The organism is Sphingomonas sp. JC676, from assembly GCF_014489075.1.
Classification (GTDB): Bacteria; Pseudomonadota; Alphaproteobacteria; order Sphingomonadales; family Sphingomonadaceae; genus Sphingomonas.
Genome location: NZ_JACTGR010000001.1, coordinates 1,365,998 through 1,479,988, shown reverse-complemented (window position 1 = coordinate 1,479,988; position 113,991 = coordinate 1,365,998). Strand labels below are relative to the sequence as shown.

The 113,991-nt window shown below is 65.5% G+C and carries 102 protein-coding genes and 2 pseudogenes (2 of these 104 only partly in view); 60 read left to right on the top strand and 44 right to left on the bottom strand.

Annotated elements, in window-relative coordinates; genetic code table 11:
- A protein-coding gene (locus IAG41_RS06895) for a class II aldolase/adducin family protein (RefSeq protein ID WP_187727764.1) crosses the window boundary here: on the bottom strand, window positions 1-245 show its beginning. Its footprint begins 517 nt before the window's first position; the window shows 245 of its 762 coding nt (coding positions 1-245); the start codon lies at window positions 243-245; its stop codon lies beyond the left edge, outside the window.
- A 235-nt stretch (window positions 246-480) separates the two neighbouring features.
- Between IAG41_RS06895 and IAG41_RS06890 the strand changes: the two genes are divergently transcribed.
- Entirely contained in the window at window positions 481-2,694 is a 2,214-nt protein-coding gene (locus IAG41_RS06890; RefSeq protein WP_187727763.1) for a TonB-dependent receptor, read from the top strand.
- A gap of 14 nt (window positions 2,695-2,708) precedes the next feature.
- On the opposite strand, the gene IAG41_RS06885 is transcribed toward IAG41_RS06890, so the two are convergent.
- Window positions 2,709-4,115 carry a short-chain fatty acyl-CoA regulator family protein gene (locus tag IAG41_RS06885; RefSeq protein ID WP_187727762.1) on the bottom strand — a complete coding sequence of 469 codons (1,407 nt, stop codon included), beginning with the start codon at window positions 4,113-4,115 and terminating at the stop codon, window positions 2,709-2,711.
- 106 nt (window positions 4,116-4,221) lie between these two features.
- Here IAG41_RS06885 and IAG41_RS06880 point away from each other — a divergent pair, with 106 nt between their 5' ends.
- The 10 genes from IAG41_RS06880 (at window position 4,222) to IAG41_RS06835 (ending at window position 14,309) form a co-directional block, all read left to right on the top strand.
- Window positions 4,222-5,748, top strand: coding sequence for an acyl-CoA carboxylase subunit beta (locus IAG41_RS06880; protein ID WP_187727761.1), 1,527 nt, complete (start codon window positions 4,222-4,224; stop codon window positions 5,746-5,748).
- 40 nt (window positions 5,749-5,788) lie between these two features.
- The gene (locus tag IAG41_RS06875) at window positions 5,789-6,286 is read left to right on the top strand and encodes a hypothetical protein (protein WP_187727760.1); all 498 of its coding nucleotides are present in this window, start codon (window positions 5,789-5,791) and stop codon (window positions 6,284-6,286) included.
- A gap of 133 nt (window positions 6,287-6,419) precedes the next feature.
- Window positions 6,420-6,641, top strand: coding sequence for a hypothetical protein (locus IAG41_RS06870; protein WP_187727759.1), 222 nt, complete (start codon window positions 6,420-6,422; stop codon window positions 6,639-6,641).
- Window positions 6,638-7,057, top strand: coding sequence for a methylmalonyl-CoA epimerase (gene mce, locus IAG41_RS06865; protein WP_187727758.1), 420 nt, complete (start codon window positions 6,638-6,640; stop codon window positions 7,055-7,057). The genes IAG41_RS06870 and mce overlap by 4 nt, the downstream gene beginning before the upstream one ends.
- Before the next feature lie 129 nt (window positions 7,058-7,186).
- Window positions 7,187-7,972, top strand: coding sequence for an enoyl-CoA hydratase-related protein (locus IAG41_RS06860; protein ID WP_187727757.1), 786 nt, complete (start codon window positions 7,187-7,189; stop codon window positions 7,970-7,972).
- The gene (gene scpA, locus IAG41_RS06855; protein ID WP_187727756.1) at window positions 7,969-10,110 is read left to right on the top strand and encodes a methylmalonyl-CoA mutase; all 2,142 of its coding nucleotides are present in this window, start codon (window positions 7,969-7,971) and stop codon (window positions 10,108-10,110) included. The genes IAG41_RS06860 and scpA overlap by 4 nt, the downstream gene beginning before the upstream one ends.
- The gene (bioB, locus tag IAG41_RS06850) at window positions 10,107-11,105 is read left to right on the top strand and encodes a biotin synthase BioB (protein WP_187727755.1); all 999 of its coding nucleotides are present in this window, start codon (window positions 10,107-10,109) and stop codon (window positions 11,103-11,105) included. Before scpA ends, bioB begins: the two co-directional genes overlap by 4 nt.
- A gap of 50 nt (window positions 11,106-11,155) precedes the next feature.
- Complete coding sequence (locus IAG41_RS06845) at window positions 11,156-11,353, top strand: hypothetical protein (protein WP_187727754.1); 198 nt, start codon at window positions 11,156-11,158, stop codon at window positions 11,351-11,353.
- 127 nt (window positions 11,354-11,480) lie between these two features.
- A complete protein-coding gene (locus tag IAG41_RS06840; protein ID WP_187727753.1) occupies window positions 11,481-13,460 on the top strand; it encodes an acetyl/propionyl/methylcrotonyl-CoA carboxylase subunit alpha in 1,980 nt (659 codons plus the stop codon).
- Between the two features lie 171 nt (window positions 13,461-13,631).
- The gene (locus IAG41_RS06835) at window positions 13,632-14,309 is read left to right on the top strand and encodes a hypothetical protein (protein WP_187727752.1); all 678 of its coding nucleotides are present in this window, start codon (window positions 13,632-13,634) and stop codon (window positions 14,307-14,309) included.
- Here the strand turns inward: IAG41_RS06835 and IAG41_RS06830 are convergent.
- Both IAG41_RS06830 and IAG41_RS06825 read right to left on the bottom strand, forming a co-directional pair.
- Window positions 14,299-14,796, bottom strand: a complete 498-nt coding sequence (locus IAG41_RS06830; protein ID WP_187727751.1) for a PIN domain-containing protein — start codon at window positions 14,794-14,796, stop codon at window positions 14,299-14,301. The genes IAG41_RS06835 and IAG41_RS06830 overlap by 11 nt on opposite strands.
- A complete protein-coding gene (locus tag IAG41_RS06825; protein ID WP_187727750.1) occupies window positions 14,796-15,041 on the bottom strand; it encodes a type II toxin-antitoxin system Phd/YefM family antitoxin in 246 nt (81 codons plus the stop codon). The genes IAG41_RS06830 and IAG41_RS06825 overlap by 1 nt, the downstream gene beginning before the upstream one ends.
- A 211-nt stretch (window positions 15,042-15,252) precedes the next feature.
- Between IAG41_RS06825 and IAG41_RS06820 the strand changes: the two genes are divergently transcribed.
- Both IAG41_RS06820 and IAG41_RS06815 read left to right on the top strand, forming a co-directional pair.
- Window positions 15,253-16,623 (top strand): cation:proton antiporter, encoded by a 1,371-nt coding sequence (locus IAG41_RS06820; protein WP_187727924.1) that lies wholly within the window; start codon window positions 15,253-15,255, stop codon window positions 16,621-16,623.
- A gap of 84 nt (window positions 16,624-16,707) precedes the next feature.
- Entirely contained in the window at window positions 16,708-17,916 is a 1,209-nt protein-coding gene (locus IAG41_RS06815; RefSeq protein ID WP_187727749.1) for an alginate export family protein, read from the top strand.
- Window positions 17,917-17,959: 43 nt separating this feature from the next.
- On the opposite strand, the gene map is transcribed toward IAG41_RS06815, so the two are convergent.
- The 4 genes from map to IAG41_RS06795 form a co-directional block, all read right to left on the bottom strand.
- Window positions 17,960-18,739 carry a type I methionyl aminopeptidase gene (gene map / locus IAG41_RS06810; protein ID WP_187727748.1) on the bottom strand — a complete coding sequence of 260 codons (780 nt, stop codon included), beginning with the start codon at window positions 18,737-18,739 and terminating at the stop codon, window positions 17,960-17,962.
- A 1-nt stretch (window position 18,740) separates the two neighbouring features.
- Window positions 18,741-18,947 (bottom strand): ParD-like family protein, encoded by a 207-nt coding sequence (locus IAG41_RS06805; protein WP_187727747.1) that lies wholly within the window; start codon window positions 18,945-18,947, stop codon window positions 18,741-18,743.
- A 97-nt stretch (window positions 18,948-19,044) separates the two neighbouring features.
- On the bottom strand, window positions 19,045-19,905 hold the full coding sequence (locus IAG41_RS06800) for a DUF1080 domain-containing protein (RefSeq protein ID WP_222950489.1): 861 nt from the start codon (window positions 19,903-19,905) through the stop codon (window positions 19,045-19,047).
- Window positions 19,906-19,931: 26 nt separating this feature from the next.
- The gene (locus IAG41_RS06795; protein WP_187727745.1) at window positions 19,932-21,485 is read right to left on the bottom strand and encodes a tryptophan halogenase family protein; all 1,554 of its coding nucleotides are present in this window, start codon (window positions 21,483-21,485) and stop codon (window positions 19,932-19,934) included.
- Window positions 21,486-21,616: 131 nt separating this feature from the next.
- Here IAG41_RS06795 and IAG41_RS06790 point away from each other — a divergent pair, with 131 nt between their 5' ends.
- From IAG41_RS06790 to IAG41_RS06775, 4 genes are all read left to right on the top strand, one after another.
- Window positions 21,617-24,931 (top strand): glycosyltransferase, encoded by a 3,315-nt coding sequence (locus tag IAG41_RS06790; protein ID WP_187727744.1) that lies wholly within the window; start codon window positions 21,617-21,619, stop codon window positions 24,929-24,931.
- A 25-nt stretch (window positions 24,932-24,956) separates the two neighbouring features.
- Entirely contained in the window at window positions 24,957-25,262 is a 306-nt protein-coding gene (locus tag IAG41_RS06785) for a UBP-type zinc finger domain-containing protein (RefSeq protein ID WP_187727743.1), read from the top strand.
- A gap of 86 nt (window positions 25,263-25,348) precedes the next feature.
- Entirely contained in the window at window positions 25,349-25,807 is a 459-nt protein-coding gene (locus IAG41_RS06780; protein ID WP_187727742.1) for a DUF4126 domain-containing protein, read from the top strand.
- The gene (locus IAG41_RS06775) at window positions 25,804-27,180 is read left to right on the top strand and encodes an FAD-containing oxidoreductase (protein WP_187727741.1); all 1,377 of its coding nucleotides are present in this window, start codon (window positions 25,804-25,806) and stop codon (window positions 27,178-27,180) included. Before IAG41_RS06780 ends, IAG41_RS06775 begins: the two co-directional genes overlap by 4 nt.
- A 51-nt stretch (window positions 27,181-27,231) precedes the next feature.
- Here the strand turns inward: IAG41_RS06775 and IAG41_RS06770 are convergent, their stop codons facing one another.
- Genes IAG41_RS06770 through mtaB form a run of 3 tightly spaced genes read right to left on the bottom strand, consistent with a single transcriptional unit; the run spans window position 27,232 to window position 30,135 of the window.
- Complete coding sequence (locus IAG41_RS06770) at window positions 27,232-27,852, bottom strand: septation protein A (RefSeq protein ID WP_187727740.1); 621 nt, start codon at window positions 27,850-27,852, stop codon at window positions 27,232-27,234.
- The gene (gene ftsY, locus IAG41_RS06765) at window positions 27,845-28,780 is read right to left on the bottom strand and encodes a signal recognition particle-docking protein FtsY (RefSeq protein ID WP_187727739.1); all 936 of its coding nucleotides are present in this window, start codon (window positions 28,778-28,780) and stop codon (window positions 27,845-27,847) included. The genes IAG41_RS06770 and ftsY overlap by 8 nt, the downstream gene beginning before the upstream one ends.
- Window positions 28,777-30,135, bottom strand: coding sequence for a tRNA (N(6)-L-threonylcarbamoyladenosine(37)-C(2))-methylthiotransferase MtaB (mtaB, locus tag IAG41_RS06760; protein WP_187727738.1), 1,359 nt, complete (start codon window positions 30,133-30,135; stop codon window positions 28,777-28,779). Before mtaB ends, ftsY begins: the two co-directional genes overlap by 4 nt.
- Between mtaB and IAG41_RS06755 the strand changes: the two genes are divergently transcribed.
- Complete coding sequence (locus IAG41_RS06755) at window positions 30,135-30,713, top strand: DUF924 family protein (RefSeq protein WP_187727737.1); 579 nt, start codon at window positions 30,135-30,137, stop codon at window positions 30,711-30,713. The genes mtaB and IAG41_RS06755 overlap by 1 nt on opposite strands.
- Here IAG41_RS06755 and IAG41_RS06750 read toward each other — a convergent pair.
- Window positions 30,688-32,316, bottom strand: coding sequence for a putative bifunctional diguanylate cyclase/phosphodiesterase (locus IAG41_RS06750; protein WP_187727736.1), 1,629 nt, complete (start codon window positions 32,314-32,316; stop codon window positions 30,688-30,690). The two genes, IAG41_RS06755 and IAG41_RS06750, sit on opposite strands and share 26 nt — an antisense overlap.
- A gap of 238 nt (window positions 32,317-32,554) precedes the next feature.
- Here IAG41_RS06750 and ffh point away from each other — a divergent pair, with 238 nt between their 5' ends.
- From ffh to IAG41_RS06725, 5 genes and pseudogenes are all read left to right on the top strand, one after another.
- Window positions 32,555-34,042: a signal recognition particle protein gene (ffh, locus tag IAG41_RS06745; protein ID WP_187727735.1), complete on the top strand. Its 1,488-nt coding sequence runs from the start codon at window positions 32,555-32,557 to the stop codon at window positions 34,040-34,042.
- Window positions 34,043-34,085: 43 nt separating this feature from the next.
- A pseudogene (gene rpsP, locus IAG41_RS06740) lies at window positions 34,086-34,538 on the top strand (30S ribosomal protein S16); the annotation flags it as partial.
- A 244-nt stretch (window positions 34,539-34,782) separates the two neighbouring features.
- Window positions 34,783-35,283, top strand: a complete 501-nt coding sequence (rimM, locus tag IAG41_RS06735) for a ribosome maturation factor RimM (protein ID WP_187727733.1) — start codon at window positions 34,783-34,785, stop codon at window positions 35,281-35,283.
- Between the two features lie 43 nt (window positions 35,284-35,326).
- A complete protein-coding gene (locus IAG41_RS06730; protein ID WP_187727732.1) occupies window positions 35,327-35,899 on the top strand; it encodes a glycine-rich domain-containing protein in 573 nt (190 codons plus the stop codon).
- 3 nt (window positions 35,900-35,902) lie between these two features.
- Window positions 35,903-36,730: a TIGR04222 domain-containing membrane protein gene (locus IAG41_RS06725; protein WP_187727731.1), complete on the top strand. Its 828-nt coding sequence runs from the start codon at window positions 35,903-35,905 to the stop codon at window positions 36,728-36,730.
- Window positions 36,731-37,134: 404 nt separating this feature from the next.
- Here the strand turns inward: IAG41_RS06725 and IAG41_RS06720 are convergent, their stop codons facing one another.
- Both IAG41_RS06720 and IAG41_RS06715 read right to left on the bottom strand, forming a co-directional pair.
- The gene (locus tag IAG41_RS06720) at window positions 37,135-38,040 is read right to left on the bottom strand and encodes an NAD(P)/FAD-dependent oxidoreductase (RefSeq protein WP_187727730.1); all 906 of its coding nucleotides are present in this window, start codon (window positions 38,038-38,040) and stop codon (window positions 37,135-37,137) included.
- 7 nt (window positions 38,041-38,047) lie between these two features.
- Window positions 38,048-38,659, bottom strand: coding sequence for a bifunctional transcriptional activator/DNA repair enzyme AdaA (locus tag IAG41_RS06715; RefSeq protein ID WP_262408473.1), 612 nt, complete (start codon window positions 38,657-38,659; stop codon window positions 38,048-38,050).
- 114 nt (window positions 38,660-38,773) lie between these two features.
- Here IAG41_RS06715 and IAG41_RS06710 point away from each other — a divergent pair, with 114 nt between their 5' ends.
- From IAG41_RS06710 to rplS, 3 genes are read left to right on the top strand one after another with little or no spacing between them, the layout of a single operon-like run.
- On the top strand, window positions 38,774-39,184 hold the full coding sequence (locus tag IAG41_RS06710; RefSeq protein WP_187727729.1) for an SRPBCC family protein: 411 nt from the start codon (window positions 38,774-38,776) through the stop codon (window positions 39,182-39,184).
- A gap of 38 nt (window positions 39,185-39,222) precedes the next feature.
- Window positions 39,223-39,954 carry a tRNA (guanosine(37)-N1)-methyltransferase TrmD gene (gene trmD / locus IAG41_RS06705; RefSeq protein WP_187727728.1) on the top strand — a complete coding sequence of 244 codons (732 nt, stop codon included), beginning with the start codon at window positions 39,223-39,225 and terminating at the stop codon, window positions 39,952-39,954.
- A gap of 1 nt (window position 39,955) precedes the next feature.
- Window positions 39,956-40,345, top strand: a complete 390-nt coding sequence (gene rplS / locus IAG41_RS06700) for a 50S ribosomal protein L19 (RefSeq protein WP_187727727.1) — start codon at window positions 39,956-39,958, stop codon at window positions 40,343-40,345.
- Window positions 40,346-40,416: 71 nt separating this feature from the next.
- Here the strand turns inward: rplS and IAG41_RS06695 are convergent, their stop codons facing one another.
- From IAG41_RS06695 to IAG41_RS06685, 3 genes are all read right to left on the bottom strand, one after another.
- The gene (locus IAG41_RS06695) at window positions 40,417-40,701 is read right to left on the bottom strand and encodes a hypothetical protein (RefSeq protein ID WP_262408472.1); all 285 of its coding nucleotides are present in this window, start codon (window positions 40,699-40,701) and stop codon (window positions 40,417-40,419) included.
- A 210-nt stretch (window positions 40,702-40,911) separates the two neighbouring features.
- Window positions 40,912-41,364 (bottom strand): PA2169 family four-helix-bundle protein, encoded by a 453-nt coding sequence (locus IAG41_RS06690; protein ID WP_187727725.1) that lies wholly within the window; start codon window positions 41,362-41,364, stop codon window positions 40,912-40,914.
- A 94-nt stretch (window positions 41,365-41,458) separates the two neighbouring features.
- Window positions 41,459-41,836, bottom strand: a complete 378-nt coding sequence (locus IAG41_RS06685) for a VOC family protein (protein WP_187727724.1) — start codon at window positions 41,834-41,836, stop codon at window positions 41,459-41,461.
- Window positions 41,837-41,923: 87 nt separating this feature from the next.
- On the opposite strand from IAG41_RS06685, the gene soxR reads away from it, so the two are divergent.
- Window positions 41,924-42,391: a redox-sensitive transcriptional activator SoxR gene (gene soxR, locus IAG41_RS06680; RefSeq protein ID WP_187727723.1), complete on the top strand. Its 468-nt coding sequence runs from the start codon at window positions 41,924-41,926 to the stop codon at window positions 42,389-42,391.
- On the opposite strand, the gene IAG41_RS06675 is transcribed toward soxR, so the two are convergent.
- Window positions 42,388-42,885 carry a group 1 truncated hemoglobin gene (locus IAG41_RS06675; RefSeq protein WP_316251095.1) on the bottom strand — a complete coding sequence of 166 codons (498 nt, stop codon included), beginning with the start codon at window positions 42,883-42,885 and terminating at the stop codon, window positions 42,388-42,390. The two genes, soxR and IAG41_RS06675, sit on opposite strands and share 4 nt — an antisense overlap.
- A gap of 10 nt (window positions 42,886-42,895) precedes the next feature.
- Window positions 42,896-43,762 carry a DUF3034 family protein gene (locus tag IAG41_RS06670; protein ID WP_187727721.1) on the bottom strand — a complete coding sequence of 289 codons (867 nt, stop codon included), beginning with the start codon at window positions 43,760-43,762 and terminating at the stop codon, window positions 42,896-42,898.
- 243 nt (window positions 43,763-44,005) lie between these two features.
- Here IAG41_RS06670 and IAG41_RS06665 point away from each other — a divergent pair, with 243 nt between their 5' ends.
- Entirely contained in the window at window positions 44,006-44,410 is a 405-nt protein-coding gene (locus IAG41_RS06665; RefSeq protein ID WP_187727720.1) for a GAF domain-containing protein, read from the top strand.
- Here IAG41_RS06665 and IAG41_RS06660 read toward each other — a convergent pair.
- Complete coding sequence (locus tag IAG41_RS06660; protein WP_262408471.1) at window positions 44,400-44,675, bottom strand: hypothetical protein; 276 nt, start codon at window positions 44,673-44,675, stop codon at window positions 44,400-44,402. The two genes, IAG41_RS06665 and IAG41_RS06660, sit on opposite strands and share 11 nt — an antisense overlap.
- Before the next feature lie 422 nt (window positions 44,676-45,097).
- Here IAG41_RS06660 and IAG41_RS06655 point away from each other — a divergent pair, with 422 nt between their 5' ends.
- Window positions 45,098-47,326 carry a S9 family peptidase gene (locus IAG41_RS06655; RefSeq protein ID WP_187727719.1) on the top strand — a complete coding sequence of 743 codons (2,229 nt, stop codon included), beginning with the start codon at window positions 45,098-45,100 and terminating at the stop codon, window positions 47,324-47,326.
- A gap of 63 nt (window positions 47,327-47,389) precedes the next feature.
- Window positions 47,390-48,721, top strand: a complete 1,332-nt coding sequence (locus IAG41_RS23435) for a DUF418 domain-containing protein (protein WP_316251094.1) — start codon at window positions 47,390-47,392, stop codon at window positions 48,719-48,721.
- Here the strand turns inward: IAG41_RS23435 and IAG41_RS06645 are convergent.
- Entirely contained in the window at window positions 48,687-50,168 is a 1,482-nt protein-coding gene (locus IAG41_RS06645; protein ID WP_187727718.1) for a patatin-like phospholipase family protein, read from the bottom strand. The two genes, IAG41_RS23435 and IAG41_RS06645, sit on opposite strands and share 35 nt — an antisense overlap.
- Before the next feature lie 161 nt (window positions 50,169-50,329).
- On the opposite strand from IAG41_RS06645, the gene IAG41_RS06640 reads away from it, so the two are divergent.
- The 4 genes from IAG41_RS06640 to IAG41_RS06625 all read left to right on the top strand — a co-directional run bounded on the left by IAG41_RS06640 (window position 50,330) and on the right by IAG41_RS06625 (window position 53,864).
- Entirely contained in the window at window positions 50,330-51,358 is a 1,029-nt protein-coding gene (locus IAG41_RS06640; RefSeq protein ID WP_187727717.1) for an aspartate-semialdehyde dehydrogenase, read from the top strand.
- Between the two features lies 1 nt (window position 51,359).
- Entirely contained in the window at window positions 51,360-51,794 is a 435-nt protein-coding gene (locus tag IAG41_RS06635; RefSeq protein ID WP_187727716.1) for a GFA family protein, read from the top strand.
- A gap of 371 nt (window positions 51,795-52,165) precedes the next feature.
- Window positions 52,166-52,339 carry a hypothetical protein gene (locus IAG41_RS06630; protein WP_187727715.1) on the top strand — a complete coding sequence of 58 codons (174 nt, stop codon included), beginning with the start codon at window positions 52,166-52,168 and terminating at the stop codon, window positions 52,337-52,339.
- 124 nt (window positions 52,340-52,463) lie between these two features.
- The gene (locus tag IAG41_RS06625) at window positions 52,464-53,864 is read left to right on the top strand and encodes a DUF418 domain-containing protein (RefSeq protein ID WP_187727714.1); all 1,401 of its coding nucleotides are present in this window, start codon (window positions 52,464-52,466) and stop codon (window positions 53,862-53,864) included.
- Here IAG41_RS06625 and IAG41_RS06620 read toward each other — a convergent pair.
- Genes IAG41_RS06620 through IAG41_RS06610 form a run of 3 tightly spaced genes read right to left on the bottom strand, consistent with a single transcriptional unit; the run spans window position 53,788 to window position 56,948 of the window.
- Window positions 53,788-55,389, bottom strand: a complete 1,602-nt coding sequence (locus IAG41_RS06620) for a DHA2 family efflux MFS transporter permease subunit (protein WP_187727713.1) — start codon at window positions 55,387-55,389, stop codon at window positions 53,788-53,790. The two genes, IAG41_RS06625 and IAG41_RS06620, sit on opposite strands and share 77 nt — an antisense overlap.
- 1 nt (window position 55,390) lies before the next feature.
- Window positions 55,391-56,497, bottom strand: a complete 1,107-nt coding sequence (locus IAG41_RS06615) for an HlyD family secretion protein (protein ID WP_187727712.1) — start codon at window positions 56,495-56,497, stop codon at window positions 55,391-55,393.
- Window positions 56,490-56,948 (bottom strand): MarR family winged helix-turn-helix transcriptional regulator, encoded by a 459-nt coding sequence (locus IAG41_RS06610; protein ID WP_187727711.1) that lies wholly within the window; start codon window positions 56,946-56,948, stop codon window positions 56,490-56,492. The genes IAG41_RS06615 and IAG41_RS06610 overlap by 8 nt, the downstream gene beginning before the upstream one ends.
- An 84-nt stretch (window positions 56,949-57,032) precedes the next feature.
- Between IAG41_RS06610 and IAG41_RS06605 the strand changes: the two genes are divergently transcribed.
- The 4 genes from IAG41_RS06605 to IAG41_RS06590 all read left to right on the top strand — a co-directional run bounded on the left by IAG41_RS06605 (window position 57,033) and on the right by IAG41_RS06590 (window position 60,939).
- A complete protein-coding gene (locus IAG41_RS06605) occupies window positions 57,033-57,476 on the top strand; it encodes a GFA family protein (protein WP_187727710.1) in 444 nt (147 codons plus the stop codon).
- Window positions 57,457-58,218 carry an alpha/beta fold hydrolase gene (locus IAG41_RS06600; protein WP_187727709.1) on the top strand — a complete coding sequence of 254 codons (762 nt, stop codon included), beginning with the start codon at window positions 57,457-57,459 and terminating at the stop codon, window positions 58,216-58,218. Before IAG41_RS06605 ends, IAG41_RS06600 begins: the two co-directional genes overlap by 20 nt.
- Window positions 58,219-58,278: 60 nt before the next feature.
- Window positions 58,279-60,093 (top strand): M2 family metallopeptidase, encoded by a 1,815-nt coding sequence (locus IAG41_RS06595; RefSeq protein WP_187727708.1) that lies wholly within the window; start codon window positions 58,279-58,281, stop codon window positions 60,091-60,093.
- A 69-nt stretch (window positions 60,094-60,162) separates the two neighbouring features.
- On the top strand, window positions 60,163-60,939 hold the full coding sequence (locus tag IAG41_RS06590; protein ID WP_187727707.1) for an SIMPL domain-containing protein: 777 nt from the start codon (window positions 60,163-60,165) through the stop codon (window positions 60,937-60,939).
- Window positions 60,940-60,945: 6 nt separating this feature from the next.
- Here the strand turns inward: IAG41_RS06590 and IAG41_RS06585 are convergent, their stop codons facing one another.
- The 4 genes from IAG41_RS06585 to IAG41_RS06570 form a co-directional block, all read right to left on the bottom strand.
- Entirely contained in the window at window positions 60,946-61,086 is a 141-nt protein-coding gene (locus IAG41_RS06585) for a hypothetical protein (RefSeq protein ID WP_187727706.1), read from the bottom strand.
- 132 nt (window positions 61,087-61,218) lie between these two features.
- The gene (locus tag IAG41_RS06580) at window positions 61,219-62,679 is read right to left on the bottom strand and encodes an AMP nucleosidase (protein WP_187727705.1); all 1,461 of its coding nucleotides are present in this window, start codon (window positions 62,677-62,679) and stop codon (window positions 61,219-61,221) included.
- Window positions 62,680-62,766: 87 nt separating this feature from the next.
- The gene (locus tag IAG41_RS06575) at window positions 62,767-63,015 is read right to left on the bottom strand and encodes a hypothetical protein (RefSeq protein WP_187727933.1); all 249 of its coding nucleotides are present in this window, start codon (window positions 63,013-63,015) and stop codon (window positions 62,767-62,769) included.
- A gap of 84 nt (window positions 63,016-63,099) precedes the next feature.
- On the bottom strand, window positions 63,100-63,582 hold the full coding sequence (locus tag IAG41_RS06570) for a peroxiredoxin (protein ID WP_187727704.1): 483 nt from the start codon (window positions 63,580-63,582) through the stop codon (window positions 63,100-63,102).
- 98 nt (window positions 63,583-63,680) lie between these two features.
- On the opposite strand from IAG41_RS06570, the gene IAG41_RS06565 reads away from it, so the two are divergent.
- Window positions 63,681-64,241 (top strand): YqgE/AlgH family protein, encoded by a 561-nt coding sequence (locus tag IAG41_RS06565; protein ID WP_187727703.1) that lies wholly within the window; start codon window positions 63,681-63,683, stop codon window positions 64,239-64,241.
- Window positions 64,242-64,311: 70 nt separating this feature from the next.
- On the top strand, window positions 64,312-65,820 hold the full coding sequence (locus IAG41_RS06560) for a TolB family protein (protein ID WP_187727702.1): 1,509 nt from the start codon (window positions 64,312-64,314) through the stop codon (window positions 65,818-65,820).
- On the opposite strand, the gene IAG41_RS06555 is transcribed toward IAG41_RS06560, so the two are convergent.
- The gene (locus tag IAG41_RS06555; protein WP_187727701.1) at window positions 65,817-66,332 is read right to left on the bottom strand and encodes a hypothetical protein; all 516 of its coding nucleotides are present in this window, start codon (window positions 66,330-66,332) and stop codon (window positions 65,817-65,819) included. The two genes, IAG41_RS06560 and IAG41_RS06555, sit on opposite strands and share 4 nt — an antisense overlap.
- A 225-nt stretch (window positions 66,333-66,557) precedes the next feature.
- Here IAG41_RS06555 and ahcY point away from each other — a divergent pair, with 225 nt between their 5' ends.
- Window positions 66,558-67,976: an adenosylhomocysteinase gene (gene ahcY, locus IAG41_RS06550; protein ID WP_187727700.1), complete on the top strand. Its 1,419-nt coding sequence runs from the start codon at window positions 66,558-66,560 to the stop codon at window positions 67,974-67,976.
- Window positions 67,977-68,199: 223 nt separating this feature from the next.
- Window positions 68,200-71,220, top strand: a complete 3,021-nt coding sequence (locus tag IAG41_RS06545; protein ID WP_187727699.1) for a TonB-dependent receptor plug domain-containing protein — start codon at window positions 68,200-68,202, stop codon at window positions 71,218-71,220.
- Window positions 71,221-71,274: 54 nt separating this feature from the next.
- On the opposite strand, the gene IAG41_RS06540 is transcribed toward IAG41_RS06545, so the two are convergent.
- Window positions 71,275-72,846, bottom strand: a complete 1,572-nt coding sequence (locus IAG41_RS06540) for a tetratricopeptide repeat-containing sulfotransferase family protein (RefSeq protein ID WP_187727698.1) — start codon at window positions 72,844-72,846, stop codon at window positions 71,275-71,277.
- Between the two features lie 143 nt (window positions 72,847-72,989).
- On the opposite strand from IAG41_RS06540, the gene IAG41_RS06535 reads away from it, so the two are divergent.
- The 7 genes from IAG41_RS06535 (at window position 72,990) to trxA (ending at window position 84,351) form a co-directional block, all read left to right on the top strand.
- Window positions 72,990-75,329: a sensor histidine kinase gene (locus IAG41_RS06535; RefSeq protein WP_262408470.1), complete on the top strand. Its 2,340-nt coding sequence runs from the start codon at window positions 72,990-72,992 to the stop codon at window positions 75,327-75,329.
- On the top strand, window positions 75,329-75,778 hold the full coding sequence (gene tsaE / locus IAG41_RS06530) for a tRNA (adenosine(37)-N6)-threonylcarbamoyltransferase complex ATPase subunit type 1 TsaE (protein ID WP_187727696.1): 450 nt from the start codon (window positions 75,329-75,331) through the stop codon (window positions 75,776-75,778). The genes IAG41_RS06535 and tsaE overlap by 1 nt, the downstream gene beginning before the upstream one ends.
- Before the next feature lie 5 nt (window positions 75,779-75,783).
- Entirely contained in the window at window positions 75,784-76,758 is a 975-nt protein-coding gene (locus tag IAG41_RS06525; RefSeq protein WP_187727695.1) for an aminoglycoside phosphotransferase family protein, read from the top strand.
- Entirely contained in the window at window positions 76,755-77,516 is a 762-nt protein-coding gene (locus tag IAG41_RS06520; RefSeq protein WP_187727694.1) for a nucleotidyltransferase family protein, read from the top strand. Before IAG41_RS06525 ends, IAG41_RS06520 begins: the two co-directional genes overlap by 4 nt.
- Before the next feature lie 108 nt (window positions 77,517-77,624).
- A complete protein-coding gene (addB, locus tag IAG41_RS06515) occupies window positions 77,625-80,555 on the top strand; it encodes a double-strand break repair protein AddB (protein ID WP_187727693.1) in 2,931 nt (976 codons plus the stop codon).
- On the top strand, window positions 80,542-83,976 hold the full coding sequence (gene addA, locus IAG41_RS06510) for a double-strand break repair helicase AddA (RefSeq protein ID WP_187727692.1): 3,435 nt from the start codon (window positions 80,542-80,544) through the stop codon (window positions 83,974-83,976). The genes addB and addA overlap by 14 nt, the downstream gene beginning before the upstream one ends.
- Before the next feature lie 54 nt (window positions 83,977-84,030).
- Entirely contained in the window at window positions 84,031-84,351 is a 321-nt protein-coding gene (gene trxA / locus IAG41_RS06505) for a thioredoxin (protein ID WP_187727691.1), read from the top strand.
- A 298-nt stretch (window positions 84,352-84,649) separates the two neighbouring features.
- Here trxA and IAG41_RS06500 read toward each other — a convergent pair whose 3' ends face one another.
- The 3 genes and pseudogenes from IAG41_RS06500 to argJ all read right to left on the bottom strand — a co-directional run bounded on the left by IAG41_RS06500 (window position 84,650) and on the right by argJ (window position 86,923).
- Window positions 84,650-85,057: a GFA family protein gene (locus tag IAG41_RS06500; RefSeq protein WP_187727690.1), complete on the bottom strand. Its 408-nt coding sequence runs from the start codon at window positions 85,055-85,057 to the stop codon at window positions 84,650-84,652.
- A 22-nt stretch (window positions 85,058-85,079) separates the two neighbouring features.
- Window positions 85,080-85,690 (bottom strand): annotated as a pseudogene (locus IAG41_RS06495) (glutathione S-transferase family protein).
- Between the two features lie 6 nt (window positions 85,691-85,696).
- Window positions 85,697-86,923 (bottom strand): bifunctional glutamate N-acetyltransferase/amino-acid acetyltransferase ArgJ, encoded by a 1,227-nt coding sequence (argJ, locus tag IAG41_RS06490; RefSeq protein ID WP_187727689.1) that lies wholly within the window; start codon window positions 86,921-86,923, stop codon window positions 85,697-85,699.
- A 25-nt stretch (window positions 86,924-86,948) separates the two neighbouring features.
- Between argJ and IAG41_RS06485 the strand changes: the two genes are divergently transcribed.
- The 4 genes from IAG41_RS06485 (at window position 86,949) to secA (ending at window position 91,626) form a co-directional block, all read left to right on the top strand.
- Window positions 86,949-87,965 (top strand): energy transducer TonB, encoded by a 1,017-nt coding sequence (locus tag IAG41_RS06485; RefSeq protein WP_187727688.1) that lies wholly within the window; start codon window positions 86,949-86,951, stop codon window positions 87,963-87,965.
- A gap of 133 nt (window positions 87,966-88,098) precedes the next feature.
- Window positions 88,099-88,407: a hypothetical protein gene (locus tag IAG41_RS06480; protein ID WP_187727687.1), complete on the top strand. Its 309-nt coding sequence runs from the start codon at window positions 88,099-88,101 to the stop codon at window positions 88,405-88,407.
- Between the two features lie 96 nt (window positions 88,408-88,503).
- Window positions 88,504-88,761 carry a hypothetical protein gene (locus tag IAG41_RS06475; protein ID WP_187727686.1) on the top strand — a complete coding sequence of 86 codons (258 nt, stop codon included), beginning with the start codon at window positions 88,504-88,506 and terminating at the stop codon, window positions 88,759-88,761.
- 123 nt (window positions 88,762-88,884) lie between these two features.
- A complete protein-coding gene (gene secA / locus IAG41_RS06470) occupies window positions 88,885-91,626 on the top strand; it encodes a preprotein translocase subunit SecA (RefSeq protein ID WP_187727685.1) in 2,742 nt (913 codons plus the stop codon).
- A gap of 123 nt (window positions 91,627-91,749) precedes the next feature.
- On the opposite strand, the gene IAG41_RS06465 is transcribed toward secA, so the two are convergent.
- From IAG41_RS06465 to IAG41_RS06455, 3 genes are all read right to left on the bottom strand, one after another.
- Window positions 91,750-92,352: a CC0125/CC1285 family lipoprotein gene (locus IAG41_RS06465; RefSeq protein ID WP_187727684.1), complete on the bottom strand. Its 603-nt coding sequence runs from the start codon at window positions 92,350-92,352 to the stop codon at window positions 91,750-91,752.
- Between the two features lie 130 nt (window positions 92,353-92,482).
- Window positions 92,483-92,998, bottom strand: a complete 516-nt coding sequence (locus IAG41_RS06460; protein ID WP_187727683.1) for a phosphoribosyltransferase — start codon at window positions 92,996-92,998, stop codon at window positions 92,483-92,485.
- Window positions 92,998-94,011, bottom strand: a complete 1,014-nt coding sequence (locus IAG41_RS06455) for an adenosine deaminase (RefSeq protein ID WP_187727682.1) — start codon at window positions 94,009-94,011, stop codon at window positions 92,998-93,000. The genes IAG41_RS06460 and IAG41_RS06455 overlap by 1 nt, the downstream gene beginning before the upstream one ends.
- Before the next feature lie 72 nt (window positions 94,012-94,083).
- Here IAG41_RS06455 and IAG41_RS06450 point away from each other — a divergent pair, with 72 nt between their 5' ends.
- The 4 genes from IAG41_RS06450 to IAG41_RS06435 all read left to right on the top strand — a co-directional run bounded on the left by IAG41_RS06450 (window position 94,084) and on the right by IAG41_RS06435 (window position 98,337).
- On the top strand, window positions 94,084-94,293 hold the full coding sequence (locus IAG41_RS06450; RefSeq protein WP_187727681.1) for a KTSC domain-containing protein: 210 nt from the start codon (window positions 94,084-94,086) through the stop codon (window positions 94,291-94,293).
- A 368-nt stretch (window positions 94,294-94,661) separates the two neighbouring features.
- Complete coding sequence (locus IAG41_RS06445) at window positions 94,662-95,405, top strand: FadR/GntR family transcriptional regulator (RefSeq protein ID WP_187727680.1); 744 nt, start codon at window positions 94,662-94,664, stop codon at window positions 95,403-95,405.
- 1 nt (window position 95,406) lies between these two features.
- Window positions 95,407-97,209, top strand: coding sequence for an IlvD/Edd family dehydratase (locus tag IAG41_RS06440; RefSeq protein ID WP_187727679.1), 1,803 nt, complete (start codon window positions 95,407-95,409; stop codon window positions 97,207-97,209).
- 54 nt (window positions 97,210-97,263) lie between these two features.
- Window positions 97,264-98,337 carry a hypothetical protein gene (locus IAG41_RS06435; RefSeq protein ID WP_187727678.1) on the top strand — a complete coding sequence of 358 codons (1,074 nt, stop codon included), beginning with the start codon at window positions 97,264-97,266 and terminating at the stop codon, window positions 98,335-98,337.
- A gap of 65 nt (window positions 98,338-98,402) precedes the next feature.
- Here the strand turns inward: IAG41_RS06435 and IAG41_RS06430 are convergent, their stop codons facing one another.
- On the bottom strand, window positions 98,403-102,458 hold the full coding sequence (locus IAG41_RS06430) for a glycosyl hydrolase (protein ID WP_187727677.1): 4,056 nt from the start codon (window positions 102,456-102,458) through the stop codon (window positions 98,403-98,405).
- A 273-nt stretch (window positions 102,459-102,731) separates the two neighbouring features.
- Here IAG41_RS06430 and IAG41_RS06425 point away from each other — a divergent pair, with 273 nt between their 5' ends.
- Window positions 102,732-103,994 carry an MFS transporter gene (locus IAG41_RS06425; RefSeq protein ID WP_187727676.1) on the top strand — a complete coding sequence of 421 codons (1,263 nt, stop codon included), beginning with the start codon at window positions 102,732-102,734 and terminating at the stop codon, window positions 103,992-103,994.
- Window positions 103,995-104,036: 42 nt separating this feature from the next.
- Window positions 104,037-104,768, top strand: a complete 732-nt coding sequence (locus IAG41_RS06420; RefSeq protein WP_187727675.1) for a transcriptional regulator NanR — start codon at window positions 104,037-104,039, stop codon at window positions 104,766-104,768.
- Between the two features lie 6 nt (window positions 104,769-104,774).
- Here IAG41_RS06420 and IAG41_RS06415 read toward each other — a convergent pair whose 3' ends face one another.
- From IAG41_RS06415 to IAG41_RS06385, 7 genes are all read right to left on the bottom strand, one after another.
- The gene (locus IAG41_RS06415; protein ID WP_187727674.1) at window positions 104,775-106,568 is read right to left on the bottom strand and encodes a hypothetical protein; all 1,794 of its coding nucleotides are present in this window, start codon (window positions 106,566-106,568) and stop codon (window positions 104,775-104,777) included.
- Window positions 106,555-107,574 (bottom strand): Gfo/Idh/MocA family protein, encoded by a 1,020-nt coding sequence (locus IAG41_RS06410; protein ID WP_187727673.1) that lies wholly within the window; start codon window positions 107,572-107,574, stop codon window positions 106,555-106,557. Before IAG41_RS06410 ends, IAG41_RS06415 begins: the two co-directional genes overlap by 14 nt.
- The gene (locus IAG41_RS06405; RefSeq protein WP_222950488.1) at window positions 107,574-108,602 is read right to left on the bottom strand and encodes an ABC transporter permease; all 1,029 of its coding nucleotides are present in this window, start codon (window positions 108,600-108,602) and stop codon (window positions 107,574-107,576) included. The genes IAG41_RS06410 and IAG41_RS06405 overlap by 1 nt, the downstream gene beginning before the upstream one ends.
- Window positions 108,603-108,609: 7 nt before the next feature.
- Entirely contained in the window at window positions 108,610-110,130 is a 1,521-nt protein-coding gene (locus tag IAG41_RS06400) for a sugar ABC transporter ATP-binding protein (RefSeq protein WP_187727672.1), read from the bottom strand.
- A complete protein-coding gene (locus IAG41_RS06395) occupies window positions 110,127-110,681 on the bottom strand; it encodes a DUF2291 family protein (RefSeq protein WP_187727671.1) in 555 nt (184 codons plus the stop codon). Before IAG41_RS06395 ends, IAG41_RS06400 begins: the two co-directional genes overlap by 4 nt.
- Window positions 110,678-111,622: a D-ribose ABC transporter substrate-binding protein gene (locus IAG41_RS06390; protein WP_222950487.1), complete on the bottom strand. Its 945-nt coding sequence runs from the start codon at window positions 111,620-111,622 to the stop codon at window positions 110,678-110,680. The genes IAG41_RS06395 and IAG41_RS06390 overlap by 4 nt, the downstream gene beginning before the upstream one ends.
- A 61-nt stretch (window positions 111,623-111,683) precedes the next feature.
- Window positions 111,684-112,511, bottom strand: a complete 828-nt coding sequence (locus IAG41_RS06385) for a phosphogluconate dehydrogenase C-terminal domain-containing protein (RefSeq protein ID WP_187727670.1) — start codon at window positions 112,509-112,511, stop codon at window positions 111,684-111,686.
- Between the two features lie 108 nt (window positions 112,512-112,619).
- Between IAG41_RS06385 and IAG41_RS06380 the strand changes: the two genes are divergently transcribed.
- A protein-coding gene (locus IAG41_RS06380) for an FAD-linked oxidase C-terminal domain-containing protein (RefSeq protein ID WP_187727669.1) crosses the window boundary here: on the top strand, window positions 112,620-113,991 show its 5' portion. It continues 122 nt past the right edge of the window; 1,372 of the gene's 1,494 nt are visible here — the first part of the coding sequence; its start codon is at window positions 112,620-112,622; the stop codon falls past the right edge of the window.

Below are 113,991 nucleotides of genomic sequence, written 5' to 3'. Positions count from 1 at the left end.
TCGTCGAGCTTGTTGCCGTCCAAGTCGATCTTGACGAGGTTCGACGCCTTTACCTCGCTGAAGTGCAGCCCGAACGGATTGATCAGGAACGCGCCTTCCTCGCCCGGGACCTTCAGCGTGATATGGTTGTAGATCATCTCGGACCAGCCGAGCATGTCGAACACGCGGTAGCAGGCGGCGAGCTGCTGGCGCGCCTCCCATTCGGCTTCGGTGACGCCGGGCTTCTGCGCGAGCGCGGTGGCCATGAACCCTCTCCTTAGACTTTTCGTGGATCGGGTATGCCATGCTGGGCGGGCGGCGCGCAACCGGCCGCGTCGCGGCGGCCAGATCCGCCGTCCCGGTTCCGCGGCTGCGAAACGATGACATAAATATATCGCGCGAGAGACAGTTTTTTGTCACCTTCACCGGCGGCAGGATTCGTTGCGACGCAACAACAGAAGAATGCGGGCGGCGTTTCCCACTAGGCAAAAGGGGAAACACATGACTCAGGAAGGTTCGGCTGCTCGCTCTCGCGCTCGCCTGTTCGGTGCCGTCGCGCTTGCCATGCAGATCATGATGACGGTGGAAACCGCTCGGGCGCAGGAAACGCCCGAGGTAACGGCCGGCCAGGTCGACGAGATCGTCGTCACCGCGCAGCGGCGCGAGGAGAATATCCAGGACGTTCCCCTCTCGGTCGCGACGATCCAGAGCGACCAGCTCCAGACGATCTTCGATGCGGGTGGCGACATCACCGCATTGGCGACCCGCGTGCCCGGCCTCTATGCCGAGAGCTCGAACGGCCGCGTCGCGCCGCGCTTCTATATCCGCGGGCTGGGCAATACCGATTTCGACCTTGCCGCATCGCAGCCCGTCTCGGTGATCGTCGACGATGTGGTGCTCGAGAATGTGGCGCTGAAGAGCACGCCGATCTTCGACATCCAGAGCGTCGAAGTGCTGCGCGGGCCGCAAGGCACGCTGTTCGGCCGCAACACGCCGGCGGGCATCATCAAGTTCAGCACGGTCAAGCCGTCGAACGAATTCAGCGCGCAGGCGTCGCTCTCGGCGGGCTCCTATGCCACGGTCAATTTCGATGCCGGCATCGGCGGGCCGATCATCCCCGACAAGCTCGCCGCGCGCGTGTCGCTGCTCTACCAGCATCGCAACGACTGGATCGACAATGGCTTTACCGGCGAGAACAACGCCTATGGCCGCTATGACGAGATCGCGGCGCGAGGGCAGGTGCTGCTCACGCCGACGGAGGAATTCAGCGCGCTCGCCAACATCCACTACCGGCGCTTCGAGGGCTATGGCGCGGCCGCGGTGTTCCGCGCCAATATCCTGGGGCCGGGCAACAACGATCTCAACGCCAATTTCCAGCGCGACACGGTGTTCCTCGACGCGGGCGGCGGCAATTACGCCCAATATCGCGGCTGGGGCAGCTCGCTGAAGCTCGACTATGATTTCGGCGGCGCGGTGCTCACCTCGATCACCGCCTACGAGACCACCGAGGGCAGCAGCCGCGCCGATGTGGACGGCGGCAATCCGGGCGGCCCCGGCTTCATCCCGTTCCCGTCGGACACGCAGGATTCGCTCAACCTTGACCAGTGGACCCAGGAAGTGCGGCTGGCGAGTTCGGGGAGCGGTCCGCTCAGCTGGCAGGTCGGCGGCTTCTACTTCGACAGCGATTTCACCGTGCTGACCGAGGGCTTCACCTTCCCGCCGCCGACTTTGGTGCGCCACAAGAACCAGAGCTGGGCGGTGTTCGGCCAGGCGAGCTACAAGCTCACCGAGGCGTTCAAGGTGACCGGCGGCGTTCGCTACACCGAGGACGACAAGCAGTTCAACGTGATCGGCGGATCGCCGACCAACGATCGCTCGGTCTCGGACGAGCGGGTGAGCTGGGACGTCAGCGCGATGTATGAAGTCGCGTCCGATGTCAGCCTGTACGGCCGCGTCGCCAGCGGTTTCCGGGCGCCCTCGATCCAGGGACGCGACGTCGCCTTCTTCAATCCGCCCTCGGTTGCGGGTTCCGAGAAGATCCTGTCCTGGGAAGCGGGCTTCAAGACCCAGCTCGCAGACCGGCGGATCCGCCTCAACGGCGCGGTATTCACCTATACCGTCACCGATCCGCAGTTCACCGCGGTCGGCGGCAGCGGCAATCTCGTCCAATTGCTCAACGCCAACAAGGGCAAGGCCTGGGGCTTCGAGGTGGATTCCGAGTTCCGTCCGGTCGAGAACCTCACCTTCACCGCGGGCGTGAGCTACAACAACACCAAGATCGACGATCCCAATCTGGCGGTGGGCATCTGCGCGCAATGCACCGTCACCGATCCGCTCGTGACGATCGCGGGCACGCCGCGCGCGCTGGTCGACGGCAATCCCTTCCCGAACGCACCCGAATGGATCGTCGACGTGACGGCACGCTATGCCATCCCGGTGGGCGACGGCGAGATCTTCGCCTTCACCGACTGGGCGTATCAGGGCTACACCAACTTCTTCCTCTACCAGTCGAAGGAGTTCTACAGCGACGGCCAGTTCGAAGGCGGGCTGCGCATCGGCTATGCCAAGCGCGACGGCAGCTTCGAGATCGCCGCCTTCGCCCGCAACATCACCGACGAGGAGAATGTGAAGGGCGGCATCGACTTCAACAACAATACCGGCTTCGTCAACGAGCCGCGCGTGTTCGGCCTGTCGCTCAGGACGAAGATCAACTAACGGGCCCGCGCTTCCTAGCGGAAGACGTAGGGCACCACGCTGCGCCGGTCGGCATCGATCTCGATGACCGAGCCGGCGGGCGGGAAGGCGCGCTGGTCGCAATCGGTGCGCGGGCAGATGCGGCAGGAGGAGCCGATCGGCGTCGCCGCGCCGCCGGTGCGGATCGCATCGGCATAGACGAAGTCTGCGGCATGGATTTCCTCGCAGCCCAGCGCGACGGCGTAGCGGCGCGGCGACCGGGCGTAGCTGCCCGAGGGCTTCACCAGCCCCTTGGCCATCGAGACGTAGCGGCTGCCGTCGGGCATCTCGGCCAGCTGGACGAGGATGCGATCGGGGATCGCGACCGCCTCATGCACCACCCAGAGCGGGCAGGCGCCGCCGAAGCGCGCGAATTGGAGCCGCGTCGCGGAATGGCGCTTGGTGATGTTGCCGGCCATGTCGACGCGGCAGAAGAAGAAAGGCACGCCGGCGGCGCCCGGGCGCTGGAGCGTCGAGAGGCGGTGGCAGGCCTGCTCGAAGCTCACCGCGAAGCGCTGGCGCAGGCGGTCGATGTCGTGGCGCGTCGCGTGTGCGGCCGCGCGGAAGCGGCCATAGGGCATCAGCAGGGCGCCCGCGGCGTAATTGGCGAGGCCGACGCTCAGCAATTCGCGCGAAGCGGGGGCAACCAGGCCCGAGGCATCGACGACCTGGCGCATCTCGTTGGCGAATTCGTAGCGCACCAGCCGGTGAGCGAGCAGGAAGTTGCGGCTCTCGGGCGGGAGTCCGCTGTTGAGCGAGAGGAGGCGCTGGGCATCGTCGAAACGGCTGAGCTGGCTGCCGTCGCCATCCTCGCTCGCGACGCGGACGCCGTGCCACAGACGCAGCCTTTCCTCGAGCGCACGGACCATCGGGCCTTCGTCGAGTGCGTCGGCCAGAGTCTCGGCCGAGCGGTCGATCGCGTCGACATAATTGCCCTCGGCCTGGAACCAGTCGCGCACTTCCTCCCAGGGGAGGGGGGCGGCGTCGCTCGATCCGCTGTCGAACCGGTCGTCGAGCACGCGGAGCTGCTCCTGGGTGCGGCGATAGGCGTCGTGGAGCGCGACCATGCGGCGGGCGAGCAAGGGCTGCTGCTCGAGGCCGCGGCGGATCTCGACTTCCTCGATCCGGTCGGCAGGCACGCTGGTGTCGCTCGCGGCATCGATCGTGCGGAGCAGCGCCGCGGTCTCGGCCTCGCCGCCGATCTCGGTCGCCTCGAGCGGGAATTCGCGGGCGAGCGCGAGCAGGACCACGTCGGTGATCGGCCGGTCGTTATTCTCGATCTGCGAGAGGTACGAGACCGAGATGCCCAACCGCGCCGCCATTGCCGCCTGGCTGGTGCTGACGCGGCGGCGCAGCTCGCGCAGGCGGAATCCCTCGAACAGGCGGCGGCGTGGAGAGGCCATGACTGCCTTATATCTGCAAACCTGCCCCACGCAACTTCGCAACATTGCATTTGCGCTTGGGCGCGTGCCCTGTGCAGAAGGCGCGGCCGCCGCCAAGGGGACATGGATGTCGTCGACGATCGAAGAGCTGGAACGCCGCCGCGCCGCCGCGCGCCTGGGCGGAGGCCAGAAGCGCATCGATGCGCAGCACGCCAAGGGCAAGCTGACCGCGCGCGAGCGGCTGGAAGTGCTGCTCGACCAGGGATCGTTCGAGGAGCTTGACATGTATGTCGAGCATAATTGTGTCGATTTCGGCATGCAGGACCAGATCGTCCCGGGCGACGGCGTCGTCACCGGCAGCGGCACGATCAATGGTCGGCTCGTCTTCGTGTTCAGCCAGGATTTCACCGTGTTCGGCGGCTCGCTTTCGGAGCGGCACGCGCAGAAGATCTGCAAGGTCATGGACATGGCGATGAAGGTCGGCGCGCCGGTGATCGGGCTGAACGACAGCGGCGGCGCGCGCATCCAGGAGGGCGTCGCCAGCCTTGCCGGCTATGCCGAGGTATTCCAGCGCAACGTGCTCGCATCGGGCGTGGTGCCGCAGGTTTCGCTGATCATGGGCCCCTGCGCAGGCGGGGCCGTCTATTCTCCCGCGATGACCGACTTCATCTTCATGGTGAAGGATTCGTCGTACATGTTCGTCACCGGCCCAGATGTAGTGAAGACCGTTACAAACGAGATCGTCACGCAGGAGGAACTGGGTGGAGCGGTGACGCATACCACGAAGTCGGGGGTCGCCGACGTGGCCTTCGATAACGATATCGAGGCGCTGCTCGCGGCCCGCGACTTCGTGGACTTCTTGCCTAGCTCGAACCGCGAGCACGTGCCCGAGCGACCGTGCGACGATCCCTGGGACCGGATCGACGAGAGCCTCGACACGCTGATCCCGCCCAACGCCAACCAGCCCTACGACATGCATGAGTTGCTCCGGAAGACGCTCGACGAGGGCGAGTTCTTCGAGCTCCAGCCGGCGCATGCGGGCAATATCCTGATCGGCTTCGGGCGGATCGAGGGGCGCAGCGTGGGCGTGGTGGCGAACCAGCCGATGGTGCTGGCCGGGTGTCTCGACATCAACTCGTCCAAGAAGGCGGCGCGGTTCGTGCGCTTCTGCGACGCGTTCGACATTCCGATCCTGACCTTCGTCGACGTGCCGGGCTTCCTGCCGGGGGTGGGGCAGGAGCATTCGGGCATCATCAAGCACGGCGCCAAGCTGCTCTTCGCTTATGCCGAGGCGACCGTGCCCAAGATCACCGTCATCACCCGCAAGGCCTATGGCGGCGCCTATGACGTGATGAGCTCCAAGCATCTACGCGGTGACCTCAATTATGCCTGGCCGACCGCCGAGATCGCGGTGATGGGGGCGAAGGGCGCGGTCGAGATCATCTTCCGTGGGCGTACCCCCGACGAGATCGCCGAGCGGACCGCCGAATATGAGGCGCGCTTCGCCAATCCGTTCGTCGCGGCGAGCAAGGGCTTCGTGGATGAGGTGATCATGCCGCATTCGACGCGGCGCCGCATCGCGCTGGGCTTGCGCAAACTGCGTAACAAGCAGCTTGAGATCCCCTGGAAGAAGCATGACAACATTCCGCTGTGAGCCGGGCCGCATCGGCCGCCAGGACTAACCGGGGGATTTCATGCTCAGCTTTCTTTTCGCCTTCGCGCTTGCTGCCCAGAATGCCACGCCCGCGCCGGCCGCGATGGGGTGGACCTTCCGCGAGAGCAGTGACCCAGCCAAGCCGAAGAGCGCGACCGCCGCGATCCGCGTGGCCGACGGCTCGCGGCTGCTGGTGCGTTGCGACACCGTTCAGGTGCCGATCGTTTCGGTGCAATATATGCCCAAGCCACCGCTGGCCGCAGGTGAGTCACGGATCGTCACGCTGACGCTGGACGAGGCGCAGGCGGACATGACCACATGGCAGTTTCCGGGAAACGGCGCCTATAACGGCGAGGCGGGCGAAGTCTTCCTGATCGCCGACGAGATCGCCAAGGCCAAGAAGGTGCGCGTCACCCTGCAGGATGGCGACAAGATGATCGATACGTCTTTCGAGGGCCCGGGCGACGACACCATGTTCCGCAAGGTCTATGCGGTGTGCGGGCTTCCCTATGGATTGCCGGGAGCAGCGGGGAAATGAAGCTAGGGCGCCTCAACCATGTCGGCATTGCGACGCCTTCGATCGAGGAGGCAGCTCGAGAATCTCTGGAAGAAGCATGACAAAATTTCGCTCCAGAATCGGGCTGGTCCTTAGCATCGTGGGCGGATGCGTCATGGCGATTGCCCTTGTATCCGGAATCGAGGTGGAGGCGCGCGTCGGAGCGCAGGTGAAATATCTGTCGCCTGCTCCCGACCGACCCAACGGAATCGAGTTTCACGGCAGGCATTTCTTCGTGAACTCGGCCGACAGGTGGCGCAATAATCTGATGGTCTACGTGCTGGTCGCCGGCGGTTTCCTGATTGTCGCCGGGCGCAGCGTGAGGAAAGCAAAATGAAACTAGGCCGTCTCAACCATGTCGGCGTCGCGACGCCTTCGATCGAAGCGTCGATCGCCCTCTACCGCGACGTGATGGGCGCGGAGATGATCCGCGAACCGTTCGACCTGCCCGCGCAGGGGGTGAAGGTGTGCTTCGTCGATACGCCGAACAGCCAGATCGAGCTGATCGAGCCGCTGGGCGACAACTCGCCGATCCACGGCTTCCTCGCCAAGAACCCGGCAGGCGGGCAGCATCATCTCTGCTATGAGGTGCCCGACATCCACGAAGCCAAGGCGTGGTTCGAGGGGAAGGGCGCCAAGGTGCTCGGCGAACCGCGGATCGGCGCGCACGGCACGTTGATCTTCTTCGTCCACCCGAAGGACATGGGCGGCGTGCTGACCGAGATCATGGAAACGCCCAAAGATGGGCACTGATGCGCAATTCCGTCACCCCGGACTTGTGCCGGGGCCCACCGGGCGGCAGGCGGGGTGCATTGTAGGGAGCGCATCGCGCGCTGCGCAGTGGACCCCGGCACATGGCCGGGGTGACACAGGGAAAGTTTGATGACCCAGTACGAGCATATCCTGACCGAGCGGCGCGGCGACGTGCTGGCGATAACGCTCAATCGGCCCGAACGGCTGAACGCGGCGCCGCCGGCGATGTTCGACGAGATCGGTTCGGCGATCGGCGCGCTCGACGGGGTGCGGGCGGTGCTCTTTTTGGGCGCGGGCAGGGCATTCTGTTCGGGCGCGGACGTCGCCAGCGGCGCGCTCGGCGCGGACGATCCGGGCGAGGCGACCTATCGCGCCTTGTCCGAGCATTACCATCCGACGCTGGAAGCGATCGCCGCCCTGCCGGTGCCGGTGGTGAGCGGCGTGCGCGGCGCCGCGGCCGGGATCGGCTGCAGCCTGGCGCTGGCGGCCGATTTCTGCATCGCCGCCAAGGACGCCTATTTCCTCCAGGCGTTCGTCAATATCGGGCTGGTGCCCGATGGCGGCGCGAGCTGGATGCTGCCGCGGCTGATCGGCCGCGCGCGGGCGCTGGAAATGATGATGCTGGGCGAGCGCATCCATGCCGAGCGCGCGCGCGACTGGGGTATGGTGTACGAAGTCGCCCACGAGGACGTGCTCGACGCCGAGGCATGGCGGCTGGCTAAGCGGCTGGCGGCAGGGCCGACCGTCGCGCTGGGCTTGATGCGTCGCCAGATGCAGGACGCGCTGGGCCTGAGCTATGCGGACGCGATGCAGCGCGAGGCCGAGAACCAGCGGACCGCGCGGGGCAGCGCCGATTCGATGGAAGGCGGCATGGCGTTCCTCCAGAAGCGGAAGCCGGAGTTCAAGGGGCAGTGACCGACAAGCCGAGCCTCGATGCCTGGACGGCAGCGGCCGCCAAGGAAGTGAAGGGCAAGGACCTCACCTGGCACACGCCGGAGGGGATCCAGGTCAAGCCGCTCTATACCGAAGCGGATGTGGCGGGGATCGATCCCGGCCTGCCGGGCTTCGCACCGTTCACGCGCGGCGTGCGCGCGTCGATGTATGCCGGGCGGCCCTGGACCATTCGCCAATATGCCGGCTTCTCGACCGCCGAGGAATCGAACGCCTTCTATCGCCGCAATCTCTCGGCGGGGCAGAAGGGGCTTTCGGTCGCCTTCGATCTCGCCACCCATCGCGGCTATGACAGCGACCATCCGCGCGTCACCGGCGATGTCGGCAAGGCGGGCGTGGCGATCGACACGATCGAGGACATGAAGATCCTGTTCGACGGCATCCCGCTCGATCAGATGAGCGTCTCGATGACGATGAACGGCGCGGTGATCCCGATCCTCGCCTTCTTCATCGTCGCGGGCGAGGAGCAGGGCGTGCCGCGCGCGCAGCTCGACGGGACCATCCAGAACGACATCCTCAAGGAGTTCATGGTCCGCAACACCTATATCTACCCACCCGAGCCCAGCATGCGGATCATCTCGGACATCTTCGGTTACACCAGCCGCGAGATGCCCAAGTTCAACAGCATCTCGATCTCCGGCTATCACATGCAGGAAGCTGGGGCGACGCAGGTCCAGGAGCTCGCCTTCACCATCGCCGACGGCCAGGAATATGTGAAATACGGCGTCGCGAGCGGGCTCGACATCGACAAGTTCGCCGGGCGCCTGTCGTTCTTCTTCGCGATCGGCATGAACTTCTTCATGGAGATCGCCAAGCTGCGCGCGGCGCGCGTGCTGTGGCACCGGGTGATGACCAATCTCGGCGCCAAGGACGAGCGCTCCAAGATGCTGCGCACGCATTGCCAGACCTCGGGCGTGTCGCTGACCGAGCAGGACCCGTACAACAACGTCATGCGCACCACGATCGAGGCGATGGCGGCGATGCTGGGCGGCACCCAGTCGCTCCACACCAACGCGCTCGACGAGGCGATCGCGCTGCCCACCGATTTCTCCGCCCGGATCGCGCGCAACACGCAGATCGTCATCCAGGAAGAGACCGGGATGACCAAGGTCGTCGATCCGCTCGGCGGCTCCTATTATGTCGAGGCGCTGACCCAGGAGCTGGTCGACAAGGCCTGGGCGATTATCGAGAAGGTCGAGGACGATGGCGGCATGGCCAAGGCGGTGGCGCATGGCTGGCCCAAGGCGATGATCGAGGAAGCCGCCGCCGCCACCGCGGCGCGGATCGATCGCGGCGAGCAGGTGATCGTCGGCGTCAACAAATATCGCAAGGATGGCGAGGACCCGATCGACATCCTCGACGTCGACAACCACGCCGTGCGTGACGCGCAGATCGCGCGGATCAAGCGGGTGAAGGCCGAGCGCGACGAGGTCGCGTGCCAGGCGGCGCTGGAGGCGCTCCGCGTCGGCGCCGAGGGCGATGCGAACCTGCTCGAACTCGCGGTCGAAGCGGCGCGCAAGCGGGCGACTTTGGGCGAGATCAGCTCGGCGATGGAGGCCGGGTTCGGCCGCTACGCCACGCAGCCGACGCCGGTGAAGGGCATTTATGGCGGCGCCTATGCCGACGATGTCCGCTGGGAACGGCTGAAGGACGGCGTGGTCGCCACCGAACGCCGGCTGGGCCGCAAGCCCCGCATGCTCGTCGCCAAGATGGGGCAGGACGGGCATGATCGCGGCGCGAACCTCGTGTCCTCGGCGTTCGGCGATCTCGGCTTCGAGATCGTGCCGGGGCCGCTGTTCCAGACGCCGTCCGAAGCCGCCGCGCTGGCGCTGGAGAAGGATGTCGACGTGGTCGGCGCCTCCAGCCTGGCGGCGGGCCACAAGACATTGATCCCCGAGCTGATCCGCGAACTCCAGGATGCCGGGCGGGCCGATATCAAGGTGATCGCTGGCGGCGTGATCCCGGCACAGGACTATGAATTCCTGCGCGAGGCGGGTGTGCAGGCGATCTTCGGCCCGGGCACCAATCTGGTGAAGGCCGCCGAGGAAGTGCTCCGCCTGCTCGGCCACAACATGCCGCCCGTAGAGGAAGCTGCCGAATGACCGTAGACGTGCGTACCGACTGGACCCGCGACGAGATCGCCGCATTGTTCGACCTGCCGTTCCTCGACCTGGTGTACGAGGCGGCGTCGATCCACCGCGCGCACCATCCGCGCAACGAGGTCCAGCTCTCGACCCTGCTGTCGATCAAGACCGGCGGCTGCGTCGAGGATTGCGGCTATTGCAACCAGTCCGCGCATGCCGAGACGGGGCTCAAGGCCACCAAGCTGATGGACGTGCGCGCGGTGCTCCAGGCGGCGGCGCAGGCCAAGGACAATGGCTCGTCGCGCTTCTGCATGGGCGCGGCGTGGCGTGAGCCCAAGGACCGCGACATGCCCGCCATCGTCGAGATGGTGCAGGGCGTGCGGCAGATGGGGCTCGAGACCTGCATGACCTTGGGCATGCTCAGCGAGAAGCAGGCCGGGCAGCTCGCCGAGGCGGGGCTCGATTACTACAACCACAATATCGATACCTCGCCCGAGAATTACGCCAACGTCATCACGACGCGCACCTTCGAGGACCGGATCGAGACGCTGGAGAATGTGCGCGGCGCGGGGATCAACGTCTGTTCGGGCGGGATCATCGGCATGGGCGAGAAGCGCGAGGACCGCGTCGGCTTCCTCCATGCGCTGGCCACGATGGAGCATCCCGAGAGCGTGCCGATCAACGCTTTGGTGCCGGTGAAGGGCACGGTGCTGGGCGACATGCTGGCGGATACGCCGCTGGCGAAGATCGACGCAATCGAGTTCGTGCGGACCGTCGCGGTGGCGCGGATCCTGATGCCGCTGTCGATGGTGCGGCTTTCGGCGGGGCGCGAGAGCATGAGCGACGAGACTCAGGCGCTTTGCTTCCTGGCTGGGGCGAACTCGATCTTCACGGGCGATAAGCTGCTGACGACGGGCAATGCCGGCGACGACAAGGACGCGGCTTTGTTCGCGCGGTTGGGGGTCGTGCCGAAGCAGGTTGCGCCGCATCCTCATTTGGAGGCGGCAGAGTGAGAGCATCCAGCGCTTCGGCCATATTCTCAATAGTATCGGCGATATATTGGATGCTGGCCTCGATGGTGCAGTATCAGGCATTCGCAGTACTTGCGCTTCATCCGTTTGAAGCGAAGTCGCTGATTGTCGTGGTAATCGGTGTTTTCCCGCTGGTCATATATTGCCTCATTTGCTTGGTTTTCTTTCGAAGGGTCGAGCGCAGGATGATGGCGCGCGCGCCGCATGCTGATGTGGAAACGGCGCAATGAGCGTTTCCAGCATCCGTCATGCTGAACCTGTTTCAGCATCCATCTTTCCTGCTGCGCCGTCCGCGCCTGTTGCGCGGTGGACCCTGAAACAAGTTCAGGGTGACGAAGAAGAAGTGCGAGAGGCATGATGTTCAAGAAGATCCTGGTCGCCAATCGCGGCGAGATCGCCTGTCGGGTGATGCGCACCGCCAAGAAGATGGGGATCGCCACCGTCGCGGTCTATTCGGATGCCGATGCCCGCGCGCCGCATGTGCTGATGGCCGACGAGGCGGTGCGGCTCGGGCCGGCGCCGGCTGCAGAGAGCTATCTCAAGGCCGATCTGATCCTGCTCGCCGCCAAGGAGACCGGGGCGGACTGCATCCATCCCGGCTATGGCTTCCTCTCCGAGCGCGAGAGCTTCGCCAAGGCTTGTGCCGAGGCCGGGATCGCCTTTGTCGGCCCGCCGCCCAACGCCATCGCCGCGATGGGCGACAAGATCGAATCGAAGAAGCTGGCCAAGGCGGCGGGCGTGAATGTCGTCCCCGGTTTCCTGGGCGAGATCGCCGATACCGATGAGGCGGTGAAGATCGCCTCCGAGATCGGCTATCCCGTGATGATGAAGGCGTCGGCCGGCGGCGGCGGCAAGGGCATGCGGCTCGCTTTTGGGGAGCAGGACGTCCGCGAGGGGTTCGAGGCGACCAAGCGCGAGGGGCTGGCGTCGTTCGGCGACGACCGCGTCTTCATCGAGAAGTTCATCGAGAGTCCGCGCCATATCGAGATCCAGGTGATCGGCGACCAGCACGGCAACATCCTGTACCTCAACGAGCGCGAATGCTCGATCCAGCGCCGCCACCAGAAGGTGGTCGAAGAGGCGCCGTCGCCCTTCGTCACGCCCAAGATGCGCAAGGCGATGGGCGAGCAGGCGGTCGCATTGGCCCAGGCGGTGGGCTATTATTCGGCGGGCACGGTCGAGCTGATCGTCTCGGGCGCGGATACGACCGGCGAGAGCTTCTACTTCCTCGAGATGAACACGCGGCTCCAGGTGGAGCATCCTGTTACCGAGGAAATTACCGGGCTCGACCTGGTCGAACTGATGATCCGGGTCGCAGCGGGCGAGAAATTGCCGCTGACGCAGGACGAGGTGAAGATCAACGGCTGGGCAATCGAGAACCGGGTCTATGCCGAAGACCCCTATCGCGGTTTCCTGCCCTCCACCGGTCGGCTGGTGCGGTATCGACCGCCGTCGGCGGAGGACGGCGTCCGTGTCGACGATGGCGTGGTGGAGGGCAGCGAAATCTCGATGTTCTACGATCCGATGATCGCCAAGCTGATCACCCATGGCGCGACCCGCGAAGAGGCGATCGACAGGCAGATCGTCGCCCTCGACAGCTTCCGGATCGACGGCATCGGCCACAATATCGACTTCCTGTCGGCGATCATGCAGCACCCGCGCTTCCGCGAGGGCGCGATCACTACCGGTTTCATCGCCGAGGAATATCCCGAAGGTTTCCACGGCGCGCCGGCATCGGCCGCGCTCAAGCGCAAGCTGGCGGCGGTCGCCGCCACGATCGATGTCGAGCGTGCCGAGCGCGCCGCCGGGATATCCGGCCAACTCGCCGATCCGATCGCGGTGAGCGAGCAGCGTGTGGTGCTGATCGACGGCGAACGCTTCGAAGTGAATATCGGCGAGACTGTCTCGATAGACGGACAGACCGTTGAGATCGAGGGCGAATGGGGCCCCGACAATCTGATCCTGACCGCCCGGATCGACGGTGAGACTCTGAGTGTTGGTGTGGCTCGCAAGGGCGTCGCGTGGAAGCTGACGGCGCACGGCGCCTCGCACCTCGTCGAAGTGCTGCCGCCGCATATCGCGCAATATCGCTACCACATGATCGAGAAGATCCCGCCCGACATGAGCCGGTTCCTGCTCGCGCCGATGCCGGGCCTGCTCACGCGCCTGCACGTCGCGCCCGGCGACAAGGTCGAGGCGGGCCAGCCGCTGGCGGTGGTCGAAGCGATGAAGATGGAGAACATCCTTCGCGCCGAGCGCGCAGGCACGGTCAAGGCAGCCAATTTCGGCCCGGGTGACAGCCTGGCGGTGGACGCAGCGATCCTCGAATTCGAATAGTCCACGGTCGATCGGTGGGGGCGAGTGCCGATTTGGACCAATAACAGCGATTGCAACCGCGCTCGGTTTCGCGTTTGCTCCGCCAGGGGAATGGCGCCATTATCGCGTCGCGTAACGGTGGGGGCCGTCTATCAGCCAGATATCGGCTGAGGCTGGGGGAGCGTAAGAAAAGTGCAGGAGCAGGATGACAGCTTCACGCGGTGGATCGAGGCCTGCGCGGCTGGCGAACTGCTGGGCATCGCCAGCGCCGCTTTGTGGTGGGTCGCCTGCGACCGTTTCGATCCCGCGCCCATTGGCCTTACCGCACAAATCCTGATGTTTGTGGCAAAGGGCGGAAGCGGCCTGATTCAGGGCCTGGTGCTGGGCTATCTTCAGGGTTGGGCGCTGCAGCGCCCCTATTCGGCGATCAGCGCCGGTCGCTGGACTGTCGCGACGACCGTGATCGCGGTCGCGGGATGGGGCCTCGCCGCCTGGGCCTCGATATTCGGATTCGAGAACGGGCCGGACGCGCCGGTGCTCAACCTGATGCAGACTGCGCTTACCGCCGCGGCGTTCGGAATTGCCACCGGACTGTTGTTCGGATCCGCTCAGGCGCTGGTGTTGCGCGGAGTGGCACACAGGGCGCATTGGTGGATCCTTGCCAATATGATCGGCTGGGGGCTGGCGCTGCCCTGCATCTATATCGCATCGTCAGTGGGCAGCGCGCAGCCGGGGTCGCTGGAGATCGCGTTCCGCGGACTCGTCGGTGGCGTTGCTTCGGGTGTGGTGCTCGGCACGATCACCGGCCTGTCGTTCAAGCTGATGCCTTCGCGGAACCCTGCGCCGGAGCCCATCGAAGCTAGGTTCTGACGAACAGGTTCTTGAGCCATAGCGGGCCGGTGCGTGCCGCCTGTCCCCAATCGGCTTCCTCGTCGAACGCGTCGGGCGCATAGCCCCAGGGATTGAAGACCTTGACCCGGCCGACCTTGAACGCGGCGGGGGTACGCGTCACCAAGGTCAGCCCATGTTCCAGCGCCGTTGCGGCGAGCAATCCGTCGCGGGCATTCGGATAAGCCAGCTGCCCGCGCCGGCGCACCACAATGCTGTCGATCGACAGGATGCGTCCTTCGAACGCCGGCATCAGCTGCCCGTCGATCCAGGCGCGGAGCCCCGCGCCGGCCGCCTTGTCCTTGTGCTCGAGCGCGGCGGTACCGGTGTCGATCTCGAGGAGCGAGAGCGCGGAGAGGAACAGGCTCTGCCGCGGGACGCCCGCCGCCCAGCTCGCCAGACCGGGATCGGTGCGTCCGGCCTTGGCCTTGCGCAGTTCGAGCACCACGCCGGTATCGAGCAGGTACATCAGCTGGCGCTCCGGTCCCACGCGCCGCCCGCGCGCGCCGCCTCCATGTCGATTTCGGCGGAGGAGGGCATCGCCAACAGGTCGACGATCGTCTCGCCATGGCCGGTCAATTGGCGGAAGGTTTCGATGCTCATCAGCACATGGGTGGGCTTGCCGCGATCGGTGACGAACACCGGTTCGAGTCGCGCGGCGCGCTTCGCGCTGCTCACATCCTGGTTCAGATCGCGGCTGCTAATCACCTTCATATCGAACCTACATACCTACAATTGACAGCGTTGGCGTGTAGGTATGTTACTACCTTGTGGCGCCTTGGCAACATTTCGTTCGCCATTCGCGAAAAAGTGCGCGCGGAGCGCCAAGTCGCTGCAATTTCGGATTGCGCCCGATACCCGAACTGGGCTCCCTCGACGCAGATCGCGCAACGATGCGACGTGAATTGAGGGGGAGAATGCAGTGCTGACTGATCTGCTTAACGACGCCATCCGCGTCCTGACCGACGTATTGGGGCCACACGGCCCGGCGGTGAACGCCGCCAAGAGCTTCGCCCCGGGCGATTTCAGTATCCACTTCTTCCTGCAGCTCGCGGTGATCATCCTCGCTTGCCGCGTCGTCGGCTGGCTGGGCCAGAAATTCCTCGGCCAGCCCCAGGTCGTCGGCGAGATGATCGCTGGCGTCGTGCTCGGGCCGTCGCTGCTCGGGCTGCTCTTCCCCGACATCCAGTTGGCGATCTTCCCCAAAGAGACCAAGAACGTCCTCTATGCGGGCGCGCAGCTCGGCGTGGGGCTTTACATGTTCCTGGTCGGCACCACGCTCCAGCTCGATCACTTCAAGAGCAAGGGCAAGAGCGCGTTCGGCGTCTCGATGGCCGGGATCATCGCGCCGTTCCTGATCGCGGTGGCGATCACGCCGTTCCTGCTGACCGTGCCGGGGCTGTTCGCGCCCGGGATCAGCCAGTCCAATGCAACGCTCTTCATGGGTGCGTGCATTGCGCTGACCGCCTTCCCGATGCTCGCGCGCATCATCAACGAGCGCGGGCTTTCGAACACCTCGCTCGGCACGCTTTCGCTCACTGCGGGCGCGTTCGACGACGCCACTTCCTGGTGCGTGCTGGCGGTCGTGCTTGCGACCTTTGGCGGCGGCCCCGGCATTGCGGTGATCGCGATCGGTGGCGGGCTCCTCTATGCCGGCTTCATGCTGTTCTTCGGCCGCAAGCTGCTCGCCCCGCTCGGCCGGATGGTCGAGGAAAAGGGCGAGATGACAACCGGCGTGCTCGCCGTCACGATCATGCTGTTCTGCCTTTCGGCCTTCCTGATGGACGCGATCGGCATCCATGCGATCTTCGGCGGTTTCCTGCTCGGCTCGGTGATGCCGCGCGGCCTGTTCGTTCAGGAGCTGAAGAAGAAGGTCGAGCCGCTCGCGGTTGTCCTGCTGCTGCCGATGTTCTTCACCTATTCGGGCCTCAACACCCGACTCGACATGGTGAATTCGATCCCGCTGCTGCTGATCGCGCTCGGCATCCTCATCGCCTCGATCCTCGCCAAGTTCGGCGCCTGCTGGGCGGCGGCGCGGCTTGCGGGCGAGGATAACCGCACTGCGCTCGGCATCGGCGCGCTGATGAACTCGCGCGGGCTGATGGAGCTGATCATCATCAATATCGGCCTGCAGAAGGGCATCATCGGACCCACGCTCTTCTCGATGCTGGTGCTGATGGCGATCGTCACCACGGTGATGGCGACCCCGCTGTTCGAGTTCGTCTATGGCCGCAAGGCGCGCCAGACCGGCGAACTCGGCGCCGTCCCCGGCAGCATGGCCGCCGGCGCGGTCTGAACTCCGACCACCCTCCTGGGCTCGTCGCGTCCACGCTTTCCTCCCCGATTGCGACGCGACGAGCCAATTTTCCGGAGACATTCGATGAAGTATCTGCTCGCCGTGACGGCGGGGCTGGCGACGTGCGGCACCGCCCAGGCCCAGGACATTACCTTCAAGCCGATCGCCGATGCGCGGCTGCGCTACGAGCTGGTCGACCAGGACGGCCTGAACAAGAATGCCGGGGCGGTGACGTTGCGCCTCCGCCCCGGCGTGATCGCCACGATGGGCGAATGGTCGGCGCTGGTCGAAGGCGAGACCAATGTCGTGCTGGTCGATCAGTATAATGACGGCACTAACGGCAAGATCGCCTACCCGCTGGTGGTCGATCCGCCCAATGCCGAACTCAACCGCGCGCAGATCCGCTATGCCGGCAAAAACGGCCTGGGGCTGACCGCGGGCCGCCAGCGGCTCGAGCTTGCCGACCAGCGTTTCGTCGGGCCGGCCGCCTGGCGCCAGAACGAGCAGACCTTCGATGCGGTGCGGCTGCAATGGGGCAAGCCCAAGGGGTTGAGCGCCGATATCACCTATGCGTGGAGTGATCGCACCATCAACGGGCGCAACGGCACCGGCGCGCGCCCGACCGCCATCGATGGCGACAATGTCTTCGCATTGGTCAATTACGGAACCAAGATCGGCACGCTGACCGGCTTCGCCTATCTGATCGACCAGGACGAAGCCGCGGTGCAGGGCTTCCGCCTGTCGAGCCAGACCTATGGCGCGCGCTTCGCGGGCAGCACGCCGATCGGCAAGGATCTGAAGCTCGGCTATATCGCGAGCTGGGCGCGGCAGAGCGACTATCACCGCAATCCGAACGACTATTCGGCCGATTACTGGCTCGGCGAAGCGACGCTCACCGCCAAGGCGCTGACCGCAACCGCCGGCTATGAGGTGCTCGGCGCCGACAAGGGCGTGGCGCTCACCAGCGTCCAGACGCCGCTCGCCTCCTATTTCCGGTTCAACGGCTGGGCCGGCAAGTTCGGCACCACGCCGCCCAACGGGCTGCACGATCTGTACGGCACGCTCGGCTATGGCTGGAAGAAGGCCGGTCCGATCGACGCGATAAACCTGTCCGCCAGCTATCACCGCTTCGACAGCGACCGGTTGAGCCAGCATTATGGCGACGAGGTCGATCTGCTCGCCAGCCTCAAGGAAGGCCACACCACGCTCTCCGCCCGCTATGCGCACTACAAGGCGGACAAGTTCGCGACGGATACCGACAAGTTCTGGCTACAGGTGGACTGGGCGCTGTAAGGCGAGCTAGCCGCGGGAATGTCCGGAAGCGAATATCAGGCCGTCATGCCCTGCGCTCGAGCATCGGCATCTCGTCGTGGCGCAGGGTCAGGACATCGACACCAGTCCTCGTGACCGCGACCGTATGCTCGAATTGAGCGGAGAGCTTGCGGTCGTTGGTCACGACGGTCCATCCGTCGCTCTCGGTCGATACTTTCCGCGTGCCCTGGTTGACCATCGGCTCGATGGTGAAGACCATGCCCTCGCGCAGCTTCATGCCCGTTCCCGGCCGTCCGAAGTTGAGCACTGCCGGTTCCTCGTGCATCTCCCGGCCGATGCCATGCCCGCAATATTCCCGCACGACCGAATAGCCATTCTTCTTGGCATGCCGCTCGATCGCGAAGCCGATGTCCCCCAGATGCGCTCCGGGCCGCACCTGCCTGATGCCCTTCCACATCGCCTCCTGGGCGACCCGCACGAGCCGCCGCGCGGCGGGCGGGACATTGCCGACCAGATAGGTCTTGCTCGAATCCGCGATGAAACCGTTCTTTTCGAGCGTGATGTCGAGGTTGATGATGTCGCCGTCGCGGATGATCTCGCCCGCGTCGGGCACGCCGTGGCAGACGACATGATTGATCGAGCAGTTCAGGACGTATTTGAAACCATATTGCCCCTTGCTCGCCGGACGGGCGGCAAGGTCCATGGTGATGAAGCGGTCGACCAGATCGTTGACCTGCATCGTCGACATGCCGGCGAGTTCCTGCCCGTCGAGCATCTCGAAGACCGATGCGAGCATCTTGCCCGACACCTGCATGAGCAACAGTTCGTCCGGGGTCTTCACCATGTCAGGCGGCCGCAGGTTCCGCGAGGCGCACATGCGCCGCGGCAAACTGCATCTTCACGATCTGGTTGAAGGACAGGGTAGGATTGGCTTCGGCGAGCATGCCGATCGTCATCCAGAACTCAGCCTGCGCGTTGATGGACCGGCACATGACGGTGCTGGCCCGACGGGCCTCCTCATGCAGATCGTCGTCGATTTTCACGATGCCCATAAGCGGCCTTTCCAGCTGGCGGATATACGAACCGTATATGGTTCGTATATCCGCTGGTCAACCGGATGCCGGAATCGCCCGTGTTCGGCGTTGGCGGCTATCGCTGGGGCCGATCGAACGACCTTACCCGAATGCGCCGGACCGAGACCTTCGACGGAATCCCTTCGAGCTCGATGCCGAACTTTCCCGCCTGGTTGTTGATCGACTTGGGGTCGTCATCGACCAGAACCGACATCACGTGGCCGTTGATGATATGGATGAAGACGCCGCCGCGCGCGATGACCTCATACTGGTTCCAGTCGTTCGTCTTCACATAGCCGCCCAGGGGTTCGAGATCGCCGATGGTCCCGAGCAGTCGCTTGAAGGTGCCCGGTTCGGATTGCGTCACCTGTCCCCGCCAGGCGAGAACGCCGAGCGGGCTGTTCTCCGAGTAGAACTGCCCGGTGTAGCGCTCGACAGACGGTTGCACCGGAAACCAGAAGTCCGCCTGCGGGCCGCTCATCATGCGATCGAGATTATAGGGCGGCTCATCCGGGCGCGCCTTTCGATCCCAGGGAAGGCCCGTCTGGCTGCGATACTGAAACCCCGAACCGCCGCCTTGTTCGACCTTGATCTCGAACTTGAGGTCGAAATCCTTGGCGATCATGCCGCGATAGACGATGTAGGAATTGCTGACAGGTTTTTCGGCGCTCGACTGGCCGACGATCGCGCCGTCCTCGACGCGCCAGGCCCGGCTGTCGCCATCCCAGTCGCGCAACGTCTTGCCGTCGAATATCGATACGAAACCCGGAGCGTCATGCTCGAAATCGACGGGATCGGGCTGGCGAAAACCCGGTTTCGGCGAGTCCTGCGCCGCCGCCGGATGCACCGACAACATGCATATCGCAAATGCGCTCGCAAACGCGTTGCGAACCCTAATCCGCCCGAGGATCGGCACGGACTTCACGAACTTGGCCATCAAATCCCCTTTTCGTCAAAAGTGAGTCACACCGCGAGCAGGCGCTCGTCCTGCGCGTTGATCTGCTGGATCAGCGCGCGGTGGGAGGGGAGGTCGTGCGTCGCGCGCTCACCGAAATTGCGGATGCGGGCGAAGATCCGCTCCGCCGCCGCGACATTCGGGAAATCGCTGCGCGCCGGGCCCAGATCGGTTTTGAATTCCATCCCGTAGAGGATGTACTGATAGTTGAAGAAGGCGAAGCTCTCGAGATCGAGGATGAAATCGAAGCGGCCCGGCGGGCGATAGCGCCACTGGTCGAGCAGTCCGGCCAGTCGGTCGGGGATCGAGTTCGCTTGCGTGTTGTCGCGCCAGAAGGGTTCCTGCCGCTGGCTGAGGCAGTAATGGAGTTTCAGGAAGGTGACGATGTTCTCGTAGCGCCCGGTCATCAGCTCGTTGAAGCGCTTCGCCGGCGCATCGATCGGGCCGTTGTGCGGGAACAGTTCGGCGATCATGCCGACTGCGGCTTCGATCAGGACGACGCCTGTGGATTCAAGCGGTTCGAGGAAGCCCGCCGACAGCCCGACCGCGACGCAGTTCTTCACCCATTGCAGCTCGCGATAGCCCGGCTCGAACGGGATCTTGCGCGGGGTGATCTCCACGTCGCGCGGGCCGATATAGCCGGCGAGGATCTCGGCGGCGCGGTCATCGTCGATATGGTCGCTCGAATAGACGCAGCCGATGCCGCGCGCGCCGGCCAGGCCGATGTCCCAGGTCCATCCCGCCTCATGCGCGGCGGCGACGGTGAAGCTCTCCAGCGGCGCGTCTGGCCGGTCATAGGGGATCTTGCAGGCAAGCGCGCGATTGGTGAACAGGCTGGTGCGCACCGACTTGAACGGCGCCTGCATCGCATTGCCGATCAGCTCGGCGCGAAAGCCCGAGCAATCGATGTAGAGGTCGGCCCTCAGTTCGCCGTGCCCGTCGGTGAGGACATGATCGATCGCGCCATCGGCATCGAGTTCGACGCTCCGCAGCCGGTCCTCGATGTGCCGGACGCCCAGTTCCTTGCCGCGCGCGGCGAGCACGCGGGCGAGGCTCGCCGCGTCGAAATGATAGGCATAGTTGAGCGGTCCGCCGAAATCGCCCTCGTGCGGCCGCTTGGGCGCGCGGCGCGCATCGGCGACGCGGTTCTGGATGGTCACCGCCTCGGCAAAGGGCGGGCGGCTCTTCTCGTCCTGGAGCAGCCAATAGGCCGCCAGGTTCGCGCCATCGGCGTAGAAGGGCGCTTCGAATGGATGGAAGAAATGGCTGTGCGCGCCATTTTCCGGCGTGCGCACCCAGTCGGTGAAGCGGATGCCCTGCTTGAACGTGGCCGATGTGCTGCGGATGAACTGCGCCTCGTCGATGCCGAGGAACTTCAGCGTCTCGCGGATCGTGGGGAAGGTGCCTTCGCCCACCCCGATGATGCCGATATCGGGGGATTCGAGCAAGGTGATCTCGAGATGGCCATGGCCTGAGAGATCGAGGAATTTGGCGAGATGCGCCGCGGTCAGCCAGCCTGCCGTACCGCCCCCGATCACCAATATGCTGCGCTTGCGATCCATCTTTCCTGCATATCGCAGCCGGTGCACGCCGGATAGGCCGTGCAAACCTGTGTATGCTCCATTACCGGAATGCGCGGTGCTAATATTGCCCCTATGTTGCGGCCCGCGAATCCGCGTTTCTGAGGGATCCCATGTCTCCGCCCATCTTCTTCGATCCCAGCGGCAGCCGGAAGCGTTGGACGATGCGCGCCGTCGTGGCGACGGTGCTGCTCGTGGTGGCGACCGCCGTGGTGTTCGCGATCACGATCCTCGATGTGCCGCGCGGCGGTGATCTGCCGGTGCGCTGGGGGAGCGCCAAGGCCTCCGCGCTCCATCTGAAGGACGCGAGGGGACATAAAGGCGGGCGATGGCTGCCCGCCGGCAATGCCAAGACGATCGGCTCGGCGCTGACGATCGGCTTCTATGTTCCTTGGGATCAGTCGAGCGCGAGCTCGCTCCGCCGCAATATCCGCAACCTCGACTGGGTGGTGCCCGCTTTGGTGACCGTCGCGGGCCCCGATCATGCAATCCGCATCCAGGACGATCCGGCCTTTGCCACCATCGTCGCCGGTGCGCCGCACCCGCCCAGGGTGCTGCCGATGGTGCAGAATCTGGCGAACGAGAAATGGGACGGGGAGGGCGTGGCCAGGCTGGTCGCCGATCCCGTAGCGCGCACCAAGTTCGCGCACGATCTCGCGGCGATGGTCGCGGCGCGCAAGCAGGCCGGCCTGGTCATGGATTTCGAGAGCCTGCCGGCCGCCGCCGTGCCGCGTTATCTGGCACTGCTCGCGCATATCAATGCCGCGCTGCCGCCGGACAAGGTGCTTGCCGTCACAGTCCCGGCGGGCGATCCCGAGTGGGATATCAAGCGCTTCGCCGCTGTCGCCGACCGCGTGATCCTGATGAACTACGACCAGCACTGGCAGGGCGGCACCGCCGGACCGATCGCCGCGCAGCCCTGGTTCGTCGATCAGCTGCGCAGCGCCGTGCAGCAGATCGGCGCGGAGAAGCTGATCGTCGCGCTGGGCAGCTATGCCTATGACTGGCACGGCGGCAAGGTCGACGCGCTCAGCGTCGAGGAAGCGTGGCTGGCGGCGCATGACAGTGAGGCAGTGATTCAGTTCGACAAGGCGAGCGGCAACCAGGCCTTTGCCTACGACGAGGACAATGGCGAGCATCACGAAATCTGGATGATGGACGCCACGACGACGTGGAACCAGCTCCAGGCGGTGCGCGCGATGGGGGTGGGCAGCGTCGCTTTGTGGCGGCTCGGGACCGAGGATGCCGGCGTCTGGCCCGCGCTCCAGGCGTTCCGCAACGGCGGCCGGCCCGACCTGAGCACGGTGGTGTCCGCCAGCGATGTCGATGTCGAGGGATCGGGCGAGATATTGCGCGTCACCGCCTCGCCTACCAACGGACGGCGCGACCTGAGCTTCGATGCCGCGGGGATCATCCGCGACGTCCATTACGTTACTTTGCCGACGCCCTATGTCGTCTCACGCACCGGGGCTGCGCCGAAGCTGGTCGCGCTGACCTTCGATGATGGACCCGACGCGACCTACACGCCGCAGATCCTCGACATATTGAAGGCGGAGAAGGTGCCGGGGACCTTCTTCATCATCGGCGAGAATGCGCTCCAGCACCCGCTGCTGCTCCGCCGGATGGTCGCCGAGGGGCATGAGCTCGGCAATCACACCTATACCCATCCCAATCTCGCGCTCGATTCGGCGCGCAGCACCTCGATCGAGCTCAACGCGACGCAGCGGCTGGTCCAGGCCTATACCGGTCGCGGCATGCGCCTGTTCCGCGCGCCCTATTTCGGCGATGCCGAGCCGACCACCGCCGACGAGCTCGATCCGGCGATGGTGGCGCAGCAACAGGGCTATACCGTGGTCGGCCTCCACGCCGATCCCAATGATTGGAAACGGCCCGGCGTCGATTCGATCATTCAGCAATCGGTGGCGCAGGTTTTGGGCGCCACGCCGGAACGCTCGGCCAATATCATTCTGCTGCACGATGGCGGCGGCAATCGCGACCAGACCGTGGTCGCCCTTCCGCAGATCATCGCCCAGCTCCGTGCGCGCGGATATACGTTCGTCCCCGTCTCGCAGCTCGCCGGCCTCTCGCGCGACGCGGTGATGCCCGAGATCACCGGCAGCGACCTGCTGGCGGTGCGCGCCGATGTCGCGATCTTCGTGCTCCTCGCGGGGCTCGCCTCCGCGCTCAAGGGACTGTTCTTCGTCGCGATCGCGCTGGGGATCGCGCGCGCGCTGTTCCTCGCCGGCCTGGCGCTCTGGCAGCGCCGCCGCGAGCGCCGCCGTGGCGAGCCGCCGGCCTTCACGCCAACGGTGTCCGTGATCATCCCCGCCTATAACGAAGAGCGCGTGATCGAAGGCTCGATCCGCCGGGTTTTGGCGAGCAACTATCCGGCGATCGAGCTGATCGTCGCCGACGACGGATCGAAGGACGCGACCAGCGAAATCGTTGCGCGCGAGTTTGGCCACGATCCGCGGGTCACGTTGCTCACGCTGCAAAATGGCGGCAAGGCGTCCGCGCTCAACCGCGCGCTGCAATCGGCCAAGGGCGAGGTCATCATCGCGCTCGACGCCGATACCCAGTTCGAGCCCGAGACGATCGGGCGGCTGGCGCGCTGGTTCGTCGATCCCAAATTGGGCGCGGTGGCGGGCAACGCCCAGGTGGGTAACCGCGTCAATCTCGTCACCCGCTGGCAGGCCGTGGAGTATATAACCGCGCAGAATCTGGAGCGCCGCGCGCTTGCCGGGTTCAACGCGATCACCGTCGTTCCTGGCGCGGTCGGCGCGTGGCGGCGTGCCGCGCTCGATGCCGTCGGCGGCTATCCCGAGGATACGCTGGCCGAGGACCAGGACCTGACCATCGCCATCCAGCGCGCGGGCTGGCGCGTGACCTACGACACCGATGCGGTCGCCTGGACCGAGGCACCCGAGAGCTTCAAGGCGCTCGCCAAGCAGCGCTATCGCTGGGCGTTCGGTACGCTCCAGTGCCTGTGGAAGCATCGCGGCATCTATCGCGACCGGCAGGCGCGCGGGCTGGCGCTGGTCGGGCTTCCCCAGGCCTGGATTTTCCAGATCGGGTTCGCCGCGATCTCGCCGCTGATCGATCTCGCTTTGGTGGTGGCAGTGGCTGGGACCGCGATCAACGTTTGGCAGCATGGCTGGGAGCAGACCCGGGGCGATGTCGGTACGATGGCGATCTATTGGCTGGCCTTCACCGCGATCGACGTGGGCTGCGGCTGGGTGGCGTACCGGCTCAACAGCCGCAGGATCCGCTATCCGGCGCTGTTGCTGGTCGCGCAGCGCTTCGTCTATCGGCAGCTGATGTACTGGGTGGTGCTCCGCGCAATCAGCTCGGCGGTGGGCGGCTGGTGGGTCGGCTGGGGCAAGCTCGAGCGCAGCGGCCGGGTAGGGACGGGTGCGCCTGCGACGTAAACATCAAACCGAGGGGGATCAGAGCATGTCGCAAACCTGCCAGCACCGGGATACCGTCAACGAAGTGACGCCAAGCGCGCTCGGGTGCGAGGAATGCCTGAAGACGGGCGGCTGGTGGGTGCATCTGCGGCTTTGCCGGAGCTGCGGGCATGTCGGCTGCTGCGACGATTCGCCCAATCGCCATGCGACCGCGCATTTCCACGCCACGCGGCACCCGATCATCGAAGGCTATGACCCGCCGGAAGGCTGGGGCTGGTGCTATGTCGACGAGATGGAGGTCGATCTGCCCGATCAGACGCCGCAGCGGGGACCTATACCGCGGTTCATATGAGCAGGGCCGAAGGAAGGATCGCCTAACCCAACCGGAACGGGTAGTTTTCCATTCCACCCGGACGGATTTCCGCGAAAGGACTCTGCATGTTCGTGCTCCTCGCTCTGTTGATCGGCGTCGTCGCAGGCCTTCGCGCCTTCACCGCACCCGCGGCCATTAGCTGGGCGGCCCATCTCGGCTGGCTCCATCTCGACGGCAGCTGGCTGGCCTTTCTCGGCTATCGCTTCACCCCCTGGGTCTTTTCGGCGCTCGCGCTGTTCGAGCTGGTCGGTGATCAGCTTCCCACGACGCCAAGCCGCAAGACACCGCCCCAGTTCGTCACCCGGCTGGTGATGGGCGGGCTGAGCGGCGCGGCGATCGGCATTTCGGGCGGCTCGCTGGTCGTCGGGCTCGGAGCGGGTATCGTCGGCGCGGTAATCGGCACGCTGGGTGGCGCGGCGTTGCGCGCGCGGCTGGCCGCCATGCTGGGCAGCGATCGCCCCGCGGCCTTGATCGAGGACGTGATTGCGGTGGGAGGCGCGGTGCTTATCGTGCTCGCGCTGTGAGCCGCGCGTTCGATGCGATCATCGTCGGCGCCGGCCAGGCGGGACCGGCGCTTGCCGGGCGCCTGACCGACGCGGGCCAGAAGGTGGCGTTGATCGAGCGCGACCAGGTCGGCGGCACCTGCGTCAACACCGGCTGCACTCCGACCAAAGCGCTGGTGGCGAGCGCCTATGCCGCGTTTCTCGCCCGGCGTTCGGCGGATTACGGCATCGGCACCGGCACGGTGACGGTCGATTTCCCCACGGTGATCCGCCGCGCGCAGGAGATCGCGGCGGCGTCGCGCGGCCGCAACGAGACCTGGCTGTCGCGCATGCCGGGGCTGGAGCTGATCCGCGGCCATGCCCATTTCACCGCGCCCGACACCATCGCGGTGGGTGAGGAAAGCTTCACCGCGCCGCGCATCTTCCTGAACGTCGGCGGCCGTGCGGCGCGGCCGCCGATGCCCGGGCTCGACAAGGTCCAGACGCTCGACAATTCCAGCATATTGAAGCTCGAGGCGCTACCCGAGCATCTGGTGGTCGTCGGCGGGAGCTATATCGGGCTCGAATTCGCCCAGATATTCCGCCGCCTCGGTTCGCAGGTGACGGTGGTCGAGATGCAGCCGCGCCTGATCGCGCGCGAGGACGAGGATATCAGCCAGGCGATCCGCGAGATGCTGGAGGCCGAGGGCATCGAGGTGCGGACCAGCGCCACCTGCATCGGCTTCGCGCTGGATGCCGGCGGGATATCGGTGAATGTCGATTGCACGGAAGGCGCGCCGCGGGTGCCAGCCAGCCATGTCCTGCTCGCGATCGGGCGCCGGCCGAACACCGACGATCTCGGGCTCGATATCGCCGGCGTGGCGACCGACGAGCGCGGCTATATCAAGGTCGACGAGAAGCTCGCCACCAATGTGCCCGGCATCTGGGCGCTGGGCGACTGCAACGGCCGCGGCGCCTTCACCCACACCGCGTGGAATGATTTCGAGATCGTCGCCGCAAACCTGCTCGATGGCGAGGACCGCACGCTCAGCCAGCGGCTGCCCGGCTATGCGCTCTTCACCGATCCACCGCTCGGCCGGGTCGGCATGACCGAGACCCAGGCACGCGCGACCGGCCGGCCGCTGCTGGTGTCGCACCGGCCGATGAAGCGCGTCGGGCGCGCGATCGAGAAGGGCGAGACAATCGGCGTGATGAAAGTGGTCGCCGATGCCGAGACCCGCCGCATCCTGGGCGCGGCGATATTGGGCGTGGGCGGCGACGAGGCGATTCACGGCATCCTCGACATGATGCACGCCGATCAGCCGCTGGACGTGCTGCGCTGGGCGGTTCCGATCCACCCCACCGTCTCGGAGCTGATCCCGACGCTGCTGATCGATCTCAAGCCAGCGGAATAGCTGTCCGATCCGCTTTCGCAGGAGCACAAGCTTCGCTTCGTCGGGTCGAACTCAACCCTCGGGTGGGATCGGCGCCTCTTCGGGCTTGTCGAGCTGGAGCCCGTGCTTGAGCAGCATCGGGATGTTGAGCATCGCGAAGACGAGGGTCAGCGGGATCATTCCCCAGGTCTTGAACAGCACCCATTGGTCCCAATTGAGCAGCTGGCGCATCACTTCGTTGAGGACCGCGGCGAAGAGGAAGAAGCAGGCCCAGCTGATCGTCAGCAGCCGCCAGCCCTTGGCGGTCAGGCCGGGATAGGCCTGTTGCAGCAGCAGCTGGAGCAGCGGCTTGTCGGTCAACAGGCCGTAGCCGAGCACGATCGCGAACATCGCGTAGATGACCGTCGGCTTGATCTGAATGAAGATCTGGCTGTGATAATATAGCGTCAGCCCGCCGAACACGAGCACGAAGGCTCCGGTGATCCACAACATCGGCGAGATGTGCCGAGCGCGCCACCAGGACACCAGCATCGCGGCCACCATCGCGACCATGAAGGCGACCGTGGCGGTGAGGATCCGGGCGATCTGCGGGCCGGACGCCAGGCTGTTGACCGCGAAGAACACGATCAACGGACCGAAATCGATCGCCATGCGGAGGCCCGGCGATATCGCGGGCTTGGAATTGCTAGCCATTGGTAGCTCCTTCCACGCCCGCGATGATCCGCGCAACCTCTTGCGCGTCGAACGGGCGTAGATCGTCGACCTTCTCGCCGACTCCGATCGCATGGATGGGGAGGCCGAATTTCTCGGCGGCGGCGACGAGAACGCCGCCACGCGCGGTGCCGTCGAGCTTGGTCATGACCAGCCCGGTGACGCCGGCGACTTCCTTGAAAACCTCGATCTGGCTGAGCGCGTTCTGGCCGGTGGTGGCATCGAGGACGAGGACCACGTCATGCGGCGAGGCGGGGTTGATACGCCCGAGCACGCGGCGGATCTTGGCGAGCTCGTCCATCAGCTCGCGCTTGTTCTGGAGGCGGCCGGCGGTATCGACGATCAGCACGTCGATGCCCTTTTCGGTGGCCTGCTTGACCGCTTCGAAGACGATGCCGGCGGCGTCTCCGCCCTCCGCGCCCGAGACGATCGGCACCCCGATCCGCTCAGCCCAGGTGCGTAGCTGGCCGATCGCGGCTGCGCGGAACGTGTCGCCGGCGGCGACCATCACGCTGTAATCCTGCTCGAGGAAATTGTTGGCGAGCTTGGCGATCGTAGTGGTCTTGCCCGATCCGTTGACGCCGATCACCAGGATCACCTGGGGGCGCGGAAAGGCCTCGATCTCGAGCCGCTTGGCGACGGGTTCGAGCGTCTTGGCGACTTCCTCGGCGACAATCAGCCGGATGCCAAGCTCTTCCATGTTGCGCTCGAACTGGCCCTCGGCAAGGCGGGCGCGGACCTTGGCCGCGGTGGCGGGACCCAGATCGGAGGCGATCAGCGCCTCCTCGATCTCGTCAAGCGTCGCATCGTCGAGACGCGCGAGACTGAGGCCGGCGAGGTTGCCGAGCAGCCGGTCTGAGGTCTTGCGGAAGCCACCAAGCAGGCGCTCGTGCCAGGAGGCGTTGCTCATGCCCGAGTTCCATTCGTCATCCCGGACTTGTTCCGGGATCCACCGTGGGCCGCGCATTGTGCAAACGGCTCAAGCGTGGCGTTCGACTGCTCCGTGGACCCCGGAACAAGCCCGGGGTGACGGATGGGAGTTGCTTCGAGTGTCTGATTACTCACTGCGTTGATCTTCACCTGTACTATCGATCCGACCGGTTCGGCCTGGCCAAGGCGCACTTCCGCGAAATTGCCGGCATGGCCGCGGTCTCCCGGGCGCTCTACCAGTACTTGCTGGCTGCTGCCCACAAGGCTTTGCAGCCAGCGTGTGCGCTGGCCTTCCGCCTCGGCCCTGAGCCGGGCCGCACGGGCCTTGACGATTTCGGGTTCGACCTGGGGCATGCGCGCGGCGGGGGTGCCGGCGCGCGGGCTATAGGGGAAGATATGCGCATGGACGATGCCGCAATCCATGATCAGCGCGCGGCTGTTCTCGAACATTGCCTCGGTCTCGGTCGGGAAACCGGCGATCAGATCGGCGCCGATCGCGATGTCGGGGCGCGCTGCATGGAGGCGCTCGGCAAGCGCCACCGATTGCGCACGGCTATGGCGACGCTTCATCCGCTTGAGGATCATGTCGTCCCCCGCCTGGAGCGAGAGATGGACATGCGGCATCAGTCGCGGTTCCTGGGTGAGCAACGCGAACAGGCGGTCGTCGACTTCCACGCCGTCGAGCGAGGAGAGGCGCAGGCGCTTGAGGGCAGGGACGTGGGCGAGGATGCGCTCGACCAGCTGGCCTAGCGTCGGCGCGCCGGGAAGATCGGGACCATAGCTCGTGAGATCGACGCCGGTGAGCACGATCTCGGCATGATGCTCGGCGAGCGCGGCGATGCGGTCGATCACTGCGCCGGCGGGCACCGAACGGCTGTTGCCTCGTCCGAACGGGATCGCGCAGAAGGTGCAGCGATGGTCGCAGCCATTCTGGACCTCGACAAAGGCGCGCGCATGGGTCGAGAAGCAGGCGGCGAGGTGCGGCGCGGTCTCGCGCACCGCCATGATGTCCTGCACCTGCACCGGCTCGGACGATGTCCAGGAGGTGGGCAAGAGCTTCTCGGCATTGCCGATCACCCGATCGACCTCGGGCATCGCCGCAAAGGCCGCTGGATCGATCTGCGCCGCGCAGCCCGTCACGACCAACTCGGCCCCGGGCCGCTCGCGGCGGGCGCGGCGGATCGCCTGGCGCGTCTGCTTGACGGCTTCGTTCGTAACCGCACAGCTGTTGACCACGATCGTGTCCCGCCCTGACAGCAGGGCACGGATCGACTCGCCCTCGGCGAGGTTGAGACGACAACCCAGGTTGACGACATGCGGTGAGGAGGACGGCATTGGCGAGCGATCTAGGAGCGACGGCGCCGGAAGTCCACGCAAGGGCCCGCGAAGTGCTGGGTTTCTGGTTCGATCTGCTGATGCCGGAGCAATGGTTCGGCGGATCGCACGGGCTCGATGCGGAGATCTCGACGCTGTTCGGATCGCGCCGGGACGAGGTGCTGGCGAGCGGCGCGGCGGATTGGCGCGGCGATCCCGAAACCTTGTTGGCGGCGGTGATCCTGCTCGACCAGTTCTCGCGCAACATCCATCGCGACACCGCCAAAGCCTTTGCCGCCGATCCGCTGGCGCGGGACCTGGCGACGCTGGCGGTCGAGCGGGGCTGGGACCAGGCACTGCCGCCCGAACGTCGGCAATTTCTCTACCTGCCGTTCCAGCACGGCGAGAGCCGCGAGCTGCAGGCGGTAAGCCTAAGGTGCTTCGAGGCGCTGGGGCTGGAGGAGCCGCTGACCTATGCGATCGAACATGCCGAAGTGATCGCGCGATTCGGGCGGTTTCCGACGCGCAACGCAGCGCTCGGCCGCGAGTCGACGCCGGAGGAGAAGGCCTATCTCAGCCAACCAGGCGTTGGCTGGTAGCGGCGTCCTTCTTCTCCGCGGGAGCGGGGCTGCCCTGCAGCAGCCGGCGCTCGGCGAGCAGGCGGCGCACCGCGCTGACCGATAGCGGGCGGCCATAGAGCCAGCCCTGCGCCTTGGAGCAGCCGAGCACGCGCAGCCGCTCCTCGATCGAGGCGTCTTCGACACCCTCGGCGGTGATCGGCAGGTTGAGGCTTTCGCCCAGGCTGATGATCGCGTTGACGATCGCGGCCGAATCGGCGCTTTCGTTGAGCGACATCACGAAGCTCTTGTCGATCTTGATGCGATCGAAGGGCAAAGCGCGCAGATGCGCCAGCGACGAATAGCCGGTGCCGAAATCGTCGAGCGCGAGGTGGACGCCTTGGTTCTTGAGGCTGCCGACGATCGACTGGGCGAGCGCGAGATTGTCGAACAGCGAGCTCTCGGTGATCTCCACCTCGAGCCGGCTCGCGGGAAAGCCGGTCTCGGTCAGTACCTTGATGATCTTCTGCGCCAGCCAGGCGTCGCGCAGCTGCCAGGGCGAGATGTTGATCGACAGGTTGAGCGACGGATCCCAGTCGCGCGCGGCGATGAAGGACTGGCGCATGATCGAGAGCGACAGCTCGGCGATCATGCCGGTTTCCTCGGCGATGGGGATGAAGAGTTCGGGCGAGATCAGGCCGCGGGTGGGGTGCTCCCAGCGCGCGAGCACTTCGAAGCCGTGGAGGCGGCCGGTCGACAGATCGATCTGCTGCTCGAAATAGGGAACCACTTCCTGGCGGGGAATGGCGAGGCGCAGGCCGCTTTCGAGCTCGTTGCGGACCTGGAGCTCGCGCTCCATCGACTGGTCGAACCAGGCATAGCGGTTCCGGCCGGCCTTCTTCGCCTGGTACATGGCGATATCGGCCGAGCGGGTCAGCGCATCCATGCTCGCGCAATCGAAATCCGAGCGGGCGATGCCGAGCGAGCAGGAGATGTGGAGCCGCAGCCCTTCGGCTTCGAACGGCTGGGCCATGCGGCTGACGAGCCGTTCGGCGATGCGCTCGATGGTGGAGGGCTCGGCCGGATCGAACAGGAAACCGCAGGAGAATTCGTCGCCGCCCAGCCGCGCGGTGAGCGCGATCGGAGGCATGGCATGGGCGATCTCGGCCGCGACGGCGCGCAGCAGCGCATCGCCCACGGCGTGGCCGTGCATGTCGTTGATCGTCTTGAAGTGATCGAGGTCGAGCATGATCAGCGCCATCGCCTTGCGGCGACGCTGGGCGCGCGCGAACATCGCGGCGCCTTCCTCGGCCAGGCTGCGGCGGTTGAGGAAGCCGGTGAGCGGATCGCGGCTGGCGAGATGCTGGGCGCGTTCCTCCGCGGCGGCGCGGACCTGCACTTCCATCGACAGCGCGTGATGGCGGCGCCAGCCGAACAGGATCAGCGCGACGTTCAGGAGCAGCGCGATGACGAGCGTGCGGTCCGCGGGCTCCGTGCCCGACGTATAATATTGCAAGGTCTTGGACAGTACCGCGCTGCCCGTTCCCACGAACAGCAGGATCGCGGCAACGCTGATCGCGCCCGTGATGATGCTCGGGCGTGCTGCTGTGCGATTGCGGATTTCTTCTTCGTGGTCCAGCGACATTGCCGGGTTAGGCTCCCCCAAGCGGATAGCGGGGCGTTTTCACATGCCGAGGGTGTAGATCAGGTTAAACGCGTAACGGTTGCAACGAAGGCATTGTGAGGCTATGTGGCCCGCTTGCTGTTCCCGTGGAACGCGAGACATTGCCGCCCTCAGGGGTGACGCCGGCCGACGAGGTTTCGTCCGCCGGCGTGTTTTGCGTTTGGCGGATTTCGGCCTGGAATTGGAGTGATCTGGACCCATGTTCGATAGTCTGAGCGAACGGCTTGGCAGCGTCTTCGAGCGCCTGCGCGGGCGCGGTGCGCTCAACGAAGCCGATGTCCGCACCGCCATGCGCGAAGTGCGGATCGCCCTGCTGGAGGCCGATGTCGCGCTTCCGGTAGCGCGCGATTTCGTCGACAAGGTGACCGAGCAGGCGGTCGGCCAGCAGGTGCTGCGTTCGATCACGCCGGGCCAGCAGGTCGTCAAGATCGTCCATGACGCACTGGTCGACATGCTCGGCTCGGATACCGCCGAGCTCGAGATCGGCGTCACGCCGCCGGCGGTGATCATGCTCGTCGGCCTTCAGGGTTCGGGCAAGACGACCACGACCGCCAAACTGGCGAAGCTGCTGACCAAGACGCAGGGCAAGAAGGTGCTGATGGCGTCGCTCGACGTCAATCGCCCGGCGGCGCAAGAGCAGCTCGCGGTGCTCGGCACCCAGACCGAGGTCGCGACCCTGCCGATCGTGCAGGGCCAGCAGCCGGTCGACATCGCCCGGCGCGCGCTCCAGGCGGCGAAGCTCCAGGGCTATGACGTCCTGATGCTCGATACCGCGGGCCGCCTCCACGTCGATCAGCAGCTGATGGACGAGATGAAGGCGGTGGCGGACATCGCCACGCCGGCCGAGATCCTGCTCGTCGTCGACTCGCTCACCGGCCAGGACGCAGTCAATGTCGCGTCCAGCTTCTCGGCACAGGTGCCGCTGACCGGCGTGATCCTGACCCGCATGGACGGCGATGCCCGTGGCGGCGCCGCGCTGTCGATGCGCGCCGTCACCGGCAAGCCGATCAAGTTCGCCGGCATGGGCGAGAAGCTCGATGCGATCGAGCCCTTTCATCCGAAGCGCGTCGCCGGCCGCATCCTGGGCATGGGCGATGTCGTCAGCCTGGTCGAGCGCGCCGCCGAGTCGATCCAGCAGGAAGATGCCGAGCGCATGGCGGGCCGGCTCGCCAAGGGCCAGTTCGACATGAACGACCTGCGCGCGCAGCTCCAGCAGATGCGCCGCATGGGCGGGCTGGGTGCGCTGGCCGGCATGATCCCGGGCATGAAGAAGGCCCAGGCGGCGATGGCCGGCGGCGGCATGGACGAGAAGATCCTGCTCCGCATGGACGCGATGATCACGTCGATGACGCCCAAGGAACGCACCAAGCCCGAATTGCTCAACGCCAAGCGCAAGATCCGCGTCGCCAAGGGCAGCGGGACGACCGTGCAGGACGTCAACAAGCTGCTCAAGATGCACCAGGAAATGCAGACCGCGATGAAGCGCCTGAAGAAGATGGGCGGCCTGAAGGGCATGATGGGCATGCTCGGCAAGGGCGGCCCCGGCGGCGGCATGGGCGGCATCGGCAATGCCCTGGGCGGCCCCGAGATGGGCGAGATGATGGGCAAGATGGGCGGCGGCCTGCCGGGCTTGCCGGGCGGCGCGAACCTGCCACCTGGCTTCGAGAATTTGCTGAAGAAAAAGTAATTTAAACCCGAATACAAACATCGAATATCAAGAAGGAAGATTAATGGCTATTTCCATGCGTCTGTCGCGCGGCGGCTCCAAGAAGCGCCCCTATTACCGGATCGTGATCGCGGACGCCCGTTCGCCCCGCGACGGCAAGTTCATCGAGAAGATCGGCACCTATAATCCGCTGCTCGGCAAGGATGACGAGAAGCGCATCATTCTCGACGGCGAGCGCGCCAAGCATTGGCTGAGCGTCGGCGCGCAGCCGACCGACCGCGTCGCCCGCTTCCTCGACGCCGCCGGTGTCAAGGAGCGCGCCGCGCGCAACAACCCGAACAAGGCCAAGCCGGGCGAAAAGGCCACCGAGCGCGCCGAGGAGCGTGCCGAGAAGCTGAAGGCCGCCGAGGAAGCTGCCGCCGAAGCCGCTGCCGCACCGGCTCCCGAGCCTGTCGTCGAGGAAGCTCTCGTCGCCGAGGAAGCGCCTGCCGCCGACTCGAACGAGGAAGCCGAAGCCGTGATCGCCGCTGAAATCGAAGCCGCGACCGAAGAGCCGACCCCGGAGGCCGAGCAGGTCGCCGAGGCGGTTGCCGAAGCAACCCCGCCGGTCGAAGTTGCCGCCGAAGCCCCGGCCGCTGAAGAAGCCCCGGCCGCTGAGGAAGCCGCACAAGAAAAGTCGGAAGGCTGAGCTACAGGATGGCCATCGTGCGTGGGGATGGGGCGCATGCGCTCCGGCGTGCGCGTGATGGCCATCAGCCCGGATGCGAGGAGCGAGCGGCGTGAGCGGTTCAGATAAGCCGATCACGCTCGCCGCGATCATCGGCGCGCACGGCATCGCGGGCGAAGTGCGGCTGAAGGTCTTCGCCGAAGACCTGGCTTCGCACAAATCCTTCAATGGCGGCGCGCTTACGCTCAAATCGGTCCGGCCCGGCTCCAACGGCGCGATTGCGCGCTTTGCCGAGATTGCCGACCGCAGCGCCGCCGAGGCGCTGCGCGGCACCGCGCTGGCCGTCCCGCGATCGGCGCTGCCGCCGCTGGGCGAAGGCGAATATTATCATGTCGACCTGCTCGGCCTGCCCGCGGTCTCTGAAAGCGGCGAGCCGCTCGGCGCGGTGATCGCGATCGACAATTACGGCGCGGGCGACGTGCTCGAGATCGAGCGGCCCGACGGCAAGCGCTTCATGGTGCCGATGAATCCCGAGGCGGTGCCCGAATGGGACGACGCGCGGCTGGTCGTGGCAAACGCTTTCATCGAGCTGTGATCTGTCTTGAGGATGTAATATCCATCTGCTAAGTAGGGATTAGATGAGTACGGCCTCCGGTCTGTCTCGAACCCCTGCCGACCACCCGGTCTGGATAGCGCTCTCCCATTACATCATCGGCCCCGACGACGCGGCGCTCCCCTTCGCTGCGCGGCTGGCGCGCGAGAATGGCTGGAGCGCGGCGAAGACCGCGCGGGTGATCGAGGAATATAAGCGCTTCTGCTTCCTCGCGGTGACCGCCGGCCACGAAGTGACGCCGTCCGACGCGGTCGACCAGGCCTGGCATCTCCACCTCACCTATACCCGCGATTATTGGGAGCGCTTCTGCCCCGAGATCCTGGGCCGCCCTCTGCATCACGGGCCGACCGCGGGCGGCGGCGCCGAGAAACAGCGCTATTTCGAGCAATATGCCGAGACGCTCAAAAGCTATGAGCAGGTCTTCGGCCTGCCGCCGGCCGATATCTGGCCGAACGCGGCACGGCGGCTGATCCAGGACCCCAAGGCGCGCCGCGTCCATCCCCGCGACGCCTTCATCCTTCCACGAACCACGTTCTGGGCGCTGCTCGCGATCGCAGCGGCTCTGTTGACGGTTCTGATCGCACTCAGAGGAGCATAGACCATGTCCCCCTTCGATATGACCGGCGGACCCTTCTTGCAGCTCTACTTCATTCTCTTCGTCCTGGTGATCGTCGCCGGGTTCCTCATCCCACGCTGGCTGAAGCCCGAGGGACGCACGGCGCGTTCGGCGACGGTCGACGAGCTGGCTTTCCTTGCCGGCGGAAGGGCGCGGTTCGCCGACGCGCTCGTCTCGCGGCTGCTCGCCCGGCGGGCCTTGTCGATGGTCGGCAAGGACAGGTTCCAGGCGGACGCGCGCGACGCGGGCGGCGACGCGGCCGAACGCAGCATCCTCGCGCTGTCGGCACCGACGCGCTGGTCGACGATCGAACATATCCTCAAGCGCCATGCCGATCCGATCGAGGAGAAACTGGTCTCCGCCGATCTGCTGATGGACAGCGGAACGGCATGGCAGATGCGCTTCTGGCAGACGCTGCCTTACTTCCTGCTGCTCGGCTTCGGCGCGATCAAATGGGAGGTCGGCGTGTCGCGCGATCGGCCGGTCGGTTTCCTCACCATGTTCCTGATCGCAACCGCGATCTTCGCGTTGATCCGCTTCATCGCGGTCGACCGGCTGACGCGGGGCGGCGCGGAGACGCTCGCCGAGGCACGGCAACGGTCCGAGCGCCTGCGGCGCGCGCCGACGCCGGTGGAGACCGACATGGGCGTGGCGCTGTTCGGAACCGGCGTGCTCGCGGGGTCGAGTTGGTCGGATTTCCACACGCTGCGCTCGTCGAGCTCCGGCGGCGACAGCGGGTCGAGCAGCAGCAGCGACGGCGGAGGCAGCGGCTGCGGCGGCGGCGGTGGCTGCGGCGGCTGCGGTGGGAGCTGAGGTCGATAGTCGGCCTCCGTCCGGGCCCAACCTCCTTCATCGTCACCCCGGCCTTGTGCCGGGGCCCACCAAGCATCTGGGCGAGCCCAGCGAGTTTCTGGCGGCTCGGTTCGGGAAGCGTGGACCCGGCACGAGGCCGGGGTGACGAACGGGCCGCCTTGCAATGTAGGACTTCGCATGAAATCCACGGCATTGCTCTTTCTCATTCTGAATATCATCGCAGTCCTCGCGCGCCCGCGGGCGCGCGCACGCTCCCGCGCGAGAAACTCCTGACGTTTGTGACTTTAGGGTATCCGGCTACCGCGCGCGGCCACGACTCAGCCGGATCGGGACCCGCTCGCGTGGAGGAAGGTTTTTCGACATAGCAGGTGTCAACCGTGTCAACTTGGCAGCGGGCTTTTCGACTAGCGCCGGATCGGCCGCTGTTCGTCGAGCATGTTGCGGATCGTGGTGGCCGCGACCCCGCCTTCGCCCATCGCGTGGCTGATCTGGTCGAGGCCCTTCACGACGTCGCCCGCGGCGAACAGGCCGGGGATCGAGGTCCGCTGATGGGCATCGACCTCGAGACAGCCATCCCCCGCGGCGCGGGCACCGGCGGCGACCGCCAGGCGCGAGCGGATGCGCGAGCCCAAAGCGGGATAGACCGTATCGAAGGCGAGCCGGCCCTGCGCGGTGTCGAGCGTGATCCTGTCGCCTTCGATGGCATAGCCGCCGCTCGGACCATCGACGCGTCGAATCGCCGCGACCTCGAGTTTCTCGGAATATTCTTCGTCGATCTCGTGCGCGCCGTCCGGGGCGATCAGGGTCACATCGGGGCTATAGCCGCGCAGGAACAGCGCCTCGCGCGCACCGTGCTCGTCGGTGCCGATCACGCCGATGCGGCGGTCGGTGACTTCATAGGCGTCGCAGATCGGGCAATAGCGGAGCAGGCCGCGGGCCAGCGCTTCGTCGTGCAGCTCGGCGGGCATGTCGGGCCGGTGGTTGACCACGCCGGTGGCGAGGAGCACCGATCGCGCGCCAAATTCTCGCTCGCCGACCCTTACGCCGAAGCCGCCGTCGATCGTCCTTAGCGCCGAGACCTCGGCCAGTTCGCGGACCGCACCGTATTTTTCGGCCTGGGCCAGCATCAGCGCCAGCAGTTCCTTGCCGGAAATGCCGTCGGGATAGCCGGCATGGTTGCGCGTGCAGGGGATCATCGCGGCGCGACTGTTGCCGCTATCGAACAGGCGGATGCTCAAATGGAAGCGCGCGAGATAGATAGCGGCGGTGAGGCCTGCCGGCCCTGCGCCGACGATGATGCAGTCGTCCATGGGCGCCCTAACGCATGCCGCGGCGTTTGAGGCCCCCTGGCGGGCTCCGATAGACCTGCTGGAAGGCGGCGTTGAAGGATCGGACGCTCCCGAAACCCGCTGCCAGCGCGATTTCAGTCATGCCGAGATTGGTCGTGTCGATGAGCCGCTTGGCGCGCTGGATCCGCGCGGTGCGCGCCGCGGCGAGAGGTGTGGTGTCGAGATAGCGCCGGAACAGCCGCGTTAGATGGCGCGCGCCCAGTCCGAGCCGGCTGGCGAGAGCTTCGACACCGGCCTCGTCGAGTGCGCCTTGCTCGATGAGCCGAAGCGCACGGTCCACGGTCGCCCGCGTGCCGTTCCACGCAGGCGAGTGCGGCGCCGTTTCGGGCCGGCAGCGGAGACAGGGCCGAAATCCCGCCGCCTCCGCTGCAGCTGCGCTCGGGAAGTAGCGGACGTTGCGGGTCAGCGGCTGGCGTGCCGGACAGACGGGGCGGCAATAGATGCCGGTCGATTTGACGGCGATGAAGAACACGCCATCGAACGCCGGGTCGCGCGCAAATCGCGCCCGCTCGCAGGTCGCGAAATCGAGTTCGGCCTCTGGGTCGATCAACGGCGTCATCGGCGTCATCGGCGGCATCATAAGCGCTGTCCGCCTCCTTATCGCTCGATGGCGATGACCATGTCCGATTCCTGCCAGCCTCTATCGCGGGCCGGCGCTATTCCTGCCTCGCGACATTCCAGCGGAGTTGGATTCATGGCATCGCTTCATCACGAGATCTTCATCGCCGTCGACCCCGGCACCGCGTGGGACGCCGCGCGTGAAGTCGACCGCCTGCACGACCGGCTGGTCCCTGGCTTCGTCACCGCCACCGAGATGCTGGCCGTCGAAGGGGCGCCCGTACGCCGGGTCACCTTCGCCAATGGCATGGTGGCCGACGAGACGATCGTGTCCATTGACGACGCGCGTCGCCGCCTGGTGTGGGCGATCAAGGCGCTCGAGCATCACAACGGCGTGCTGCAAATCACGGAAGCACCGGACGGCGCCAGGGTGGTCTGGACCGCCGACCTTTTGCCGGATTCGCTTGCCGATCGCGTTTCGGCGGCGATGGCGCAGGGGCTGGCAAGCATGAAGGCGCATCTGGAGAGCGGGGCCGCCCACGGCTGAGCGCTTGCCAAAAAGATGCGCGGGCGCGAAACGCGCGCATGGCTTTCACCGCGACAATCCTGACGCTCTACCCCGAGATGTTTCCCGGGCCGCTCGGTATTTCGCTGGCCGGACGGGCGATGCGCGAGGGGCTGTGGAGCCTTGAGGCTGTGCAGATCCGCGACTTCGCGACCGACAAGCATCGCTCGGTCGACGACACGCCGGCTGGGGGCGGGGCGGGGATGGTGATGCGCGCTGATGTGCTCGCCGCCGCGCTCGACAGCGTCGCGCCGGGACGGCCGGTGCTGGCGATGACGCCGCGCGGGAGCCCGCTCACGCAGGAGCGCGTGCGGGCGCTGACGGACGGGCCTGGCGTGACGATCCTGTGCGGCCGGTTTGAGGGGATCGACGAGCGGTTGTTCGAGGCGCGCGCAATCGAACAGGTCTCGATCGGCGATTACATCCTCTCCGGCGGGGAGATGGCGGCGCTGACCTTGCTCGACGCTTGCATTCGGCTCATTCCCGGAGTAATGGGCGCGCCTTCCAGCGGCTTGGACGAGAGCTTCGAAACGGGGCTTCTCGAATATCCGCAATATACCCGACCTGCTGAATGGGAAGGGCGCACGATCCCCGAAGTGCTGCGATCGGGGGATCATGCGAGGATCGCGGCCTGGCGAAAGTCGATGGCCGAGACCGATACACGGCTAAGGAGGCCGGACCTTTGGGAGCGCCACGAGGGCGCTCGGGTCAAGTCTCCCTCTGGCGCGCGGCGACGAAACAAGGACGAATGACATGAACGTCATCCAGACGCTCGAAGCCGAGCAGATCGCCAAGTTCGCGGCGAGCAAGAAGATTCCGGAATTCCGCCCCGGCGACACGCTGAAGGTCGGCGTGAAGGTCGTCGAAGGCGAGCGTACCCGCGTGCAGAACTACGAAGGCGTGTGCATTGCGCGTTCGAACAAGGGCATGGGCTCCAACTTCACCGTGCGGAAGATTTCGTTCGGTGAGGGCGTCGAGCGCGTCTTCCCGCTCTATTCGCCGAACATCGATTCGATCGAGGTCGTCCGCCGCGGTGTCGTGCGTCGTGCGAAGCTCTATTATCTGCGTGGCCGCACCGGCAAGTCGGCCCGTATCGCCGAGCGCCGCGACGTGCGTTCGACCGAGACCGCAGCCGCCGAATAAGCTCCGGCGTATCGAGACACGTAAAAGGGCGTGGACACACCGGTGTCCGCGCCCTTTGTCGTTTTCGGGGGTCAGGCCGCCGCGCGGCCCTTCGGCTCGAACATGGCGCGGCCGCGTGCGGTGAGCGCGGCATCGACCATCCGCGGACCGTCATTGCTGCTGATGATGATCGCCTCACAGGTGACCATGCCTGAATCAGTAAGATCGCGAATGGCTTCGAGGAAATCGAGGGTCGTCTCGCCGGGATATTCCAGGCCCAACAGATCGGGCGTGAGTGTCACCAGGGCCGGCCAGTTGCGCTGCAATTCGCTCACGATGGAGTTCTGTAGCGCGGCAACCCCTTCGCGAAGCGGCATCTTCAACCATCCCATAGGCGCCGGATCTCGCAGACCAGCATGATACCAGAGCGCGAGACCGACAGTCGGAATGTCGCGGTCGGTTACCGCTAGCGCAGCAGCGGCGCTCGCTCAATCGCAGGTGCGACGAATCGGAAAATCGTGCGACGAAATGGGGGCAGGCCGAATAGGCGGACCGCGGCTGGGATGCGCGCGCGGCCCGCGAATGGCTCAATGGGTAGCTTCGAACTGGTGTTTAAGGGCGCTGGCACGGTCATGGCCATGGCGCACCGATTCAAAGCATTCCTCGATAAGCGCGCGGGTGGGAGACGAGATATTGTCGTCGCCCAGCGCACGCTCGAACTCTTCCACCAGATAGTCCTCGCCGCGCTCGATTTCCTTGACCAATGCCTCGTCGCCGCCGCCCAGCACGCGGCGCAGGTCCTCCCAGCGACGATGGAGGGCTGCGGCGGTCGAGCCATATTCCGCCGGCGTACCGCCCAGCGTCCGGCTGGCCGATTGCAGGCGGGCGACAACGTTGCGGCGTTCGCCGGCCATCGAGCGGAAAAAATGAGCATAGCGGCCGGCATCGGCATGGTCGGCCGAATGCTCATAGCCACGAATGCTGTCGATCGTGGTGACGATCAGGTCGTCGAGCTTCGAGATGTCGGTATTGATGGACATGCGCGTTCTCCTCACCAATGGCTTGGAGAGGAAAACTGCGCTTGCGGCCCCGGGGTTGCGAGTAAAAGATGGTTAGCAAAGCTTTGCCAAAGCCTCATGAATAGCTGACGATCTCGAACTCGGTGCCGTCGTGATCGAGGAAATAGAAGCGGCGGCCGGGATCGTAATCGCCGTGCGCGAAGGGCACGAGGCCCGCCGCGACGACGCGGCGCTCGATCTCGTCGAGGTCGTCGACAAGGATCCCGACATGGTTGAGCGGGCGGCCCTTGCCGAAGATTTCGGCATCGGGCGCCTGGGGAGGGGCATAGACCGCAAGATAGGTGCGATCGTCGCCGACATGAATGGTGCGGCCATTGTCACGCGCCGGGCCTTCCCAGCGGACATGCCAGTCGAACAATTTGCCGAGCAGTGCCGCCATCCGCTCGGGATCGCTGACGGTGAGATTGACGTGCTCGATATAGGGGGCAGGCATGGAGTTCCTTTCCTTGTTGGAGGCCATGCCAAGAGCAGCTACAACCTCAACCTAGGTTGAGGTCAAGCGAGAAATCGAGGTGCGGGAATGCATCGGGGAAACGAGCTTCTGACGATCGGCGAACTGGCGGCTCGGACCGGGCTGTCGGTCTCCGCGGTGCGCTTCTACGAGGCGAAGGGACTGGTGCAGCCGCACCGCACGCAGGGCAACCAGCGGCGCTTCCTGCGGTCGGACATTCGCCGGCTGTCCTTCGCGCTGATCGCGCAGCAATTGGGCTTCACGTTGCCCCAGATCGCAACGGAACTCGGCAAGCTGCCCGAGGGACGGACGCCCAGCGCCGCAGACTGGAAGCGGATCAGCGCCGGCTTTCGCGAGGTGATCGAGACGCGGGTGGCGCAGCTCCAGCGGATGCTCGAAGATCTCGACGGCTGTATCGGCTGCGGCTGCCTGAGCCTCAAGAAATGCGCGCTCTACAATCCGGACGACAGGGCGGCGCGGAGCGGGACGGGCGCGCGCTTCATTCTCGTCTCCCGCGCCGTGGCGATGGCGGACTAGCGGTCGACGACATCCTTGTGCATCGGCGCCAGCTTGGCGAGGAACCGATTTTGGGCGTGAAAGCCCACGCGCTCCTTGCGCATTGCCGCCTGGAGATTTTCGACAAGCTTGTTCATGTCGGCTTGCTGTGTGCCGAGATTCTTGTGCGACGACGGCAAGTCACGTCCAGTATAGTTGCAGCCGGCGTTGAGGATATAGCAGAACTGCTCGAACAGCGTGCGCTTCAGCCGGACCTTGTCGTGGCCCATGAAGATCTCGCCGATCACGGGGTCGGCATAATTGCTTTCCACAAAAGTCTCGACGATTCGACGGATGCCGTCTTGACCGTGAAACGCCTTCGCCATGCCATCGCCCGCGAACGGCTTGGCGCCGGCATTGTGATTGCTGGGCGTATAGGGATCGACCTTGTCCTCGCCCGGCATCGCATAGGGCTGGGACTGGGCGAGAGCCGTGCCGGGCACCAACAGGGCGGCCGCGAGAAGCAGGGATTTCATCGACATGTCCTTAGAACCCCGCCTGGATCTGAAACAGAGCGCCGCGCTGCCCTTTGACCGTGGCGATCGAGCCGAGATCGGCATAGGCGGCGGTAAGGGTGAGGTGGCGACCCAACGCATAGGCACCGAATAGGTCGAACCAGTCGTCCTCGCGGGCGATGGCGAGATTGTCGGGCTTGGAACGGAATTCGGCACCGAGAGCGAGGCGGCGCGAAAGCTGGATCGCTGCCGATCCTTCGATCTGCACGCGATATTTGTCGTCCCGGCCGCCAAAGCCGAGCAGGCCGAGCTGGTTGGCCTTGGTCAGTCTTCCGGTCAGGTTGACCAGGATTGAGTGGCGAAGGAACAGTTTCGAGGCGGAGACATAATAATCGGCGCCTTCCGAGTGGCGCGCGCCCACTGCCTTCACGACCGGGGCATCGAGGCTCTTCTTGTACTCGACGCCGATTGCGACCGCGGGGAGCATCTCGGGACCATAGACCAGGTCGCCGAACAGCTTGACCTTGGCGCCATAGATGTCCTGATCAAAGGCATAGTTGTTGCCCAGGCCAAGCGCGCCGCCGATTTCGTTGGTGTTGAAATTCTGGCGGGCATAGCTGAATTCGATACGGTCCTTGATTCCGATCGCGACGCTGAAGCTGCGGAAATCGTAGCTTTCGACTTCGGCCGCGGTCGCTGCGGCTTGAATGCCGATACCGTCCTTGGTCTCGTTGCCGGCGATCACCGCCCAGGGCGTGAGGCCGCCGCCCGAGGCGCCCTCGATCGTTGAGATGCCGTTGGTGAGGACCAGCTTGCCACCGTTGCGAAGTTCGTGCTGGGCCCAAGCGGGGGAACCTGCGGCCAGACCGGCGGCGGCGCATATGGTGAGGCGAAGCATGCTCCATTATGGATCTTCATCCGTTAATGTGGAGTTTGCGCGTTATTGCTTCGGATGCAGGCCAAGGGCGCAAGATCGGAGCAGCGGTGACGCCCCAATTTGAATGGCTCCAACATATCATTACGGTTGCAGTGTGGGCGGTAATTGTCCTTAATTGCATCGGGATAGTGCGCCCATCTACAAACCGTCACGGGTTTGTAGAGGATGATGGTAGCCATGTTGGGGCTAGTTGGGGGGACATTGTTGTCAAGCGGGCACCCTAATCTGGGCGCGTTTGAGGCTGTCGGCTTTCTAGACGATGGCGCATTCGACCGTATTGCCGAGCTCGCGCGCTTCCTGCTGAAGGGCGACGCGGGAATTGTCGATCTGGGCAATCCCTCGGAAGACCTTTCCGGCCTCGGTATTTCAACGGCGCCAGACGATGCCAGCGGGTTGGCGCGTATCGCCGATCCGGTGGCGGCACTGAAACTGGGCTTTGCGAGCCAGGCCAGTGTCCCGATCAGAGCAGGCCGAGAGCGGATCGGGACGCTCGCGGTGGTGAGCAGGGGTCAACAGGCTTTCGACGTGCGGGATGTGGAAACGCTGCACCGTCTGGCGGATCTGGTCGCGGAAGGCGTGTCGCTTCGTATGAGCCGGACTATTCGCTGAACGCCGCCCGGCCACGCGCCGTGAGCGTGGCGTCGATAAGGATCGGTCCGTCCGATCCAATCAGCAATGCCTCGTAGCTGAGCAGGCCCGTGTCGCTTAGCGCCTGCACGATCCGCAGGAACTCGAGCGTCGCTTCCTCATTGCTGCCGAGACCGACACTCTCCGGAGTCAAGGTCACCAGTATCGGCCAGCTCGCAGCCAAGACGCTGGTAAAGGGCGTAATATGCAGCCCTTCCTCAAATACCAGGCGATCTTGGGACGACATGGAACGCTTGCACTCCTTCTGATCGTGCGCGCCCCCGTCATTTTGTTTCTTCGGCTATATGGTTAACAATTGCACAAGATTGGTTAACAAACGGTTATTGTGTGCGCTGTCGCCCACAAAACAATGTGCGCCGAAAATATCGCTCTTAACCTAGATTACGGGACGCGGTGACCACGATTCTACTGTTGAAACCTTCAGCAACCATCAGATAATTCACGGAAAAGCGCTCCAGCGCTTCGCTGCGTGAATCTTGTTGCGGCCCAGTAACATGCTTAACGCAGGCTGATCATTAGTTCAATGACTTAGCGCATCTTTAATCGCGCCGTACGAGCCGCGCGGTCCGGTTTCGCCCTTTACGCTGCCGCCGGCAGTCGCAATAACGCCGCCGGCCTCCGCGGATGGATGGCCGTTTGGAGTGTTGGATGCGCACATGGCTGTTGGGATTGGCTTTGGCCACGAGTGGAACTCTTGCCGTGGCAACTGACGCCAGCGCCCAGACCCAGCGCCTGACGCTCGACCGCGTCTTCGCCAGCCCCGATCTGGCCGGGGCCGCCCCGCGCGCGATGAAGCTTTCGCCCGACGGCAAGTGGCTGACGCTGCTGCGCGGGCGCCCTGACGAGAAAGAGCGGTTCGACCTTTGGGCGATGGACACGACCAGCGGCGAATGGCGGATGCTGGTAGACTCGAAGAAGGTCGGATCGGGCGCAGAGCTTTCCGAGGCCGAGAAGATGCAGCGCGAGCGCGCGCGGATCGGCGGGAGCAAGGGTATCGTCTCCTATGACTGGGCGCCCGACAGCCAATCGATCCTGGTGCCGCTGGAGGGCGATCTCTACCGTGCGACTCTGGACGGCAAGGCCGTGAAGCTGCCGGCGGCGGCCGGGCCCAAGCTCAACGCAGCGATCAGCAAGGCGGGCGGCTATGCCAGCTATGTCCAGGACCAGAACCTGGTGGTGATGAACCTGGCGACGGGCAAGGCGGCGCCGATCACCCAGGACGGCAAGGATACCGTGCACTGGGGCGAAGCCGAGTTCGTCGCACAAGAGGAAATGGACCGGTTCAGCGGCTATTGGTGGTCGCCAGGCGATCATTATGTCGCGGTCGAGCGGTTCGACGAGGCGCCGGTGGGCGTGGTCACGCGTGCCGCGATCGGGGCTGAGGGCACCAATATCTACCAGCAGCGCTATCCCAAGGCGGGCACGCCCAATGCGCTGGTCGAGCTCTACGTCATGGATCCAGCGGGCGCGAACAAGGTGAAGGTCGATCTCGGCAAGGAAACCGACATCTATGTGGCGCGCGTCGACTGGTCGAAGGACGGCAATACGCTCTACGTCCAGCGGCAGAACCGCGACCAGACCGTGCTCGACATGCTCAAGGTCGATCCGGCGACGGGCAAGTCCAGCATCCTCTTCACCGAGAAGTCCGAGCCGCGTAGCTGGGTGAATCTGTCCAAAGGCTTCGAGCCACTTTCCGACGGCAGCCTGATCTGGTGGTCGGAGCGCGACGGTCACGGCCATCTCTATCGCTGGAAGGCGGGCAAATGGACCCAGCTGACCAAGGGGCCGTGGGAGGTCGCGATCGACGCCACCTATGTCGACGAGGCGAAGCACCGCGTCTTCTTCCTGGGCAACAAGGACGACATACTCGAGCGCCAGCTCTATTCGGTCGACTACACCAAGCCCGGCGCCGTGACGCGGCTGACCGAGGCCGGATGGTGGAACAGCGCGACGATGGACGAAGCGGCGACGCGGGCGATCGTGACGCGCTCGAACACCGATCAGCCTACCCAGGTCTATCTGGCAGACGCCACGGGCAAGCGGCTCGCCTGGGTAAGCGAGAACGCGGTCACCGCGTCGGACCATCCCTACAACCCCTATCTCGCCAGCCACCGCGAGCGGACCTTCGGCACGGTCAAGGCCGATGACGGCACCGTACTGCACTGGGAAATGATCACGCCCAAGCTCGAGCCGGGCAAGCGTTATCCCGTGTTCTTCCAGCATTATGGCGGCCCGCATTCGCAGACGGTCAGCCGTGCTTGGGGCGGGACGCTCCAGCAATATCTGGTCGACCGCGGCTATATCTGGTTCCAGATCGACAATCGCGGATCGGCCAATCGCGGCAAGGAATTCGAGGACGCGATCTGGCACGCGATGGGGTCTGTGGAAGTCGCCGACCAGCTCGCCGGCGCCAAATATCTGAAGAGCCTGAGCTTCGTCGATCCGGACAAGATCGCGATCTATGGCTGGTCGTACGGCGGATACATGACGCTGAAGATGCTCGAAGCTGCGCCGGGCGTGTTCGCGGCGGGCGTGGCGGGCGCGCCGGTGACCAAGTGGGAACTCTACGACACCCATTATACCGAGCGCTACATGGGCGACCCGACCAAGGTGCCCGAGGCGTACAGGAAGTCCGACAACATCGCCAATGCCGCCAGGATCGCCGATCCGCTATTGATCGTCCACGGCATGGCCGACGATAATGTCGTGCTGGAGCATACCACCGCGATGGCGGCGACGCTGCAGAAGGCCGAAGTGCCGTTCGAGATGATGCTCTATCCCGGCAATACGCACAAAGTGGGCGGGTCGGGGATCAGCGAGCATCTATGGGGCACGATCCTGGGCTTTCTCGACCGGCGCCTTGCCGAGAAGAAATAGCGGCTCGACCGTTTTCCCCGCCCCGCGTAGCTTCATGACCGCATTGGTTTGAGGGGAGCGGTGGTGGGGGAAGCAGCAACGATCGCCCCGGTGACGGGCAAGGCTCGGATCGAGGTGCTCGATATCCTGCGGGGTATCGCGATCCTGGGGATATTCTTCATGAATATCCCCTTCATGGCGGCACCGATCGCCAAGCTGTTCCTCAACATCCCTTCGCTCGGCTGGTCGCCGCTTGATCAGTTGAGTTGGTACGCGGTCCAGATCGCGCTGGAGGGCACGCAGCGCGGCCTGCTCGAATTGCTGTTCGGTGCTGGGATGATGGTGCTGGCGGCCAAGGCGATGCAGCCGGACGGGCCGGTAGCCGTCGCCGACCTCTACTGGCGGCGCAACCTGTGGCTGATCCTGTTCGGACTGTTCGACGTGTTCGTGCTCCTATGGCCGGGCGACATCCTCCACATCTATGGCCTCGCGGCGCTGCTGCTGTTCCCGTTCCGCAAGCTAGGGCCGAACCTGCTGCTCGGGCTGGGCATGCTCTACGCGCTGTTCATCGCGGTGACCGGCGGGCTGCAATATCAGGAACGCGTCGAGCTGATCGGGCGGGTCCATGCCGTGCAGGAGAAACAGGTATCGCATGCCGCGCTTTCGCCGGCGGACAAGAAAACGCTGGAGGAGTGGCGCAAGCTCGTCGTCAGGCGGACCACCGGCGGCGAAGAGATGAAAAAATACACCGAGCTGGAGAGGAAGGGCCATAGCGGCGGCCTGATCGACTATGCGCGGATGAACATCACGGCGTGGATCGGCTTTGTAAGCGGCTCGCTGCTGTTCAACGTCGCCGAAGCCTTTTGCATGATGCTGATCGGCATCTCGCTGTGGAAATGGGGCGTGATCCAGGGACAGCGAAGCGCCGGCTTCTATCTAGCGTTGATGCTGCTCTGCTATGTGCCCGCGATCGGGCTGCGTGCGATCGCGGCGCAGGAAATGACGACACTGGTTCCGATCGCCAGAACCGGCTGGTTCAGCCTGGAGTTCGCCCGGATCGCCATGTCGATTGGGCATGTCGCGCTGATCAACCTGGCAGTGAAATCTCGCCCGGGCCGCGCAGTGCTGGCGCCGTTCAAGGCGGCGGGGCGGACGGCGTTCTCGCTCTATTTCCTCCAGCAGATCATCGGCCTGTGGATCCTCTACGCGCCCTGGGGGCTGAACTTCTGGACGCGGCAGAGCTGGAGCGACATGCACGGCACGGCGCTGATGGTGATCGCGGGGCAATTGCTGCTCGCCAATCTATGGGTGCGGGCCTTCACCAGCGGACCCCTCGAATGGGCCTGGCGGAGCCTCGCCTATGTCCGCTGGCAGCCCTTCCTCAAGTCGCGGGTGGCGGCGGCGCAGATGGCGTAGGGCGCGTCGGCACGCCCACCGGGGCCTTCAGGCAGAAGGTTCGCGTCTCGGTCCCGTCGTATTTGCAGAGCTCGGTCCAGGGGAGGGTGCCGCGATTGCGGTTGCGGCCCTGGTCCATGATGCACTGCATGAATTCGGGGATGAACATCGCATTGGGATAGCGTGGCTTGATCTTCCCGCAGGTCTCGCCACCAGTGATCGGCGTATAGTTTTTCCAACCGTCGGCGCTGACGAAATAGATGCTCCCGCCCGGCTGGGCGAGGCGCAGCGCCGCGATCGAGCTCACCTCGAGCTGGTTGACCATGATCGCCTCTCCGCGTTGCGCCGCATGGAGCGCGTCCGCTTTCCGATCGATGCGGGGCGTTTCAAAACCAGCGACCGAATAGTCGTCGGGCTCGAGCACGGTCGGGCCGTTGCGGATCACGTAGATCGAGGGCGGATCGAACGGCGTCGTGGTCTCCCCCGCAGACGTGCTCCCGCGCTCTTCGAGCAGCACGCGGCGACGCTCGGCGACCATCTCAGCGGCCATCTGTTGGGCCTGCGCGACCGATGCGAGGAACACCGATTGGCGCACGCCGCCGTCATAATAGGTCCGCCCGTCGACGCGGACCTGCTGGTAGAAGACCGGCACCGCCGCCGAGGCGATTGCCGCGCCGGCGAGGCACTGCGTCGCCTTGGCCAGATCCTCGTCGGTGTCGCCATAGGGTTGGAGCAGCTCCTGGACATCGACATAGCCGAACTCGCCCGACTGCGCTTCGATCGAGCCGAGCAATACCTTGCGGCCCTTGGGATCGCGCAGGCGCGCGATGAGACACGCGCCGTTCTGGCCGGCGATCGATTTGGGGTCGTAGATCTTGGGGCAGATCCGTTCCTCGAAGCGACGCTTGAGCGGCTTGAGATTGGCCATGGCGCCGTTGATCGCCGCCAGCGCCTGGATCGACTCGCGATCGACCACGTCGCTTTCCTTTTGCGGCGAATAGGCGGCGACCAGCGCCTGGCGGATCGCCTCGCCCTCGGCATCGTCGCGGTCGAGTCCGGCGCCGACGAACAGCGCCTGGAGCGCACCAGTGCTCACTCCGGTGACTACCGAGAAATTGGGGAATTGGTGGTTCTTGACCAGCTCGGTCATCAGGCCAACGCCGAACGCCCCCCATTGGCCCCCGCCCGAGAGCAGCAGGATCGGGCGCGGCGGGGTGGGGGCGGCACGCAGGAACGCGTCATCCTGCTCCAGCTTCGCGATGTCGGGCGCGGCGAGGCGGCGGGCGAGCTCGATATCGGCGCGCGGAAAGTCTTCGGGATCCTCGCCGCGGATCTGCCATTCCAGCACGGTACGCTGGAGCGGATGGACGCGACTGGCAAAGTCCGCGCAATCCATCTTGAGCGCGCCGCGCCACGCGCAGCTGCCCAGCGCGAGCCCCATCAGGACGATCACCATCACGCGCCGCATCGTTCGCTCCCCCAAGCCTGTCCGCCGATCTTACTCAAATCGGAGTGGCGGGTCTTGGAGGAATCCGACCAAAGTGGAGCCTTGGGCCACGCAAAGCACGGCTTGCTTGCGCCAAGACGCCTGGAAGCGTAGCGGCACCTGTCTTCAACCTGGAGTATGTGATGGGCTACCGTGTCGTGGTCGCTGGCGCCACCGGCAATGTCGGGCGTGAAATGCTGAACATCCTGGCCGAGCGGGAATTCCCGATCGACGAACTGGCGGTGCTCGCCTCGTCGCGCTCGACGGGCGATATTGTCGACTTCGGCGAGACCGGGAAGCAGTACAAGGTCCAGAACATCGAACATTTTGATCCGACCGGCTGGGACATGGCCTTGTTCGCGATCGGATCCGAGGGGAGCGCGAAATACGCGCCCAAGTTCGCCGCAGCCGGCTGCACGGTGATCGACAATGCGTCGCTCTACCGCATGGATCCGGACGTGCCGCTGATCGTGCCCGAGGTAAACCCCGAGGCGATCGACGGCTATCGCAAGCGCAACATCATTGCGAACCCGAACTGCTCGACCGCGCAGATGGTGGTGGCGCTCAAGCCGCTGCACGATGCTGCGCGGATCAAGCGCGTTGTGGTGGCGACCTATCAGTCGGTCTCCGGCGCGGGCAAGGCCGGCATGGACGAGCTGTTCGAGCAGAGCCGCAACATCTTCGTCGGCGATCCCGCGGTTGCGAGCAAGTTCACCAAGCAGATCGCGTTCAACGTGATCCCGCACATCGACAGCTTCCTGGACGACGGATCGACCAAGGAAGAGTGGAAGATGGTGGTCGAGACCAAGAAGATCCTCGATCCGAACATTAAGGTGACCGCGACCTGCGTGCGCGTGCCGGTGTTCGTCGGCCATTCCGAGGCGATCAACATCGAGTTCGAGGACGAGATCAGCGCCGCCAGGGCCAAGACGATCCTGCGCGAGGCGCCGGGCGTGATGCTGATCGATAAGCATGAAGATGGCGGCTACATCACTCCGATCGAGTGCGTCGGCGAATATGCGACGTTCATCAGCCGAGTGCGCGAGGATCCGACCGTCGAGAGCGGGCTGTCGCTGTGGTGCGTGAGCGACAATCTGCGCAAGGGCGCGGCGCTGAACGCAGTCCAGATCGCCGAGCTGCTCGGTCGGCGGCACCTGAAGAAGGCGGCGTAACGTGATCGCGGGCGGCTGCCGTTGCGGCGCCGTCCGCTACACGCTGGCGGTCGATGCGCTGCCGCCGGTCTATTGCTGCCATTGCCTCGACTGCCAGACCTGGTCGGGAAGCGCCTTCGCCGAGCAGGCGGTGATTGCAGTGGATGCGATCGCGGTGGAGGGGCAGCCGGTGGAATATGCCTTCACCAATCCCAGTGGTTCAACATCGCGGCAGTTCATCTGCGGCATCTGCCATTCCCGCGTCTACAATACCAACAGCGCCCGACCGGGGCTGGCGGTCGTGCGCGCTGGCACGCTCGACGAGAGCGACAGGCTCGTGCCGCGTGCGCATATCTGGGTGAAGCGCAAACAGGCGTGGATCGCGATCCCCGACGACGTGCCGCAATTTGCGGAAAGCGCACCGGTGGACCAGTTCGCCCGGATATTGCTGGGCTAGGCGATCTCCGGGTTATCACCGCCGTGAGGAGCAAGAGCCCCACGCTCAGACGGGGGTTTACCGGAGGCGACGATAGTGGAACCTTTACGTTATGAGGGTGCTGGTACAATAGCGTTAGTAGAATACTGAATATGTGAAGCCTTAGGGTCAGATATATGTGCTCCCGCTTAAATAATATGGGAGGTATTTTTATGGCACAATTTAGGTGGACGACGAAATTATTGGTAGGAGCTTGGTGCAAAACTCAGAACGAGGCCCTATTCGATGCCATTGACCATGGCGGAGCTTTCCTAAATTCGGGCAAGGGCCGTATCGTTACGCTTCGTCCTTTCGCTTCGATCGAAGAACGCGCGAGCAGGTAGGAGCGGCAGATGCTTACATATCGCGAATGCCTGGCAAGGGCCGACGCGATGGAAGCCTATGGGTTGACCTGCTCCATTCCGGTTCAGCGCGAGGATTATGTCAGCGTCGCGCGCGGCTGGCGGCGTGTGGCGATGCTGGCGCTGGCCCAGGACAAATATGTGGGCTCGCCTCATATGGGTTAGGCAGAGATTGCCTCCTGCCTGACTCCCCACAATCCCACGGTTTTCACCTGGCGACGCCATTGGTCTTTACGCGGAATTGACCAACACTCGGCTAGGATGCGGGCTGGTTCGATTTGAGTGCAGCATGGCTGAGCCATTGGCGGTTTCCCTCGCGCCCGTTCGGGGCACGGCGCGCATCGACGTGCTCGATATCCTGCGCGGGCTCGCGATCCTCGGCATCTTCTACATCAACGTGCCTTATATGGCCGCGCCGGTCTGGCAATTCTCGGCCGACATCCGCTCGCTCGGCTGGAGCGCGGCGGACCAGAACGCCTGGGCGTTGATCAACATTTTCCTGGCGGGCACGCAGCGCTGCCTGCTTGAATTGCTGTTTGGCGCGGGGATGATGGTGCTGGCGCGCAAGGCGATGACGCCCGACGGGCCGGTCGCGATCGCCGACCTTTATTGGCGGCGCAACCTGTGGCTGCTGGGGTTCGGGCTGTTCGACGTGTTCGTGCTGTTATGGCCCGGCGACATCCTGCATATCTATGCGCTGGCGGCCTTGTTCCTCTTCCCGTTCCGGACGCTGACGCCGCGCGTACTGCTGACGCTGGGGCTGGGCTGGGCGGTGCTTTGCGCAATAGGCATTCCCGAGCATGGCCTGCGCCAATATGTGGATCGCGCCGAATTGGTGCAGCAGGTCGACGTCGCGCATGCGCACCAGCGCGCCGGGCAGGCGCTGACGCCGGCGGACGGCAAGGCGCTGGCGGAATGGGACAAGCTGGTCGCGGCCCACAAGCCCGATCCTGAGCTCAACGCGCGGATCGCGCGGGAGATCAAGGCGCATCAGGGCGGCTTCGTCTTCTATGCGCGCGAGGCGTGGGGCTATTGGGCATTCCTGGCGAACGAATGGTTGGTGTGGGACGTGATCGAGGCGTTCTGCACGATGCTGATCGGCGTCGCGCTGTGGAAATGGGGCGTGATCCAGGGGGAGCGGAGCAAGCGTTTTTACCTGGTGCTGATGCTGGCGGCCTATGGCTTTGGCGTCACCGCGCGCGCGATCGGGGTTTCGGAGACGATCAGCTTTACGCTGATGCCGCGGACGAGCTGGGTGACCGGCGAGTTCGCGCGGCTGGCGGTGGGGCTGGGGCATCTCGCACTGGTGAACTGGGCCGTGCAGACGCGGCCCGGCAACGCACTGCTCTCGGTGTTCAAGGCGCCCGGGCGGATGGCCTTCTCGCTCTATTTTCTCCAGCAGTTTGTGGGGAAATATATCCTGTTCGCGCCGTTCGGGTTCAACCTGTGGGGACGCTATGGTTGGGCGCAGATGGCGGCGATCTCGACGATGGGGATCGTGCTGCTCGTGCTGTTCGCGCATGTCTGGATGCGGCGTTTCGCCAGCGGACCGTTCGAATGGCTGTGGCGCAGCCTGGCCTATGTGAAATGGCAGCCGCTGCTCCGGGCGAGGCCTAGTGCCCCGCCGCTGCCGGATCGTTTTCCACCGGCGCCTTTGGCTTCTGAAGCAGCAGGACCAGCGGCACGCTGACAGCGGTCACGATCGCCATCAGCCAGAAGTCGTTGAGATAAGCGATCATCGCCGCCTGCCTGTTCACCTCGGCATCGACCATTCCGGTGACCATCGCGCCCGATGCGCCAAGCTGCTGCGCGATCGCGCCTAGGCCGTTCATCGTGCTCGCGGTGACATGCTCGCCGAGATATTGATGGCTCCGCTGGATGCCCTGGGCGAGGATGGCGCTGACCGCGGAGATGCCTACTGACGCGCCGACGTTGCGCGTCAGGTTGAGCAGGCTCGATCCCTCGGTGCGGAAATGCGGTGGCAAGCCCGAAAAGGCCAGGCCGTTGAGCGGCATGAAGACCAGGCCGAGGCCGAGGCCCTGGACGAAGCCCGAGATGATGAATGGCGTGGAGCCCATCTCCAGCGTCCATCCCGACATCTCCCAGAGCGAGAAGGCGGCAATCAACAGGCCGACGCCGACCGACCAGCGCGGGTCGAGCCAGCCGCGCTGGATCAGCTGTGCCCCGGCGAACATGGTCAGCACCACGCCGAAGCCACGCGGCATCAGCATCATGCCGGTCTGGAACACCGAATAGCCGTAGAGATTCTGGAGCATCGGAGGCAGCAGCGCCATGGTCGCCATCATCACCAGGCCGATCACCAGCATGAAGAAGATGCCGGTGACCAAGTTGCGGTGCTTCCACAGCTCGCGCTCGAACATCGGGTTCTTCGCCGTGAACAAATGTACCGCGAACATCCACAGTGCGATCACCGCGACCAGCATCTCGATCCAGATCTCGATCGACGAGAACCAGTCCTGATCCTGGCCGCGATCGAGCATCAGTTGGAGCGAGGCGATGCCGATCGACAGCAGGCTGAAGCCCATTATGTCGAACTGCCGTTTGCGGATCGGGCGTGACGGCAGCAGCCACCACAGGATCGCGAAGCAGACCACGCCCACCGGCAGGTTGACGTAGAAGACCCAGCGCCAGTTGAAGTTGTCGGTGAGATAGCCGCCGATCAGCGGGCCCATGATCGGGCCGACCATGATGCCCATGCCCCAGATCGACATCGCCCGGCCCTGGTCCTGGGGCTTGTTGATGTCGAGCATCACTGTCTGGCTGAGCGGATTGAGGAACGCGGCGGTGATGCCCTGCAGGATGCGGAACGCGACCATTTCCTCGAGCGTCATCGCGGCGCCGCACATCGCCGAGGCGATGACGAAGCCCACGGTGGCGATCAGGAAGAGATTGCGTGAGCCGATCCGGTCCGACAGCCAGCCGGTGATCGGAATGGCGATGGCCGAGGCGACGATGTAGCTGGTCAGCACCCAGTTGATCGTATCGCGGGTCGCGCCGAGCGATGCCTGCATGTGCGGGATCGCGACGTTGGCGATCGTCGTGTCGAGGATCTGCATGATCGTGGCCATCATCACGCCGAGCGTGAGGAGGCCGCGATATTTCACCGGAAGGGCGGCACCGCCTGGTTCGGGGCGGGCAGGCACTGGGGATGCCTTGCCCGCCCCGCTGGCGCGGCCGGGGGCTGCCGTCGCCATATCAGTTGCAGGTTCCCTGGAAGATGACCTTCACGTCGGCCGAGAGGCCGGCGATCATTTCGCGCGGGCTCTTGCCATTGATCGCGATGCGCACGGGAACGCGCTGCGTGACCTTGACCCAGTTGCCGTTGGCGTTCTGCGCCGGCAGCATCGAGAATTCGGAGCCGGTGCCCGCGCCGATCGATTCGACATGCGCCTTCAGGCGCAGGCCCGGATAGGCGTCGAACGTCACGATCGCGCACTGGCCAACGCGCATCCTGTTGAGATCGGTTTCCTTGAAGTTCGCGTCGATCCAGGCTGGCTTGTCCGAGACGATCGTCACGGCAGGGAGGCCGGTGATCATCTGTTGGCCGACCTGCAGGCTCTTGGTCTGGCTGACGATGCCGCTGATCGGCGCGCGCACGTCGGTACGCGACAGATCGAGCTGCGCCTTGGCGAGCTGGACGCGGGCGGCGGCGATCGCCGGGTTCTCGCCGGGGACGGCCTGGCCGGTGGCGAGCTTGGCGCGCGCCTCGTTGGCGCTGGCCTGGGCGTTCTGAAGCTGGGCGCGGGCCTGCTCCAGCGCGTGTTCGGTCGCTTGGAAATTGGCGCGGGTGGTGAAGCCCTGCTTCATCAGCGCCGCCTGGCGGTCATAATCCTGCTGAGCCTGCAGGATGCGGTCCTGTGCGGCCTGGATATCGGCGCCCTTGCCCTGATAGGTCACCTGGTCGGTCTGGAGATCGACCTGCGCGGCAGCGATCGCCGCATTGGCTTGGCCCACGGCGATGCGATAGGGCTCGGGATCGATGCGGAAAAGCAGGTCGCCCGCCTTCACCGGCTGGTTCTCCCTGACCGTAACCGCGACGATACGGCCGCCGACATCGGTCGAGACCGACACCTTGTCCTGTTGGACATAAGCGTTGTCGGTCGAGACACTCTTGCCCGAAGTCAGCCAGAAAAAGGCGGCGACGCCGACGATGATCAGCGGCACGCCGAACATCAGCAACGGGCGCAGCCAGTTGCGCTTCGCGCGCGGCGCGGGAGCTTCCGCGACGGTGGGCTGCTCCCCAGGAGCGATAGTGACCGCTTCTTCGGGCGCTTTCTGGATCTTGGGATCGGCGTCAGCCATTTGCGGCCCCCTTGTTTTCCGGTTTGTTTTCCGGTGTCTGGATGAGATTGGATCGGATGACGTTGAGCGCCGCGATCAGCGCGTCGCGCTCCGCCTGGCTCAACCCCTCGAGTGCGCCTTCGATCATCTCGCCGGCGATCTCGTGCAGTTCTTCGAGCACCGGCTGGGCATTGTCGGTCAGATGAATGCGCCAGGCGCGGCGATCGGCCGGATCGCGACGCCGTTCGACGAAGTTCGCTTCCTCAAGCCGGTCGATCATTCGGCACGAGGTGATCGGCTCGACTTCGAGCAATTCGGCGATCTGGCCCTGATTGAGGCCCGGCTTGCGTTCGAGGATCTTGAGCACGCGCCACTGCGTTACGCTCGCGCCGCTGCTGCGCGCGCGCTCGTCGAAACGGCGGCGCATCAGGCGCGAGACATCGCTTAGGAGGAACCCCAGAGACTCGGTCATACGGTGCATATAATAACAGTGCTTATTAATTTCAACTTACTACGCAGTTATTTTGTGCGACGCAGCAATTACAAGGAGGCAAACATGGCCGAGAAAATGACCGGCGGCTGCCAATGCGGGCGGGTCCGCTACACGGCGACGATCGAGGACGACGACGCCTATCTGTGCCATTGCCGGATGTGCCAACGCGCGACCGGCGGCGTCTCAATCGCGTTCAAGAACGTCCCGAAAGAAGTGGTCCGCTGGGAGCGCCAGCCGGACCGCTATGCCTCCTCGCCGATCGCGGAACGGGGCTTTTGCGCCTCGTGCGGCACCCCGCTCACCTATGAGGCCCATGACCATGACCGCATGGATCTGACGGTGGGAAGCTTCGACGATCCGTGGCGTTTCAAGCCGACCGAGCATAGCGGGTGCGAGAGCTGGCATCGCGACTGGCTTGACACCAGCCACCTGCCCGCGACACGGACCGACGAGAACCCGAGCGTGGTTCGTCGTTGGATGGAAAAAGTTGGCAAGCTCCCCGCCTGAAACGCACCGCTTCAAAAGCTTCGACGGAGTCGAGCTGGCCTGGACCGAAATGGGTGCGGGTCGGCCGGTAGTGCTGATCCACGGCTATTTCTCGAACGCCGAGGTGAACTGGATCAAATACGGCCATGCCGCGAAGATCGCGGCCAGGGGCTTCCGGGTGATCATGCCCGATCTGCGCGCGCATGGGCTGAGCGACAAGCCGCACGACCCCGCCGCCTATTCGCCCGATGTGCTGATGCGCGACGGGTTCGCGCTGATCGAGCATTTGGGGCTGACCGACTATGACCTGGGCGGCTATTCGCTGGGCGCGCGCACGGTGGTGCGCATGCTGGCGAACGGCGCGAACCCGCGGCGCGTGGTCCTGTCCGGCATGGGGCTCGACGGGCTGGTCAAGACCGAGGGGCGAGGGACCTATTTCCACCGGGTGCTGACTAATCTCGGCAGCTTCGAGCGCGGCAGCTCCGAATGGCTGACCGAGGCGTTCCTCAAGACCACCAAGGGCGATCCGGAGGCGCTGCTGCTAATCCTCCAGACCTTTGTCGATACCCCGCGCGAGACGGTGGCGGCGATCGCGCAGCCGGTGCTCATCGTCTCGGGCGCCCAAGATTACGACAACGGATCAGCGCACGATATCGCGGCGCTGCTGCCGCACGGCCAGTTCGTCGAAATTCCGGGCAATCACATGAACGCCGTCACGCACCGCGAACTGGGCGAGGCGATCGCGGATTTCCTCGCCGCTTGACGGTTCCGGGGGCCGGCCGCAGTGTCGCGCCATCCTGGAATTCAACCGAGGTTCTCCCACATGATCCGTACCGGCATCTCGCTGTTCGCGCTCGCTTCCATCATGGCGGCGCCGGCGGTCTCCCAGACCGCGTCCGCACCGACCGCGGCCGACGCGCAGGCGTTCATCGACCGCGCGCAGAAGGAAATCACCGAGTTCAACCTCACCGCGCAGCGCGTCGCCTGGGTCAACGCGACCTACATCACCGACGATACCGATGCGCTGGCCTCCGAATATGGCGCCAAGGGCACCGAGATGTCGGTCCGCTTCGCGATCGAGGCGGCGCGTCTCCAGAAAGCCTCGGGGCTCTCGGCGGAGCAGCAGCGCCAGCTCACCATCCTGCGCACCGCGATTACCCTGCCGGCTCCGACCACGCCCGGCGCCGCGCAGCAGCTCAACGACATCTCGACGCGGCTTGGCTCGATGTATGCCAAGGGCAAGGGCACGCTGAACGGCAAGCCGATCAACGGCAGCGACATCGAGGCGGCGATGGGCACGAGCCGCAACCCGGCCGAGCTGAAGGAGATGTGGACGAGCTGGAACGACAATGTCGGCGCGCCGATGCGCAGCGACTATGCCAAGATGACCGGCATCGCCAACCAGGGCGCGAAAGATCTGGGCTTTGCCGACACCGGCGCGATGTGGCGCTCGGGCTATGACATGCCGCCCGATGAGTTCGCCAAGCTCACCGACAAGCTCTGGAACGACGTGAAGCCGCTCTACGTCGCGCTCCACACCTATGTCCGCCGCAAGCTCAACGAGAAATATGGCGATGCGGTCCAGGCCAAGACCGGGCCGATCCGGGCTGACCTGCTCGGCAACATGTGGGCGCAGGAATGGGGCAATATCTACGATGTCGTCGCACCGCCGGGCGCGGGCGATCTCGGCTATGATGTCGGCGACCTGCTCCAGGCCAAGCAGTATGACTGGAAGAAGATGGTCCAGACCGGCGAGGGCTTCTATTCCTCGCTCGGCTTCGCGCCGCTACCCGAGAGCTTCTGGCAGCATTCGCTGTTCCTGAAGCCGGCGGACCGCGAGGTGCTTTGCCACGCATCGGCCTGGGACGTGGACGAGAAGGACGATCTGCGCATCAAGATGTGCATCAAGGTCAACTCGGACGATTTCGTCACGATCCACCACGAGCTGGGCCATAATTATTACCAGCGCGCCTACAAGGCGCTGCCGGCGCTCTATCGCAACGGCGCCAATGACGGTTTCCACGAGGCGATCGGCGATTTCGTCGCGCTCTCGATCACGCCCAATTATCTCGTCCAGATCGGGCTGCTCGACCAGTCCAAGGTGCCGAGCGCCGACAAGGATATCGGCCTGCTGCTGCGCCAGGCGATGGACAAGGTCGCCTTCCTGCCGTTCGGCTTGCTGATCGACAAATGGCGCTGGCAGGTCTTCTCCGGCGAGATCCAGGCGAGCGGCTATCAGGCCGGCTGGGACAGGCTGCGGCTGCAATATCAGGGCATCGTCCCGCCCGTCGCCCGCGACGAGACCCGCTTCGATGCCGGCGGCAAATATCATGTCGCCGGAAGCGTGCCCTATACCCGCTACTTCCTCGCCCGGCTGCTCCAGTTCCAGTTCTACAAGGCGGCGTGCGACCAGGCCGGCTGGAAGGGACCGCTCCATCGCTGCTCCTTCTTCGGCAACAAAGAAGTCGGCGCGCGGCTGAACAAGATGCTCGAGATGGGCGCTTCCAAGCCCTGGCCCGACGCGCTGCAGGCCTTCACCGGCAGCCGCGAAATCTCGGGCAAGGCGATGGCCGAATATTTCGCGCCGCTGAAAGCCTGGCTCGACAAGCAGAACAAGGGCCAGCCGCAAGGCTGGTGAGCCCGGCGAAAGCGTCCAAGACACGCCTCCCTGTTCGCGCTACAAACCGCCGCGAACAGGGAGGGAATCATGCATTTCGCAAAGCTTTTGACGGCGTTCGCGCTGGTAATGCCGGGCGCGGCGCTGGCGCAGAGCGCCAGGCCGACGCAGCCGGTCAATCTCGAGATCGTCTCGACCGGGTCGATCGACGCGGCGGCGACCAAGATCACGCTCGCGATCAACTTCACGACCCACGGCACCACCCAGAATGCCGCGGACAAGGCCAAGGTCGCCAAGTTCGCTGAGGTTCTCGCCGCGCTCCAGAAGGAAGGCATTCCGGCGAGCGCCGTCACCGACCTGTCCGAAGCGGAGATGAGCAAGGTGATGCTGAGCGCCGCGGTGCCCACGACGACCGACACCGAGGATACTTCTTCCGACAAGGACGCGGCTTCCGAACCCACGCCCGACGATTATTCGGCGACCGACGGCAAGACGGTGACTGTTACCTCGATGGCGCAGGCGCTGGCGGTGAAGAGCGCGCTGGAAAAGATCGACGTGACGGTGGGCGAGCCGGCTGCCGAGCTCGACGATGCGGGGACGCTTGCCGCGCGCCGCCAGGCCAAGGCCAAGGCGCTGCGCGACGCCCGCGAGGATGCGGAGGCCTATGCCCGCGAAATGAACCTGCGCGTCCAGCGCGTCTCGCGGATCAGCGAAGTCGGCAACAACCTGCTGCTGCCCGGACTGCAGAACAAGTTCGAGCAGGCGATGGCCAAGGGGGCGGCCGGACTGCTCGGCATGTTCACGAGCAAGCCGGGCACGATTCATGTCGAAGCGAGCATCGTCGTCGAGTTCGTACTCGCCCCGTAAGGCAGGTCACTCGGCCGGATCGTCGGGGATCATGTTCTCGTCGGCGATCTGCGCTTCCCACTCGGCCGAGGAATCGGTGCCGTCGGGCTGATGTGCGGTGGGGTGCGGGCTCTCGTCTTCGGCCTGGGGTTCGTCGGGATCGGTCATTGCGGCTCTCCTTCGCGTCGCGGGGCGTGCGCAGAATAACCGATTTCAAGCGCTGAGTCGGATGTAGGAAACGGTAGCCGGCTACCCGAAACACTCTCTCGCCTTCGGGGAGAGGGCTACGCACTACACAGCTTACCGGAACGGCGGCTCGTTGAACGCGCGTAGTTTCCGCGAATGGAGCTTGGCGCCTTCGCGGCGGAGCTCTTCCACTGTTTCGATGCCGATCTTGAGATGCTCCTCGATCGCGCGCTCGTAGAAGCGATTGGCCTGGCCGGGGAGCTTCAGTTCGCCATGGAGTGGCTTGTCCGAAACGCAGAGCAGGGTGCCGTAGGGCACGCGGAAGCGATAGCCCTGGGCGGCGAGCGTCGCCGATTCCATGTCGACGCCGACCGCGCGGCTCAAGGAGAAGCGCAGCGCCGAGGCCGAATAGCGTAGCTCCCAGTTGCGATCGTCGGTGGTGACGATCGTGCCGGTGCGCAGCCGCTGCTTGAGTTCGTCGCCCGACTGGCCCGAGACGGTCTCGGCGGCGCGGGCGAGGGCGAGCTGGACTTCGGCGATGGCAGGGATCGGGATTTCGGGCGGGAGCACTTCGTCCATGATGTGATCGTCGCGCAGATAGGCGTGGGCGAGCACATAGTCGCCGATCCGCTGGCTGGGGCGCAGCCCGCCGCAATGGCCGATCATCAGCCAAGCCTCGGGGCGGAGCACCGCGAGGTGATCGGTGATCGTCTTCGCGTTGGATGGGCCGACGCCGATATTGACCAGGGTGATGCCGCCGCCGCCCGGGGCCATCAGGTGATAGGCGGGCATCTGGTGCCGCCGCCAGGCGCTGTCCGACACTAGCCGGTCTAGATCCTCGGCGGTCTCGATGACGATGCCGCCCGCGCCCGAGACACCCGTATAGCGGCTGGGCTCGCCCTGTTCGTTCGGGCCGAGCTGGCTACCCGCCCAGCGGACGAACTCGTCGACATAGCGGTGATAGTTGGTGAACAGGATGTAGCGCTGGAAATGCTCGGTCGCCGTGCCGGTGTAATGGCGCAGGCGCGCGAGCGAGAAATCGGTGCGCAGCCCGTCGAAAAAGGCGAGCGGGCGGGTCTCGTCGGTCGAGACCCACAGGCCGTCGGCGATCTCGTCGCCGATATGCGCGAGCTCGGTCGCGGGGAAATGGCGGGCGAGCTCGGTCGCCGAGACGTCGTCGAGGCTCAGGATCTGGTTGGGATCGAGCACATAGGGAAAGGGTATTTCCTGGCGCCCGGTGACCGCATGGACCTCGACGTCGTAATCCTCGATCAGAAAGGTGAGCTGCTCGGTGAGATAGTCCGAGAACATCGCCGGCTTGGTGACCGAGATGCGATAGTCGCCGGCATCGACGAGGCGGCCGAACGAGCGGCGCGGGGTGGGGCGATCGGGGCGATCCGGGCCGCCGCGATAGGTGACGCGCAACTCGGGATAAGCGAACGAGCCGTCCTTGCGGTCCTCGGGATCGGGCGGAGTGCCGTCGGTGAGGTAGCGATTGAGCGCGGTCTGAAGGCGATCGACCGACGCGCGATAGAGGCGGTCAAGATCGGCGACGATATCGGAGGCTTGAGTCATCTTTGACGGCTAAGCCGCAAAAATGACTCTGGCAAGACTAGCGGTGAATTGCCCCTCCTCCGAGGAGGAGGGGCTTAAGCGGGTTCGTTACTTCTTGCTCTTCGCCGGCGCCTGCTTGTCGCCGCGATACTGGGTGGCTGCATAGGCCGCACCGCCGACGGCAGCCGCCGCGCCCGCAGCGATCGCCGCAGCGGCGACTGGATGCTCCTTAACCGCGGTCACGGTGGCGTCGACCGCGCCGCTGACCTTTTCCTGGGCCTGGGCGATGAACGACTTGGCTTCGGCGGTTGCCTGGGCGGTGGTCGTGTCGTCGCCGGGGGTGGTTTCGGTGGCCATGACTATTCCCTTCGAAATGAATTGCCCTGACTCAACTCCACCGCCCCCCGGCGGTTCCGTTACGCTGTCGGTTTAGAGGTCGGTTCAGAGCTGGCCGAGCAGATATTCGGCTGAACTGACTTCGAACTGGCCGGGCGCCTCGACATGGAGTTGCTCGACGGTGCCGTCGTTGACGACCATCGAGAAACGCTTGCCGCGCATGCCCATGCCAAAGCCAGTGCCGTCCATCTCGAGGCCCAAAGCCTTTGCAAACGCGCCATTGCCGTCGGCAAGCATTGTGACCTTGCCCTCGACGCCGGCGGACTTGCCCCAGGCGCCCATCACGAACGCATCGTTGACCGCGGTGCAGGCGATCTCGTCAACGCCCTTGGCCTTGATCTCGTCGGCCTTCTCGACAAAGCCCGGCAGATGCTTGGCCGAGCATGTGGGGGTGAAGGCACCCGGTACCGAAAAGAGAGCGACGCGGCGGCCGGCGAAGTAGCTTTCCGAATCGACCTGCTCGGGGCCCTGTTCGGTCACTTTGACGAACTGGGTCTGGGGGATGCGGTCGCCAACCTCGATGGTCATGTCATTCTCTCCTTATGGGGTCTGGGTCCCCAATCGGCGTCAAACGTTACATTTTCAAGCGTGGCGGAGCCGAAAGCGCGCGGGTAAGTTGATCGGATATGGAGTCGGCAACTTTTCTTACCGGACAATTCCTCCTGGCGATGCCGGGCATCGGCGATCCGCGCTTCGAGCGCGCTGTGATCGCGATGTGCGCGCATGACGAGGAAGGCGCATTGGGCATCGGGATCGGCGAGACGATCGAGGGGCTGGGCCTGCACGATCTGCTCGAACAGTTCGAGATCGCGCCGGGCGAGGCGCCCGATGCGGCGGTGCATTTCGGCGGGCCGGTGGAGCCGCGGCGCGGCTTCGTGATCCACTCGCTCGACTGGGGCGGGCAGGACACGATCGACGTGGGCGGACGCTGGTCGCTGTCGGGCACGATCGATGTGCTCAAGGCGATCGCCGAAGGGAAAGGGCCGACCCACTGGCTGGTCGCGTTGGGCTATGCCGGCTGGGGCGAAGGGCAGCTCGACGCCGAGATGACGCGGCATGGCTGGTTCAACACCGAGGGCGACACCGGGCTGCTCTACGATATCGACGCCGAGGACCGCTGGGCGAGCGGCTTCGCGGGCGCAGGGATCGACCCACGCCTGCTGGCGAACAGCACCGGGCGGGCATAGCCAGGGTGCTTCGTTAGCGTTACCATCGGGCAGGACCCGGACAATTATCCGGGCGGAGAGGGGCCCGGACATGAAGCATCTCCTTGTCGCGCTGGCATTGCTGGCCACGCCCGTTGCCGCACAGACGATCGGCGCTTTCGAGAACCATGCCGATATCGGCGCGACATCGACCGCAGGAAGCGTGGCGCTCGGCGCTGCCAGCTATCGCATCACCGCGAGCGGGGCGAATATCTGGGGGACGACGGACGCGTTCCACTATGCCTGGACGCGGCGCTCGGGCGACCTGCACATCGCCGCCGACATCGCCTGGGAGGGAAAGGGCGCCGATCCGCACCGCAAGGCCGGGCTGATGATCCGCCAGAACACCACCCCCGGATCGCCCTATGCCGATGTGATGGTGCATGGCGACGGGATGGTCTCGCTGCAGTATCGCGAGGTGCAGGATGGGCCCACGCATCAGATCATTTCGGCGACCTGGCATCCGAAGCGCGTGCGGCTGGAGCGCGAGGGCGATTATGTGTGGTTCTCGGTCGCGGGTGCCGATGGCGTGCTGCGCCATGCGGGCGGCAGTTACCGGATCGCCTTCCAGGCGCCCTATCTGGTCGGGCTTGCGGTCTCTGCGCACAATGACGCGGTGACCGAGACGGCGAATTTCTCAAACGTCGAGCTGAAGGTGCCGAACCTCGCTTACGTGCCGGACACCGGATATCCGGCGAAGGTGGAGAGCGCGCTGGAGGTGATGGAGGTGGGCGGCATCCAGAGCCGCCGGATCGTGCGGACTTTCGACGGCAAGATCGAGGCGCCCAATTGGACCAGGGACGGCAAGGCGCTGGTCTATAACGCCGATGGCCGGATCTGGCGGTTGCCGGTGGAAGGCGGCGAGCCCAAGGCGATTGATACTGGGCCGAATATCAAGAACAACAACGATCACGGCATTTCGCCGGACGGGACGCAGCTCGTCATCTCGGACCAGAGCGCGGCGGACAACCTCTCGCGCATCCATATGCTGCCACTGACAGGATCGACGCTGCCGCGGGTGCTGGTGAGCAATCCGATGGCGCGCTCCTATTGGCATGGCTGGTCGCCCGACGGGAAGACGATTGCCTATGTCCATGTCGGCGCCACCGATGGCAGTTACGATATCTGGACGCGCACACTGGCGGGCGGGCCGGAGACGCCGCTGATCGTTGGGCCGGGCGTGGACGACGGGCCCGAATATTCGCCCGACGGAAAGTGGCTCTATTTCAATTCGACCCGGACGGGCGCGATGCAGATCTGGCGCGCCAGGCCGGACGGGTCGGCGCCGGAGCAGGTGACGACGGACCCCGATTTCCGTGACTGGTTCCCGCATGTCTCGCCCGATGGGAAATGGATCGCGTTCATCTCGTTCGGGCTGGACGTCGCTTTGGGCGACCATCCGCCCAATCGCGACGTGATGCTCAGGATCATGCCAGCGGACGGTAGCGCGCCGCCCAGGGTGCTGACGCGGTTGTTCGGCGGCCAGGGCACGATCAACGTGCCCAGCTGGTCGCCCGATTCGAAATCGATCGCGTTCGTGAGCTACCGGCTGGTGCGCTAGCTCGAGCTTGCAGCGCCGTCCTCAATAATCACATTGGGTTCGAGCACCTTGACGTGGATGACCGCATCCTGGTGCGGCGTGGTGCAGAGGCTGGCGGTGCCATCGAGCTCGATCTTCTCCTTCGTCTTCTGGTGACGCAGGACGAAGCGGATGGGCTGGTCGCAGGTCGAAGGGCCGCCGGTCTTGAACTTGAGCGTCATGCTGCGGGGGCTGAGCGCGAGCTGGAACTGGTTGGGCCCCCATTTGGTCTTGCCGCCGGGCTTGGCCATATCGACATAAAAGGCGATCACGTCATAACCTTTGGTCTCGTTGACGATGACGAGGCAGCCGAGATTCCAGCAATTGTCGCGCGTGCGCTGTGCTACATTCATCTCGAGCAGCATGCTTGCGATCGTATCGTGCGGGGTGCCGATGCTGGTGATCTTTCCCGCGCCGCTGGCCTCCGAGGTCTGTGCGAAGCAATAGTTCGGCGCGACCATGGCTAACAAGGCTGGCGCAAGATATTTCAGCATTGTCACCCCCAAATACTTGGTATCCCTATATTTCTACTAAGGGCCCCCGCAGCGTGCAAGCCGGCCCCGGAAATATTTCGCTACCGATTTGAACCCAACCCGCGCAGCACATATAAAGATATCTTTATATTAGGATTGCGCTTCGAGGCCTAAACGGCTAGGGCGCGCCGCATGGCGGCTGGGCGGATTCCCGGCCCCGCAGATTTGCTTGATGGAGACCCGCTCGTGGCTACCGTGCTCGACAGACAAGACTATGTGATCGCCGATATCGGCCTGGCCGATTTCGGCCGCAAGGAAATGAATATCGCCGAGACGGAGATGCCCGGCCTGATGTCGCTCCGTCAGGAGTTCGGTCCGACGCAGCCGCTGAAGGGCGCGCGCATCACTGGTTCGCTCCATATGACGATCCAGACCGCCGTGCTGATCGAGACGCTGACCGCGCTCGGCGCGCAGGTCCGCTGGGCGACGTGCAACATCTTCTCGACCCAGGACCATGCCGCCGCCGCGATCGCCGCGTCGGGCGTGCCGGTTTTCGCGATCAAGGGCGAGAGCCTGGCCGAATATTGGGACTATGTCGGCTCGATCTTCGACTGGAGCACCGACGGCAATCCCGACCAGACCTGCAACATGATCCTCGACGATGGCGGCGACGCGACGATGTTCGCATTGTGGGGCGCCAAGCTCGAGGCCGGCCAGACGATGCCCGAGCCCGAGAATGAAGAAGAGGTCGAGATGCAGCGCGCGCTCAAGGCGTTCATCGCCAAGAAGCCGGGCTATCTGACCGCGACCGTCAAGGCGATCAAGGGCGTCTCGGAAGAGACCACCACCGGCGTCCATCGCCTCTATTCGATCGCCAAGAAGGGCGAGCTGCCGTTCCCGGCGATCAACGTCAACGACAGCGTCACCAAGTCGAAGTTCGACAATCTCTATGGCTGCAAGGAATCGCTGGTCGACGCGATCCGCCGCGGCACCGACGTGATGCTCGCCGGCAAGGTCGCCTGCGTCGCCGGCTTCGGTGACGTCGGCAAGGGTTCGGCCCAGTCGCTCCGCAACGGCGGCGCGCGCGTGCTCGTGACCGAAGTCGATCCGATCTGCGCGCTGCAGGCGGCGATGGAAGGCTTCGAAGTCGTGACGATGGAAGAAGCCGTGACCCGCGCGGACATCTTCTGCACTGCGACCGGCAATGCCGACGTGATCACCGCCGAGCACATGAAGGGCATGAAGAACATGGCCATCGTGTGCAACATCGGCCACTTCGACAGCGAGATCCAGATCGCCGCTCTGTCGAACTACAAGTGGACCGAAGTGAAGCCGCAGGTCGACCTGGTCGAGTTCCCGGACGGCAAGCAGATCATCATCCTGTCCAAGGGCCGCCTGGTGAACCTGGGCAATGCGACCGGCCACCCGTCGTTTGTGATGTCGTCGAGCTTCACCAACCAGGTGCTGGCGCAGATCGAGTTGTGGACCAAGAGCGAGACCTACGGCAACGACGTGTTCGTCCTGCCGAAGCATCTCGACGAGAAGGTTGCCGAGCTGCACCTCGCCAAGCTGGGCGTGAAGCTGACCAAGCTCACCCAGAAGCAGGCCGACTATATCGGCGTGCCGGTCGAAGGGCCGTTCAAGCCGGATCATTACCGCTACTGAGCCGAGCTGACTTCAGGTCGGAAAAAAAGGGCCGCGCTCCTCAAGGAACGCGGCCCTTTTGCATTTCGATAGGCTGCTATGTTGCAGTTATGACACGACGTTACAGAAATGGGGCAGTGCGGCGCAACCTAAGTGGCATTCGTGCGTCCGAAAGGCACCCAGAAACACACATACGAGCAACAAGCCGGGCGAAGCTGGGAGGTCATAAGTGAAGGGGAATTGTATGCTTAAACCGGTTTCCACGCGTCGTTTCGGTTTGTCACTGACTGCCTCGCTGGCGGCTATCGCTCTCGCGCAGATTGCCACGCCTGCGGCCGCGCAGACCACCGACCCGACCGCAGTTCCCGACCAGACCGATACGCAGGATGCCGAGCAGACGACGATCGTCGTCACCGGATCGCGCATCCGCCAGGTTCCGGGTTTCGATACGCCGAATCCCGTCGTGTCGATCGGTGCCGAGACGATCCAGACCGCGGGCACGACCAACCTCACCGACTTCCTGTCCGGGTTTCCTGCGCTGCAGGGCTCGACGACTTCCGCGGACAATTCGGGTGATCGTGCCGGCATCGGTGCCACCGGGCTCAACCTGTTGAACCTGCGCAACCTGGGCACGGAGCGCACGCTTACCCTGGTCGACGGCCGCCGCCATGTCGCCGGCGTTCCCGGCAGCGCCGCGGTGGATATCAACACCATCCCCTCGGACCTGGTCGAACGCATCGAAGTGCTGACCGGCGGCGCATCGGCCATCTACGGTGCCGATGGTGTGACCGGCGTGGTCAACTTCATCATGAAGCACAATTTCGAGGGAATCTCCGCGAGCGGGCAGGCCGGTATCTCGCAATATGGTGATGCCGGGCAGCGGATGGTCTCGGTCACGGCGGGCAAGAATTTTGCGGGAGGCCGCGGCAATATCGCGGTCGCCTATGAATATGGTGCGGAAGACCGGCTCCGGACGCGTGACCGCGACTATCTGAGCGGCACGCAGCGCATCGGCTTCTACAAGAACCCGAACGGCACCGGACCGACCTATGTTCCGCTGAACAATGTTCGCTATTTCGACACCAACCGCGAAGGCGGCATCGATATCGATGCGGACGGTTTTCCCGATTACATCGTCAATTCGAGCGGCGCGCTTACGGCGTTCGATCCGGGCACCTTCGTTCCCGATTTCTACCAGCAGGGCGGCAATGCGACGCTGGTCTCCGATTATGGCAACGATCTGTTGCCGAAGGTGGAGCGCCATGTCGCCAACGCGCTCGCGCATTTCGACGTTTCGGACAAGCTGACGATCTTCGCCGAAGGCAAGTACGCGCATACCAAGAGCTTCTCGCTCGCCCAGCCGACCTTCGACTATTATCTGGTCATGCAACCGGACAATCCGTACCTGCCGGCCGGCGCTCTGGCGGCGAACCAGGCGGCTACCGCGGCGGGCGCCTGCGACGATCCGGACACTCCGGGCCTCGAAGGCTGCGACATCCTGGTCAATCGTGACAATTTCGATTTCGGCCAGCGTGGCGAGAACATCACACGCGATACCTATCGTGCCGTGATCGGCATCCGCGGCAATCTGAGCGATCACCTCAACTATGAAGCGTCGTACGTCTATGGCCGCACGGACGTCACTAACCGGTACGTCAACGACATTCTCGATGACCGCTATTACGCGGCGATCGACGTCGTCCAGGGCCCGAACGGTCCGACCTGCCGGGTTAATGTCGACCCGACCTGGACGCCGTTTCAGCCCTATAACTACACACGCGAGGAATACGCGCCAACGACATTCCAGCCGGGACAGTGCGTCCCGATGAACCTGTTCGGCGAAGGCGCGCCCAGCAAGGCGGCCCTCGACTGGATCACCACGGATACGCTCGATCGTTCGCGCATCCAGCAGCATGTGGCGTCAGCTTATCTGAGCGGCGATCTGGGCGGGCTGTTCAAGATGCCCGGCGGCGGCGCGGTCGGATTCTCGGTCGGTGCCGAATACCGCAAGGAAAAGAGCCGGTTCATTCCTGATCCGATCGCGGCGCAGGGACTGACCTTCACCAACGCGCTCACCCGGGATGCCGGCGAGTATGATGTGAAGGAAGCGTTTGGCGAAATTCGCATTCCCCTGCTGAAGGACACGATCGTCAATCGGCTCGAGGTCGGGGCCGCGATCCGCTTCTCGGACTATTCCACCGTGGGCTCGTCCACGTCGTGGAAATTCGACGGCGCCTTCGCCCCGGTACGCGACATCACTTTCAACGGCACCTATTCTCGCGCCGTTCGCGCACCGAATATCGGCGAGCTCTTCTCGGGCAATTCGCAGACCTTCGAGTTCATCACCGATCCGTGCCTGCCGGACGAGATCCAGCACGGCACCCAGTATCGCGCGGCGAACTGCGCGGCGCTGCTGAGCTCGCTGGGCGCCGATCCGGCGACCTATACCGACTCGCGTTCGACCAACATTCCGGGATTCTCGGGCGGCAACCCCGATCTGTCGCAGGAAGAGGCGACCACCTGGACCGTTGGCGTGGCCCTGCAGCCGCGCTTCATACCGGGGTTGTCGCTGCGCGCGGACTGGTACGACATCAAGATCAAGAACGCGATCAACACGGTCACGTCCGAGCAACTCGCACAGCTCTGCGTCGACCAGCCGGATCTGAACAATGTGTTCTGCTCGGGCATCGTCCGGCAGAACGGTGCGACCGGAAATGCCGATCCGGGCAATATCATCGGCTTCACCGTGCTGCCGCAGAACGTGGCGCAGTTCCGCACGGCCGGCCTCGACGTGAACTTCAATTATCGTCTGCGGACAGACAGGCTGGGCACGTTCAACCTGAGCGTTATCGGCAACTATCTGGATCGCCTCGAGTTCATCGGGACGCCCGGCGCCGACATCACCAACGAACGCGGCGAGGCCACCTCTCGGGCGCCGAAATATACCGTCACTGCCGATCTGACCTGGCAGAGCGGCGGGCTGACGCTGAACTACGGTCTGCAATGGTTCGACAAGACGTCGCGCTACACCAATCTGGAAATGGCCGGCGATCCGGACATCGTTGCGCCGGAATATCTGTACCTGAAGCAGCGCTGGCAGCACGACATCTTCGCCAGCTATGACGTGAACGACAAGTTCCAATTCTACGGCGGCGTGCGCAACCTGTTCAGCCAGAAGCCGGATATCGGAACGCAGATCTTCCCGGTGAATACGATCGGCGCGTTTGGCTATGTCGGCGTCAAGGTGAAGCTGCCCAGCTTCTGATCGGGTCGACAGCTATCGAAAGGGCACGTCCGCAGGTCGCGGGCGTGTCCTTTTCTATTGCGCCAGGTCGCCGAGCGTCCGGCGCAACGGATCGAGCCAGGCTGCATAGGGCCGCCACGCGCCGATCCCGTCGCTGTTGATCGGGCGCGTCACCTGCTCGGAGCTGGCCGTGCGCACCGCGCGGGCATTCTCGTGCGGCGCCAGGCAGGCTTCCTCGAAGGGGAGGTCCAGGGCCTCAAGCAGGGCGCGCGTCTCGCGTTCGGGATCGGCGATCAGTGCTTCGTGCTCGAGACGGTAAATCCGTCCCGGGAGGACCGCATCGAAATGCGCGGTCAGATCGACATAGCCGCGATAATAGTGCCCGATCGCCTCGAGCGAATAGGATGCGGGATGCCCCTTGCCGAAGCAATGGCGGAAATTGGCGAAGCAGCAATCCATCGCGTCGCGGCGGACATCGATGATGCGCGCGTGTGGCAGTGCCAGATGGATTAGGCCGATGTGCTCCCAATTGTGCGGCAGCTTGTCGATGAAATAGGGCTTCGCGGTCTTGCGGTGCGGGCGGGCGCGATCGAGATAGGCCTTGCCGAGCGCGGCGAACCGATCCGCAGGCAGGCCGGCGAGAAGATCGGGATAAGCGGCGCCGGGCCGGTTTTCGCGCTGCTCGAGCAGGTCGCGGACCAGTGCCGGGAGATGCGGCAGTTCGGACGTACCCTCGACCATCGAATGGCTGTCCAATATCTGCTCGATCAATGTCGAGCCCGAGCGGGGTAGACCGACAATGAAGATGGGATCGGGAGCAGGGTCGCCCCGCCCTGGGCGCTCCGCGAGAAAGGCCGGCGTGAGCAGCGTGCGTATCTGCTCGATCTTGCCCTCGATCGCGGCGGGATCGAACTCGGGCGGCAAGCGCAGGCGATTGCCTGCTGCATAGTGATCGAAAGCCTGTTCGTGCCGCCCGGCTTCGTCAAGCACTCGACCGAGCGCGAAATGGACATAGGAAGCCGCGTCCGCGGGCAACGGGCGTGAAAGCACGGCTTCCATTTTCGGCACATCCTCGTCCCAAAGCGCCTTGAGCGCCGCGAGCAGCCACCAGGGCTCGCCCGTATCGGCATCCAGCTCGATCGCCTTGCGATAGGCCGCGATCGCCTCCGCAATCCGTCGGACGGTGCGCAGGACATGGCCATAGCTGGCCCAGAGCGCCGGATTGTCGGGCCGCCTGTCGAGCTGATGCCGGTAGATCGCCAGGGCGCCTTCATAGTCGCCGAGTGAATCCAGCGCGCCGGCCTTGAGCATTGCCGGCCCGGCATGCGGCGCGCCCGCGATCAACGGCTCGACGGCGGCGATCGCGTCTTCGGGGCGCTTCTGGAGCACGAGCGCGCGCGCCAGCGTCCAGCGCGCCGCCTGGTGCCCCGGATTGGCGGCCAGCGCCCTGCGCGCGAAGCCTTCGGACTGGAGATAGGCGCCTGCCAGCATCGCGCTTTCGGCGATCAGCGCGAGCGCGTTCGCGTCATGCGGGTTTTGCCGCAGAAAGGGGATGAGGATGGCGTCGGCACGGCCGCGCCGCCCCTCGCGCAGCGCGCGTGCGGCTTCCTGGAGCGAGGGATGCGGCTGGGAATGGGCGTTGCGCATTCCCTGTTCTTCGCGCGAAACCTGGTTCGATGTCGATGCGCGATCGTCGGATGCCTCAGGCCCGCGCGCAATCTGCTTTCCGCCAGCCGGCGCTTTGCCTAAGAGATTCGGATGATTGCAAAGACTGGCCGCGGAGGGTGGCCTTGATCGCTATACCGCAATCGGCGGCGGTGCTGGCCGGAGCCGTGGTGGCGCTGTTCGTGGTCGTCGCGACCTGGGTGCTCTATGCCGGGCTGCGGGCGCGCGCCGAGGCCCGCGAGACGCTGGAGGAGAATGCGCGGCTGAAGGCGCTGGGCGGCGCGTCGCCGGCGCAGGCGATGGTGGTGCGCAGCGACGGCCGGATCGATTTGTCACGACGGCTAAGCGATTGGCTCGGGCTCGACAGGATGCCGCGCGAGCTCAGCGACCTTTCCGGCCCGGACACGGGGTTGATGCCAGAGGATTCGACCGCGCTGGCGGATCAGGTAACGGCGGCGCAGAAGGCGGGCCGGGGGTTCAGCATGTCGGTGCGGCCGCGCGGATCGGAGCGGGCGCTGCTGGTGATCGGCGAGCGCGCGACCGACATTGCGGGGGTGCCGGGCGGCGTCGTGCTGTGGTTTCTCGACGCGACTGAGAGCCAGGACGAAATCAACCGACTGCAGCGCGAGGCATCGCGGCTGCGCTCGGCCTTCGATGCGCTCACCGCGCTGATCGAAGCGGCGCCGATGCCGATGTGGTACCGCGGGCCCGACCTCAGGCTGCTGATGGTCAATTCGGCCTATGTTCGCGCAGTGGAGGGCAAGGATAGCGAGGACGTGGTGGCGCGCGGGCTCGAGTTGGTCGAGGGCGAGGGGCTGGGCGGCCCCCTCGCCAACGCCGCGATCGCGCGCGACACGCAGGAGCCACAGACCGTGGCGATGCCCGCGACGATCGACGGAGCGCGGCGGATGCTGCGGCTCCACGACATGCCGCTGCCCACCGGTGGCGTCGCCGGCTTCGCGGTCGATATCGAGGATCTGGAGCAGGCGCGCGGCGGGCTCAGGGCCTTCCGCGATGCTCAGCGTGCGATGCTCGACCGGATGTCGGCCGGCGTGGCGCAGTTTGCGTCGGACCGCAGCCTCGCGTTCTGCAACCAGCCGTTCCGGCGGATGTTCGCGATGCGCCAAGAATGGCTCGCCGACCGGCCCGAGTTCGACCGCGTGCTCGAGCGGATGCGCGACGCGCGCAAGCTGCCCGACGTGCGCGATTTCCCGGCATGGAAGGCGGAGCGGCGCGAATGGTTCCTGGCGGCCGAGGCGGTCGAAGAGACCTGGAGCGTTGCCGGCATTCATCTGCGCGTCGTCGCGCAGCCGCTTCCCGATGGCGGACTCCTGCTGTTGTTCGAGGACCAGACCCAGCAATTCGAGCTGCAGCGCGAGCATGGCGAGATGCAGCAAGTGCGCACCGCGACGCTGGACAGCTTGGCCGAGGCGGTCGGTGTGTTCGGCAAGGGACGGTTGCAGCTGTGGAACCGCAAGTTCCGCCAGGTCTGGGGCTTCGAGGATAGCTTCCTGGACGGACACCCCCAGATCGCCACACTGGTTAAGGCTGCTGGGCCGAAACTTACCAACCCGGCACGCGCGGAAATCCTGGGCGACTTGATCCGGCTGGCAGCGAAGGACCGGCAGCAGCGCGGGAGCAGTATCGTCTTCGCCGACGGACGGCATTTCGACATCGCCGCGGTGCCGCTGCCCGATGGCAATGCGATGGTGACTATGCTCGACACCAGCGACCGCCAGCGGATCGAGCGCGCGCTGCGCGACCGTAACGAGGCGCTTGAGGCGGCGGACCGCGTGAAGACCGCGTTCGTCGCCAATATGAGCTACGAGCTGCGGACCCCGCTGACCTCGATCAAGGGCTTTACCGAGATGCTGCACGGCGGCTTCGCGGGCAAGCTGAGCAAGGACGGCACCGAATATGCCGAAGCGATCCTGTTCTCGGTCGACCGGCTGGGGACACTGATCGACGATGTGCTCGACCTGACGCAGAGCGAGGGCGGGCCGTTGGAGAGGAAGACCGTTGACATCGAGCTCGCGGCGAACAGCGCGGCCGAAGTCGTCGCGCCGCTGGCCAAGGTCAAGTCGATCGACCTGGTGGTGGAGGATACCGGCACGGCGGGCACGGTGACCGGCGATCCCCGACGACTGCGCCAGGTGATCGAGCACCTGCTGCGCCACGCGGTGGCGGGCACCCCCGAGGGCGGACGCGTGCTGCTGCATCTCGACGGTAACACCAAGGTGGCGCGGGTGATCGTGTCCGACGACGGGCCCGGGATGAGCCGCGAGATGGTCGCGCGTGCGTTCGACCGCTTCGCCCAGCACGGCATCTCGCGCAGTGGCGAGCGCGCGCTGGGGCTGGGGTTGCCGCTGGCGAAGCAGTTCGTGGAGGCGCATGGCGGGCGGATTGAGATGATCTCCGAACAGGGCGAGGGGACGCTGGTGACCGTGGAATTGCCGCGCGGGTGATGCGGCTCGCTTCTCTCAAGGATTCGCATGCGCTCGGCGCGCGCCTCGCTGCAGTCGCTCGGGCCGGCGACGTGATCGCGCTTTCGGGCGAGCTCGGCGCCGGCAAGACCAGCATCGCGCGCGGGCTGCTCGCGGCGCTTGGGCTGGAGGGCGAGGCGCCGAGCCCGAGCTTCGCGATCGTCCAGCCCTACGAGCCGCCCGAAGTGCGGATTCCGGTGCTGCACGTCGATCTCTACCGTATCGAGCACCCGGACGAGGCCGAGGAACTGGGGCTCGACGACGCGCGCGACGATTCGCTGCTGATCGTCGAATGGCCCGAACGGCTGGGGGCGGATGCATGGCACGACGCGCTGTGGCTCAGCCTGGAAGTTGCGCCGGACGGCGCGCGATCCTTGACAGCCCGGGTCCCGGCGGCATGGAGGGACCGATGGCCCCAAATACCCCAATAGCTGACATGAATCCGCCCGCCGCCGCGCCCGCCTTCCTGGACGCCGCCGGTTGGGGAGAAGCCCATATCCTGCCGCTCGCCGGCGATGCCTCATTCCGCCGCTATTTCCGCGTCGTGGAGCATGACCGCAGCGCGATCCTGATGGATGCGCCGCCGCCGCAGGAGGATCCGCGGCCGTTCATCGCGGTGGCGCGCTGGCTGTGCGAGCGCGGCTTCGCGGCGCCGGCGATCCTGCATGAGGACCTTAAGAAAGGCCTGGTGCTGCTCCAGGACTTTGGCGATGCGCGGCTGCGCGAGACGGTGGACGCCGCGCCGGAGAGCGAGCTGCGCTTCTACGAAGCCGCGGTTGACCTGCTGGTGCGGCTGCATGGGCATGAGGCGGGCGTGGCGCGCGCCTATGACCTGAGCGAATATCAGCGCGAGGCGGCACTTCTTCCCGAATGGTATTGCCCCGCGATCGGGCTGGATGCGGACATGAAAGGCTATGCGCGCGCCTGGGACAAGGTGCTCGCGCCCGTGCTGAACGGTCACACGCTCGTCACGGTGCTGCGCGACTACCATGCCGAGAACATCATGTTGATCGAAGGCAGCGAGAGCTTGGGACTGCTGGATTTCCAGGACGCGCTGGCCGGGCATCCGGCATATGACCTTGTCTCGCTGCTGCAGGATGCGCGACGCGACGTGGACGCGGCGTTGGAGACCGCGATGCTGGACCGCTACAGGCGCATCACTGGCGCGGGCGACGATTTCGACGTGGCCTATCATGTGCTGGGCGCGCAGCGGAACGCCAAGATCATCGGCATCTTCACCCGGCTGTGGAAGCGCGACGGCAAGCCGCGCTACCCGGGGCTTTGCCCGCGCGTCTGGCGCTATATCGAGCGCGACCTCAAGCATCCGGCGCTGAAGCCGGTCGCCGACTGGTTCGACGCCAACGTACCGGCCGAGATGCGCGGGGACCCGATGACGATTGCCGCGCAATGACGGCTTCCGCGACCTATTCGTTGCGTCCCCAACCCAGTGCCGAAGTGCCGGAGACGGCGATGGTGATGGCGGCGGGGCTGGGCAAAAGGATGCGTCCGCTGACCGCGACGCGGCCCAAGCCTCTGGTCGAATTGGGTGGCAGGGCGCTGATCGACCATGTCTTCGATCGGCTGCGATCGGCCGGTACCAAGCGCGCGATCGTCAACGTCCATTATCTCGCCGATCAGATGGAAGCGCATCTGAGGGCGCGGGTGAAGGATATCGAGCTCGTCATCTCCGATGAGCGCAAGCAACTGATGGAGACCGGCGGCGGGCTGGTCCAGGCGCGCGACCTGATCGGCGATAAGCCGTTCGTCTGCGTCAACAGCGACAATCTGTGGATCGACGGGCCGACCGATGCGATCCGCCAACTCGCGGCCGCCTGGGACGACGAGAAGATGGACGCGCTGCTGCTGCTGGTGCCGCTGGCGCGTGCCAACAGCCATAAGGGGCAAGGCGATTTCCACCTTGACCCGTTCGGGCGGATCGTCGGGCGGCGCAAGCCGGGCCGGCTGGCGCCCTTCGTCTATACTGGCGTGCAGATCCTCTCGCCGCGGGTGATCCGCGACTGGCCCGAGGGGCCGTTCTCGACCAATCTGTTCTGGAACCGCGCGCTGGAGGCAGGGCGCCTTTGGGGGCTGGTGCACCAGGGACTGTGGTTTGACATCGGATCGCCCCAGGCGATCGGCGCGGCGGAGGCCGTGCTGGCGGAGATGTGAGGCGGCCCGTAACGGCAGAAGAGGAACTGGGCCAGGTCAGTTATCCACAGACCCCTGTCGGAGGCCTCTCCCTTGGTGGGGCGCGAGATAGTAAGCATCTTCTCGACAATGCCCGAACGCCTCCACCTCTACACCATTCCCCCGCACCGCGCCTTTGCCGATGCGCTGGCGATCGGGCTGATCCGGCGGTTCGGCAGCGATCCGATGCGGCTGGCGCGGGGGACGGTGCTGCTGCCCAACAATCGCGCCAAGCGGGCGATCCAGGACGCGTTCGTGCGCGCGAGCGCGGGCGGGCTGCTGTTGCCGCGGCTGGTCGCGGTAGGTGATCCCGAGCTCGACGAGGCGGTGTTCGATGCGGTCGACGATGCGGAGCCGGTGCCGCCGGCGGTGGAGCCGCTCCAGCGGCGGATGATCCTGGCGCGGCTGATCCAGGCGAGCGGGTCGCCGGTGGATGCGGCGGAGGCGGTGCGGCTGGCGGGCGAGCTTGCGGCGACGCTCGACCAGTTGCTGATCGAGGAGGTGCATCCGCGGCGGTTGCGCGAATTGGAACTGGGACCCGAGCTTTCGGCGCATTGGGAACGCTCGCTGGCCCTGTTCGAGACTGTGCTGACGCGCTGGCCCGAGGAACTGGCGAAGCTGGGGCGGATCGACCTCGCCGAGCGGCGGCGGCGTCTGCTCGACAAGGTGGCGAAGCGTTGGCGCCAGACGCCACCGCTGGGCTTCGTGTGCGCGGCGGGCATCACCACGTCGGCGCCGGCCTTTGCGCGGCTGCTGCGCGTGGTGGCGGGGATGCCGCTGGGGATGGTGGTCCTGCCGGGACTTGCGACCGGCATCAGCGATGCCGAGTGGGACTCGCTGGGCCCGTTTCCGCCAGATCCCGTTACCGGACGCCGACGGCGGAGCGTCGAGACGCACCCGCAATATCATCTAAAACTGCTGCTCGAGCGGATGGGCGTGCATCGCAGCGAGTTCGATTCGTGGCGCGCGGCGAGCGAACTGGATGCGCCACCGGCACGCAGCAGGGCGATCGCCTCGGCGATGCAGCCGCCCGAGCTAACGCATGGCTGGACTGACCTCCCGCGCGCCGAGCGGCGGCTGGACGGGGTGCGTGCGCTGGAGGTCGCGACCCCGGCCGAGGAGGCGCAGGCGATTGCATTGGCGCTGCGCGAGACGCTGGAGACGCCGGGGCGCACCGCTGCTTTGGTGACGCCCGATCGCGCACTGGCGCGGCGCGTGGCGGCGCATTGCGCGCGCTGGGGGCTGGCGATCGACGATTCGGCGGGGCAACCGCTCTCTGTGCTGCCGCCGGGGACGCTGCTGCTCGCGTTGGCCGATGCGGCAAGCCAGGCCTTCGCACCGATGGCACTGCTGACCCTGCTCAAGCATCCGCTGGTGATGCCGGAGACGCGGCTAGAATGGCTGGAGGGCGCGCGATCGCTCGACCGGGCGCTCAGGGGTCCGCGCCCGGCGCCGGGGTTGACGGGAATCGACCGGCATCTCGCCGAACAGGACGGGCGTGACGGACATTTGCGGCGGGTAGCGCAGGGGTGGTGGCCTGAAGCGCGCGCGCTGCTCGCGCCGCTGGAAGTGTTGTTCGGCATCGGGCCCCAGCCTCTGCGGGCCCTGATCGCGACATTGCGCGAGGCCGCGCAGGCGCTGGGCGGCGACAGCCTGTGGAGCCGTGCGGATGGACGCGCGGTGGCCGATCTGCTCGACGATCTGGAGCGCGAGGTGGCGCACGGGCCGGCGCTCGCTGAGCCGGACGCGCTGGGGCTGATGCTGCGTACCTTGATGGACGAGACGGCGGTGCGGCCGCCGCAGGGTGGGCATCCACGGCTGGCGATCCTCGGCGTGATCGAGGCGCGGCTGCAGACCGCCGACCTGATGATCCTGGGCGGGCTCAACGAAGGCGTCTGGCCTGGCCTGCCTGCACCCGACCCCTGGCTGGCACCGCGCATCCGTGCCGAACTGGGCATGCCGGGGCTGGAACGGCGGATTGGGCTCGCGGCGCATGACCTCGCTAGCGGCTTGGGCGCGCCCGAGGTACTGCTGACACGGTCGCGGCGCGACGCTTCGGCGCCCACTATCGCCTCGCGCTTCTGGCTGCGGCTGGAGGCGCTGTCCGGCGGTCTGGAACGGGCGGGCGATCTGGCGGTCTGGTTAAAGGGGATTGACGATCCCGGCGCACACGAGCCCGCCGAGCGGCCTGCGCCGATGCCGGCGGTCGCGGCGCGGCCCAAGGCGATATCGGTGACAGAAGTCGACCGGCTGAAGGCGGACCCCTATGCCTTCTACGCGCGGCGGATGCTGCGGTTGATGCCGCTCGATCCGGTCGACGCTGACCCGAGCGCGGCGTGGCGAGGCACCGCGGTGCACGCGGTTCTTGAGAACTGGTTTGAAATTGATGATTGCGCGCCGGAGAAATTGAGCGCGCGCGCCGAGGCGATGCTGGCCGACGAGCGCACCCATCCGATGATGCGGGCGCTGTGGCAGCCGCGACTGCGGGAGGCGATCGACTGGATCGCTACGCAGATCGCCGCCGATCCGGCCCGGAAGGTGCTGGCGGTGGAGAAGCGCGGCGCGATCGTTTTCGACGGAGTCGCGCTGAGCGGGACGTTCGATAGGATCGACCGCCTGGCGGACGGGAACCTCGCGATCGTGGACTATAAGACCGGCAAACCGCCTAGCCTGGCGGCGGTGCGCGAGGGGTTCAGCCTGCAATTGGGGCTGCTCGGGCTGATCGCAGAGCGCGGCGGGTTTGACGGGATCGCGGGGCGGGCGACTGGGTTCGAATATTGGTCGCTGTCGCGCAACAAGTTCGGCGGGTTCGGCTATGTCGAAAGCCCGTGCGACCCGAAGCGGCGCGACTATCTGCCGGCCAACGAGTTCGTCGATCGAGCGGTGGCGCAGTTCGAGGGCGCAGCGCGCATGTGGCTGACCGGCGATGAACCGTTCACTGCCAAGCTCCATCCCGATTACGCACCCTATACCGAATATGACCAGCTGATGCGTCGCGACGAATGGTATGGCCGTGACTGAGGTCCGTCCGCTCCATAAATTGAAGGGCAACCAGCGCACCGCGAGCGATCCGGGGCGGCATATCTGGCTGTCGGCATCAGCGGGCACGGGCAAGACGCAGGTGCTGGCGGCGCGCGTGTGGCGGCTGCTGCTCGCGGGGGTCGATCCCGGCGCGATCCTGTGTCTGACCTTCACCAAGGCGGGCGCGGCCGAGATGTCCGAGCGGATCACCGGGCGGCTGGCATACTGGGTGCGGGCGAAGCGCGAGGACGTGTCGCGTGATTTGGATGGACTGGGGGAGGATTCGTCGATCGCGGCGGTGGCGCGGGCACGGACCTTGTTCGCCAAGGTGCTCGACGCGCCGGGCGGCGGCATCCGCATCCAGACGATCCACAGCTTCTGCCAGAGCCTACTCGCGGGCTTTCCGCTGGAGGCGGGGCTGGTGCCAGGCTTCCGTCCGCTCGACCAGCGCGAGGAGGCGGTGCTGGCGCGCGAGGCGCTGGCCGAGATGCTGGTCGATGCCGAGCGCGAGGGGCGCACCGCTCTGATCGACGCGGTGGGCGCGCTGAGCCTGAGGCTGGGCGAGGGCAAGGCCGAAGCGTTCCTGAAGACCTGCGCGGGCGCGGCGGAGGCGATGGAGGACCTGCCGGCCGGCATCCAGCCTTTCCTGCGGCGTGCGCTCGATTTGCCGAGCGGCGATATCGGCGAGGAACTGGTGCGCAACTGCGGGGACGACGCGTTCGATCTTGCGTCGCTGCGGACGATCGCGGTGCTCAGTGCCGATTGGGGCACCGGCAAGGGGCTGGAGCGTGCCGACATTATCGCGGCATGGCTGCGTCAGCCGCCGGAAGCACGCGCGGCGGGGCTGACGGATCTCCATTCGGTCTGGGCGACCGCGAAGGGCGAACCGCGCTCGTTCGGCAAGGGACAGGCGCCGCAAGATCCCGCCTATGCCAATCTGGCGATGCGCCTGCACGGAAGCTGCGGGGCGCTGCTCCAGATGAAGGTACGCGCGGACTATGCCGATCTGCTGGCGCGCGCGCTGGAGGCCGGGCGCGACTATGCGCGGACCTATGCCGCGGCGAAGCGGCGCGTGGGCGCGGTCGATTTCGACGATCTGATCCGCGCGACGGTGGCGCTGCTGGGGCAGCCGGGCATGGGCGAGTGGGTGCGCTTCAAGCTCGACCAGGTGACCGAGCATGTGCTGATCGACGAGGCGCAGGACACCAATCCCAAGCAATGGGCGATCGTCAGCGCGGTGGCCGACGAGTTCTTCGCAGGGCTGGGTGCGCGTGGGGAGACGGTGCGGACGCTGTTCACCGTCGGCGACTACAAGCAGGCGATCTTCGGTTTCCAGGGGACCGATCCGATCTTTTTCCGCGCTGCGTTTGAGCGCTTCCTGGCGAAGTCACGGCTTGGTGCGGAATATGAAGGCGATATGAGCGAGCTGGAATCGCTGTCGCTAACCCACAGCTTCCGCTCGACCCGGCCGGTGCTGGAGTTCGTCGACGCCGCGATTGGGGAGCTTCCGGCGCCAGGGATGGGTGACCTGAGCGATGTCGAGCCGCATGCCAGCGAAGTGCCTGGGCCGGGGACGGTGACGATCTGGCCGACGACGATCGAGGGCGGCAGCGAGGCCGACGAAGAGGAATGGGTGCGCGACGCCACCCGCGAGCATGCCAAAAGGATCGCGCGGGCGATCAAGGCCTGGCTCGACCAAGGCCTGATGCTGGAGAGCAAGGGGCGGCCGCTGGCGCCCGAGGATGTGATGATCCTGGTGAAAAGGCGCGGCGAGCTGGCCTCGCTGATCGTCGCGCGGCTCTATGCCGAGGGCGTGCCGGTGGCGGGTGTGGACCGGCTGCGGCTCAATGCGCCGCTGGCGGTACAGGACCTGCTCGCGGCGATCCGCTTCGCGCTGCAGCCCGAGGACGACCTGTCGCTGGCGTCGCTGCTGGTCTCGCCGCTGATCGGCTGGAGCCAGGACGAACTGATGGCCGCTGCGGTGCGTGAGAAGGGGGGGCTTTGGCGGCATCTGCGCGCGACCCAGCCGGAGGAGCGGCTGATGCCGCTCTTCGAGCTGCTGCGGCGCGCGGATATCGCGACGCCCTATCGTTTCCTTGAGGAGATATTGTCGGGGCCGATGCAGGGGCGCCGAAAACTGCTGCTGCGGCTGGGCGAGGAGGCGCGCGATCCGATCGAGGAACTGCTCAACGCAGCGCTCAATTTCGAGAAGGTGGCGACGCCGTCGCTCCAGCGCTTTCTCGACTGGTTCGATCGCGGCGATGTCGAGATCGTCCGCGATGCCGCGCAGCCGCAGGGGGCGGTGCGGGTGATGACCGCGCATGGCGCCAAGGGCCTGCAGGCGCCTTTGGTGATCCTGGCCGATGCCACGGTCGATCCGACGCGCAGCCCGCGCGACCTGCTGCTCTGGGGTCCGGAAGGGCATGAAGGAGAGAAATTCCCGATCTTCCGGCCTCGATCCGGGGAGCGGGGGGGGCCGCTGGACGATATGGTCGCCGAAGCCGATGCGCGCGAGCTGCAGGAGCATTGGCGGCTCTTCTACGTCGCGGCAACGCGGGCGGAGGAGCGGCTGGTGGTGACCGGCGCGCTGGGGCCGATGGCCAAGGGCGAGCCGCCCAAGGCGAGTTGGTATGCGGCATGCGCGGCAGCGTTCGACGCGCTGGGCGTGCCCGGAGACGCGGGCGAGCGGGAATTCCGGGGGACGAAGCTGGAGCGACCCGTGGCGATGGAAGAGCGCAGCACCCCGGCCGTCGCGCATTCTGCCTCGCTGCCCGATTGGATTTCGACGCCGGCGCCCGAGGAAGCGCGTCCGCCGCGTCCGCTCGCGCCTTCGTCGTTAGGCGAGGATCTGGTTGCCGATCCGCCGCCCACTCCGGCACTGCGGGCCTCGGCCGAGCGGGGGAGATTGCTGCATGCACTGTTCGAGCGTCTCCCCGGCGTCGCGCCCGAGAAGCGCGCCGAGGCGGCCGAGCGGTGGCTGGCAGGCGCCGGTGGAGTGGAAGACGGAGCGCTTCGTGCCGAGCTCGTCCGCGCGGCGCTGGCGGTGACCGAGGATGCGCGGTTCGCCGAACTGTTCGGCACGGATTCACTGGCCGAGGCGCCGATCGCGGCGGTTGTGGACGGCGGACTGGTCGTATCCGGCACCGTGGATCGGCTCGTCGTGTTGCCGGACCGCGTTCGCGTCGTCGATTTCAAGACCGGCCGGCGCGCGCCCGGGACGCTGGACGATATTCCCGGCTATCATCTGCGCCAGATGGCGGCTTATGCCGCTGCGCTGGCAGTGATCTTCCCGAGCCGCCGGGTAGAGGCGGCATTGCTCTATGCGGCGGGGCCGGTGCTCCACCTCTTGCCGCCCGAGCTGCTCGCTGCGCACAAGCCGGGCTTCACCCCCTCGGAGCAAAGCTTGCCTTTGCGCGCTTGAGTAGGGCGTGCTCCGTACATAAGTTAACGCCCAACACGTTCAGGAGATTTCCCAATGGCCACCAGGGCTACCACCGACGCCAGCTTCGACACCGATGTCCTCCAGTCCGACAAGCCCGTGCTCGTCGACTTCTGGGCGGAATGGTGCGGGCCGTGTCGCATGATCGCGCCCGCGCTCGAGGAACTGGCCGAGGAGCTGGGCGAGCAGGTGCAGATCGTAAAGCTCGACATTGACGAGAATCCCGATGCGCCGACCAAGTATGGCGTACGCGGCATTCCGACGATGATCCTGTTCAAGAACGGTCAGCAGGCCGCCACGCAGGTGGGCGCGATGCCCAAGAGCGCGATCAAGCAGTGGATCGAGCGCGAGCTCTGATCCGATTGGCGGGGGCCTAGCCGGATCGAAATTCGATCGCGCGCTTATGGCTCCCGCTTTTTAATTGCGCTGCTCTTTTGACCTACACGTTGGGCGCTGATTCGCCCGACGGCGCGGCGATTGGCGAGAATCGGCTGAAATGCGCGAGTTCTGCAGCTTTTCGACCGCGACAAGTTGACACGGTTGACACCCGCTATGTCGAAAAATCTTCCTTCCCGAAATTCCGCACGTTCGAAGTCCCGACGATGAGAAAGAGCCGTCCGTCGATCGGCCCTGAAATCCAACATTACAAGCCGTTCTAGAGTTCGGGTGTTTCCCTTCGGGACCGGGCATGACGTGGCTTGTCGTCCGCCGCCTCCGCCCAGGGAATGTGTCGCTCATAATAGATGTGGAAGCCCGGCACGACCGGGGCGGGATCGTCGAGCGTCGCAAGGTTGAACTCGATCGTCGGGCCATCGTTGCGGCACCCGTAGAGCTGCGAGCCGCAGCGCGTGCAGAAGCCGCGATGGTCGGTCGGCGTCGAAGCGTAGCGGCCGACCAGTTCGGCACCGCTTTCATAGACATAGTCGGCGGCGAGAACGCTCGCGAATGCCACTGCAGGCGCGCCCGAGATGCGCTGGCAATTGCGGCAATGGCACCAGCCGGCATCGAACGGGTCGGATAGCAGGCGGTAGCGAACCGCCCCGCACAAGCATCCGCCTTCCATCGCCGCCTCCTCCCATCTCCGCTCAGGTGAGCGGGATCATCACCTGACTGGCATAGCCCGGCCTCTCGCGCAGCCGTTCATACCAGTTCACAACGTGCACCAGCTCGGGCCGCTCGATCTCGAGATTGAACCAGGTGTTCGCATAGACGCCCATCGGGATGTCCCCGATCCCGAATGCAGTGCCCGAGAGCCAAAGCGTGTCGGCGAGGAACCGGTCGAGGATCGCCATCTGTTTGGCGCAAGCCTGTGCCGAGCAGGTGATCGCATCGGCGTCGCGCTCTCCCGGTGGCCGGCGGATCAGATTGACGAAAGCGCCGCGCTGGGCATCGGCATAGCCGAACTGCCAGTCCATCCAGCGATCGGCGAGCGCACGCGCCGCCGGGTCGGCGGGCCAGAATGCCTGTCCGCCATGCGCGCGGCAAGATAGCGCAGGATCGCGTTCGATTCCCACAGCACCAAGTCGCCATCCTCGATCGTCGGGATCAGCGCATTGGGATTCTTCGCCAGATAGGCCTGGTCCATGCCGAACTGCCCGCCGACATCGTGGCGGACATGTTCGATCCCCAGCTCGTGCGCGAACCACGCGACCTTCTTCACATTGTGCGAATTGAGCCGGCCCCAGATCGTCAGCATCGCGGCTCAGCTCCGATAATCGGCGTTGATCGAGATATAGCCGTGCGTCAGGTCGCAGGTCCAAACCGTGGCGCGGCCTTCGCCGAGCCCGAGATCGACGCCGATCTCGATTTCGCGGCCCTTCAGATGGGCGGCGACAGGCGCTTCCTCATAGCCTTCGACCGCAAGGCCATCGCGCGCCACCTGGGTCGTGCCGAAGCGGATCGCGAGCTTGTCGCGCTCGGCGGGCTCGCCGGCCTTGCCGACGGCCATGACGACACGACCCCAGTTGGCGTCCTCGCCGGCGACCGCGGTCTTCACCAGCGGCGAGTTGGCGATCGACATCGCGATGCGGTGCGCGCTGCGATCGGACTCGGCGCCCTCGACCTGGATCTCGATCAGCTTCTGCGCGCCTTCGCCGTCGCGGACGACGAGCAAGGCGAGCTGGTGGCAGAGATCGGCAAGCGCTGCGCGGAAGGCGTCGGCGCCGGAATCCCCTTCGCTCGCGAGCGGCGCGTTACCTGCCTTGCCCGTCGCGAAGGCGAGGATCGTATCGCTGGTCGAGGTATCTCCATCGACGGTGATGCAAGAGAAAGTCTTGCTATTGGCAGCGCTTAACGCCGATTGCAGAAATTCTGGCGTAACTGCGGCATCGGTGAAGATGAAGCCGAGCATCGTCGCCATGTCCGGCGCGATCATGCCTGATCCCTTGATGAAGCCGACCAGATTGACCGTGCGGCCATCGACGATCGCCTGCGTCACCGCCGCCTTGGCGAAGGTATCGGTGGTCCCGATCGTCGTCGCGGCGTCTTCCCAGCTGCAGGGTTCGGCGGTGAAGGCAGCGTCGAGGCCGGCCTCGGCCTTGTCGATCGGCAGCGGCACGCCGATCACGCCGGTGGAGGCGACGAACACGTCCGAAGGCTCACAGCCGAGATGGCCCGCCGCACGCGCGGCGATCGCCTCGACCGCGGCGCGGCCGCGATTGCCGGTGAAGGCGTTCGAATTGCCGGCATTGACCACCAGCGAGCGCGCCTGGCCGAGCACCAGCGCCTTGCGACACCATTCGACTTCGGGCGAGGGGCAGCGGCTCTGCGTCAGCACGCCAGCGACGCTGGTGCCGGGATCGAGCGTGGCGAAGGTCAGGTCGCAGCGGTCCCAGTCCTTGTAGCGCGCGCGGGCGACGCGGAGCGCGACGCCGGGGATCGCGGGGAGATCGGGGAAGGGGAGCGCGAGGGGAGAGGGCGTGTCGGACATGCGCTCCCGATAAGCTGCCGATGCTGTGAAGGAAAGCGTCCGCGCGGCATTCGGCTTGCGGCCGCGACCCACCTTTGCGAAACGGATCGCAGGGGGAATCATGCTGCTTCAGTCGTTCATATTGGCTGGCCTGCTCCAGACCGCGCCCACGCCGCTAGATGACAAGGCGATCAATACCATTACGGAAGCGCTCGCACGCTTGCCCCAACAGCCGGCAAATCCGCCGCAACCGCCCGCGCCCGAGTTCACGGGCGAACGCTCGCGCAAGCCCGTGCCCCTGACCAATCCATCGACCTGGGCCACCAATGACGATTATCCCGTCGCCGCACTCCGCGCCCATGAGCAAGGTTCGGTCGGCTTCCGCCTTGATATCGGCATCGATGGCGTGCCGGCGCATTGCGAGATAGCCGAGCACGTTTCGACTGTGCTCGACGCTGCGACCTGCGCGGTGATGATGGCCCGTGCTCGATTCTCACCGGCACTCGATCTCAAAGGAAAGCCTGCGCCGGCAAGCTGGAGAAGTCGCTTCCGCTGGGAATTGCCCGAGATGCCGCCCACGCCCGCAATCGCGTACGACGTGGTCAACCGTCTGTTGGTCGATACGCACGGCAACGTCCTTTCCTGCTCGGCGGCGCCCTTTCCAAACGCAGGTGATTTCTGCACGGTTGTAGGATCCACAGTGCCGCCGGTGATGGCGACACTTTGGCGGGACGCGACGTCGGACGTTCCTGCGACAGTGTTTTTCCGGATCGGCTTCAACATCGAGGGGGTTGCGCCAGTCGTGCCGGCGCAGGTGCGTTCCGGTATGACCCTGCGCAGCACGATCCGCATCGGCTTCGACCTGAGCCCGGAAGGCAAGCTGATCAACTGTCGGGAAACCGAGCATTCGGGCGATCTGTCTATCCCGAACGATTATTGCACGACGCTCGACGAGAAGTACGATGTGGCGCGGTTAGGAACTCCGCAGACGCGCAGGGGCGCGAGCTGGGTTCAGATTTATTCCGGTTCGTCCATTCCTGCCGAGCGCAAGAAGGGCGAATAGGATTTCTTGGCATGCTTCCGGCTTTTTTGCGCAGTAGCGTGGAAGGGAGTAAGGCCGACAACAAAGGTTCGTGGACATTGGTGCGCGCGTTGCTAGGGTGCCGCGCGCTTCGGCCAACGAAAGGCAATGATCCATGTATTCCGCGCTTCTCCTTTCCGCCCTGCTGATGACGCAGACCCCGCCTGCCGGCCTGACCATCAACGTCCAGAAGCTGCCCGTGACCTATACGCAGGCGCCGGTCGTCCATCTCGAATTCACTGCCAAGGGTGCCGTGGAGACCTGTGCCGTAAAGCAGTCCAGCGGCAACGCGTCGATCGACAAGGTCGCGTGCCAGCAGGCGCAGGCCCAGGTGAAGTATCCGGTGAAGAAGAACCAGAAGCTGTCCCCGCTCGACATGTCCGTCGCGTTCGTGGCCGCGCCGGCTCCCGCTCCCGCGCAGTAACCAAGCTTTTGATTAGACGAACGGCATGGCAATCACTATGTCGCTGGCAGCGACCGTCTTGCCGGCGGCGCTGATCCGTCACGCATAGAGATTCGCTTGGAACTGCTGCTTCTCCTCACTGCGCTGTTTGCCAGCCTGACCGGCGCCTCGGGCGACCGTGCGGGCCGGCCCGTGCAGGGCGTGGCGGTGGTGCAGGCGGCCCAGGCGGCGCAGGCGGCTGTGCAGCCGGCGCGGCGCGTGATCGGCGTGGCGGTGCCCGCCGCCGCCAGCCATGTTTCGCAGGTCGTCCGCCCGCTCGTCGCGGCGGCACCGATCCCCTCCCTCCGCCTCGCCTTCGAGCAGCGGCGCGAGTGATGCGCGGCCCGCGGATAGCGGGCCTTTTCCATTATTGCGTGCCGCCCCGGGGCGGCATCGCCATTGGGTGCCGGCAATGCGTGCCGCGCCCGCCCGACCACATCCAATACGACAGGAAATCCCATGTTCGGCGGCCTTGCCAAGACCCTCTTCGGTTCCTCCAACGAACGCTATGTGAAGTCGCTCGGCACCATCGTTGCCAAGATCAACGGCTTCGAATCCACCATCTCGGCGATGAGCGATGCGGAACTGCAGGGCCAGACGGCCAAGTTCCGCGAGTTGCTCGCCAATGGCGAGAAGCTCGACAATCTGCTGCCCGAGGCCTTCGCCACGGTCCGCGAGGCGGCCAAGCGCGTGCTCGGCCAGCGCCACTATGACGTGCAGATGATCGGCGGCATCGTGCTCCATCGCGGCGAGATCGCCGAGATGCGGACGGGCGAGGGCAAGACGCTGGTCGCGACGCTCGCCACCTATCTGAACGCGCTGCCGGGCGACGGCGTGCACGTCGTCACGGTCAACGACTATCTCGCCTCGCGCGACGCCGAGTGGATGGGCCGGGTCTATCGCTTCCTGGGCCTCACCGTGGGCGTGATCATCCCGAACCTGACCGACCAGGACCGCCGCGACGCCTATGGTTCGGACATCACCTACGGCACGAACAACGAGTTCGGCTTCGACTATCTGCGCGACAACATGAAGTATGACCGCGCATCGATGACGCAGCGGCCCTTCAATTTCGCGATCGTCGACGAAGTCGATTCGATCCTGATCGACGAGGCGCGCACGCCGCTGATCATCTCGGGCCCGACCGACGACCGCAGCGAGCTGTACATGGGCGTCGACGCGGTGGTGAAGAAGCTCGACCCGTCGACCTATGAGAAGGACGAGAAGCAGCGCACGATCGTGCTGACCGAGGACGGCACCGAGACGGTCGAGCGGATGCTCGAGGATGCCGGGCTGCTGGTTGGTGCCAACCTCTACGACTTCGAGAACACCCAGGTGGTCCACCACCTGAACCAGGCGCTGCGCGCGAACGTGATGTTCAAGCTCGACACCGATTATATCGTCAAGGACGGCAAGATCGTCATCATCGACGAATTCACCGGCCGCATGATGGACGGGCGCCGCTGGTCCGAGGGCCTGCACCAGGCCGTGGAAGCCAAGGAAGGTGTCCAGATCGAGCCCGAGAACCAGACGCTCGCCTCGATCACCTTCCAGAATTATTTCCGGATGTACCCCAAGCTGAGCGGCATGACCGGCACCGCAGCGACCGAGGCGGCCGAATTCTACGACATCTACAAGATGAACGTCGTCACCATCCCGACCAACCTGCCGGTGAAGCGCGCCGACGAGGAGGACGAGTTCTACAAGACGACCGAGGAAAAGTTCGCGGCGATCGCAAAGAAGATCAAGGAGCATTCCGCCAAGGGCCAGCCGGTGCTGGTCGGCACCGTCTCGATCGAGAAATCCGAGCTGCTCTCCGAGTTCCTCAAGAAGGAAAAGGTGCCGCACGAGGTGCTGAATGCCCGCTTCCACGAGAGCGAGGCGCATATCGTGGCGCAGGCGGGCCGGCTGGGCGTAGTGACGGTCTCGACCAACATGGCGGGCCGCGGCACCGACATCCAGCTGGGCGGCAATATCGAGTTCCGGATCAACGACGAGCTCTCCGAATTGCCCGAGGGGCCGGAGCGCGACGCAGCGATCGAGAAGATCAAGGCCGAGGTCCAGACCGAGAAGGACGCGGTGATCGCCGCGGGCGGCCTGTTCGTGCTCGGCACCGAGCGGCATGAGAGCCGCCGCATCGACAACCAGCTGCGCGGCCGTTCGGGCCGCCAGGGCGATCCGGGCCTCAGCCGCTTCTATCTGTCGCTCGACGACGATCTGCTGCGCATCTTCGGTTCGAACACCTTGTTCGCCCGCATGATGCGCTCGAACATCGAGGACGGCGAGGCGATCGGCAGCAAATGGCTATCCAAGGCGATCGAGACCGCACAGAAGAAGGTCGAGGCGCGCAACTACGATATCCGCAAGCAGGTCGTCGAATATGACGACGTGATGAACGATCAGCGCAAGGTGATCTACGAGCAGCGCGCCGACATCATGGACGCCGACACGGTCGGCGACGTGGTGGTCGACATGCGCGCGGAGACCGTGAACGCGATCGTCGGCGAGGCATGCCCGCCCAATTCCTATCCCGAGCAATGGGACATCGCCGGTCTGAAGGAGAAGGTCTCGACCATCCTCAACGTCGAGGCTCCGGTCGACGAATGGATCAAGGCCGAGGAAGCGATCGAGCCCGAGATGGTCGAAGAGCGCATCCGCGAAGCGGCCGACGCGCTGGTGAACGCCAAGGCGGCCGAGTTGGAGCCGGAGACCTGGACGCAGATCGAGAAATCGATCCTGCTCCAGAACCTGGACCATCACTGGAAGGAGCATCTCGCGATGCTCGATGCGCTGCGCCAGGTCGTGCACCTGCGCGCCTATGCGCAGAAGACGCCGATCAACGAGTATAAGCACGAGGCGTTCGCGATGTTCGAGCGCATGCTGGGCAATATCCGCGAGGACGTGACCCGCACGCTCGGCTTCGCGCAGTTCCGCATGCAGCCGACGCCCGAGCTCCCCGAACTGCCCGACTTCCTGACCACACATATCGATCCGCTGACCGGCGACGACGACAGCTTCGATTGGGATGGCGGTTCGGCGGGTCTGGTGACGACGCGGCTGCCGCAGCTCGGCATTCCGCAGCCGACCGGCGAGGAGCTGGGTACCGATCCGGCGCAGTGGGAAGGACTGGTCAGCCGCAACGCTCCGTGCCCGTGTGGATCGGGCCGCAAGTACAAGCACTGCCACGGCGCGGTGGCGTAAAAAATCCTCCCCGAGCTTGCTCGGGGAGGGGCGGTGGTGGAACACCGCCGTCTTTGACGGCGGCCCTCCACCATGCTGCGCATGGTTCCCCTCCCCGAGGCGAGCTCGGGGAGGATCTAGAAGTTACTTCGTCTTCGGCATTTCGATCTTCGGCCCGAGGCGGTTCAGCACCTCGTGCGCATCGAAGGCGCGGAGATTGTCGCCGGGCTTGGCGCCCTTGCCGGTGACGATCTCGGCGGTCGCCTCGTAGCTGTTGACCGTGCGGTAATCCCAGTCGCGATCGTTCCAGAAGGGATCGTCGAAGAAGGGATCATAGCTCCGCCAGCCCCAGCGCGGGCGATAGAAGCGCCATGACGGACCCCAATAGCCCCAGGGGCCGGCGCCATAGCCGCCAAGGCCGGGCGTGCGATAGGTTTGGCTCTTCTTCTCGGTATCGCGGTCCGACAGGACGAAATAGTCGAAGCCGTTCTGCACAGTGAGCTCGGCCGCCCGATAGAGCAGGTAGCGCTCGACCGTCTCGCGCGAGGTCAGGGTGTTGCCCGAGAAGCTGATGCGGAATCGGTTGTTCTCGATCTGCGTGTCCGAATAGCCTCCGCGGGTGGCGGCGCTCGATCCCGTCGCTGGCTGATAGGGCGTTGCGGTCATGCACGACGCGAGCGTAAGCCCGCCCGCGACCGCGAGAGTTAGCACGGCGACCCGCCGGCGTGTGAAGCTGCTTTTCAGCATTGTTCCTCCGATACTTAGAGTTCGATACTGCCTGTTGCGAGACGAACGCGCGTGCCTGGGTTTTGGGTCCGCGTTTGGACGCGATGAACTGTGGCACAATTACGATTGCCCGCGCCTGAACGAAGGGGGCTCATGCGAGCCGCTCGGGCACTGCCATGGCCTCTTCGGAAAGCGTTTCGCGCGGCGCCATCGCCTCCCAGGGGAAGACGAACCAGTCCTTCTGGGTAGCGCGATCGATCTCGCGGAAACGATAATCGACGCTCTGGCTGGAGCGGATATTGTCGAGCAACACGGCGAAGCGGATGTGCTCGGCCACGGCACCCTCCGCAGCCAGCGCGGCGCGGATCTCGCCGATCGTCTTGCCGCTGTCGTTGATATCCTCGACGAACAGCAGCCGGTCGCCCTCGCGGGTACGCTGGGCGAGCACGGCGACCAGCTCTTCGCCGAACTGCGCGATCCGCGTGGAATGGTCGATCGACACGAGCGGAAGTCCCATGCGGTGCGACAGGAACACCGCCGGGGTGAGCCCGCCGCGACCGATGCCGACCAGGAGCGATGGTTTCCATGTCCCAGACCCTTCCGCGATGGCGTGAACGCCGGCGACCATCTCTTCATGCGTGAAAGGGGTGAAGACGATCCCCGCCATCAGTTCGCCGCCACATAGGCGTCGAGCCGGGCGAGATGCGCCGCCACCGCATCGTCGGGCAGGAAGGAGCCCAGAAAGCTGTTGCGTGCCAGCGTCACCAGGTCGCGGCGATCGAGCGCGCGGCCATTGGCGGCGGCACGATAATTATCGGCGACATAACCGCCGAAATAGGCGGGATCGTCCGAGTTGATCGTGGCGCGCAGGCCTAATGCCAGCATCCGGTCGATCGGATGCGCCTCCATCGAATCGACGACGCAGAGCTTGAGGTTGGAGAGTGGACAGACGGTGAGCGTCATCCCCGATCGTGCCAGCCGGGCGACGAGCTGCGGATCCTCGAGGCTGCGGTTGCCGTGATCGAGCCGGTCGACATGAAGCAGGTCGAGCGCCTCAAGGACATATTCGGGCGGGCCCTCCTCGCCGGCATGGGCGACGCGCTTGAGCCCCATCGCGGCGGCGGCGGCGAAGACGCGCTCGAACTTGGCAGGCGGATGGCCGACTTCGGAGGAATCCAAGCCGACCGCCTCGATCCGGTCGAGCCAGGGCTGGGCCTGGCCGAGCGTCTTGAACGCGTCCTCCTCGTCGAGATGGCGTAGGAAGCACAGGATCAGCTTTGAGGTGAGGCCGTGCTTCGCCTCCGCTTCGGCCATGCCCGTGAGCAGCCCGTTGGCGGCCACGCCGAACGGGATGCCCCGATGCGTGTGCGTCTGCGGATCGAAGAAGATCTCGGCATGGACGACGCCGTCGGCGGCCGCGCGATCGAAATAGGCGAGGGCGAGGTCGCGGAAATCCTCTTCGGTGCGCAGCACGTTGGCGCCGGCATAATAGATGTCGAGGAAATCCTGGAGGTTCGAGAAGTCATAGGCCGCGCGGACTTCCTCGACCGAGGCGAAGGGAATCGCGACATTGTTGCGCCGGGCGAATTCGAACATCTGCTCGGGCTCGAGGCTGCCTTCGATGTGGAGATGGAGCTCCGCCTTGGGCAGACCGGCGATGAAGGCATCGAGTTCGCTCATTGGGTCAAGCATCGCAGGCGCGCGGGAGACGCGCAAGCGGGAGCGTGGAGCCGAATCGCGCGTTGTTCCGCCATGCCTTCGAGCGTTATCCGGGCCTTCGACTATGACGCCGGCGAGCGCGCGCTCGACGTGACGTTCGTGACCGGGCGGCATTATCGCTATCATGCGGTGCCTCCGCGCATCGTCGAGGGGATGCGCAGCGCTACGTCCAAGGGGCGCTATTTCAACGCCCGTATCCGCGACCATTTCGCATTCACGCCACTGGATGAATCCGATGATTGACGGGATGCTCGCTGCGATTCTAGGCGCCACCGCGCACGCTCGCTAATGTGTCTCCCATGTAGACGAAATGCTTCCGAAGGCGATCTTTCTGCGGGTACCGCTAACATCTAGGTGTTGCTGATCTTGTCAGCGTCTGTATAAAATATTACCAATGAGCGAATGAACGGAGAGGACAGGGGGAATGAAAGGCTCGCAAGCCCGCATCGCGGCGGCGTGCGCATGCGCGCCATTCACGGCTCCAATTGCCTTGGAGCCGGTAGATGACCGATGACGCTGTCAACGTTGCCGGATCGTCCGGGGGCGGTCCGGTTATGCGAATGTCACATTTGATGTCGCGTGCCGGAAGCGATCGATCAGGAGGGTCCACGATGGCTTCCCCAGCCAAGTTTCACAAATATACCGAAGGAACGCTGTCGAGCCACGACCAGGTAGCCCGCGCGCTGGGCATGGACATATTGGGCGGTATCTATCCGCCCGGCTCCAAGATCCCCGGCGAAAGCGAGATCCTGCACCGGTTCGGTGTTTCACGCACGGTATTGCGCGAGGTGCTCAAGACACTGACCGCGAAGGGGCTCATCGTCTCGAAGACGCGGGTGGGCACCACGGTGCTCGATTCCTCGCACTGGAATTTCTTCGACGCGGATGTCCTGTCGTGGAAGGTCGGGCAGAGCTTCGATGCGGGGTTCCGCCGCGATCTGACCGAGGTGCGCCTGGCGCTCGAGCCTGCGGCCGCGTTCGTCGCCGCCGAGCGGCGTTCGGCGGAGGACCTTGCCGAGCTTCGCCGCTGCATCGCCGAGATGCGCGCCGCGACGAGCAGCGCGCGCGAGTTCGCCGAGGCCGATCTTGACTTTCACCGCGCGGTGGGCCGCGCGTCCGGCAATGTGCTGATGCAGTCCATGTCGGCGGTTGTCGAAACCGCGCTCGTCGCTTCGTTCACGCTCAGCTCACCGGTCCGCGAAGAAGACGAGCACGAGGTCTCCGTGCGCGGGCACGAGCGGATCGTCGATGCGATCGAGGTACGGGATGGCGCCGCTGCCGCCCAGGCGATGCGCAATGTCATTGGCCATGGCGTGGAACGCCTCGCAAAGGCCGAAATCGAGGCAAAGACCTAAGATGAGTCGAGACGAAAACCCGCCCCGTACGCTGCGTTCGCGCTCTTGGTTTGATAATCCCCACAATCCGGACATGACCGCGCTCTATCTCGAGCGCTACCTCAACTACGGACTGACGCTGGAGGAGCTCCAGTCGGGCAAGCCGATCATCGGCATCGCTCAGACCGGATCGGATCTCAGCCCGTGCAACCGGCACCATATCGTGCTGGCCGAGCGTGTGCGCGAGGGCATCCGCGAGGCGGGCGGCATCGCGCTGGAATTCCCGGTGCATCCGATCCAGGAGACCGGCAAGCGCCCGACCGCGGGGCTCGACCGCAACCTCGCTTATCTGGGGCTGGTCGAACTGCTGTACGGCTATCCGCTCGACGGCGTGGTGCTGACGATCGGCTGCGACAAGACCACCCCGGCCTGCCTGATGGCGGCGGCGACGGTCGATATTCCGGCGATCGCGCTCTCGGTAGGGCCTATGCTCAATGGCTGGCACAAGGGCGAGCGCACCGGCTCCGGCACGATCGTGTGGAAGGCGCGCCAGCTGCTCGCCGCGGGCGAGATCGACTATAAGCAGTTCGTCGCACTGGTCGCCTCGTCGGCGCCGTCCACCGGCTATTGCAACACGATGGGCACGGCAACGACGATGAACTCGCTCGCCGAGGTGCTCGGCATGCAGCTTCCCGGATCGGCGGCGATCCCCGCGCCCTATCGTGAGCGCCAGCAGATCGCCTACCGCACCGGCAAGCGCGCTGTGGAGCTGGTGCTGGAAGACATTCGCCCGTCCGCCATCATGACGCGCGATGCGTTCCTCAATGCGATCGTCGTGAACTCGGCGATCGGCGGCTCGACCAACGCGCCGATCCATCTCGCCGCGATCGCGCGCCATGTCGGCGTGGAGTTGTCGCTCACCGACTGGCAGGAGCTGGGCTATGACGTGCCGCTGCTCGTCAACCTGCAGCCCGCCGGCGAATATCTGGGCGAAGACTATTTCCATGCGGGCGGCGTGCCCGCGGTGGTGGCCGAGTTGATGCGGCACGGCCTGATCCGGGAGGGTGCGCTCACCGTCAACGGCAGCACGATCGGTGACAATTGCCGCGACGCGACGATCGAACTGCCCGATGTCATCCGCACCTTCGACCAGCCGCTCAAGGCCAGGGCCGGCTTCAAGGTGATGACCGGCAATCTGTTCGACAGCGCGATCATGAAGACCAGCGTGATCTCGCCCGATTTCCGCGCGCGTTTCCTGTCCAATCCCGACGATCCCGACGCCTTCGAAGGCCGGGCGATCGTGTTCGAAGGGCCCGAGGATTATCACCGGCGGATCGACGACGAGTCGGTCGGCATCACGGGCACCGACATCCTTGTCATCCGCGGCACGGGTCCGGTCGGCTATCCCGGCGCGGCCGAGGTCGTGAACATGCGGCCGCCAAATTATCTGATCCGCCAGGGCATCCACGAGCTGCCGTGCCTGGGTGACGGCCGGCAGTCGGGCACATCGGGGTCGCCGTCGATCCTGAACGCGAGCCCTGAGGCTGCGGCGGGAGGCAACCTCGCGCTGGTCCGGACCTATGATCGGGTCCGCATCGATGTCGGCCTCGGCCGCGTCGACCTGCTGATCAGCGACGAGGAGATTGCCGAACGTCGGCGCGAGCTCGAGGCGAGGGGCGGCTTCGCCTTTCCGGCATCCCAGACGCCGTGGCAGGCGATCCAGCGCGAGACGGTGGGCCAGTTGGGCACCGGCGCGATCCTGGAGGGCTCCGAGAAGTTCCAGCGGATCGACAAGACCTTCGGGGTTCCGCGCGACAGCCACTGAAACTGGCACTGAAATCTGCACTGAAACCGGCATCAAAAATCGTGGAGAGACAGGATGATCGATCGTCGAGGCTTGCTGGGCGCGGGTGCCGCGGGTGCCGGGGCTCTGCTGATGCCGGGCGCCGCGCGCGCGATGACGGCGGCCGCGAAGGACCCGATCGCGCCGTTCCGCACGCCCTATAAATACCCGAAGCTCATCCTTGCCGGATCGGGCGTGAAAGGCAGTTTCGACGAGAAGGCGGTCGATTGCCCGTTCGTCTTTTCGGCGAACGGCAAATTCTATCCCACCCATGTCGGTTTTGACGGCACCGGCTACCAGACCGGCATTTGCGAATCCGACGACCTGCTGAACTGGCGCCGGCTGGGCGTCATCATGGCGCGCGATCCGAACGACCCGATCACCAAGTACAACATCGCCTGCGCATCGATCCTGCGCGAGAACGACCTGATGTCGCCGGCGCGGCTGGTGAAAGTGAACGGGCGCTATCTGGCGGCATGGCATGCCTATCCGAACGCCGGATACGAGAAGGGTGCCGCGGTGATCGGCCTCGCCTGGAGCGACGACTTCATCCACTGGGAGCGCGGCCCGGTGATCCTGAACGCCGAGGATGGCGCCGACTGGGAGCGCGGCGGCCTCTACAAGCCCTATCTGATCAAGGAGGGCGACACCTTCTACTTGTTCTACAACGCCAAGACGACCGACACGCCGTGGCACGAGCAGACCGGGCTGGTGACGTCGAAGGACCTCAAGACCTGGACGCGGCATCCGGCGAGCCCGCTGATCCGAAACGGCGCCGACGGCAAGCCCGACTGGCGCTTCGCGAGCGACCCCGTCGTGGTGAAGCACCACGACAAATGGGCGATGTTCTATTTCGGCCTGGCGCATGACGGCTATGCGCGCGACCTGCTCGCGATCGGCGACACGCTCACCGACTTCAAGAAGGTCGACGAAGTGCTGATAGATGTCGGCGCACCGGGCACGATCGACGAGAAATACGCCCATAAGCCGGCCGTCATCTATCACGACGGGGCGCTCTATCACTTCTACTGCGCGGTCAGCGGCAAATGGCCGAACGACACGCGCGGACTCGCGGTGGCGCGCTCGAAACCCTGGTGGGCCAACACATAGTATCTGGTCGGAAGCGAAGCCGTGCTCCTGCGAAAGCAGGAGCACGATTTAACCTGACGGCGCGGCTACGCGATCGGTACCAGTTGCGCGTGCAGCAGCCGGACCGGTCCCAGCAGACCGGATTCGAGCAGCGGCGCATCGGGGCCGAAATGCCGCCAGGTGGCGAAGGCTACGCGCTTGCTCGGCGGCTTGGGTAGGCCGTCGCGATACCAGTCGGGGATCGCTGTGATCCCTCCGGTCGAGCCGGCATTGCTGACGGTATATTCGTATTCCGCCGGGAAATGCTCGTCGCCGATCAGGCGGTTCGGCCAGAGATTGGTGACCTGGACCTCCAGCATGTTCGCCCCAGCATGCACGGCATCGGTGACGTCAATGCGGAACGGCGGCTTCCACAGCTTGCCGAGATCCTTGCCGTTCACGCGGACCGCCGCGATCACCTCGACGCGGCCGAGATCGAGATAGACCCTGCGGCCTGAACTGAGCGCGCGCGAAGGAACGTCGAAGCGCGTGCTGTAGGTGGCGGTCCCTGAGAAATGGCGGACGCCGAAATCGGCGTGCCGGTGCAGTGAGGCCGGCCGCGCGAGCGTGATCGACGTCGGGGCACCAAGATCGGGCGGGAAGGAGACCTGCCAGGGCCCCTTGAGCTCGCTGGCTGGCGCGATCCCGCGTGCATCCACGGTGCGCGAACCCAGCGCATAGCGTCCGTCGCGCCAGACGAGGAGACCGCCACCGGCAAACTCGATCGCGGGCGGGCCTTCCGGCGCAGGCGGGCCGCCGGCGGCAAGCCGGGCGATGTCCGCGCCGGCGAGCGGAGTTGGATGCAGCGTCAGCGCCGCGACATCGCCCTCGAAATAGCGAGGCCGCGTGACGCGCTGCCCGAGTGCCGCATGAACCTGGAAGGCGGATGGCCTGCCGGTTGCGGCCTGCTTGCCGTCGAGGAAGATGGTGGGGCGGCCGCCTTGATAGGTGATGGCGAGATGCGTCCAGCCCGAGATGGGAACGGGCAGCGCGAGTACCGCCGGATAGGCGCTTGCGCTCGCATATTCATAGAGGATCACGCCGTTGCGTCCCGCCGAGATTGCGAGATTGGCCTGGCCGGTCGCGTCGCCGGCGGGCGGATCGATGACGAAGCTCGCGCCGCTCAGTCCGAGCGTCGGGACGCTGCCGCCCCGCGCCAGCGCAGTGGCGCGGGCGGCTGCATGCTCGGACGTGTTGCTGTCGGACGCGATCACCGGATCGATCGGCCAGAGTTCGGTCTCGGGCTTGATCCAGGCGCTGACGGTGAAGCTGTCCCGCGCTTCGGCGATGACCGCCGGAGGATACGGCCGTGCCTGGAGCGCGACGCCGCCGGGCGCGGCGAGCGTCGGAGCCGATGCCTTGGCCGGCGCGCGGAAGACGATGAAGCACGAGCCGGCTTCTTCGAGGCGCAGCGCGACATGGGTGCGGCCGCCGGCCTGCTCGTAGACGGGCAGCGGGCTGGTTTCGCCGGTCATCGGGTCCCAGCGCTCCGGCCGGCGCCCGGTGACGCGGAAGCTGCACGCGAGGTCTTCGGGCCGGCGAAGGCCATTGGCGACGAAATAGACGTCCGCGCCATCGACGCGGCGATGGATCCAGTTGATGACCGCGTCGCTGCTGCGCGCCGATATCTCGACATCGGGGCCGAGGCCCGCCGCGGCGAGCACCTCCGCCAGCGGCACGCCCCAGAACACACGGCCCTTGCCGACGCTGCGCGAGGTGCGCGCGCGCCCGTCGAGATCGCCCCAGAGCTCGGCGGCTATTTTGCGCACCGCTTCGTCGTTCGAGGGGAAGTCCCGCAGCCCGTGGGAATGCTCGATGCGCGGGCCGACCAGCCACATGCCGGCGAGCACCAGCTCGCGTAGCCGGGCTATCACTTCGCGGCTGACGCGACGGTCCTCCGGCATCACCAGCACGCGGTAGCGGATGCCGTCGGGGAGGAGGATGTGCCCGTCCTCGATCCGCACGCGCTTCAGCAACACCTCCGCATCGCAAACGTCGTAGTCCTGTCCGGCGGGCACCGGCTGCGGCAGCTTCGGTCGCGCGCCGGAGAGCGTGGCGGCGACCGGCTCCTCGACATGGACGGGCACTTGCACCGGCGAGTTCTCGCCGGTGAAATAGAGGATGTCCGCGGCGAAATTGCCCTGGCGCAGCATATGCTGGCAGCGTGCGGCATAGCTCAGCCAGGGGCCGGCATCCTCGAACCAGGTATTGGTCCGGTCGAAATGGAAGCCCCAGGGGCCCATCGTCATGCCGGGCTTCGCGGTGGGGTGCGGCTGCTGGGCGTAGCGGTGGAAGACGAAATGGTTGAGCCCGAGCGAGTACATCTCGTCGCCCAGCGCCTTCATCGCATAGGGATGCTCCTGCCAGCGTGACTGGGCGGGGCGGCCGGTGAAGCTCTCCGCGCCGATGAACGTCTTGCCCTGCACATGCGCCACGGTCGCGGCGACCTTGACCGAATAGGCCGCGGCGCCGCCGCGCACCCAGAACTCGCCCATGAGCCGGTCGACCCGCGCACCCGCGGCGAGATCGTCGAACGGGCCGTTCCCGTAAGGCTCTGTGTATGAGACCAGGCCGTGCTTGCGGCAGAGATCGTGGAAGCGGCCGTAATAAAGATCTTCCATCAGCGTGGCATGGACGCGGCGCAGGTCCCAGAGGAAGCGTTCGGAAATCTCGGCGCTGCCGACGAAGCGACCGGTGACGGCGGGCATATAGGCGGTCAGCGCATAGCCGCGGCGCTTCTCGAACTCGCGGGGCAGGTCCGCGGTCCAGTTCTGCATGCCGGTTTCGTAGCTGTCGATGATCGCGCCGGCGAGGTCGCGCTTGCCGAGCCGTTCGAGCGAGGGAAGCACCTCGCTGAAATATTTGTTGAAATGGAAGTCGATCGCGGCGGCGCTGAACTTGTCGCATTCGAGCCCGCCGCCCGCGGCGGACGCGGAAATGTTGCGCGCGCCGGTCGCGGTATGGCCGAGGCGGAGGATCGTCCATTCGCCCGCGGGTGCCTTCCAGCGCAGATGCCCTTCGGCATCCATGAAGCGGCTGATGTCGATCACCTTCGCCGGATCGATCGTCGCCTTGGGGTCCTCGGCACCCGGAGCCTCGCCGCTGTCGGGCGTACGGCCCCAATTGGCCTTGGCGCCGATGTCCGCGATGCGCGGGTCGGAGGAAAGCGCCAGTTCGGCGATTGCCATTTTGGCGGGAAGCGACAGGCGGAAGAAGCGCGCGCTGGTCGCATCGAAGCTGGCGACGACGGGCGGTAAGGTATGGAGGCGCCAGAACGGCATCGGCACTTCGGCGACGGTGCGATAGCGGACGCCGTCGTCTGATGCTTCGAGCCGGATCATCGCCTTGAGTTGGAAATTGGTGGCGTCGTCGGCGGTCGGAAGGAAGCTGAGCGAGCGCGCGCGGAAGGGCGCGGCAAATTCGAGTACAAGCTGGGCCGGCTCGTCACCCGGCGTCACGTCAAACGACGTCGAGGGATCGCCATCCACCAGCACGCGGATATCGGCGGGCTTGCCGTCGAGCGTGGCGCGGACGATCTGGCCGCGGGCCGTGGCGCGGTCGCCGGGCAATGTCGGGAAGGCGAGGACCATCGCGTCGCGATAATGGTCCAGCCGGGCAAAGGGACGCGGCAGCGCGCGATCGATTGTCGTGCCGCCGGTGACGGTCGCTTCGCTCCACACCAATTGCTGCATCGACAGCTCGGGCGTGATCCACGGGCCGCCGCTCGACGACCAGCCCGGGCAATTGTGCATCGTGAAGGAGAGGCCGAGCCGTCCGCATTCATCGGCGGCGTGGCGCACCACCTTGACCCATTCGGGGCTGAGCGAACGAGCAGGACCGGCGGGGATGCCGCAGCCGACATCGAACATCTGCACCCCGCCGACGCCGACGCGCTCCAGCGCCTCGAGATCGCGGGTGATGCCGTCGGTGGTGACGTTGCCGTTCATCCAGTGCCACCAGGTATGCGGCTTGGCATCGGGCGGGGGAGAGCGGAAGCCGTCGAGCAGGGGGTCGTCGCCGGCGGCGAGCACGGGCGCAGGCCAGTTCAGCGCGACCGCGAAAGTGCCCGCGGCGGCGCCGGCCAGAAAGGTGCGACGTTCCATGATTGTCCCTCTCCTCGACCGGCTCGCCTTGTGCGATGCTCCAGTCAGACCTCCCGATATCCACCGGTCTCAAATACCGACGAACATCGCCAGAATATGGTATACTGGTATGATGAGCAACTCTGAACTTGTATCAGGCTGCCGCGCGCTTCCGTGCTTGCTTAATGCACTGTGTTTATATCATCATACCACTTGGCGACGATCGGTTGCCGGCACCGCGATTCGATGATCGGCGAAACGCCGACAGTGAGCGCGGCGAGGGAGAGGCGGGGCATGCGAAAGCGCCATCTGGTGGTCGCGATTCTGGCAGCGCTGTCAGTGATCACTTTCCTCGACCGGATGGTGATCGCGGTTACCGGCCCGGCGATCCAGCGCGACCTTGCGATCGACCCGGTGTCGTGGGGATGGGTACTCAGCGCCTATGCGCTGGCCTATTCGGCGTTCGAGATTCCCTCGGGCGCGCTCGGCGACAATCGCGGCTATCGCCGCGAGCTCACCCGCATCACCTTGTGGTGGTCCTTCTTCACTTTGGTCACGGCTTTCTGCCGCAATGTCTGGCAAATCGCTGGTGCCCGTTTCCTGTTCGGTGCGGGCGCGGCAGGGGCCTATCCCAATATCGCGGGCATTCTCTATCGCTGGCTGCCGGCGCGCGAGCGGGCGCGGGGGCAAGGCGTGATCTGGTCGGCGAGCCGGCTGGGCGGGGCGCTTGCGCCGCTGCTGCTGGTGCCACTGATGGAGGTGGCGGGATGGCGTACCGTGTTCGTGGTGATGGGGCTGGTCGGCTTTGTCTGGGTGATGGCGTTCAGACTGTGGTTCCGCGAGCGGCCGGCGGATATGCGCGGGATAACGCCCGAGGAACTCGCCGAGATCGGCGGACATGACGACGGTCCCCATGTGGCCACGCCGTGGCGGCAGCTGTTCGCGCTGCCGCAGCTCTGGCTGATCGCGCTCGCTTATTTCTTCTATTGCTTCGGCGTCTGGTTCTTCTTCAGCTGGTTTCCCACCTGGCTTATCAAGGCGCGTGGTTTCTCGACCGCCGAAATGGGCTTTTACGCCGCGATACCCTTCATGCTCGGCGTGGTGAGCAATCTCGTGGGCGGCGTACTGTGCGACTGGCTCGAGCAGCGGCTTGGCGTGCGCATCGGCTATCGGCTGATCGCGTCGCTATGCCTGCTAACCACCGCCGCGCTGCTCTATGCGATGACGCGCGTGCAGGCGCCCGCAGCCGTTATCGTGCTGGCGGGCGCGAGTTTCGCGGTGATGGACCTGATGCTGCCCAGCGCCTGGGCGATGTGCATGACGATCGGCGGGCGGCACGGCGGCACGGCGACGGCGGTGATGAACACCTTCGGCAATTTCGGCGGGTTCGTGTGTGCGGTTGCGTTCGGTTATATCGTCCAGGGGACTGGCAATTACGACCTGCCTGTCCAATTGGTCGCGGGAATGGTGCTGGTGGCGGCAGGGTTGTTCGCGCTTATCGATTGTACGCAGGGATTTTCCCGTCCCAAGTCCCTAGTTGTTCCGCGGCCGGTCTGACGGCTATTGATAGTCCACCATTTTTGAAAAGAAGGTTGCGCTGTGACGCTCCCAGCAAATGAAACCATCGTCAGACGCAAGCTGGCGGACGAAGTCTTCGACAGGCTGAAGGCGATGATCGTCAGCGGCGAACGCAGCCCGGGCGAGACGCTGCCATCCGAACGCGAACTGATGACGCGCTTCGGCGTCGGCCGGCCCGCGATCCGCGAGGCGATGCAGGCGCTCGCCAGTCTCGGGCTGGTCACGATCAACCATGGCGAACGCGCCCGCGTGCGCGAAATCACGGCGATGGCGGCGATCCGCCAGGTCGATGTGGTGGCGCAGCTGCTGCTTTCGACATCGCCCGAATCGCTGGAGCATCTGAAGGAAGCGCGCAGCTTCTTCGAACGCGGCATGGTCCGCCGTGCGGCCGAAGTAGCGACCGCCGAGGACGTGGCGGCGCTGCGCGCGATCCTGGAGGACCAGCGCAGCGTCGCGGGGGATGCCGGCGAGTTCGTGCGGATCGACATGAGCTTCCACAATCAGATCGCGAAGATCACCGGCAACCCGATCTACAGCGCGGTGAGCGAGATGATGCTCGGCTGGCTGCAGGAATATCACGCGCACATGCTGATCTGGCAGGGCAAGAGCGAACGCACGCTGAGCGAGCATGCCGCCGTGATCGAGCGGATCGAGGCGCACGATCCGGAGGGTGCCGAGAAATTGATGAGCGGCCATCTGGAGCGCTCGAATCATCTCTACTCGCACAACCATGAGGGCGAGGCTGCGGGCTGAGTTCGGTCAGGGGATCGCGATGCGCGTGATCTCGTAGGCGTCGAGCGAAATTTTCCCGGAATCGAGTGCGACGTCGCGCGGATCGGCGGTGATGTTGGCGAGCAGCAGGACCGTGCCTTCGGGCGCATCCACGGCTATCGCGAGTATTCGGTCCGGCGCGGAGGAGCGGCACGCGCGGCGCGGTAGGCCGGCGAGCGCGGCTAGATCACGCACCACCCCATAGACCGGACGCGGGCCGTCGCGACCCAGCACGCCGAACGGACCGGTCAGCGCGCCGGGCGTCAGCGCTTCGAGACCGGCGGCTTCGCTCGCGGCGACGTATCCCAGCATCCAGGCGGCGGCGAAGCGCCCGTCCTGGCGGGGATCGATTTCCGCCATCGCCATGCGCCGGCGATCGGGATTGTCCATCGTTCGCGATCCATAGGGATTCTGGCGCATGCCGATCGTGCTCGGGCCGAGCCGATAGGGTTTCTCGCCGATGATCGCTCGTGCCGAACGGACGATATGGGGCAGGGCCTCCAGCGTCTGCATCACGCTGAGATCGTCGGCGGCGTGGACGATCGGGCAGGTGGCGTGGGTCACGAAGTCGAGCAGTTCGATGGGTGGGCGCTTGCGGTTCAGTTCGGTGAAATAGCTGAACATGCCCCCGCCCAGCGGAATGCCGGGAAATGCGCGCCGCGCGGCGGCGTAGACCTCTTCTAGCGGCGGGCAGGCGGGCCAAGTGCTGCCCGGTGGAGTCGACTGCAGATCGGGCGCGGGGAAGACCGATATCGCGTCAAGTGCCAGTTCGGCGTCGGCGACTAGGTCCGCGACTGCGCCCAGCTCGGTGTCGAGATCGCTATTCGCGGACAGGATGCATTCAAGCGTGACACGCGCTTTGGTTTGCCATGCGATCTTCGCCAATGCCGCCATTTCGGCAGCGCCATGGCCGGCATGCGCATCGAAGGTGAGCAGCAAGTCCTGCACGCCCAGCGTTTCCAGCGCGTCGGCGCGAGCCAATGTCGCCGCCGCCTCGGCGGGTGCGACGACCAGACCGATGTGCGGCATGGTGCCGATCCGATCACCGAGCATGACCTCGATCGACGCAATCGCCTGCGCGACAGCAGGCGGCGTTCCCTCGATGCCGATCCGCACCGATTGGCGATTGGCGCCTCCTGCGGGGACGACATAGGGCCAGGGCCGCGCGAGCGGGCGTACATAGGTCTTGTACGAAGCGTCGGACCAGTTGCGCTGATCCTCCATCTCGAACACGTCCCCCTCCAGGCGGCAGGCGATGGAAAGCCCTTCCTGCCGGTGGTTGAGCGCGCAAATATCGGTGAAGGGTTGCCACGGATCGATCAGCACGGGGAATTCGGACGCGGTGACATCGCCATTGCCGTGCTCGACGGTGAGCGGCGTGCCGGCAAGCGCCGCCGGATGGAGCACGCAGAAGCCGAGCCGGTTGGTGACGAAGTCCGCTCCCGCCATGGCACCGACGGTGAAATCGAGGCTGGTGGGCGTGGCGGCGATCGTGGCCGCATAGCGCAGGGTGGCGCCGTCCGGGTCCTGTACCGAGGCCTCATAGGTGATCGACACTTCCGATGGTGCTTCGAACAGCTTGAGATTGCGGATCGACGGGGTCAGCGTGCCCCAGTCGCGATCGCGGACCAGATATTGGATGCCGCGCAGTACTTCGACGCCGGCGACGCGGATCGCGCGGATATTTCCTTCGAGCAACTCGAATGAAAGTGCGCCCGCTGCGAACCGGAGCGGCTCCGGCTCGGCCTCTCCGGTGCCGTAGAGCGCTTCAGCGCTCGACATCGACCGCGCGCCCTTCGGCGGCGCTGCGATAGGCGGCATCGACCAGCGCGAGCGTGCGCAGATTGTCGTGACCCGAAGTTGCGGGCTCGCGACCGGTTGCGAGACATTCGACCCAATGCCGCTGGATCGCCGCGACGCTCTCCTGGATGCCGTGCCACGGCTTCTCCGCCCAGGGTAGGAGCGGCGGCGCCACGTCGCGTGTCACGATGCGCTCGCGATTCTCGACGGTCAGGCGATAGCCCGCCTCCAGCCGCAGCCGTCCGCGGTCGCCGTCGACTTCGATCAATGTCTGCGGGAAGGGATCGTCGTGGATCGGCGTCGCGTAGCTGCAGTCGACGATGCTCGTCGCGTGGTCGCCATGGCCAAGCAGGATTGTCGCGACATCCTCGCCGCGGATCGCCGGATTGACGCGCTGGGTGCGGCAGAAGAGCGTCGTCGCCTCGCCCATCACGAAGCGGGCGATATCGAGCACGTGGATGCCGAGATCCTCGATGATGAAGCGCTCGCCTTCGGCGAGATAGGGCTGGGCGGCATAGACGTCGAAGCCCGAGCGGAAGGTGAGGCGAGCGAAGAAGGGCGTGCCAATCTCGCCGGCGTCGATCGCGGCACGGAGCGCGCGGATCGGGGCCTGCCAGCGGAAATTCTCGTGGACCATCATCGCCACGCCGGCAGCGTCGCAGGTGGCGACCATCGAGCGGGCGTCGGCGAAGGTAGCGGCGAGCGGTTTCTGGCAGATGACCGGTACGCGGTGCCGCGCGGCGAGCTCGACCAGGGCGCGGTGGCTGGGCGGGGTCGTGGCGATGTCGACGAAATCGAGGCGCTCGGTGGTCAGCATCGCGGCCGCATCGGTGTAGCGTGCGGCGATGTCGAACTGGTCGCCGGTGGCGGCCAGCCGGGCGGGATCGGTGTCGCAGATCGCGGCGATCTCGACCCCGTCGATATCGTGCCACGCGTGGAGCTGGTTGGCGGCGAAGAAGCCGCAGCCGATAAGGCCGCCGCGCAGCATCAGGCCGTGGCCGCCGCGCGCCGGATCGCGACGCGGTGCTGGAGCCGCGCCTGCGCGCCGTCGAGCAGCACTGCGGCGATGATCACCAGCCCTTTGATCACCATCTGCCAGAAGGCGCTGACGCCCATCATCACCATGCCGTCGCCCAGCACGCCGATCACCGCGGCGCCGACCAGGGTGCCGAGGATCGTGCCGCGCCCACCGCTCATGGAGGCACCGCCGAGAACCGCCGCGGCGATCGCGTTGAGCTCGAAGGTTTCGCCGGTCGCGGGGTGCGCGGCCTGGAGTTCGGAGGCGATGATCAGGCCGACCACCGCGGCGCAGAAGCCCGAGACCATATAGGTCACGATCAGCACGCGTCCGACGCGGATGCCGGAGAGCGCGGCGGCGACGGCGTTGCCGCCGACGGCATAGATTTGGCGTCCGAGCGGGGTGCGCATCGTCACATAAGCGGCGAGCGCGGCGATTACCGCGAGGATCCACACCGAGACCGGGAGCCCGATCAGATAGCCGCCACCGATCACGGGGAAACCAGACGTGCCGTAATAGGTGTCGCCGACCAGATCAGGGAAGGTCCGCCCGCCCGACGAAAGCAAGGCCGCGCCGCGCACGACATAGAGGGTGCCGAGCGTCGCGATGAACGGCGCGACCTTCAAGCGCGCGACCAACAGCCCGTTGATCAGCCCGATCACGACGCCGAGCGCGAGCACGATCAGGATGATCTCGAGCAGGTTGAAGCGCACCAGCATGTCGCTGCCGACAGGCACGCCGTTCAGCATCAGGAAGCCCGCGACCATGCCGGTCAAGCCCGCGACCGAGCCGACCGACAGGTCGATCCCGCCCGCGACGATCACATAAGTGAGGCCGATCGCCAGGATCGCGTTCAGCGCGACATGCTTGAGCATCAGCACCATGTTGGCACTGCTCAGGAAATTGGGTGCCGCGACGGAGAATACGGCAAGCACGACGACCAGTGCGATCACCGTCCTCAGCCGCATCAGCAAGAGCAGCGTATCGCCTCCCATCATGCCCCCTTCATGCCGCCTCGGCCCGCGGGTTCGCGGCGGCGGTGATACTGTCATGGTCCGCGTCAGCGCACGGCAGGTCCAGCGCGATGACGCCTTCGCGCATCACCAGCACGCGATCGGCGAGCGCGGTCAGTTCGTCGAGTTCGGACGTTGCGAAGAGCACGCCCAGGCCTTCGTCGGCGAGGCGGCGGATCAGGCGGTATTGCTCGGCCTTGGCGCCGACATCGACCCCGCGTGTCGGCTCGTCGAGCAGCAGGATCTTGGGACGGGTGAGCAGCGCCTTGCCGATCACGACCTTTTGCTGGTTGCCGCCCGAAAGCGTGGTGACGGGCGTGTCCGGCCCCGCCGTCTTGATCGCGAGATCGCTGGTCGACGTGGCGACCGCCGAAGCTTCGCGTGCCGGATCAAGGTGAAACAGGCGCGTGAATCGGCGCAGGCTCGCCAGGGTCAGGTTGCGCGCGACCGAGAAGGTGCCAACAAAGCCGGCATGGCGGCGATCTTCAGGCACGAGCGCGACACCTGCCGCCACCCGGCCGCATATGTCGTACCGGCTGATATCGGCGCCGGCGACCATGACGCGCCCCACGGCGTCGCGGCGGCAGCCCATGATCGATTCGAGCAATTCGGTCCGACCGGCGCCCAAGAGGCCGTAGATGCCGACGATCTCGCCGGTACGTACCGACAGCGAGACGTGATCGACGAGGAAGCCACCGCGTTCGCGCGGCAATACGAGATCGGTGACGCGCAGCACTTCGCCGCCGAGCTCGCCGCGGGCGCATTCGGCGCGGGCAGGGGCGTCGCGCCCGATCATCTGGCGGACGATCCATGGCACGTCGACATCGCGCATTTCGGCGGTCGCGACGAGGCGGCCGTCGCGCAGGACGGTGACATGGTCGCCGACCCGCTTCAGCTCTTCCAGCCGGTGCGAGATATAGACGATGGCGACGCCGCGCTCCTTGAGCTCGGCGAGCACGCCGAACAATGTCTCCGCCTCGGTGGTGCTGAGCGCGGAGGTCGGTTCGTCGAGGATCAGCACGCGCGCATCCTGGGCGAGGGCGCGGGCGATCTCGACGATCTGCTGCTGGCCGATAGTGAGCGAAGAGACCAGCGCACGCGGGTCGAGGGGATGGCGCAGCCGCGCCAGCACTTCCCGCGCGCGCGCAATCTCGGAGCCCTGATCGATGTCGATGCCCATCCGGCAGCGCTCGCGGCCGATGAAGATGTTCTCGGCGATGCTGAGATTGGCGAACAGGCTCAGTTCCTGGAACACCATGCACACACCCTGACGCGCGGCGGCGGCGGGATTGGCGAACGCCACTTCCGCACCGTCCAGCACCAGGCGGCCGGCGCTCGGCTGTTCGACCCCAGCGATGATCTTCATCAGCGTCGACTTGCCTGCGCCATTCTCGCCGATCAGCACGTTGACTGCGCCGGCGTGGATCTCGAAATCGACCGCGTCGAGCGCTTGAACCCCGGGATAGAGCTTCGATACGCGCTCCGCGCGCATCCGGGGGGCGGGAGCGTTCATGGCGCCGTCCGGATCTGCGCGGGGGTGACGAAGGCCTGGCCATCGCCGCCCGGGACATAGGCGCCGATCACCTCGACGGCGCTGCCCCGGCCGAGCTTGGCTGCGGCGTTGCGGACCTGGCCGACGACGCGGTCGTTGATGGCGCGGGCGTAGCGCGCATATTCGATCTGGCTGTCGAAATCGTTGAAGATGCGTGTGCCGAGCGCGTCGCGCAGCGCGGTGCCACGGACGACGGGACCGAGCTGGACGATCGCATCCGCGCTACCGTCACCATTGGTGTCGATCGAGAGCAAGCGCGCGCGTTCGCCATCGGACACCGCGACCACGCGGCCGGTAAGCCTGACGGCAATCGCCGCGTCGCCCGCCCGTCCGGGCTGGAAGGCGGCCGCCTTGCCGGCAAGCGCGGCGGGAAGCGTGCGTGCGGCCTCGGAAGCCATGCCGTCGATATCGGCGACCTGCGCGCCGGCTGCGTGGCGGGCGGCCTGCTCGCGCGTTTCGAACCGGCAGCCGGCGAGCAGCGCCAGCACGACGATCAAAGCGGCTCTTTTCATGCGCGCATATCGAAATTGCTGAGCTTCGCGGCGTTGCTCGGCACGATCAGGACGCAGTCGACCAACTGCTTCTCGGGCTGGCCGGTGCTACCGGTGCGCAGATAGGCGTCTGCCTGGTCCACCGCCATGCGCGCCTGGCGCGAGCAAGGCTGGAGCACCGTGGCGCGAATGCCGCCGGAGAGGATCGACTGCTTCACGTCGTCGCTGCCGTCGAAGCCGACGACGATCACGTCGGTGCGCCCCGCCGCCTTGAGCGCTGCCCAGGCGCCCATCGCCATGGTGTCATTGCCGCAGATGACGCCCTTGATCTGGGGATTGGCCTGCAGCATCGATTCCATCTTCGCATAGGCTTCGGTCTGGCTCCAGTTCGCCGATTGCCGCGCGACCGATTTGAGATCGGGATATTGATCGAGGATCGCGTGGAAACCCTCGGAACGGATCGTCGCATTGGTATCCGCCTCGCGGCCGACCAGTTCGGCATAGGGGCCCTTTTCGGCCATCGCTGCGACAAAGGCTTCGGCGCCGATCTGCGCGCCCTGATAATTGTTCGAGACGATCTGCGAGATGGCGACGCCGCGCACGTTCAGTTCGCGGTCGATCAGGAAGGAAGGAACGCCGGCCGCCTTGGCGCGGCGCACCGCGGCGACGGTGGCGGCGGCGCCGGCATTGTCGAGGATGATGGCCTTGGCGCCGCGCGCGATCGCGGTGTCGATCATCTCGGATTGCTTGCTGGCATCATCGTCATGGACGAGCATCAGCGGTTCATAGCCAAGCGCTTTGGCGCGATCACGCGACGCCTCCGCCTGGGCGCGGAAAAAGGGATTGTCATAGGGCGGCATGATGATCGCGATGATGCCGCGCCCGACGCCCGCTCGCGACGAGCAGCCCGCGACGAGAGTCGCTGCTCCAAGCATGCCCAGGACCGTGCGCCGTTCGATCACCTGTCTCTCCCTTCAGCCTCGCCCCTCTTTTGACGGGAGCGTCGACCCGATGAAAACCCCTTCAGGTTATCCGCTGAATGCTAGCGGCAAGCTCGTCGCGGTCGAAGACATTCTTCCAATCGTCGCGCATGAGCTGGGGTTTGCCGAAGGTGATCGCCTTGTTGCAAGCGTCCGAGAAGACCCCCGGAATATGCTGGAAAATCACGGCGCCCAGGATGTTCATGTGGCCGAGCAGGAAATCGCGCGCCGCTTCCTGCGGAACGCCACGGGCGACGACTTCGTCCATCGCCTCGCGCATGACGTCGAGCAACGAAGCAACCACGGTTTCCGAAAGGCCGGGCTCGAGCAGCGCCATCTGATCAACGGTCACGCGGTGCGAGCGCAGGATCGGTGCCCAGATCGCCCGTGCGATCGCCTCACCGATTTCGTAATGCTCGTCCGGGCCCTGCATCAATGCACTGACGATACTCTGGCGTGCGTGCAGCCCGCCGAAGCGATCGTCGCGCGCTGCGGGATCGGTCTCGTCGTTGAAGATCGGCGGGTGGCAGGGATGGGTGACGAAATAGGTCAGGTCGGGGCGGTCCGGCAGGTGCCCCGCGAACGGCGCCGCCGCGTCGAGCGCCATGATCATCGCGCCACTCTTCAGCGACGGTGAAAGCGCATGGGCGACCTTGCCGACGATCGTATCGGGCACCGCGAGGATGACGACATCGACATTGTCGAGCGCCGCATCCTGATCGACGCACTCGATGCCGAGTTCGTCCCTCAGCCGCGCACGGCCGGCATCGCTCAGCTCGACGTGCCGGACGTCATATTCGCTCGACTTCAAATTGCGGGACAGGCGTGCGCCCATCTTTCCGCCGGCGCCGAATAGCGCAACCGAGACCATGCAACCTCTCCGTGAACTACGTCTTGGCGGATATGGTATGCTGGTATAATGAGTAGTGCAAGAGAGGATCGCTTTGCCGAGCAAGGCGGGCCCGATTAGGGGAGCCGGATGACGCTGAAGATGCCCCAGGCGGACGCGAACACGCTCGCGCGGCGCGATTTTATCGTCGCCGCGCTGCGCCGAATCGTACCCGGCGAAGGCGTGATCGACAATCCGGACGGGCTGCGGCCGTTCGAGAGCGACGGGTTGACCGCCTATCGCCAAGTGCCGCTCGTGGTGGTGCTGCCGGACACGGTCGAGCAGGTCTCGCAGGTGTTGGCCTGGTGCCATGCCGAGCGCGTCAAGGTGGTGCCGCGCGGTTCGGGTACGTCGCTGTCGGGCGGCGCGTTGCCGTTGGAAGATGGCGTGCTGCTCGGCCTGTCCAAGTTCAACCGGGTGCTGGACGTGGATTACGAGGATCGCCTGGCCGTAGTGCAGCCTGGTGTCACCAATCTCGCGATCACGCGGGCGGTCGAGGACCGCGGATTCTATTATGCGCCGGACCCGTCGAGCCAGATCGCCTGCTCGATTGGCGGCAATGTCGCGGAGAATTCGGGCGGGGTGCATTGTCTGAAATATGGCCTCACCACCAACAATGTGCTCGGCGTCGAGTTGGTGATGATGGACGGCGAGATCGTCCGGCTGGGTGGGCGCCATCTCGATCCCGCGGGGCTCGATCTGCTCGGCGTGATCGTCGGTTCGGAGGGATTGTTGGGCGTGGTCACCGAAGTGACGGTGCGGATCCTGCCCAAGCCCCAGGCAGCGCGTGCGCTGCTGATCGGATTTCCGAGCGTCGAGGGCGCCGGCCAGTGCGTCGCCGACGTGATCGCGGCGGGCATCATTCCGGCGGGCATGGAGATGATGGACCGGCTCGCGATCCATGCCGCCGAGGCCTTTGTCGAGGTCGGCTATCCGCTGGATGTCGAGGCGCTGCTGATCGTGGAGCTCGACGGGGTCGGGGCGGAGTGCGACCATCTGATCGACGAAGTGACCGCCATCGCCCGCGCCAATGGCTCGACGACGCTGCGCGCCTCGCAGGACGAGGCCGAGCGCGTCGCCTTCTGGGCAGGGCGCAAGGCGGCGTTCCCGGCAGTGGGCCGGATTTCGCCCGATTATTACTGCATGGACGGCACCATCCCGCGCCGCCGGCTGCCCGAAGTGCTCGAGCGGATGGCCGAACTGTCGGAGCAATACGGCCTGGGAGTCGCCAACGTCTTCCACGCCGGCGACGGCAATCTCCATCCGCTGATCCTCTACGACGCGAACCAGCCCGGACAGCTCGAGCGCGCCGAGGCGTTCGGCAGCGACATATTGCGGCTGTGCGTCGAGGTGGGCGGGGTGCTGACTGGCGAACACGGCGTGGGCGTCGAGAAGCGCGACCTGATGCCTGTGATGTTCAGCGAGGCGGACCTGAACCAGCAGCAGCGGCTCAAATGCGCGT

Coding starts and splice junctions, on each gene's coding strand:
- tsaE (WP_187727696.1), top strand. CDS start 75,329: ATGCGGCTCGCTTCTCTCAAGGATTCGCATGCGCTCGGCGCGCGCCTC.
- ffh (WP_187727735.1), top strand. CDS start 32,555: ATGTTCGATAGTCTGAGCGAACGGCTTGGCAGCGTCTTCGAGCGCCTG.
- IAG41_RS06455 (WP_187727682.1), bottom strand. CDS start 94,011: ATGAGCGAACTCGATGCCTTCATCGCCGGTCTGCCCAAGGCGGAGCTC.
- IAG41_RS06830 (WP_187727751.1), bottom strand. CDS start 14,796: ATGTACCTGCTCGATACCGGCGTGGTGCTCGAACTGCGCAAGGCCAAG.
- argJ (WP_187727689.1), bottom strand. CDS start 86,923: ATGTCCGACACGCCCTCTCCCCTCGCGCTCCCCTTCCCCGATCTCCCC.
- IAG41_RS06660 (WP_262408471.1), bottom strand. CDS start 44,675: ATGTCGTCCCAAGATCGCCTGGTATTTGAGGAAGGGCTGCATATTACG.
- IAG41_RS06690 (WP_187727725.1), bottom strand. CDS start 41,364: ATGTCCATCAATACCGACATCTCGAAGCTCGACGACCTGATCGTCACC.
- mtaB (WP_187727738.1), bottom strand. CDS start 30,135: ATGCCGTCCTCCTCACCGCATGTCGTCAACCTGGGTTGTCGTCTCAAC.
- IAG41_RS06525 (WP_187727695.1), top strand. CDS start 75,784: ATGAATCCGCCCGCCGCCGCGCCCGCCTTCCTGGACGCCGCCGGTTGG.
- IAG41_RS06565 (WP_187727703.1), top strand. CDS start 63,681: ATGGAGTCGGCAACTTTTCTTACCGGACAATTCCTCCTGGCGATGCCG.
- IAG41_RS06725 (WP_187727731.1), top strand. CDS start 35,903: ATGTCCCCCTTCGATATGACCGGCGGACCCTTCTTGCAGCTCTACTTC.
- IAG41_RS06415 (WP_187727674.1), bottom strand. CDS start 106,568: ATGTCGAGCGCTGAAGCGCTCTACGGCACCGGAGAGGCCGAGCCGGAG.
- IAG41_RS06885 (WP_187727762.1), bottom strand. CDS start 4,115: ATGGCCTCTCCACGCCGCCGCCTGTTCGAGGGATTCCGCCTGCGCGAG.
- IAG41_RS06450 (WP_187727681.1), top strand. CDS start 94,084: ATGCCTTCGAGCGTTATCCGGGCCTTCGACTATGACGCCGGCGAGCGC.
- IAG41_RS06645 (WP_187727718.1), bottom strand. CDS start 50,168: ATGCGGCGCGTGATGGTGATCGTCCTGATGGGGCTCGCGCTGGGCAGC.
- IAG41_RS06480 (WP_187727687.1), top strand. CDS start 88,099: ATGTATTCCGCGCTTCTCCTTTCCGCCCTGCTGATGACGCAGACCCCG.
- IAG41_RS06845 (WP_187727754.1), top strand. CDS start 11,156: ATGCTGGCCTCGATGGTGCAGTATCAGGCATTCGCAGTACTTGCGCTT.
- IAG41_RS06625 (WP_187727714.1), top strand. CDS start 52,464: ATGGCTGAGCCATTGGCGGTTTCCCTCGCGCCCGTTCGGGGCACGGCG.
- trxA (WP_187727691.1), top strand. CDS start 84,031: ATGGCCACCAGGGCTACCACCGACGCCAGCTTCGACACCGATGTCCTC.
- IAG41_RS06750 (WP_187727736.1), bottom strand. CDS start 32,316: ATGTCGCTGGACCACGAAGAAGAAATCCGCAATCGCACAGCAGCACGC.
- IAG41_RS06590 (WP_187727707.1), top strand. CDS start 60,163: ATGCATTTCGCAAAGCTTTTGACGGCGTTCGCGCTGGTAATGCCGGGC.
- IAG41_RS06870 (WP_187727759.1), top strand. CDS start 6,420: ATGGCGATTGCCCTTGTATCCGGAATCGAGGTGGAGGCGCGCGTCGGA.
- IAG41_RS06880 (WP_187727761.1), top strand. CDS start 4,222: ATGTCGTCGACGATCGAAGAGCTGGAACGCCGCCGCGCCGCCGCGCGC.
- IAG41_RS06560 (WP_187727702.1), top strand. CDS start 64,312: ATGAAGCATCTCCTTGTCGCGCTGGCATTGCTGGCCACGCCCGTTGCC.
- IAG41_RS06805 (WP_187727747.1), bottom strand. CDS start 18,947: ATGGGCATCGTGAAAATCGACGACGATCTGCATGAGGAGGCCCGTCGG.
- soxR (WP_187727723.1), top strand. CDS start 41,924: ATGCATCGGGGAAACGAGCTTCTGACGATCGGCGAACTGGCGGCTCGG.
- IAG41_RS06575 (WP_187727933.1), bottom strand. CDS start 63,015: ATGGCCACCGAAACCACCCCCGGCGACGACACGACCACCGCCCAGGCA.
- IAG41_RS06555 (WP_187727701.1), bottom strand. CDS start 66,332: ATGCTGAAATATCTTGCGCCAGCCTTGTTAGCCATGGTCGCGCCGAAC.
- IAG41_RS06785 (WP_187727743.1), top strand. CDS start 24,957: ATGTCGCAAACCTGCCAGCACCGGGATACCGTCAACGAAGTGACGCCA.
- trmD (WP_187727728.1), top strand. CDS start 39,223: ATGGCTTTCACCGCGACAATCCTGACGCTCTACCCCGAGATGTTTCCC.
- IAG41_RS06825 (WP_187727750.1), bottom strand. CDS start 15,041: ATGAAGGTGATTAGCAGCCGCGATCTGAACCAGGATGTGAGCAGCGCG.
- IAG41_RS06410 (WP_187727673.1), bottom strand. CDS start 107,574: ATGCTGCGCGGCGGCCTTATCGGCTGCGGCTTCTTCGCCGCCAACCAG.
- IAG41_RS06545 (WP_187727699.1), top strand. CDS start 68,200: ATGCTTAAACCGGTTTCCACGCGTCGTTTCGGTTTGTCACTGACTGCC.
- IAG41_RS06720 (WP_187727730.1), bottom strand. CDS start 38,040: ATGGACGACTGCATCATCGTCGGCGCAGGGCCGGCAGGCCTCACCGCC.
- addB (WP_187727693.1), top strand. CDS start 77,625: ATGCCCGAACGCCTCCACCTCTACACCATTCCCCCGCACCGCGCCTTT.
- IAG41_RS06465 (WP_187727684.1), bottom strand. CDS start 92,352: ATGCTGAAAAGCAGCTTCACACGCCGGCGGGTCGCCGTGCTAACTCTC.
- IAG41_RS06640 (WP_187727717.1), top strand. CDS start 50,330: ATGGGCTACCGTGTCGTGGTCGCTGGCGCCACCGGCAATGTCGGGCGT.
- IAG41_RS06695 (WP_262408472.1), bottom strand. CDS start 40,701: ATGCCGCTTCGCGAAGGGGTTGCCGCGCTACAGAACTCCATCGTGAGC.
- IAG41_RS06800 (WP_222950489.1), bottom strand. CDS start 19,905: ATGGCCAAGTTCGTGAAGTCCGTGCCGATCCTCGGGCGGATTAGGGTT.
- IAG41_RS06605 (WP_187727710.1), top strand. CDS start 57,033: ATGGCCGAGAAAATGACCGGCGGCTGCCAATGCGGGCGGGTCCGCTAC.
- IAG41_RS06790 (WP_187727744.1), top strand. CDS start 21,617: ATGTCTCCGCCCATCTTCTTCGATCCCAGCGGCAGCCGGAAGCGTTGG.
- IAG41_RS06620 (WP_187727713.1), bottom strand. CDS start 55,389: ATGGCGACGGCAGCCCCCGGCCGCGCCAGCGGGGCGGGCAAGGCATCC.
- IAG41_RS06540 (WP_187727698.1), bottom strand. CDS start 72,846: ATGCGCAACGCCCATTCCCAGCCGCATCCCTCGCTCCAGGAAGCCGCA.
- IAG41_RS06385 (WP_187727670.1), bottom strand. CDS start 112,511: ATGGTCTCGGTTGCGCTATTCGGCGCCGGCGGAAAGATGGGCGCACGC.
- IAG41_RS06730 (WP_187727732.1), top strand. CDS start 35,327: ATGAGTACGGCCTCCGGTCTGTCTCGAACCCCTGCCGACCACCCGGTC.
- IAG41_RS06795 (WP_187727745.1), bottom strand. CDS start 21,485: ATGGATCGCAAGCGCAGCATATTGGTGATCGGGGGCGGTACGGCAGGC.
- IAG41_RS06840 (WP_187727753.1), top strand. CDS start 11,481: ATGTTCAAGAAGATCCTGGTCGCCAATCGCGGCGAGATCGCCTGTCGG.
- IAG41_RS06570 (WP_187727704.1), bottom strand. CDS start 63,582: ATGACCATCGAGGTTGGCGACCGCATCCCCCAGACCCAGTTCGTCAAA.
- IAG41_RS06815 (WP_187727749.1), top strand. CDS start 16,708: ATGAAGTATCTGCTCGCCGTGACGGCGGGGCTGGCGACGTGCGGCACC.
- IAG41_RS06675 (WP_316251095.1), bottom strand. CDS start 42,885: ATGAAATCCCTGCTTCTCGCGGCCGCCCTGTTGGTGCCCGGCACGGCT.
- IAG41_RS06425 (WP_187727676.1), top strand. CDS start 102,732: ATGCGAAAGCGCCATCTGGTGGTCGCGATTCTGGCAGCGCTGTCAGTG.
- IAG41_RS06615 (WP_187727712.1), bottom strand. CDS start 56,497: ATGGCTGACGCCGATCCCAAGATCCAGAAAGCGCCCGAAGAAGCGGTC.
- IAG41_RS06860 (WP_187727757.1), top strand. CDS start 7,187: ATGACCCAGTACGAGCATATCCTGACCGAGCGGCGCGGCGACGTGCTG.
- IAG41_RS06780 (WP_187727742.1), top strand. CDS start 25,349: ATGTTCGTGCTCCTCGCTCTGTTGATCGGCGTCGTCGCAGGCCTTCGC.
- bioB (WP_187727755.1), top strand. CDS start 10,107: ATGACCGTAGACGTGCGTACCGACTGGACCCGCGACGAGATCGCCGCA.
- IAG41_RS06595 (WP_187727708.1), top strand. CDS start 58,279: ATGATCCGTACCGGCATCTCGCTGTTCGCGCTCGCTTCCATCATGGCG.
- IAG41_RS06630 (WP_187727715.1), top strand. CDS start 52,166: ATGCTTACATATCGCGAATGCCTGGCAAGGGCCGACGCGATGGAAGCC.
- IAG41_RS06430 (WP_187727677.1), bottom strand. CDS start 102,458: ATGGAACGTCGCACCTTTCTGGCCGGCGCCGCCGCGGGCACTTTCGCG.
- IAG41_RS06670 (WP_187727721.1), bottom strand. CDS start 43,762: ATGCTTCGCCTCACCATATGCGCCGCCGCCGGTCTGGCCGCAGGTTCC.
- mce (WP_187727758.1), top strand. CDS start 6,638: ATGAAACTAGGCCGTCTCAACCATGTCGGCGTCGCGACGCCTTCGATC.
- IAG41_RS06875 (WP_187727760.1), top strand. CDS start 5,789: ATGCTCAGCTTTCTTTTCGCCTTCGCGCTTGCTGCCCAGAATGCCACG.
- IAG41_RS06435 (WP_187727678.1), top strand. CDS start 97,264: ATGATCGATCGTCGAGGCTTGCTGGGCGCGGGTGCCGCGGGTGCCGGG.
- IAG41_RS06405 (WP_222950488.1), bottom strand. CDS start 108,602: ATGATGGGAGGCGATACGCTGCTCTTGCTGATGCGGCTGAGGACGGTG.
- addA (WP_187727692.1), top strand. CDS start 80,542: ATGGCCGTGACTGAGGTCCGTCCGCTCCATAAATTGAAGGGCAACCAG.
- IAG41_RS06440 (WP_187727679.1), top strand. CDS start 95,407: ATGAGTCGAGACGAAAACCCGCCCCGTACGCTGCGTTCGCGCTCTTGG.
- secA (WP_187727685.1), top strand. CDS start 88,885: ATGTTCGGCGGCCTTGCCAAGACCCTCTTCGGTTCCTCCAACGAACGC.
- IAG41_RS06715 (WP_262408473.1), bottom strand. CDS start 38,659: ATGATGCCGCCGATGACGCCGATGACGCCGTTGATCGACCCAGAGGCC.
- IAG41_RS06655 (WP_187727719.1), top strand. CDS start 45,098: ATGCGCACATGGCTGTTGGGATTGGCTTTGGCCACGAGTGGAACTCTT.
- IAG41_RS06890 (WP_187727763.1), top strand. CDS start 481: ATGACTCAGGAAGGTTCGGCTGCTCGCTCTCGCGCTCGCCTGTTCGGT.
- ftsY (WP_187727739.1), bottom strand. CDS start 28,780: ATGAGCAACGCCTCCTGGCACGAGCGCCTGCTTGGTGGCTTCCGCAAG.
- IAG41_RS06610 (WP_187727711.1), bottom strand. CDS start 56,948: ATGACCGAGTCTCTGGGGTTCCTCCTAAGCGATGTCTCGCGCCTGATG.
- IAG41_RS06580 (WP_187727705.1), bottom strand. CDS start 62,679: ATGACTCAAGCCTCCGATATCGTCGCCGATCTTGACCGCCTCTATCGC.
- IAG41_RS06770 (WP_187727740.1), bottom strand. CDS start 27,852: ATGGCTAGCAATTCCAAGCCCGCGATATCGCCGGGCCTCCGCATGGCG.
- rimM (WP_187727733.1), top strand. CDS start 34,783: ATGCGAGGAGCGAGCGGCGTGAGCGGTTCAGATAAGCCGATCACGCTC.
- IAG41_RS06460 (WP_187727683.1), bottom strand. CDS start 92,998: ATGGCGGGGATCGTCTTCACCCCTTTCACGCATGAAGAGATGGTCGCC.
- IAG41_RS06400 (WP_187727672.1), bottom strand. CDS start 110,130: ATGAACGCTCCCGCCCCCCGGATGCGCGCGGAGCGCGTATCGAAGCTC.
- IAG41_RS06500 (WP_187727690.1), bottom strand. CDS start 85,057: ATGGAAGGCGGATGCTTGTGCGGGGCGGTTCGCTACCGCCTGCTATCC.
- IAG41_RS06710 (WP_187727729.1), top strand. CDS start 38,774: ATGGCATCGCTTCATCACGAGATCTTCATCGCCGTCGACCCCGGCACC.
- IAG41_RS06395 (WP_187727671.1), bottom strand. CDS start 110,681: ATGAAAAGAGCCGCTTTGATCGTCGTGCTGGCGCTGCTCGCCGGCTGC.
- IAG41_RS06685 (WP_187727724.1), bottom strand. CDS start 41,836: ATGCCTGCCCCCTATATCGAGCACGTCAATCTCACCGTCAGCGATCCC.
- rplS (WP_187727727.1), top strand. CDS start 39,956: ATGAACGTCATCCAGACGCTCGAAGCCGAGCAGATCGCCAAGTTCGCG.
- map (WP_187727748.1), bottom strand. CDS start 18,739: ATGGTGAAGACCCCGGACGAACTGTTGCTCATGCAGGTGTCGGGCAAG.
- IAG41_RS06445 (WP_187727680.1), top strand. CDS start 94,662: ATGGCTTCCCCAGCCAAGTTTCACAAATATACCGAAGGAACGCTGTCG.
- IAG41_RS06585 (WP_187727706.1), bottom strand. CDS start 61,086: ATGACCGATCCCGACGAACCCCAGGCCGAAGACGAGAGCCCGCACCCC.
- IAG41_RS06520 (WP_187727694.1), top strand. CDS start 76,755: ATGACGGCTTCCGCGACCTATTCGTTGCGTCCCCAACCCAGTGCCGAA.